Source organism: Brevundimonas sp. (genome assembly GCF_041648055.1).
GTDB lineage: Bacteria > Pseudomonadota > Alphaproteobacteria > Caulobacterales > Caulobacteraceae > Brevundimonas.
In genome coordinates this window covers 227106-337532 of record NZ_JBAZPS010000001.1, presented here as the reverse complement: position 1 = coordinate 337532, position 110427 = coordinate 227106, and the positions used below count along the sequence as shown (strand labels likewise).

The following is a 110427-nucleotide window of genomic DNA, read 5'->3' as shown; positions in this document are numbered from 1 at the left end:
TATTTCATCGAGGTCGGGGCCTTTGCGGCCATGACCTTTATCGCCGGCCAGCTGGGGGCGATCGAGACCTCGGCCTGGACCATTGTCCTGAACGTCTCGGCCATCGTCTTCATGATCCCGATGGGCATGTCGTCGGCGACGGCGGTGCTGGTGGGCAAGGCTTACGGCGCAGGCGACGGGCGCGGCGTGATGCGGGCGGGGCTGGTCGGGCTGGCGGTCGTGACGGTTCTGACGTCGATTGTCGCCGTGGTGCTGTGGCCGACGGCGTCCTGGGTGGCCAGCGCCTACAACCGCGATCCGGCCCTGCTGGCGGTGGTCGTGCCGGCGCTGGTGCTGGCCACGCTGTTTTTCGTGGCTGACGGCATTCAGGTGGTTTCGGCCTCGGCCAACCGGGCGGCGGGCGACGTCTGGTGGCCGACGATCATGCACTTCGCGGCCTACAGCCTGATCATGATGCCGGTCGGCTGGGTGCTGGCCCACCAGATCGGCGTCGATGGCCTGGTCTGGGCCGTGATCATCGCCAGTCTGGTGTCCTCGGTGTTGCTGACGGGTCGTTTCATCCGGGTGGCGCGGCGACTGCCCAAGTTTGCCTAAGGCACGCCCACGTCCGTTTCTGACGCAGACGTCGTGCAAGGTTGCCTGTCGTCGAAACGGAGCGACCAGGCCATGTGGACTGAGTGGACTCAGTGGACTGTGTTTTAATGCGCCGACAGCGAGGTGACGTTGGTGGTCGCGCCCTCTATATCCGTCGCCTTCCCCAAGATACTGGATACCCATGGCTCGCATCCTGATCACCTCGGCCCTGCCGTACATCAACGGCATCAAGCATCTGGGGAATCTGGCGGGCTCCATGCTGCCGGCGGATGTCTATGCGCGCTTCAAGCGGGCCCAGGGTCATGAGGTGCTCTACATCTGCGCCACCGATGAGCATGGCACCCCGGCCGAGCTGGCCGCCGCCGCCGCCGGTCAGGATGTGCGCACCTATTGCGACGAGCAGCACGAGATCCAGAAGGCGGCGGGCCAGGCCTTCGGCCTCAGCTACGACTGGTTCGGCCGGTCCTCGAATGCGCCCAACCAGCGCCTGACCCAGCATTTCGCCAAGGTTCTGGAAGAGCGTGGCCTGATCGAGGAGCGGGTGGATCGGATGATCTATTCGGTCGACGACGCGCGCTTCCTGCCCGACCGCTATGTCGAGGGGACCTGCCCCCACTGCGGCCACGTCGGGGCGCGCGGTGATCAGTGCGACAACTGTGGGCGTCTGCTGGACCCGACCGACCTGATCGATCCCTATTCGGCGGTATCCGGGTCGCGGAACCTGGAGGTCCGCGACACCCGCCACCTGTATCTGCTGCAGACCAAGCTGGAACAGCCGATCCGCGACTGGATCTCCACCAAGTCCGACTGGCAGACCCTTGCCAGGTCCATCGCGCTCAAACATCTGGATGAAGGCTTGATCGACCGGGGCATCACCCGCGACCTGAAATGGGGCGTGCCGGTGGTCGGACCGGATGGCGGGCCGCGTCCGGGCATGGAGGGCAAGGTCTTCTACGTCTGGTTTGACGCCCCGATCGAATACATCGGCGCGACCGAGGAATGGGCGGATGCAACGGGCCGGACCTGGCGCGACTGGTGGCGGACGGACGAGGGGGCGGACCACGTTCGCTACGTCCAGTTCATGGGCAAGGACAATGTCGCCTTCCACACCGTCAGCTTCCCGGCGACCATCCTGGGCTCGGGCGAGCTGTGGAAGACGGTCGATACGCTGAAGGCCTTCAACTGGCTGAACTGGTATGGCGGCAAGTTCTCGACGTCGCAGAAGCGCGGCGTCTTCATGGATCAGGCGCTGGAGCTGCTGCCCGCCGACATCTGGCGCTGGCACCTGACGGCCTATGGCCCCGAGCATTCCGACGCGGCCTTCACCTGGGAGCAGTTCCAGTCGACGACGAACAAGGACCTGGCCGATGTGCTGGGCAATTTCGTCAACCGGATCGTCAAGTTCGCCGAGAGCAAGTTCGAGGGCAGAGTGCCGGACGGCGGTGAACCCGGGCCGCTGGAGATCAAGCTGGAGGCCGACATGCGGGCCGGCATCGCGGAAGCTACGGCCCAGTTCGAGGCCATGGAGTTCCGCAAGGCGGCGGTGGCGCTGCGCGCCGTCTGGGTGCTGGGCAATGAGTACCTGCAGGAAGCAGCGCCCTGGACCGCCTTCAAGACCGATGTCGAACGCTCGGGTGTGGCGGTCCGCACAGGCCTGAACCTTGTGGCCCTGTTCGCTCGCCTGGCCGCGCCGGTTATGCCGGAGACGGCGGCCAAGATCGCCGCCACGGTCGGGGCGACGGACCTGAGCTGGCCAGAGGCCGATGCGCCCCTGCTGGACCAGCTGCCGCGCGGTCAGGCCGTGGCCGCCGCCGCCGTGCTGTTCACCAAGATCGAGGACAGCCAGGTCGCTGAGTGGTCGGAGCGGTTCGGCGGCAGCGACAGCTGAAGCCGACCGTCACGGCAACAAAAAAAGGCCCGGATTGCTCCGGGCCTTTCTTTTATTCGGGGGCAGGGACCGGGGTGGTCACTGGCGGGACCGCCGACGGCTGCGGTGTCGCAGGGGCGGGCAGGGCGCTGTCCTCGCTGCGGATGCCCTTCAGATGTTTGGCCTCTTCCTCGGGCGTGATGTCCAGCCAGGCGGGGGCGGCGTTGTTGAACTCGGCCATCCTGTCTGTCCGCACGATTACGGAGCGGGCTCCGTCCCAGATCATGTGCAGGGCGACGTACAGGACGATGACGAGGCCGACATAGCCGATCCAGCGATGCTTGGTCAGCAGCTTGGCGATGAAGGTTGCGGCCACACCCATCAGGGCGATCGACAGTACTAGGCCGAAGACCATGATCCAGGGGTGGTCGTGGGCGGCACCCGCGACGGCCAGGACATTGTCCAGCGACATGGTTACATCGGCGATCATGATCTGCAGCAGGGCAGCACCGAAGCTCTTGCGCTTGATGCCCAGTTCCTCGGGCGACGGACCTTTGCCGTGCTCGATCTGCATGGCCAGTTCCAGCTCGGCCTCGGCCTCGGCCTGGTCGTGGGTGGCCTGCTCACGCAGTTCGCGCCACATCTTCCAGCAGACCCACATCAGCAGGACGCCACCCGCCAGCAGCAGGCCGACGATAGCCAGAAGCTGGACCGTGATCAGGGCAAAGCCGATGCGCATGACGACGGCAGCGGCCAGGCCGATCAGGATGGCCTTGCGGCGCTGTTCGGCGGGCAGGGCGGCGGCGGCCAGGCCCACAGCCACGGCATTGTCGCCAGCGAGGACCAGATCGATCATCAGCACCTGGCCCAGGGCGGCCAAGGCTTCGGGGGTAAACAGTTCTGCGAATTCCATTTTCGCTCTCTAGCGGGGCGCGGCGAACGCGCCAAGGGGATTGGCGGTGGTGGTTATCCCGCCTGCTTCTTCGACGCTTCGTAGAGCGCCACGGCCGCCGCATTGGAGACGTTCAGGCTCTCGAAGCCGCCGGGCATGGGGATTTTCGCCAGCACGTCGCAGTGTTCGGCGACCAGGCGACGGATGCCATCACCTTCGGAGCCCATGACCAGAACGGTGGGGCGCCCGTCCAATGCTTCCTCCAGCGTCTGTTCGGCCGAGCCGTCCAGACCGACGGCACGCCAGCCCATGTCGGCCAGGGTCTCCAGCGCGCGGCTGAGGTTGGTGACACGGGCACAGGGCAGGCGCTCGGTTGCGCCGGCCGACGCCTTGGCCAGGGCACCGGCCAGGGCGGGGGAGTGGCGATCCTGCACGACGATGCCCTTGGCACCGAACGCCAGAGCCGAGCGGAAGATGGCCCCGACATTCTGGGGGTCGGTCAGTTGATCCAGCATGACGATGACGCCGCCTTCACCCGCGATGTCTTCCAGGGCGACGCCTTCCAGCGGCTGGACCTTGAAGGCCAGGCCCTGATGCACGGCACCGGGGGGCAGCATGCGGTCCAGCGCCTGGATGTCGATGGTCTCGATCTTGTGGCCGTGGGTCAGGTCGCCCTTGGTCAGCTCGGCGGCGCGGTCCTCTGTGGCCAGCAGACGGCCCATGCCCTTGCGGGCGGGATTGGCCAGGGCCGCCAGCACGGGATGGCGGCCCCAGACGAAATTGTCGGCATCGGCCTTTGCCCTGGATGGTCGCGGCCGCGAATCAAACGGCTTGGGCGTCGGGTTGGGATTCCATCCGCTGCGGTCCGGACCGGCGTCGCGCGGAGGCTTGGCATCCTTGCGGGGTCCGTCCGCACGGGGCGCGGAGGTCTTTCCGAAGGTCGGTTTTTTACCCGATTTCCGGTCGTTGCGTTCTGGATTTCTCGACACTATAAGACGCCCTCCGATTTGGAGCCCTGAGGGCTTTCGGGTCTGGCGCCCCTCCTAAACCAGGCGACGCAAGACACGTAGAGCTTTTGTTGCATCCGAGACCGAAAGGTCGAGGGCGCATCGGTCCGACGGTTCGAAAACGCGCTGGGGGAATGTCCCGAGTGGCAAAGGGGGGGGACTGTAAATCCCCTGCGTAAGCTTCGTAGGTTCGAGTCCTACTTCCCCCACCACGCGCTTTCGAAACGACGAACCGGTCCCCATATCGGGTCGGCTGCCGAGGCTGAACCGCCGAGGCGGTCTCCGCGCGGGTATAGTACAATGGTAGTACAGCAGCCTTCCAAGCTGAATATGTCGGTTCGATTCCGTCTACCCGCTCCAATATTTTGACGAACCAATCCGCCCGCTGGCGGTCAAGGAGATTTGGCCATGGCCAAGGAAAAGTTCGAACGTAACAAGCCGCATTGCAACATCGGCACGATCGGTCACGTTGACCATGGCAAGACGACGCTGACGGCGGCGATCACGATGACGCTGGCCAAGGCCGGTGGTGCCAAGGCGATGAACTACGCCGACATCGACGCTGCGCCGGAAGAAAAGGCCCGCGGCATCACAATCAACACCGCGCACGTGGAATATGAGACGGCCAACCGTCACTATGCCCACGTCGACTGCCCCGGCCACGCCGACTATGTGAAGAACATGATCACCGGTGCCGCCCAGATGGACGGCGCGATCCTGGTGGTGTCGGCCGCCGACGGCCCGATGCCCCAGACCCGCGAGCACATCCTGCTGGCCCGTCAGGTCGGCGTGCCGGCCCTGGTCGTGTTCATGAACAAGGTGGACCTGGTCGACGACGCCGAGCTGCTGGAGCTGGTGGAAATGGAAATCCGCGAGCTGCTGAGCTCGTACCAGTTCCCGGGCGACGACATTCCGATCACCGCCGGTTCGGCCAAGGCCGCCACCGACGGCGTGAACCCGGAAATCGGCGAGCAGCAGGTGCTGAAGCTGATGGAAACCGTCGACAGCTACATCCCGCAGCCTGAGCGTCCGGTCGACCTGCCGTTCCTGATGCCGGTCGAAGACGTGTTCTCGATCTCGGGCCGCGGCACCGTGGTCACGGGCCGCGTCGAGAAGGGCATCGTCAAGGTCGGTGAGGAAGTCGAGATCGTCGGCATCCGTCCGGTCCAGAAGACGACCTGCACGGGCGTGGAAATGTTCCGCAAGCTGCTGGACCAGGGTCAAGCCGGTGACAACGTCGGCGTGCTGCTGCGCGGCACCAAGCGTGAAGACGTCGAGCGCGGCCAGGTGCTGTGCAAGCCGGGCTCCATCACCCCGCACACCAAGTTCCTGGCAGAAGCCTACATCCTGACCAAGGAAGAGGGTGGCCGTCACACGCCGTTCTTCACCAACTACCGTCCGCAGTTCTACTTCCGCACGACGGACGTGACCGGCATCGTGCACCTGAAGGAAGGTGTCGAGATGATCATGCCCGGCGACAACGCCGAGCTGAACGTCGAGCTGATCACCCCGATCGCCATGGACCAGGGCCTGCGCTTCGCCATCCGCGAAGGCGGCCGCACCGTCGGCGCCGGCGTCGTGGCCAAGATCGTCGAGTAATCGACATCGTGGTGCGCTAACGCGCGGCTCGCGGAGCCGCGCTGCTTGAGCGCAGTCTGACAATCAGCCCCGCTGGAGCAATCCGGCGGGGCTTTTTGCTGTCCAGTTCGGCGGCTAGGACAGCGGTGATGCGTCTTTTGCCCCTGATCTTTCTGGTCCTGCTCTCCGCCTGCGCGACGCATCCGGGCAAGGTCGGGTTTGTGCGTTCGGCGTCCGACTATGCCGAGCCTGTCTTGCGGACGCCCGAAGGCGAGCTGCGCGGGATGCGGGGCGCGGGGGTGCGGGCGTTTCTGGGCGTGCCCTATGCCGTCCCGCCGGTGGGCGAGTTGCGCTGGCGGGCACCGCAACCGGTCCAGCCCTGGGCCGGCACGCGCGACGCGACGCGGATCGGGGCGGACTGCACCCAGGCGCTGGGGCCGAAGTCGATCCTGGGCGGTGGGGGCGGGGTGGTCTTCGGCTCCGAGGACTGCCTGTATCTGAACATCTACGGTCCGGCCGTTGCGCCTGAGCGGCTGCGTCCGGTTATCGTCTATCTGCCCGGCGGGGCCTTCACCGTGGGGTCGGGGGCCAACTACGATCCGTCGCGGTTGGCGGTCGAGCAGGACCGGCTGGTGGTCACGGTCAACTATCGGCTGGGTGCGCTGGGCTGGCTGGCGCATCCGGAGTTTGCGGCGGACGGCGGGGGGGTGGGCGGCAACTGGGGCCTGATGGACCAGCAGGCTGCGCTGCGGTGGGTGCATCAGCGGATTGCGGCCTTCGGCGGCGATCCTGGCGATGTGACCCTGATCGGCGAGAGTGCAGGGGCGTGGAGCGCATGTCATTTGATGACGTCTCCGGCGTCGGAGGGGCTGTTCCAACGGGTCATCCTGCAGAGCGGCACCTGTGTGGAGCCGGGCTCGCTGTGGTCGGCGGACGAGGCGGCGGGGGGCGGCGAGACGTTCGCGGCCTCGGTCGGGTGCGAGGGGCCGAATGCGGTGGCCTGTTTGAGAGCGGCTCCGGCCGGGCGGATCGCGCGGGCGGCCTCGACGCGGTCAGGGCTGAACGGGCCGGGGTCCTGGGGGCCGATCTATGGCGATGCGACCGTGCCGCTCGCGCCACCGTTGGCCTTTGTGCAGGGCCGTTTCACCAAGGTGCCGGTCATTGTTGGCAGCAATCGCGACGAAGGGCGGCTGTTCGCGGTCAAGGTGCGGGACACCGAGCGATATCGCGCGCAGACGCTATGGATGTATGGCGACGACGGGCCCGGTGTGCTGGACCGCTACCCCATCGGACCGGAGGGGCCGGGGGCGACGATGGCGCGCAGTTTCACCGATCAGAAGTTCGCCTGTCCCGCCGATGCTTTGAGACGGGTGCTGGCGCGGCATGTGCCGGTATGGGGCTATGAGTTTGCGGACGCGGATGCACCGTTCGCTTTGTCAGCCTTGCTGAACGCGTCCTATGATCTTGGGGCCTATCATGCGTCCGAGGCGACCTATGTCTTCGGCACGAAGTGGATATTTGCCGACCCGGCGCGGTTCACGCCGGAGAAGCGGGCGCTGTCGGACCGGATGATGCGCCTGTGGGCCGGGTTCGGGCATGACGCAGATTTCGAGGCGGGCTGGCCCCGCGCTGCGGACAGCGGTCTGATCCGGGTGTTCCAGCCAACCGGCGACCTGATGGACAACGGCTTCGCCGCCCGAAGCCGGTGCGACTTCTGGGCGACGACGCGGTTCGGACCGGTGGCTCCTAGATAAACTCTACCTCGACGCCCGCCTTGACCGAGGCGGCCAGTTGTTCGGCATCCCAGTTGGTCATGCGGATACAGCCGTTGGAGGCCGTCTTGGCGATCTTGGACGGGTCTGGCGTTCCGTGGATGCCATAGCTCTGGCGGTTCAAACCGATCCAGACCGAGCCGACAGGGTTGTTTGGCCCGGCAGGGACCACGATGGTCTTGTCGCCGCGGTCGTAGCTGACACGGTCGGGGTCGTAGGTATAGTTGGGTTCCGGCGCGATGCCGACGACACGCAGGGTGCCGGTCGGGGCCGGGCGTTCGGTCGAACCGATGGTGGCTGGATAGAAGGCTAGCAGCTTGCCAGACGCGTCGAAGGCGCGGGCCGACCGTTCGGTCTTGTCGATGACGATGCGGGCGACCTCGCCGATCGGGGTATCGCTGATGGCGGGCACGAGGATGCGCTGGCCGGCCTGAAGAGCAACGCCGGGGTTGAGGGCGTCCAGCAGGCCTTCGGTCATGTGAAAGCGCTCGGCCAGTTTTTCCTTCACAGTGGTGAACAGGGTGCCGTTGTCGACCATCTGTTCCAGATTGCTCGAAGGCGCGCTGAACGGGCCGGCGACGTCTTCTGCCGTCAGGGTGTGGACGCGGGTGACGGGACCTGTGTCGGCAGCCGCCAGATGTTGCAGCAGTTCGGCGTCAGGGGCATCGTTTTCGCCCAGATCATTGGCCTTGCGATAGGCCACGATGGCCTGTCGTGTGTTTTCTCCCGCGAGGCCGTCAACGATACCGGGCGAAAAGGTCGAGCGATCAAGCAGGATCTGCAGCCGGATCAAGCCGGGGTCAGCCTGCGGGGGCGTGGGGGTGCCGTTCGTCGGCTGGGCCGGAGCCGCCTCGGGTGCCGCCGGCATGGCGCGCTCGATAGTCTCGGCCTGAATGCCAGCGGGGGCTTGCGTAGGGGGGGCGACTTCGGGGGCTGGTGCAGGGGCCCTATCGGGTTGGTCGCAGGCGGCGAGGGTCAGGACGACGGTGGACAGCAGGATCAGGCGAAGGGTCATGGGAATCCGGTGATGGCGATGGCTTCCATAACCCGCCGTTCGGTCGCCTGTTCCGCTAGAGACGTTCTGTCAGCGCAGCGCGTCCGCCAAACCCTCGGCGGTTACCTCGGCCCAGCAGGCATAGCCCCAGTCATTAAGATGCAGGTCATCTGGGCCCACGCCTCCACGATCCAGCCCCGACCAGTCGGCCATGGCGGTAAAGCGGTGGAGTACAGCATAGCCGGAGGCGGTAGCCTGTTGGTCGATGACGGTGGAAATGTCGCCCAGGGCCGGGTTGCGGCCCCGGAAAGCTGGATTGGTCGTGGTCTCTGGCAGGCGTTGCGGGTCGATCAGCAGGACGTCGGCACGCTCGCGGTCCAGCACCGCTCGCCCGGCCTGGAAATCGGTCAGGATGTCGTCGGTCGAGCGGTCGCGCAGGATGTCGTTGGTGCCCAGTTGCCAGATGACCAGATCGGGTCGGGCCAGGGTGACCTCGGCCTCCAGTCGCATCGCCGTATCACGAGCCGTCTCCCCGCCGATGCCGCGGTTGATCAGCGTCACCTGAACGCCAGGCAGGCGGCGTTCCAACCCCGCCTGAAGCAGGGGCACGAAACCCAGAGACCGGCTGCTCGCCCCGACCCCCTCGATCGAGGAGGAGCCAACGGCCAGGATGACGATCCGCCCGGACTTCACCGCCGCCCGGCTGCGCGTCAGACCGTCGTTGGCGACGACATGGCTGGCCAAGACGGGACAGGCATAGGGCACGCCTTGGGCCAGGGCTGGCGTCGCGATCAGGGTGCCGAGGACGGCGGCGAGTGCAGCTGACTTCAAGGATTGGGCGTTCCGGTTGCGGGGTCGGTGGCGGTGTCGCCGGAGTTGGAACTGCCTTCCGACCCATTGGGCTCGGTCGAGGGACGCGGGGCCTCGCCGTCGTGGGCGGGCTTGCGCTGGTTTTCGGTCTCGGTTTCGCGGGTCGAGGGACGGGGATCGGTCATGTCGGTTCCTTCAAAGCGCATGGGCGCAGGTCTGGCAACGCTTCGGAGACGTGGACGGCTCCCGCTCAGAAACGATTCACCATGCCCGGTCACCCTGTCGAAACGGCGGACGCGTTATGAATGGCAAGAGCGGCAGGCCAGACCGGCCCCGCCGCAGGAGCCCTGGATGTCCCCGCTGCACGTCGAGATCATGGCGACCGACACGATGTCGGAGGCGCAGTGGGACCTGTGGCGCGACATGTTGGCGGCCAATCCGCTGCTCAACAGCCCCTATTTCCGACCCGAGTTCGCACAGATCGCGGGCCAGGTCTGCCCAGGCGCAGCGGTGGCGGTGCTGAGCCGGGACGGCGAGATCGTTGGCTTTTTCCCGCACCAGCGTCGCGGCGGCACGATCCAGCCGTTGGCAGCCCCGATGAACGATTATCACGGCGTCATTGCCATGCCGGGCGAAGTGCCATCGTTGGCCGAGGTGGCCGAAGCCCTGCCGACCTCGAAGCTGAACGTCACGGCCTGGGTCAGGCAGAGCGACGCCGACGGGCCCGGCGAGCAGCGCCGCACGGTGCAGGCGGAGCTGGGCAGTGCGGGCTTCGACGCCTGGTACGCCGAGCGGCGGGCGACCTTCGGCAAATTCTTCAAGGATAAGGAACGCTGCCGCCGCAGCATGCAGACCGAGTTCGGGCCGCTGAGGGTCGAGACCCGGTTGCGCGATCCGGAGATGCTGAACTGGCTGATCGATCTGAAGCGGGACCAGTACCGGCGGACCAGTCGGCACGACATCTTTGCCTGCGGCTGGACCGCCGATCTGCTGCATGCGCTGCTGAAGGCGGACACGCCCGGCTTCTCGGCCTCGATGGCTGCGCTCTGGGCCGGGGATCGGCTGGCGGCGGTGGAGTATTCGCTGTTCGCGGGCGACCAGTGCCATTTCTGGTTTCCGGGCTATGTCCCCGAGCTGTCGCGCTGCTCGCCAGGTATATTGCTGAGCCTGGACACCATGCGGATGGCGTCGGAGACGGGCGTCCGCAGCTTCGACTTCGGCTTCGAGGGCGAGCACTACAAGAAGTATTTCTGCAATGGCGAACGCTGGGTCCGCGATGCAGTCGTCGTCAAACCCGGGCTCGGCGCGACGGTCAGCCAGGCGGCGGTCAGCGCGCTGAACCTGGCCGGGCAGGGGCGGGGCGAGCGGCTGCGCAACAGCGTGCGGCGGCGTTGGGCTGCCATCGAGGCCTGCGAGGTCACGCCGGCCAACCGCCTGAAGGGCGGCCTGCAGGCGGCAGGCGCGGCGCTTGCAAAGCTTTCGGCCAGGACCACCCCTCGTGTTTCGGCCTGAGACAGTCATGACCGCCACCCGCACCCGCTATTCCGGCCCGATCAAGGAGGCCCGTGTGCATCCGCATGGTCTGGTCGATCAGGGCTTTGCGACCGACGAGGCGCTGGCGGCCATGCTGGAACGCTATCCGGCCGAACTGTTCGACATTAATCTGTATGACTATGACGACGAGGATCAGGTCAGCCTGCGCACCGGTGCGCGCGGCCGGTTGAGCGGGGCGGAACTGCTGGCGGCGATCCAGCAGGGGCGGCTCTGGGTCAATCTGCGCGAGGTCGAGCGTGGCTGGCCTGAGCTGTGGGACGCCGCCGCTGTCGAGTTCAAGAGGATCGAGGCGGCCTATCCGGGGATGCGGGCGGTATCGCGTTCGGCTCAGCTGATCCTGTCGTCGCCCAAGGCGCGGGTGCCCTATCATTTCGATGCCGCAGGCGTGGTGCTGTTCCACATGCGCGGCCGCAAGCGCCTGTTCGTCTATCCCGGCGACGAGGCGCATCTGCCCGAGCGCAATATGGAGCAGGTCGTCACGCGACAAACGACCGAGGAAATTCCCTACACCCGTGCTTTCGAGGCTGATGCCCAAGTGATGGATCTGGAGCCGGGCGACGCACTGACCTGGCCCTTCTACGCGCCGCACCGGGTCGAGAACCTGGATCGGTTCTGCGTCAGCCTGTCGACCGAATTCCAGACCTGGCCCACGCGGTTTCGCAACGGCGCACTCTATACCCACGCCGTGATGCGCAGCCGGGGAGGGCGTCCGCGCACGACCGACACCCTGTCCACGCCCGGCATGGCGGCGCGCTGGGCGGCGTCGCTGGCGCTGAAGCGGATGGGGGCGATGAAGAGCCGGATCGCCACCTATGAGCGCGACTTTGAGCCCGAAATCGGCGTGGCCGACGGAGCGGGCGCACTAAAGGCCTGACGGGCAGTTGTCTTACAAAGAGGTCATGACCTCGAGTTAAAGTGACTTCAGCGGACGATGGTCGCACCCTTTCCTCATCAACGGAGAGGGACAGACCCATGAAGTTCGCCATCGCATCCACCGCCGTCATCGCCGCCGCCGTGTTGAGCGTCCCCGCCCAGGCCAAGGCCAGCCCCGAGGTCGAGATCAAGGACGCCGTCGCGCGCGTCGTCGTCATCGTAGAGGATCGCGCTGACGTCGCCGTGGAGGTGACGCAGGGTAACACGCGACTGCCCACGCTACAGGTCCGACGCCGCGGCGATGAGATCGAGATCGACGGCGGTCTCAGCCGCCGCGTCGGAATAACTCGCGTGAGCGACGCAATTCGCAACTGCCGGTCGGGGCCCGCAGATGCGCGCCAGCCTGGTGACGGAGCCTCGGTCGAGGTCCGCGACCTGGGCCGCATTAATGTGTCCGATGCGCCGCTGATCATCGTGCGATCGCCGCGCGATGTGAAGGTCTCAGCCGGCAGCGCGGTGTTCGGGGCCGTCGGTAGGGGGGCTCGATCGGTCGAACTGTCCAACGGTGGTTGCGGCGACTGGGTCGTCGCCAACACGGACGGGGCCCTCGACCTGTCGCTGGGCGGGTCGGGCGACATCCGGACAGGCACGTCGCGCTCGCTGGACGCCTCCCTGGGCGGGTCGGGCACGATCCGGGCAGGGGCGACGGGCAATCTGGATCTGTCGCTGGGCGGATCGGGCGAGGCCTGGGTGGCTGCAGTGGATGGAGAGGTCGACATCGCCATCGGCGGCTCGGGCGAAGTCTCGATACCGCGTGGCCGTGCCTCCAGCTTTGAAGTCGCCATCGGCGGTTCGGGCGACATCGACTTCGGTGGCACTGCCGGAGACGTCAGCGTGGCCATCGCCGGCTCAGGCGATATCCGCATCGCCGAGGTCACCGGCCGGGTCAGCCGCAGCATCGTGGGTTCAGGGAATATCCGCATCGGGCGATAGCGCCAAAAGACTCGCCCTGCCTTGGTTTCGCCGCTTGACGAACGGGGACTCAATCGGCATAAGCGCCAACTCTTGTTGGACCGGCTGTGCATCTCGCTTTGAGTTTGGGATGCAGACGCGGCTCGCAGGAACGACCTCGGACCTGTTCTTTGCAGTGACCCAGGACTTCAGCGGCCTTCGCGGGTAACTGCGTCGGCCGATCGTTTTTGCGGACGTGCGTACTCTGAGGGCATTCGTGCCTGAAGGCCTCCGGTCTTTGAAATGGTTCACAGGGACGCAGGTTCGCCTGCTTGGGAAATACGACCGATATGGATCAAAGCATCCGCATCAGGCTCAAGGCCTTTGATCACCGCGTCCTCGATTTTTCGACGCGCGAGATCGTCAACACGGCCAAGCGCACCGGCGCGACCGTTCGCGGTCCGATTCCGCTGCCGACCCTGATCGAAAAATTCACCGTGAACCGCTCGCCGCACGTCGACAAGAAGTCGCGCGAGCAGTTTGAAATCCGCACGCACAAACGCGTGCTCGACATCATCGACCCCACCCCGCAAACCGTGGACGCGCTCATGAAGCTCGACCTGTCGGCCGGTGTGGACGTCGAGATCAAGATTTAAAGAAACAAAGGCGGGATCCGATATGCGCACGGGCGTGATCGCCAAAAAACTGGGAATGACGCGTCTCTTCGCTGAAGATGGCGCGCATATCCCAGTCACCGTCCTCGAACTGGACGGTTGTCAGGTCGTGGGTCAGCGGACTCAGGAGCGGGACGGCTACGTCGCCCTGCAGCTGGGCGCGGGCTCCAAGAAGGCCAAGAACACCAACAAGGCTCAACGCGAAGCGTTCGCCAAGCTGGAAGTCGAGCCCAAGGCTTATGTGACCGAGTTCCGCATCGATGCGGACAGCCTGCTGGACGTGGGAGCCGAGTTGTCGGCTGACCACTTCGTCGCGGGCCAGAAGGTCGACGTCCAGGCCGAGACGATCGGCAAGGGCTTCGCCGGTGCCATGAAGCGCTGGAACTTCGGCGGTCTGCGGGCTTCGCACGGTGTGTCGCTGTCGCACCGTTCGCACGGTTCGACCGGCCAGCGCCAGGATCCGGGCAAGACCTTCAAGGGCAAGAAGATGGCCGGCCACTACGGCCAGGAAGTCGTCACGACCCAGAACCTCACCATCGTCCGCGTCGATGCCGAGCGTGGCCTCATCATGATCAAGGGCGCTGTCCCTGGTCACGAGGGCACCTGGGTCAAGATCCGCGACGCCGTGAAGAAGGCCCGTCCGGCCGACGCCCCGTTCCCCGGTGGCATCAAGTCGAAGTCGGGCGCTGCTCAACCCGCCGAAACGCCTGCTGAAGAAGCACCGGCCGTTGAAGCGACCGAAGGCGGTGAAGCGTAATGAAACTCTCTGTCATCAAACTCGACGGCAAGGCCGCCGGTGATGTCGAGCTGTCGGACACCGTGTTCGGCATCGAAGACATCCGCGGCGACATCCTGGCCCGTTACGTCAACTGGCAACTGGCCAAGCGCCGCGCCGGTACCCACAAGGTTCAGACCCGGAACGAGAATTCTCGTACCGGCAAGAAGATGTACAAGCAAAAGGGCACCGGCGGCGCTCGTCACGGTTCGCGCCGTGCACCGCAGTTCGTCGGTGGTTCGCGCGCTTTCGGCCCGATCGTTCGCGATCACGGCTTTGATCTTCCCAAGAAGGTCCGCGCCCTGGCCCTGCGTCACGCCCTGTCGTCCAAGGTGAAGTCGGGTGGCCTGGTGGTCGTCGACAGCCTGTCCATCAAGGACGCCAAGACGTCGGCCCTGCGCGAAACGCTGGGCAAGCTGGGCTGGACCCGCACCCTGGTCATCGCTGGCCCGGAAGTGGATGCCAACTTCGCCCTGGCCGCCCGCAACATCCCGATGGTGGATGTGCTGCCGAACGCCGGTCTGAACGTCTATGACATTCTGCGCGCTGACAAACTGGTGCTGACGAAGTCTGCTCTGGAAGCCATCGAGGCGACCTATGCCGACTACAAGCCCTCGCGTCGCGAGCAAGCCCAGAAGGAAGCCGCGTAATGGCCGGCGCAACTCCTACCGCAAAACACTACGACACCATCCTGTCGCCGATCATCACTGAGAAGGCGACGATCCTGTCGGAGCAAAACAAGGTCGTGTTCCGGGTTTCCGGCACCTCGACCAAGGACGAGATCGCTGCGGCGGTCGAAAGCCTGTTCAAGGTCAACGTCCTGAAGGTCAACACCCTGGTTCAAAAGGGCAAGACCAAGCGCTTCCGCGGCATCATGGGCCGTCGGGTCGACATCAAAAAAGCGATCGTGACGCTGGCCGAAGGCCAGTCGATCGACGTCACGACGGGGCTCTGATCAGATGGCCTTGAAAACATACAACCCGACATCGCCGGGCCGTCGCGCCCTGGTGCTGATCGACCGCTCGGAACTGCATAAAGGCCGTCCCGAGAAGTCGCTGACCGAAGGCCTGACCAAGTCAGGCGGTCGTGGTGCCGGTGGTCGTATCGCCGTCCGCTTCCGCGGCGGTGGTGCCAAGACCCTGTACCGCAAGATCGACTTCAAGCGTCGCAAGTTCGCCACGGCGACGGTGGAACGCCTGGAATACGATCCGAACCGGACCGCCTTCATCGCCCTCATCGTCTATGAGGACGGCGAAAAGGCCTACATCATCGCGCCGCAACGCCTGAAGGCGGGCGACACGGTGGTGGCCGGCGAAAAGACCGACGTGAAGCCTGGCAATGCCATGCCGCTGCGCTCGGTGCCGGTCGGGACGATCATCCACAACATCGAGATGAAGCCTGGCAAGGGCGCTCAACTGGCCCGTTCGGCCGGTGCCTATGCCCAGCTGGTCGGTCGCGATCAGGGTTACGCCCAGATTCGCCTCGGCTCCGGCGAGCTTCGCATGGTCCTGGACGGCTGCATGGCCACGGTGGGCGCGGTTTCGAACCCCGACCACATGAACCAGAACCTGGGCAAGGCCGGTCGCAAGCGTCACATGGGCTTCCGTCCGCACGTTCGCGGCGTCGCCATGAACCCGATCGACCACCCGCACGGTGGTGGTGAAGGCCGGACCTCTGGTGGTCGTACCCCGGTTACGCCGTGGGGCAAGGACACCAAGGGCACTCGTACCCGCAAGAACAAGGCGACGGACAAATACATCATCCGTACCCGCCACGTTAAGAAGGCTCGCTAACCGATGGCTCGCTCCTCCTGGAAAGGCCCGTTTGTCGACGGGTATCTGCTCAAGAAGGCCGACGCCGTTACGTCGTCGGGCCGCAAGGACGTGATCAAGACCTGGTCGCGCCGCTCCACCATCCTGCCGCAGTTTGTCGGCCTGACCTTTGGCGTCCACAACGGCATGAAGCATGTGCCGGTGTCGGTCTCCGAGGAAATGGTCGGCATGAAGTTCGGCGAGTTCGCCCCGACCCGGTCGTTCCCCGGGCACGCGGCGGACAAGAAGGCCAAAAGGAAGTAACTGATGGCCCAGACCAAAAACCCCCGTCGGGTCGCCCCGACCGAAGCCCGCGCCAAGCTGACGAACGTCCGGATCAGCCCTCAGAAGCTGAACCTGGTCGCCCAGTCGATCCGTGGCCTGCCGGTGCAGAAGGCGCTGAACGAGCTGGAATTCAGCCGCAAGCGCATCTCCACCGACGTCCGCAAGGTGCTGTATTCGGCCGTGTCGAACGCCGAAAACAACCACAACCTCGACATCGACAACCTGATCGTCGCCGAGGCCTTCGTGGGCAAGAACCTGGTGATGAAGCGTTTCGCGAGCCGTGCTCGTGGTCGTTCGTCGCGCATCCTGAAACCTTTCGCCGAGATCACCATCGTGGTCCGCGAAGCTGGTGAGGCCGCCTGATGGGTCAGAAAATCAATCCGGTTGGCCTGCGTCTCGGCATCAACCGCACGTGGGATAGCCGCTGGTTCGCCCGCGGCGACGAATACTCCAAGCTGCTGCACCAGGACCTGAAGCTGCGCACGTGGCTGAAAGAGCGCCTGCAAGCTGCTGGTGTCTCGCGCATCATCATCGAGCGTCCGCACAAGAAGTGCCGCGTGACGATCTATGCCGCCCGTCCGGGCGTCGTGATCGGCAAGAAGGGCGCCGACATCGAGAAGCTCCGCAAGGACATCTCGGACCGTACCGAGGGTGAAGTTCACCTGAACATCGTCGAAGTGCGCAAGCCCGAGACGGACGCCCAGCTGATCGCCGAGAACATCGCGCAGCAGCTGGAACGCCGGATCGCCTTCCGCCGCGCCATGAAGCGCGCCATGCAGTCGGCCATGCGCCTGGGTGCCAAGGGCGTCCGCATCAACGTGTCGGGTCGCCTCGGCGGTGCCGAAATCGCGCGGATGGAATGGTACCGCGAAGGTCGCGTGCCGCTGCACACCCTGCGTGCCGACATCGACTATGGCTTCATCCAGGCCAAGACGACCTACGGCATCATCGGCGTGAAGGTCTGGGTCTTCAAAGGCGAAGTCCTGGAACACGATCCGATGGCACAGGACAAGCGTTGGGCCCAGGAAGCTTCCGGCCCGTCGTCCAACGAAGGCCGCGAACGCGGTGGTCCGCGTGGTGATCGCGGCCAACGTCGCGGGCGTGAGGGCTAAGTCATGCTGCAACCTAAAAAGACCAAGTACCGCAAGGCCTTCAAGGGCCGCATCCATGGCGCCGCCAAGGGTGGCTTCTCGCTGAACTTCGGCTCCTACGGGCTGAAGACGGTCGAGCCGGAACGCATCACGGCGCGTCAGATCGAAGCGGCTCGCCGCGCGATCACCCGCCAGATGAAGCGTCAGGGCCGCGTCTGGATCCGCGTCTTCCCCGACCTGCCCGTCACGGGCAAGCCGGCCGAAGTCCGGATGGGCAAGGGCAAGGGCGCGGTGGACCATTGGGCGGCGCGCTGCCACCCGGGTCGCATCCTGTTCGAAATCGACGGCGTGCCGGACGACATCGCTCGTGAAGCGCTGCGTCTCGGTGCTGCCAAGCTGCCGGTCCGTACCAAGGTGGTCACCCGCCTGGATGCCGGCGTCGCTCATGTGGAGCATGTAGGCGCATGACCAAGATCGCCGATCTGCGGGCCCAGACGCCCGACCAACTGGCCGACGAGCTGCTGAAGCTCAAGAAGGAACAGTTCAACCTGCGTTTCCAGGCGGCCACCGGCCAGATGGAAAAAACTCACCGGGTCGGTGAAGTGCGCAAAGACATCGCTCGCATTTCCACGCTTCTGCGTGCGAACCGCGCAGCGGGTTAAGGAAACCACGATGCCCAAACGTATTCTCGAAGGCGTGGTCGTGTCCGACAAGGGCGACAAGACTGTCGTTGTCGTCGTTCAGCGCACGCTGCTGCACCCGGTCATGAAAAAGATCGTGCGCCTGTCCAAGAAGTATCACGCCCACGACGAAGCGAACGCCCTGAAGGTCGGTGACCAGGCCCGCATCGTCGAGTGCGCCCCGAAGTCCAAGCTGAAGCGTTGGGAGGTCCTGTCGGACTCCTCCACCGCCTCCGCGTCTTAAGAAGGATCGGATCCCATGATCCAGATGCAAACTAACCTGGAGGTAGCCGACAATTCGGGTGCTCGCCGGGTCATGTGCATCAAGGTGTTGGGCGGCTCCAAGCGCCGCTACGCCTCGGTGGGCGACACGATCGTCGCTTCCGTCAAGGAAGCCATTCCGCGCGGCCGCGTGAAAAAGGGTGAGGTGGTTCGCGCCATCGTCGTCCGCACGGCCAAGGACATCATGCGCAAGGACGGCTCTGTCATCCGTTTCGACAAGTCGGCCGCCGTCATCGTCAACAAACAGAACGAGCCGGTCGGCACGCGGATCTTTGGCCCGGTTCCCCGCGAACTGCGCGCCAAGAACCACATGAAGATCATCTCGCTGGCTCCGGAGGTCCTGTAGTCATGGCCGCCAAGATCAAAACCGGCGACAACGTCGTCATCCTGACCGGCAAGGACAAGGGCCGTACGGGCAAGGTCACGAAAGTGCTCCCGACCACGAACCGCGTCCTGGTGCAGGGGATCAATATGGTCCAGCGCCACACCCGTCCGACCCAGGCCGACCCCCAGGGCGGCATCAAGAACAAGGAAGCGTCGCTTCACCTGTCGAACGTCGCGATCGCCGACGCCAACGGCAAGGCAGCCCGCGTCGGCTTCCGTATGGAAGACGGCAAGAAGGTTCGCTTCGCCAAGACGACGGGAGACGTCATCTAATGGCCGACACCAAATACACACCCCGCCTGAAGAGCGACTACAACGACCGTATCAAGGCTGCGATGACCGAAAAGTTCGGTTATTCCAACCCCATGCAGATGCCCAAGCTGGACAAGATCGTCCTGAACATGGGTGTCGGCGAGGCGGTCGCGGACTCCAAGAAGGTCACCGCCGCGCTCAAGGATCTGGCGGCTATCGCCGGTCAGAAGCCCGTGCCGACCAAGGCTCGCAACTCAATCGCCGGCTTCAAGCTGCGTGAGGGCATGGTCATCGGCGGCAAGGTTACGCTGCGCGGCGACCAGATGTACGAGTTTCTGGACCGTCTGATCACGATCGCCCTGCCGCGCGTGAAAGACTTCCGTGGCCTGAAGCCGACGTCCTTCGACGGTCGTGGCAACTACGCCATGGGCCTGAAGGAGCACATCGTGTTTCCGGAAATCAACTACGACCAGATCGACCAGATGTGGGGCATGGACATCATCGTCTGCACCACGGCCAGGACTGATGACGAAGCACGCGCGCTTCTGACCGAGTTCAAGTTCCCGTTCGTGACGAACTGAGCGGGAAGGGAAAAGCACAATGGCAAAGAAAAGCGCCGTAAACCGTAACGAGATGGTCAAGGCCCTCGTCGCGAAATACGCCGACAAGCGCGCCGCCCTGAAGGCGACCGCGAACGACGAATCCCTGCCGCTGGAGGAGCGCTTCGAGGCGCGCCTGAAGCTGGCGGAACTGCCGCGCAACTCTGCGGCCAGCCGGATTCGTAACCGCTGCGAAGTGACGGGCCGTCCGCGCGCCTTCTATCGCAAGCTCAAGATGAGCCGGATCGCCCTGCGTGAACTCGGCAACCTGGGACAGATCCCGGGCCTGACGAAGTCCAGCTGGTAAGGGGAGCGACAGACATGATGATCAACGATCCCCTGAGCGACATGATCGCTCGCATCAAGAACGCGGCGACACGCAAGCGTTCCAAGGTGCTCACCCCGGCTTCCCGTCTGCGCCAGCGCGTCCTCGACGTGCTGCAGGACGAAGGCTACATCCGCGGCTATAACCTGGTTCAGAACCCGGGCGAGTTCCCGCAGTTCGAGATCGAGCTGAAGTATTTCGACGGCGCGCCCGTGATCGCAGAGATCGCCCGCGTTTCGAAGCCCGGCCGTCGCGTCTATTCCGCGATCACCGATCTGAAGCCGATCAAGAACGGCCTCGGTATCTCGATCCTCTCCACGTCCAAGGGCGTTATGTCGGACACTGCGGCGCGCGACGCCAATGTGGGCGGCGAAGTCCTCTGCAGGGTCTACTGATATGTCCCGTATCGGCAAACGTCTCATCGCTGTTCCGAAGGGCGTGACTATCACGCTCGACGGTCAGACCGTGTCGGTGAAGGGTCCCAAGGGCGAAAGCTCCTGGACCGTCGCCGAGGAAATCGAAGTGTCCCAGGACGCCGAGGGTCTGACCCTGGGTCTGCGTACCGACACCCAGCGTGGCCGCGCCATGTGGGGCCTGTCGCGCACCCTGGTCGACAACATGGTCACGGGCGTCACCACTGGCTTTGAAAAGAGCCTGGACCTGGTCGGCGTCGGTTATCGTGCCGCGATGAAGGGCAATGCCCTGTCGCTGCAGCTCGGTTTCTCGCACGACGTGGACATCGAACCGCCTGCCGGCGTCACCTTTGCGGTGCCCAAGCAGACTGAAATCAAGATCTCGGGTGCTGACAAGCAGGCCGTGGGTCAGATCGCCGCCGTCATCCGCAAGCTGCGTCCGCCAGAGCCCTACAAGGGCAAGGGTGTGCGCTACACGGGCGAAAAGGTCCGGCGCAAGGAAGGCAAGAAGAAGTAGGTCATGGCTCTTTCTCTGCAACAACAAGCCAAGCGCCGCTCGGAGCGCAACCGTCGCCGCCTCAAGGCCGTCTCCGGCGGTCGTCTGCGCCTGTCGGTCCACCGTTCGGACAAGAACATCTCGGCCCAGATCATCGACGACCTCAATGGCGTCACGGTCGCCGCCGCCTCGTCGTTGGAAGGCGACAAGGGTGCGAAGTCCAAGGGTTCGGACGTCGACGCAGCGGCCCGTATCGGCAAGCTGGTCGCCGAGCGTGCGATCGAAAAGGGCGTCAAGGACGTCGTCTTCGACCGCGGCAGCTACATTTATCACGGTCGGGTGAAGGCGCTGGCGGAAGCCGCGCGTGAAGCCGGCCTGAATTTCTAAGGAACGGGACGCATGGCGCAAGCACCCCAACGTGGCGGCGGCGGCAACGACCGCAATCGTCGTGACAACCGCAATGGCCCCCAGGCCGACGGTCCGGAATCGGACATCGTCGAGAAGCTGGTCCACATCAACCGCGTCGCCGCCACTGTGAAGGGTGGCCGTCGCTTCAGCTTCGCCGCCCTGATGGTCGTCGGTGACGGCAAGGGTCGCGTCGGCTTCGGTCACGGCAAGGCACGCGAAGTGCCGGAAGCCATCCGCAAGGCGACCGAAGAAGCCAAGAAGACGATGATCCACGTGCCGCTGCGTGAAAACCGCACCCTGCACCATGACGGCAACGGCCGTTGGGGCGCCGGCAAGATCATGATGCGTGCGGCCCCTCCCGGGACCGGCGTCATCGCGGGCGGTCCGATGCGCGCCGTGCTGGAAACCCTCGGCGTCCAGGACGTCGTCGGCAAGTCCACCGGTTCGTCGAACCCGTACAACATGATCCGCGCGACCTTCGAAGCTCTGAAGGTCCAGTCTTCGCCTCGTCAGGTCGCCAACAAGCGCGGCAAGAAGGTCGCGGACCTGATGGGTCGTCGCAATGACGGTGCCTCGGCACCTGAAGCTGTGGAGTCCTGATCATGGCCCCGTCCAAAAAGACTGACGCCAAGACCGTCACCGTCAAGCAGACCGGTTCGCCGATCCGCCGCAAGAACGACCAGCGCGCCACCCTGGTGGGTCTGGGTCTGAACCGCATGGGTCGTGAGTCCACGCTGGAAGACACGCCTTCGGTTCGCGGGATGATCGCCAAGGTCGCCCACCTGACCGAGATCGTCGAAAAGTAAGCCTTGCTGCCCTCTCCCGGACCGGGGGAGGGCGTCTGGCGTATTGCACTACCGACAAGGGCCGCCTAGAAGCGGCCCTTCGTTTTGACCGCCGAGTTGTCCGTGTACACACGAGCAGCGCTAGAACCCGAAAGGATCAGGCACATGAAACTGAATGAAATCCGCGACAACGAGGGCGCTCACAAGAAGCGCATGCGCGTCGGCCGTGGCCCCGGTTCGGGCAAGGGCAAGACCGCTGGCCGTGGCGTCAAGGGTCAGAAGTCGCGTTCCGGCGTCGCCATCGGCGGCTTCGAAGGCGGCCAAATGCCGCTGTACATGCGCATGCCCAAGCGTGGCTTCAACAATCCCAACGCTCTGAAGCTGGCCGAAGTGAACCTGTGGCGTCTGCAGGACGCCATCGACGGCGGCAAGCTTGACATCAAGAACGAAATCAAGGGCGACGCTCTGGTCGCCGCCGGCGTGATCCGTCGCGTCAAGGACGGCGTCCGTCTGCTGGGCACCGGCGAGATCAAGGGCAAGCTGAACCTGGTCGTCTGGTCGGCTTCGGCCGGCGCGATCAAGGCCATCGAAGCTGCCGGTGGGACCGTGGTTCAGGAGCGTATCGCCGCTGAAGCCAAGGCCGCCGCGCGCGTCGAGAAGCGCAACGCCGCCAAGGGCAAGGCTCCGGCTCCCAAGGCGCCGCGTGGCGACGCCAACAAGATCTCGGCCCGCACAACGCGGACTGCCTCCAAAAAATAAGCTGGGGGGCGCTCTCGCTAAGAGGGCGCCCTTCACCTATCTGGACCGTGGCGCCCGAGTCAGTCTCAGGTGCGCCGCGTTCTGATCAGTCGGGGTGACGACATATGGCTTCGGCCGCCGAACAACTCGCAGCAAACATGAACATGGGCACGTTCGCGAAAGCGACCGAGCTGCATAAGCGTCTGCTGTTCACGCTCCTGGCCCTGCTGGTCTATCGCATCGGGACCTATGTGCCGATCCCGGGGATCAACTCGGAAGCCTTTCTGCAGTTCTTCCAGAACCCAGATGGGCAGCGTGGCATCCTGGACATGTTCAACATGTTCTCGGGCGGCGCGGTGGAACGGATGGCGGTCTTCGCCCTGAACGTCACACCCTATATCTCTGCTTCGATCATCGTGCAGCTGATGGGCGCGGTCTATCCGCCCTGGGAAAAGCTGCGCAAGGAAGGTGGCGAGAGCGGCCGCAAGCAGCTGAACCAGTACACCCGCTATCTGACCGTCGTGCTGGCGCTGTTCCAGTCGGCCGGTATCGCTATCGGTCTGAACGCGCAGCCGGGCTTGGTTGAGGATCAGGGCCTGTTCTTCATCATCTCCACCATAACCTGCCTGACCGGCGGGACCATGTTCCTGATGTGGCTGGGTGAGCAGGTCACGGCACGCGGCGTCGGCAACGGCATCTCACTGATCATCTTTGCCGGTATCGTGGCCGTTCTTCCCGGCACCATTGCCCGTATGTTCGGCCTGGCACAGCAGGGTCAGCTGTCGGTGTTCATCCTGCTGCTGATCACGCTGATTGCCGTCGCAACGGTCGTGTTCATCGTCTTCATGGAGCGGGCCCAGCGCCGGTTGCTGATTCAGTATCCCAAGCGCCAGGAAGGCAACCGCATGGCCGGGGGCGAGCGCTCGTTCCTGCCGCTGAAGGTCAACACTGCGGGTGTCATCCCCGCCATCTTCGCCTCGTCCTTGCTGATGCTGCCAACCACGGTGGCGCAGTTCACGGCGACCGCGAACCTGCCCGCATGGCTGTCGTGGCTACCGGCGGTGACAAGCCAGCTGAGCCATGGCCAGCCGGTGTTCATGATCCTGTACGGCCTGCTGATCATCTTCTTCTGCTTCTTCTACACCTCGATCACCTTCAATCCCGAGGACACGGCCGAGAACCTGCGCAAATACGGCGGCTTCCTGCCGGGCATCCGTCCGGGCAAGCGGACGGCCGAGTACCTCGACTACGTCCTGACCCGTCTGACCACCATCGGTGCAGCCTACATCACCGCCGTCTGCCTGATCCCCGAGATGATCATCGCCAACTTCGGGGCCGGTCTGGCCTTTGGCGGCACATCGATCCTGATCGTGGTGTCGGTGACGATGGACACTGTCGCCCAGATCCAGTCGCACCTTCTGGCCCACCAGTACGAAGGCCTGATCAAGAAGGCCAAGCTGCGGGGTCGCGGCCAGACACGGACCAAGGGCACCACCGCCCCGGTCCGGCGCTAGAACTGATCGTTCGGGGGAGGCCGCGATGAATGTGATCCTGTTTGGTCCGCCTGCGGCGGGCAAGGGCACCCAGGCCAAGCGTCTGGTCGAGACGCGGGGCATGATCCAGCTCTCGACCGGCGACATGCTGCGCGAGGCCATCGCCTCGGGCTCAGAACTGGGCCAGGAGTGCCAGGCGATCATGTCGCGCGGTGACCTCGTGCCCGACGCGGTCGTCATCGCCCTGATCGAGGCCCAGCTGAAGGCGGCCGAGGATGCCGGCGGGGCCATTTTCGACGGCTTCCCCCGCACCCTGGCCCAGGCCGAGGCTCTGGACGCCATGCTGGCCAAGCTGGGCAAGAAGATCGATCACGTTATCCGGCTGAAGGTCGACGACGAGGCCCTGCTGAGCCGCGTTGCCAGCCGTTTTGCCGACCAGGGCCGTCCGGACGACAATCCCGACAGCTTCAAGGTTCGTCTGGACGCCTACAACCGAAACACCGCACCCCTGCTGCCCTACTATGCCGACAAGGGCCTGCTGACCGAGGTGGACGGCATGAGCTCTATCGAGGCCGTCTCCGGTGCGATCGACAAGGCGCTGGCCAAGGCCGCCTGAACCCGTTGCCTGAATGGCGGCTGACACGCCTGCGCTCGCCGTGTTCATGTGGGACGTGGCATAAGTTGCGGCGTGGACACCGGCTCATCCCCCTTGCGATCTGACAGGCGGCTTCTGCCCGGCATCGTCGTGGCCGTGGCCGGCCTGCACTTGGGTTTGTTCGCCCTGTCCGGACTGGGCAGTCCCGAGCCCGTTATGAGAGAAGCGGACCCGCCGGCCTTTGAGGTCCTGCTGTTCCGCCCGCCGGTGCCTCCGCCGCCCATTGTCCCCGCACCAGCTCCGCCCAGTCCGCAAGCCGGGGGTGGGGCCCCCGCTGCCCCCTCGCGCGTCCATGTGCCGCCCCGTCCGCGACCCGTGCCACCGGAGTTGCCCGCGCCGGCCGTTCAGGCACCGCAACCGGACCTGGTCGTGGGCGTCGCGCCGGTCGCCACGCCACAGCCAGGCCAGGGTCTTGGTGGCCAGGGGACAGGGCAGGGGACAGGTATCGGCTCGGGCACCGGTCCAGGCACAGGCTCCACGCCGCCGCGCTTTGTCAGGGGCCCCAGCCGGGACGACATCGGTCGGGCGCACCGTCGGATCGATCCACGGCTGCGTCAGCGCGGGACGGCGGTCATGCACTGTATCATCCAGCCCGATAGCCGGTTGGACCGCTGTGCCGTTGTGAGCGAGACACCGCCCGGCATCGGCTTCGGATCGGCGGCCTTGACCCTGGCCCCGCTTTACCGATTTCAGCCCCCGACCGAGAATGGGCAGATCCAGGCCGATCAGGGCGTGACCGTGACGGTCCGTTTCGAGCCCTGATCCCTCACTGCAGAGGCGCAATCAGGCCCTTAGGCGTTGACGACATCTGAATCCCCTGTATAAGGCCCGCTTCCGCGAAGGGCGTCGGCGCTCCTGGTCTGTTGACCGGAGCGTTTGTTGCGTCCGCAAACGCGTATCTGGAGAGTTTCGTGGCCCGTATCGCTGGCGTCAATATCCCGACCAACAAGCGCGTGGAAATCGCGCTTCAGTACATCCATGGCATCGGCCCGCACGCCGCCAAGGAAATCACGACCAAGGTGGGCATCGAGCCCGCGCGTCGTGTGAACCAGCTGACGGACGCCGAAGTCCTGCAGATTCGCGAAACGATCGACAAGGATCACACGGTTGAGGGCGACCTGCGCCGCGAGACGTCGATGAACATCAAGCGTCTGATGGACCTGGCCTGCTACCGCGGCCTGCGTCACCGCAAGGGCCTTCCGGTCCGCGGCCAGCGCACGCACACCAACGCTCGTACCCGCAAGGGTCCCGCCAAGCCGATCGCCGGCAAGAAGAAGTAAGACAGACACATGGCCAAGGAACCGGGTCGCGTAAAGAAGCGCGAGCGCAAGAACATCACCTCGGGCGTCGCCCATGTGAACTCTTCGTTCAACAACACAATGATCACGATCACCGATGCCCAGGGCAACGCGATCTCGTGGTCGTCGTCGGGTCACATGGGCTTCAAGGGTTCGCGCAAGTCGACCCCTTACGCGGCCCAGATGGCCGCCGAAGACGCCGGCAAGAAGGCCCAGGAACACGGCGTGAAGACGCTGGAAGTCAATGTTTCGGGTCCGGGTTCCGGTCGTGAATCGGCCCTGCGCGCGCTGCAGTCGGTCGGCCTGACCATCACCACCATCCGCGACGTCACGCCGATGCCGCACAACGGTTGCCGTCCGCCCAAGCGCCGCCGCGTCTAAGCGTACCGTCACCGACTTCTATTCTCCGCCGGTCCTGGCGCCCCTGACGAGGAGCGAGGGACCGGCGAACTCCGTTTCCGAGGGACACCCATGATCGAACGAAACTGGCAAGAGCTGATCCGTCCCGAAAAGCCCCAGATCGAGGCCGGCTCGGACGCCCAGCGCAAGGCCCGCCTGGTGGCCGAACCTCTCGAGCGCGGCTTCGGCGTGACGCTCGGCAACGCCCTGCGCCGCGTGCTGCTGTCGTCGCTGCAAGGTGCCGCCGTCACCGCCATCCAGATCGACGGCGTGGTCCATGAATTCTCGTCGCTGGAAGGCGTGCGCGAGGACGTGGTCGACATCGTTCTGAACATCAAGCAACTGGCGCTGCGCATGCACGCCGAGGGTCCCAAGCGCATGACGCTGAAGGCCACCGGCCCTGGTCCGGTCACGGCCGGCCAGATCGACGTGCCCGCCGATATCGAGGTTCTGAACCCCGACCACGTGATCTGCACGCTGGATGACGGCGCTTCGGTGCGCATGGAACTGACCGTCCAGAACGGCAAGGGCTACGTCGCCTCCGAGCTGAACCGTCCGGAAGACGCTCCGATCGGCCTGATCGCCGTCGACGCCCTGTATTCGCCGGTCAAGCGCGTCGCCTATCGCGTCGAGCCGACCCGTCAGGGCCAGTCGCTGGACTATGACAAGCTGATCCTGGAAGTCGAAACCAACGGCGCTGTCAGCCCCGTGGACGCCGTGGCGTATGCCTCGCGCATCCTGCAGGACCAGCTCCAGATCTTCATCACCTTCGACGAGCCCAAGAAGGCCGTGGAAGCCACGGACGGCAAGCCTGACCTGCCGTTCAACCCGGCTCTGCTGAAGAAGGTCGACGAACTGGAACTGTCGGTCCGTTCGGCCAACTGCCTGAAGAACGACAACATCGTCTACATCGGCGACCTGATCCAGAAGACCGAGGGCGAAATGCTTCGCACCCCGAACTTCGGCCGCAAGTCGCTGAACGAGATCAAGGAAGTTCTGACGACCATGGGTCTGTCGCTGGGCATGGATGTGCCCAACTGGCCGCCCGAAAACATCGAAGACCTGGCCAAGAAGTTCGACGACCAGATCTAGTTTCAACCCTCCGCCCTTGGTCCACCCGGACCGCGGAGCGGTTAGAATGTGAAAGCCCCAGGTCCGCCGGTGATATGCGGAAACCAGGGTTGAGTAGGAGAGACCCCGATGCGCCACGGCGCCGCCTATCGCAAGCTCGGACGCACCAGCGCCCACCGGACCGCCATGTTCGCCAATATGGCTGCGTCGCTGATCAAGCACGAGCAGATCAAGACGACCCTGCCCAAGGCCAAGGAGCTGCGGCCCTTCGTCGAGAAGCTGGTCACGCTCGCCAAGCGCGGCGACCTGCACGCTCGCCGTCAGGCCATCAGCCACGTCCGTGACGTGCCGCAGGTCGGCAAGCTGTTCGAAACGATCGGCCCGCGTTACGCCGACCGTAGCGGTGGCTATATCCGCATCATGAAGGCTGGCTTCCGCCACGGCGACAACGCCGCCATGGCCGTGATCGAGTTTGTCGATCGCGACGCCGACGCCAAGGGTCTGGACTCCGGTCCCGTCTATGAAGTGCAGGGCGACGACGAGGCTTAAGCCTTTTCGACCCTGTCGAAGATCCGAGAGCGGCTGGAGCGATCCAGCCGCTCTTTTCGTTTGGCACAATCGTTTGCCGCGCGACGGCGCGCTGCTTGAGCGCGGCTTGTCGCATCGCAACGGCAAGGGTAGGCGAACGGCATGACCGAGCCTCGCATCATCCCCTTCCGCCCCGACCACGTCGAGGCCTGGGCCGCGCTGAACACCGCCTGGCTGCGGGAGGGTGGTTTCGAGATCGAGGCCAAGGATCGAAAGGTCATTGGTGACCCGCAAGGGTCTATCCTTGATGCGGGCGGGCACATCTTCATGGTGGAGCGGGACGGGCAGGCTGTGGGCTGCTGCGCGCTGATGGCCATGGACGACGGCGGCTTCGAAGTCGCCAAGATGACCGTTACGCCGTCCGCACGGGGGAAGGGGCTGTCGCGGCAACTTCTGGAGGCCTGCGAGGCGACGGCGCGCTCCGCCGGGGCCCCACGCCTTTATCTGGAGACGAGCAGCGCCCTGACGGTTGCCGGGCAGCTATACCGCAGCTTCGGCTTCGTCACCTTGCCGCCCCAGCCCACGCCCTATGCGCGGGCCGACGTCTTCATGGAGAAGCGGCTGTAGGGCCTACTCCTTCGACAGGTCCTGCCGCTTGAACCAGAACAGGGCTCCAGCGATAGGCAGCAGGGTCCAAAGGGCCATACTCAGCCAGGCCTTCAGCGCCAGCCCCTCGGGCAGGGTTGAGCCTGCACCGGAGGCGATGGCCTTCAGCGCTTCGATTGCGCCAGACGGATTCGCCAAAACCGGCAGCCAGGCATCCGGCTGCATGCCCATGGTCAGGAACAGCTGGGGCGAGAAAAACTGCGCCACGGCCACGACCAGCGGCACGAACAGGGCCGCCAGCAGCGACCGGGTCACCACAGCCGTCAGCAGGGCCAGCATCGTGAACTGCATGACCCGCAGGAAGGACAGGCCTCCGAGAGCGAAGAAGCCGCCGATCGCCTCGCCGGTGACATTGAACGTAAGCGGGCGCTCGAAGGTAGCCGCACGGATGAAGGTTTCTGCCACGCCGCTGAGCAGCATCACGAAAACGGCGATCAGGGTCAGCAGTGCAGCGATGGCCAGCTTGCCGAGCAGAAGGTTGGTCCGGCTGTTGCGGGCGCTGATCAGCCGCCACGTCTCCCAGCGGTAGTCGGCGGCATACAGGGTCGCCGCCCCGATCAGGACGAACGGTAACAACAGGATGCTGTCCAGCTTGCCCGCCGCCGCGACCAATTCAGTTGCCAGATTGATCGGCGTGCTGGCCATCATGGCAATGACCTCGGGCGGCAAGTCCGTCTGGGCCGCGATCTGCGCTTCGTTGGCCTTCAGGAAGACCACGCCGATGATTCCGAAGATCAGCGACAGGATGGGGGCGAAGAACACGCTCCAGAACCAGGTCGTGCGGCTCTTGGACAGGCGGAAGCCTTCGGCGCGGATGGCATCGACGATCATTAGCGGGCCTCCGGCGTCTGGACGGCGCCCGTCTCGGTGAAAAAGATGCTCTCCAGGTCGGTGCCGACCCAGCGCGCCTCGTTGATGTCAATCCCGGCCTCGACCAGGGCGCGGATGACGGCCGGCCCCTCGTTGCGCGGGACGTCGGCCAGGACGGCGTCGCCCTCGTGCTTACCCTTGGTGCCCAGCACGTCCAGCGCGCGCGCGATGGGGGTGACCGACAGGCTGAGCCGTTCGCCGACAGAGGTCAGCTCGCTGACCGTGCCCTCGCGGACCAGACGGCCCTTGTTCATGATGGCCACTCGGTCGCAGACGCGCTGGACCTCCAGCAGCTGGTGGCTGGCCAGGACCACGGTCACCCCGTCGTCATGGGCCAGCGAGCGGATCAGGGCCCGCATCTCCTGAATGCCGGGCGGGTCCATGCCGCTGGTCGGCTCATCGAGGATGATCAGCTCCGGTTCGTTCAGCAGGGCCGCGGCGACACCGAGCCGCTGCAGCATGCCGACTGAGAAACCGCGCACGCGCCGGTCCGCCGCCTCGCTCAGGCCCACGCGGTCCAGCCAGCGCGGGATGTCGACGGTGTTCGCCATGCCGTGGCTGAGTGCCAGCCACTTCAGCGCCTGACGCGCGGTCAGATAGGGGGGATAGCGCGGCGTCTCGATCATCGAGCCCATGCGGCGCATCGAGGTGATGTCACCGATGGCACCACCCATCACCGTGGCCGAGCCCTGCGTCGGCCGGATCAGGCCCAGCAGGATGCGGAACAGCGTGGACTTGCCCGCCCCGTTCGGCCCCAGCACGCCATAGACGCCGCCCCTGGGAATGGTCAGGTCCAGCCCGGCAAGGGCGTGGACGGTGCCGTAGGTCTTGGTCAGACCCCGTGTTTCGATCACAGCGTTCATGCAAGCCAACCTGCCCGGCACCGGACGTTGCGACAAGCCGTCTTGGGCCTGTCTTGGATTAAGGTTAGGCAATGTTCGTCACCCCAGTTTTTGGATTTGCCTGCATGTTGAACCGTATTGCCGTCTTGGCCCTGACCGCTTTTCTGGGGGCCTGCGCAAGCGTGCCGATGGCCCCGACGCAGGCCGAACGAACGCTGGTGATCCTGGTCTCAATCGACGGGTTCCGGCCGGACTATCTGAACAAGGGCATCACGCCGGTGCTGTCACAGTTGGCTGCTGACGGGGCCAGCGGGCCGATGCGACCGTCCTTCCCCAGTGTGACCTTCCCCAACCACTATACGCTGGTCACGGGCCTGCATCCTGACAACCACGGGATTGTCGGCAACAATATGATCGACGCCGAGCTGGGGTCCTTCAGCCTGCGCAACAAGGAAGCCGTGACCGACCGGCGGTGGTGGGATGACGGCGAGCCGATCTGGGTGACGGCGGAAAATGCGGGACTGGTCACCGGCACCATGTTCTGGCCGGGGTCGGAGGCGGACATCCGCGGCGTACGCCCGACGCACTGGACCGAGTTCGACCAGTCCATGCCGGACAATGTGCGGGTGGATCGGGTTCTAGGCTGGATGGATTTGCCGCAAGACCAGCGTCCTGCCTTGACCACGTTGTATTTCGACATCGTCGATACCGCAGGGCACAATCACGGACCGGATGGAGCCGCGACCACAGAAGCCGTTCGCGCTGTGGATGCCTCGATCGGGCGATTGATCGAGGGGTTGCAAGCGCGGGGTCTGTACCAACGGACGGTGCTGGTGATCGTGTCCGACCACGGCATGGCCGCTACTTCCCCGGACCGGGTGACCTATATCGACGACCTGATCGATCCGGAGGCGGTGCGGATCGTCTATTCCGGTGCAGCGACCTTCCTGAACCCGGTTCCCGGCCGCGAGGCCGAGGTCGAGGCGGGGCTGTTGGGTTCGCGTCCGCATCTGGAGTGCTGGCGCAAGAGTGAGATTCCCGCGCGGTTCGTTCTTGGGGACCATCCTCGCGTTCCGGCCATCGTCTGTGCCTCGGAGCCGGGCTGGCTGCTGGCAACACGGGCGCGGCCCGTGACGCGCGAGGGCGGGGCGCATGGCTATGACAATGCCTCGCCGGAAATGGCGGCTCTGTTCATCGCCCACGGCTCCGGGGTCGTTAAGGGGCGACGGCTGACCGGCCTGGACAGCGTCGATGTGCAGCCTCTGCTGGGCCGTCTGCTGGGCATTGCGGTGCCGCAGAGCGACGGCGATCCGGTCGACACCTTGCCGGTGACGGAGCCTTGAGGCTGGGCTAGAAGCCCCGCCCATGTCCCTGAGCAATCCCAAGGTGCGGCGCGCGGCGCTGGCCTTCATTTTCGTGACGGCGGTGCTCGACATCGTGGCGATGGGGATCATCATCCCGGTCCTGCCGCAGCTGATCGAGGATTTCGTCGGCTCGAACGCGCGGGCAGGCGTAATCAACGGCGTCTTCGTGGCCCTGTGGGCGGCGATGCAGTTCGTGTGTTCGCCGATCATCGGATCTCTGTCGGATCGCTACGGGCGCAGGCCGGTGATCCTGATCAGCTGTGCCGGACTGGCACTGGACTATGTGCTGATGGCCCTGGCCCCGAACCTGTGGTGGCTGGCGGCGGGACGGATCATCGCGGGCATCACCTCGTCCAGCTTCACCACCATCTATGCCTATATGGCCGACATCACCGAGCCGGCGAAGCGGGCGCGCGCCTATGGCCTGATCGGTGCGGCCTTCTCGGGCGGCTTCGTGCTGGGACCAGTGATGGGTGGTTTTCTCGGCGATGTCGATCCGCGCCTGCCGTTCTGGGTGGCGGGTGGCCTGTCCGGCGTAGCCTTCTTTTACGGCCTGTTCGTCCTGCCCGAGAGCCTGCCGGTCGAGAAGCGGATGGCTTTCAGCTGGCGGCGGGCCAATCCGGTCGGGTCGCTGATCCTGCTGAAGCGACACACCGAACTCAGCGGCCTCGCCGTCGTGAATTTCCTGCTCTACTTCGCCCACCACGTCTTCTCGGCGGTGTTCGTGCTCTATGCCGCCTGGCGCTATGGCTGGGGTCCCAAGGAGGTCGGGCTTCTGCTGGCGCTGGTCGGGCTGCTGGACATGCTTGTGCAGGGCGTTCTGGTCGGGCCGCTGGTCAAGCGGTTCGGCGACAGGGGCGTCATGGTTTTCGGCCTGCTGGGCGGCACCGTCGGCATCGCGCTTATGGGCTGGGCTCCCACCGGCCTGATCTTCATCCTGGCGATGTTGCCCAATGCGCTATGGGGCCTGGCCATGCCGACGTTGCAATCGCTGATGACCCGGCGTGTCGGCGAGGACGAGCAGGGTCAGCTTCAGGGGGCAAACATGAGCGTCGCCTCTATCGCCGGGGTCATGTCGCCGCTTTTCTTCGGCTGGATCTATTCGATCTCGGTCGGGGAAGGGGCGCTGGCGACCCGGCTTTGGCTGGCGAATGCGATGGACGGAGCCCCCGCGCAGATGCTGGCGCTGGCGACGCGGGTCATGACCCAGCCGGGGCTGGCCTTCTATCTGGCCGCCGTAGCGCTTCTGATGGCCGCCATCGTCGGCTGGGTGGTGGGGCGTCAGGCCGATCGCGACGATGCCGCAGAAGCCCGCCTTGATCCTGTCCCAAATCCATAGCTGGATTGCACCGGGCGCTGACCGACCTATCTGATCCGGATGACCATGAAGACCTTCACCGCCGCCGCTGCCCTCGCCCTGACCCTCGCCGCCTGCGGCCAGCCGAACGACACCAGAGCCCAGGACGGGGTTTTTGCTGAGAACCGCGTGGTGCCCGGCGACGCCATGGCCATGAAGTCCAGCTTCGCGCCCGTGGTCCGCACCGCCGCCCCCGCCGTGGTCAATGTCTCGGGTCGTGGCGTCCAGCAGGTCCAGGACCCCTTCTGGTCGATGTTCGGCCAGAGGCCGCGTGCCCAGCAGGTCGGCTCGGTCGGCTCGGGCGTGATCGTGCGGGCCGATGGAGTGGTGGTGACCAACTATCACGTCATCAACGGCATGCAGGAGATCAAGGTCGTGCTGAACGACCGGCGCGAGTTTTCGGCCCGGCTCATCCTGGCCGACGAACGCTCCGACATCGCCGTGCTGCAACTGGACGGCGTCAGCGAGAGCCTGCCGGTCCTCAACATCGACGACCGCGAGGAACAGCAGATCGGCGATCTGGTCCTGGCCATCGGCAACCCCTTCGGTGTCGGCCAGACGGTGACCAACGGCATCATCTCGGCCCTGAACCGGACCGAGACGGGCATCAGCGATAGCGGCTCGTTCATTCAGACTGATGCCGCCATCAATCCCGGCAACTCCGGCGGAGCCCTGGTCGACATGGACGGTGACCTGATCGGCATCAACACGGCCATCTTCAGCCGCTCCGGCACCTCGGCGGGCGTCGGCTTCGCGGTCCCGGCCTCCATGGTCAAACGGGTGGTCGACAGTGCCGTCGGCGGGGCCAAGGCTGTCGTGCGACCCTGGCTGGGCGTCAAGGGCGACAGCGTCAGCGCCGACATCGCCCGCAGCCTGGGCCTGGAGCGTCCGCAAGGCATCATCGTCACCGACGTCTATGCGGGTGGTCCCGGTGCCCGCGCGGGCCTGCGCGAAGGCGACGTCATCACCGCCATCGATGGGGCCGAGATCAACGACCAGGGCGGCCTGAACTTCCGCGTTGGCACGCGTGAGCCCAACCAGACGGTGCAGGTCTCGATCCTGCGCGACGGACGAGCCCAGACGGTGGACGCTCGGGTTCAGACGCTGCCTGGCAATGCCGATACGGACCGCGCGACGGTCATTCAGGCGGGCGCGCTCAGCGGGGCCCAGGTGCTGGAACTCAACCCTGCCCTTGCTGACAGCCTGGGTGGCGATCCCTTTGCCAGTGGCGTCGTGATCGGACGGGTGGAACGCGGCAGCTATGCCAACCGCATCGGCCTTCAGGGGGGCGACATCGTCCTGGCCGTCAATGGCCGGCAGGTGTCGTCTGCGACCCAGCTCTCCAATATCGGCCGTGGCACCCAGCTCAGCATCAACCGGCGTGGTCGAGTGATCGAGGGCCAGGTCCGCTAGCCCAGCGCGCTCACTACAGTAGCCGCAAACGCGTCCTCGTCCTCGAACGTCGCCTTGACGGGCCAGGAGATGACGCGCTCGCGCCACTCCGGCGGCAGGCGGGACCAGTCTTTCTCAGTGGTGATCAGGCGGGCATTGAACAGCTCCGCGCGCTCCTCAAGGAAGCGGAAGTCTTGGTCCTGGAACACCGAATGGTCGGGGAAGGGCACGAAGTCGGCTAGATCGGCCCCGGCAGCCTGAAGCGCGCGCTCGACCTTCCACGGCTTGGCGATGCCGGCGAAACCGACCAGCGGGCCGGGCGGCGGCGGGGCGGCGGGCATCAGCCGGGCCACGAAGACGGGCAGGGGGGCGAAGACCTCGACCAGCTCCGGGTCCACCCCCGGCGCATCGGCGGGCAGCAGGATGACCACGACGTCCGCGCGCGCCAGACCGGCCTTCAGCGGCTCGCGCATCGGGCCGGACGGAAAGACCGAGCCGTCGCCGAAGGGCCATTCCCCGTCACGCGTCTCGCCGTCCACGACGATCAGGCTCAGCGTCTTCTTCAGCGCCGGATTCTGATGCGCGTCGTCCAGCACCAGGGCTTCAGCTCCTGCGGTCGCGGCCGCCTTGGCCCCCGCGACCCGGTCCCGCGCGATCCAGGCCGGGCTGTCCAGCGCCAGCATCAGCGGCTCGTCCCCGACCTCGGCGGCCGTGTGGACCGCCAGATCGACCCGTACCGGCCCCTCCAGCGACCCGCCATAGCCGCGCGACAGGGCCTGGGCATCGATGCCCGCGGCCCGCAACAGGCGCAGCACCTCGCGCGCCACCGGCGTCTTGCCCGAGCCGCCGACGGTCAGATTGCCGATGGAGACGACCGGCACACCGGGATCGACCGGCACGGTGCGGGCGATGCGGCGGGCCGTGACCGCGCCCCAGATCCACGACACGGGCTTCAGCATCAACCGCTGCACCGGCGCATGACGCCGGTCGCGGTCGTACCACCAGCGGGGCGTGTTCAGCTTCATCGCCGGGCACCCGGCCTGGCAGGGGCGGGCGGCAGCAGCTCGACCAGCATTTCCCACAACCGCTCCAGCCCCGAACCGGCCTCTGCGGCGGCGCGGCGGCCGCGCTCGCCCATCACACGGGCGGCCTCTGTGTCGGCCAGCAGGGGTGCAAGCACGGCGGGCAGGTCCGACGGGCTGTCGACCACGGCCAGGCCTCCGGACTGGACCAGAGCCTCGGTCACCGCTGACCAGTTCGTCATGTCGGGGCCAGTGACCGCGGGCTTGCCCAGACGCGCGGGCTCCAGCGGATTATGACCCCCGACCGGCGGCTTGTTCAGGGCGGCGGAAAAACTGCCGCCCATGACCACGACATCGGCCAGGCGCAGGAACAGCCCCATCTCGCCCAGGGTGTCGGCGACATAGAGGTCCGTCTCGGCATCCGGTTGATCCCCGCGCGACCGCAGGGCGAAGCGGTAGCCGTCGGCCGTCAGGGCACTGGCGATGGCGACACTGCGTTCCGGGTGGCGCGGCACCAGGATCAGGCACAGGCGATCGGCCAGATTGTCCAAGGCCCGGACCAGGGCGATCTCCTCGCCGTCATGGGTGCTGGCCGCGACGACCACGGGCCGGTCGCCGATGGCGGCGCTCAGGCGGGTGAAGGCGGCACCGTCGTGCGGCGGGGCCTCGCCCGACAGCTTCAGATTGACCTGACCGTCGATGCGCGCGCCCAGGCTTTCCAGCCTGACGGTCGAGGTCCAGTCCTGCGGCAGGATGCGATCGAAGGCCGACAGCACGCGCTTCGCCGCGCCCGGAAACCGCCGCCAGCCGGTCACGGTCTTTTCGGTGATGCGCGCGCTGGCCAGCACCAGTTTCACGCCCCGCGCCTGGGCCGCCAGGATCAGATTGGGCCACAGCTCGCTCTCGACGAAGACGGCCACGCCGGGCCGCCAGTGATCGAGGAAGGCCGCGACGACGTTCGGCCCGTCCACCGGCGCATACTGATGGATCACTCCGGCGGGCAGGCGCTGGGCCAGAAGCGCTGCCGAGGTCATGGTGCCCGAGGTGACCAGAATGGTCAGGTCAGGCCGGCCCGCCCGGATGCGCTGGACCAGGGGCAGCAGCGACAGGGTCTCGCCCACGCTGACCCCATGCAGCCAGATCAGGTCGCCGTCAGTACGCGGGGTGCGGGTGATGCCCAGTCGCTCGTCGACGCGGGCCGCGTCCTCCTTGCCCTGTTTGACGCGCGCATCCAGCAAGCGCGGGGCCAGCGGCTCCAGCAGCCGGGTCAGCAGGCGATAAGCGATCAGGGCCGGGCTCATCACTCAGACCCGTTCCAGACCGGTGATGGCGTCGGCTTCGGCCTCTACGGCGTTCAGCCGCTCGGTCCAGGCGAAGGCGACGTCGGCCAGCTCCGACCCGTCAGGATAGTCTGCGACGTCCCAGACGATGGCCCCCTTGCCGAAGGGCAGGGGCAGAACCGCCTTGTCCCAGCTTTTCAGGCGGATGGCCGGCTTGCACGACATGCCGATGAACAGGACGGGGGCCTTGGACAGCCTGGCCATAAGCGGCAGGCCCTCGGCCATCTGCCTCGCCGGGCCACGCGGGCCGTCGGGCGTGATGGCCAGGGCCCCGATCTTCAGCTGTTTCAAGCCGTCACGAAGCGCCTGGGTGCCGCCCTTGGCGCGATCCGCCTTGTCCTTGTTGGCCGAGGAGCCGCGCACGGCGGGAATGCCTTGCAGGGCCACGGCCTTGGCGATGAACTGGCCGTCGGGGCTGAGCGAGATCAGGGCCTTGGCCGGTTGCGCCCGGTCCAGCGGCCAGCACGCAGGCGACAGGCCGATGCGTGAATGCCAGAAGGCGCACAGGACGCCGCCGCCTTGCGCCCAGACCGCCTCGGCCACGCCCTCGTTCTGATGCGTCCAGCGCATGGTGGCGAAGCAGAACCGCATCCACTGGGCCAGCAGCCAGGCGAGGACGGCCTGAATGATCGGATTGCGCAGGGGCCTCATGCGACGGTGTCGACCGTGGCGACGTCGCCGTCCAGCGACTGCTGCCGGGCCAGGCGGGCATAGAGACCACCCTGGCGGACGAGGCTGTCGTGGGTGCCGGTCTCGATGACCCGGCCGGCGTCGATTACATAGATGCGGTCGGCATTGCGGACGGTGGACAGGCGGTGGGCGATCATCAGGGTGGCGCGGCCCTGCATCAGCCGGTCCAGCGCCGCTTGCACCAAAGCCTCGCTCTCGGTGTCTAGCGCACTGGTCGCCTCGTCCAGCAGGACGATGGGAGCATCCTTCAGGAAGGCCCGGGCGATGGCGACGCGCTGGCGCTGACCGCCCGACAGTCGCAGGCCGGCCTCACCTGCGCGGGTGGCATAGCCCTCAGGTAGGGCGGTGATGAAGTCATGGGCAGCCGCGGCCTGGGCGGCGGCGACGATATCCTCTGCCGTCGCGCCGGGGCGTCCGTAGGCGATGTTGGCAGCCAGGGTGTCGTCGAACAGGAAGGGCTCCTGCGTCACCAAGGCGATCTGGCTGCGAAGGTCCTGTAGTTTCAGCTCGCGAATATCGCGGTCGTTGACGGTCACAGACCCCGTCGTGACGTCATAGAATCGCGGCAGCAGGGACAGGATGGTCGACTTGCCTCCGCCCGAGGGGCCGACCAGAGCCACGGTTTCGCCCGGCGCGACGGTCAGGGAAACATCGGACAGGGTAGGTGCACCGCCTTGCGTCGCCGGGGCATAGGCGAAGGAGACGTTGTTCAGGGCGATGGTGGCAGGACCGGGCTCCAGAGGCGCGGCGTCGGCGGCCTCGCGGATTTCGGGCTGGATATCCAGCGCCCCAAACAGACGGCGCGCGGCCGTCAGCCCTTCGGCCATGACGGTCTGAAGGTTGGTTACCTGACGCAGCGACTGCCCCGCCGCCATCAGCAGGCCGATGAAGGCGGCGAAGGCCCCGACCGTCATCTCGCCGGACTGGGCTCGCCAGCCCGCATAGGCCATGACGGCGGCGACGATGATCATGGCGACGAGGTTGGAGAACGGACCGGCAAAGGCGCGGGCGTCGGCGGACTTGATCACATGGCGCTGGCGACGGGAGACGACCTCGCCGACGCGGCCCTCCTCGGCGGCTTCGCGGTTCTCGATCTTGATCAGGCGGACGCCGTCCAGGTTTTCCATCAGGGCCGTGGAGAGGTTTTCGGTCTCCAGCATGGCTCCGGTGGTGGCCTTGCGCGTCCGCTTGCCGAAGCGGCGGATCACCAGACTGATCAGGGGCGCACCCAGCAGCACGATCAGCGTCAGCCGCCAGTCCGTCCAGGCCATGTAGGCGATGACCGCAATCAGGGTCAGGCTGTGCTGGGTGTAGTTGACCACGCCGTTGGTGAAGGCCTCGCGCACCAGATTGGCGTCGAACAGCACGCTGGAGACGAAGCCGCCGGAATGCTGGCTGCGCAGCCGGGCCAGGTCGGCCCGGATCATGGCCCCGAACAGCTTGACCTGAATATCGCCGACGATGCCGTGGCCCAGCCGGTTGACCAGAAACGCCTGACCCAGAGCCGCGACGGTCCAGATCAGGGCCAGACCGACGATCAGCGACGGGATAGCGACCAAGGCCTGTTCGGGCGCGATGGTGAAGACGTTCCAGACCCTGACCGGCTTGCCCAGGAACAGGCCGTCGATGGCCGGTTGCAGCAGTTGCAGAACGGTTGCGGCCATGATCCCGACCACGGCCGCGCAGACGATCGACAGGATCAGCGCGGACCGGTGATGTGAGAGATAGTCGCGCCAGATGCGCGCCAGCAGCGGGCGCAGGCGTTCCTTCTCTTGAGCGGCGGGGGCAGACGTGGTCATCGCTCCGAGGTCGGACGGCTGGACGGGGAAGTCAAGCATTCGCCGGGATGACGCGAGCCGGTTGAGCCTCTATCTGCACAGTATGACACGCTACGATCTTTCCACGCCCGGCGGCCGGTTCAAGGCGCGGTGGGACTATGTCTGGAAGGATCATGCCTTTCTGAGGCGGTGGTTCATGAACGCCCACTGGCTGGGGCCGGATCTGGTGCGGACCAACCAGCCGTCGCCCAGGCAACTGGCATACTGGAAGTCGCAGGGCATCAGGACGATCATCAACCTGCGCGGCGCGCGGGATGAGGCCTATTATGCGCTGGAGAAGGACGCCTGCGCGCGCCTGGGGCTGACCCTGATCGATGCGCCGCTGGATTCGCGCGATCCGCCGCAAAGGGATCGGGTGCATCGGGCGCGTGAGCTGTTCCGGACGATCGAATATCCAGTGCTCATCCATTGCAAGTCCGGCGCGGACCGGGCGGGGATGATGGCGGTCTTCTATCGCCATTTTCATCTCGGCGAGCCGATCAGCGTCGCGATCGAACAGCTGTCGAAGAAATATCTGCACCACCGCGAGGGGCTGACCGGTGTGCTGGACTATACGCTCGAGAAATATCTGCGCGAGGTCGAGCCGACGGGCGTCAGTTTCATGGACTGGGTCGATAGCGACGCCTATGACCCGAAGGCGATCCGGGCCGAGTTCAAGGCCGGATGGTGGGGGACGATCCTGACCGACAAGCTGCTGCGGCGCGAGTAGGGTTCAGCCCCAGGGGCCGGATTTTGGCCCGGGACCGGAGCCGGGCTGCGTCGGATCGGACTCGCCGTTCTCGGCGCGGATTTCTGCGTCGCGGCGGGCCTTGCGCTCGGCTTCCCAGTTGCGAAACCAGTGGGCCCACTCGCGGTCGCCTTTCCAGCGCATGACCCACAGCACAAGCACCATGAGCAGGCCGACGAGGGCGACGATTTCCTGGGTCTCGAAGGTGCGACCGAAGATATTCATGGACGAGCTTTCGCTTTGGGTGGACCAAGGTCCATCCTACGCCCCCCGACGCGGATTAGCCTAGTGCGCGTCGCCGCGTGGGTCGATCATGCGGTGGGCGTGCAGGATGAAGTAGCGCATCAGGGCGTTGTCGACCGTGGCCTGGGCGCGGGCCTTCCACGCCTTCTTGGCCTCGTCATAGCTGCCGTACGCTCCGACAAACTCGACCTTGGTCAGGTCACGGAACACGGGCGCATCCAGGTGACGCAGCTCGCCGCCGATGACGAGATGCAGCAGTTGCGGGGTTTCGGTTCCGGGCGTGGTCATGGCGGCGTCCTTGGGCAGGCTGACAATCTAGCGGGGCGCGAGGGGAATAGGCGCTGTACGTCGCACGATCAACGGGTGAAGGGCCGGGGCGCTGCAGATCAGGCTGTTCTGACGCGGATCAGCCTGGTTGAAGCGCCAGGGCTCGCCGTGGTGGTCGCTGACGACGGCCCCGGCTTCCTGCGCGATCAGGGCCCCGGCGCAAATGTCCCAGTCCCATTTGGGCGTCAGGGCGATGGCGGCATCGAAGGCCCCAGCCGCGACCAGCGCCATGCGATAGGCGATGGCGTTGCGCTTCTCATAGCGCATGGGCGGCCAGGGCTCGTCCCAGTGCGGACCCTCCATCAGCCGTGCGTCGGCCAGAACGGAGGCATCGTCCAGATCGTCGGTGTCCGAGGCTGTGATCGGCTGTCCGTTCAGCGTCGCCCCGCCGCCCAGGGTGGCACAGAAGGTCTCGTTCAGGGCGGGGGCATGGATGACGGCGGCGACGGGCCGGCCATCCTCGACCACGGCGATGGGGATGCACCACCACGGCTTGCCCTTCATGTATGCGACCGTGCCGTCGATGGGGTCGACCACGAAAATGCGGCGGCGGGCCAGACGCTCGGCACTGTCCTCGCTCTCCTCCGACAGCCAGCCATAGTCGGGGCGGGCCGACAGCAGGACATCCTTCAGCACACGATCCACGGCCATGTCGGCAGAGGTGACGGGCGACCCACCGGGCTTGGACCAGGTCTTCAGCCCGGCTTCGCGCTCAGCGAGGGCCAGTTCGCCCGCCGCCAGAGCCGCGTCGCGGATCAGGGCCAGGTCGGTGGCGTAATCGCTCATTTGCCCGCGATGGCCACGGCGTCGAACAGCAATGACGGGCTGTTGAAGCTGGAGCGGAACTCCAGGTCCGAGCCGCGCTGCATCCGGCTCCAAAGGTCGATCAGATTGCCGGCGACGGTGATCTCGCTGACCGGATAGGCGATCTGGCCACCCTCGAACCAGAAGCCGGACACCCCGGCAGACCAGTCGCCGGTATTGCCGTTCAGCGACGGACCGAACATGGAGGTGATCAGCAGGCCCGTGCCCGCGTCGCTCATCAACCCATCCTGATCGCGCTGACCCGGCTCCAGGTGCAGATTGTGGGTGGAGACACCCGGAGGCCCCGCGGATCCGCGCGAGGCATGACCCGTCGAGGCCAGGCCCAGCTGGGCGGCCGAGGCGCTGTTCAGCAGCCAGGTGGTCAGGATGCCGTCCTCGACGATTGCGCGACGCTCGACCGCCACACCCTCGTCGTCGAAGGGAGTGGAACCATGGCCGCGCGGTCGGAAGGGATCGTCGATCAGGTCCACCCCGACCGGCAGGATGCGCTGGTTCAGCCGGTCCTTCAGAAAGGAGGTGCCGCGCGCGATGGACGGCCCGGAGATGGCTCCCAGCATGGGCGAGATCACCTGCGTCGCCATGCGGTTGTCGAAGATGACGGGTGCGGTGGTCGAGGCGATCTTGCGCGGGCCGACGCGGGCCACGGCACGCTGACCGGCGCGTTCGCCGATCCAGCCAGCATCCGGCAGGTCGGACAGGTGGCGGGCGCTGCGCCCCTCGCTGCCACGCTCCATCCCGCCGTCCTTTTCGGCGATGACACCGACGCCGAGCGAAAAGGAGGAGCCGTGATAGGCCCCGTCGAAACCGTCGGAGGTGACGAGACGCCAGCGGCTGGTGGAATGCGAGGCGTGGCCGCCCTCGGACCGGGCAACACCGGGGATGGCCAGGGCAGCAGCCTCGGCCTCGGCAGAGACAGCCTCAAGCTCGGCGGCACTGCGCTCGGTGGGGTCGAACAGGTCCAGATCGGGGAAGGGGCCCTTGGCGAGGCGATCCTTCGGAGCCAGACCGGCATAGGGATCTTCGGGGGCCAGCCGGGCCATGGCCACGGCGCGCTCGATCAGGCGGGCGCGGGTCGGCTCGGACAGGTCGGAAGAGGACACCGTCGCCTGACGCCGTCCAATGAAGACCCGCAGACCCAGGTCGCGGCTCTCCTCGCGCTCGACGTCCTCCAGTGCGCCGTTGCGGACGCCGACGGACAGGGCTGCGCTTTCGGAGGAGACCGCCTCGGCGGCATCGGCCCCGGCGCGAAGGGCACTGGCGACGAGATCATGAAGAATGTCGGGGGAGGCGGCAGTCTGTGGGGAGGGCATGGCCCGATATGGCGGACGGGGCGGCTGATCGCAACGGCGCGGGCGCGTATCAGCCCACGAAGGCGTGCACCACCAGCATGGCCCCGGCCAGGATCAGGGCCACGAAGGTCAGAGCCATGCCGATGACCCGACCCGGCGTCGGCTTCTGATCCGACAGGCTAAGCGCATGGATCACCCGACCGGCGAACAGTAGCCCGCCGACCATATGCAGCGCATAGGCGGGCAGGCCCAGCAGGGTCAGGACGGCCAAGGCCGCGATCCCGATCGGTATGTATTCCGACGCATTGCCGAACACCCGTCCGGCCAGAATGACCTGGGCATTGCCGCCGTCCCCCAGCAGAACCCGGTTAGAGCGCCGCGCCAGTACGACCCGCACCGACAGCGCCACCATCAGCAGGATCAGCAAACCGCTCCACAGGGCGGCGGCCTGGGCCGGTGACATCTGCGTCAGGAACGACATGGCTCAGCCCTCGCGACCCACAGGATACAGGCGGTAGTGGTCATCATAGAACGGCGTGCGCTCATAGAACCACTGCAAACGCGCGTCGCCGTCGGCGGCAAAGGCGGGCTCGGCGGCCAGCTTGGCCTCGAACTCGGCCTTCAGCGCGGGGTCTGCCGCCAGCATCCGCTCGGCCAGGGGAGCTATGGCATAGCCCTCGATGTATTCCACGCGGCTCAGCACCTCGGGGAAGAAGCCCCAGGCGAAGAAGCTCTCGCTGGACTGCGGCTCCAGCAACAGCACGACGATGTCGCCCAGCGGCTGGTCGGTCGGCACGCGGACGGAGCCTGTCGGGAAGGACCAGTTTCTGCGTTCGGGCGTGACCCCGGAAATGGCGACGGCGACGTGACCCTCATTGGCGCGGGTGGCCAGGCGTGGGTCGTTCAGGCGCAGCATCTCGACATCGACGGCTCGCGGTTCTGTCACCGTTTCCATCTGGATACCGTGCATCGCCAGACGCTCGATAATGTCGGTGCGGTATGACGGCACCCAATAGGCGGCGGGGCGGCGCAGGGTCAGGCTGGGGTGGGAGCCATAGAAGGGCATCTGCCACAGCTCCGGATCGGGCTGGCCCGACCAGCGGATTTCCCTGCGGCCCGAGGCGGGGCTGTCATAGGTGTCGTACAGGATGCCCTTGAACGGGCGCGTCGAGGACGGCGCTTCGTCCTGAACGAAGTTGGCCGGAATTTCGGCAGGGCGCAGCGCGCTGTCCGCGGCGATGGCGGTGCGCAGGTCGTTGCCCCGGTCGGCCAGTGTCCGCATGGCCTGTTCGAGGAAGACATAGGTGCCCAGCACGCGCTGTTCGTGCGGCTTCAGGCTGTGGTTCTCGATCAGGATGGTCGGCACCCGCGCGGCCGAGCCCCATCCGTTGGAAAACCGTTCGCCCAGGCCGCCATCGTTCAGCCCGGCGCGGGGATTGGCATCGTCCTGACCAAAGACAAGCTCGCCGGGGATATGCCCTTGTGCTTTCAGAGCCGCGTTCATCGCCGGCTTGAACGCCTGATCCAGCCAGGTCGCGATGGCAGGCGAGCGGCTATAGCTGCCGTTCTCGCCGTTGTAGCCGTAGGTCACGTCGTACTGGTAATCCAGGCCGTCGGTGACGTGGATATCGACGTAGAGGTCGGGCTTGTACTTCAGGATCAGACCACGCACGGCCCGCATTTCGGGCTGGTCCAGCTTCAGATAGTCACGGTTCAGGTTCTGGTTGGTGGCCGTGTTGCGCCAGCCCTGGATGCGGGGGCCGCGCTGGTTCGGACGGGAATAGGCGGAGGCTCGCTCATGCCCATCGACCGACAGGATAGGAATCAGGATCAGATTGACCCGGTCCAGCAGGTCGTCGCGGCCATAGAAGGCGATGTCGCGCAGCAGCATCATGCCCGCGTCCTTGCCGTCGATCTCGCCCGGATGGATACCGGCCTGGGCCAGAAGCACGGGCTTGGACGGATCCAGCGTGTCGCCGTCCTTCGATGCGATGACGGCATAGATCGGTCGGCCTTCCGGCGAGGTGCCGAACTGTTCGATGCGGATCAGGTCGGACGCCGCATCCAGCCGGTCGAACCAGGCGCGGGTGTCGGCATAGTTCGGGCTGAAGTCGTGGCCGGCATCGGCCTCGAAGGCCGTGACCCACGGGTCGGAGGTATCGCGCAGCAGGCTTCGGCTGGCTCCGTTCCAATCAGGAGCTGGCGGCAGGAACGGCTGATCCCATGGCGCGGCATTGGGAACCGAGGGCGACTGGGACATGGCGGGACTCGCTACAAGGGCCGCAAGCGCGGCAACAAGAATGGCAGGGCGCATGGCGGAAGTCCTGTTCCGATTGGGCTGTGATGGCAAGCGCTGGATACCCGTTCGTCAGCGAGGATGTGGCTGCCCTGGGCCGTACTTAGCCACCAAAGGCTGGTGACCACCCGCCTGAAGCAAACAGCATGTGTGCTGCTCGCGTCATGTTCCACATCGTATAGGCCAGGACCACAATAAGGGCCGCAATGACCACCTTTCGCTGTGGGGCAAAGGCGGCGACGCCGGTGGATACTGCAAAAATGCCCACGCCTATGATCAGTCTGATGGACCAGACGGCGGCCCAACTCGGATCAGCCAAGGCCAGAAACCCCAGCAAAATCCAGACGATGGCGTTGGCAGCCAGGACGCAGCCGAATACCAGTTGCCTGTGAGCCCAGAAATGTTCGTCCAGATCAATGCGCGTCTTTACCCCCTCCGCGCTGACTCGGGGAAAGGTCACACTGGCCGCGATGTAGAAGGTTGCGGCGACGACCAGGCCAACCAGCAGCAGCACCGGGTTGAAGGGGGCTCCGCGAAAGAACACCCAGGCCTGGTTCCAGAAGGTTGCCAGGTCGATGGCGACGAACACGGCCAGAAGCGGCGTCAGCCAACCGAAGCGGACGCGATGCCGCTCATGCAGGATGCGCGCGAGACCCCCGACCAGCTCGGCGACCGACAGGCCCAGCAGAAGGCCGTAGAAGCTGAAAAAGAACTCGAATGCGCTCATCTGGCCCCCAGGCCCTTTACTCTGCATAGAGCGAGCGGCCAGGGGCCGAGACGGAACTGGATCAGCGGTTCAAAAGTGTCAGCAGGCGATCTACATCGCGTTGGGCTGCGGCCCTTCGGCCTTCGTGCTGGGCGAGTTGACGCCGCTGGGAGTCTGTCAGGGTTCCCGTTTGCTCTTCGACGGCCTTGAGTTCGGCAATCTTGCTGTCGAGTTCAGCAACACGATCCTCGGCCTCCATCAACGAAGCTTCGCGACGCTCCGTAAGATTTGGGCGATCGCGTGAACTCGCTCCGCGACCCACCATTACCTGGGCATCGGCTATTGTGGCGGTGGTAACGACGGGCATGGCGGTGGCCAGTGCAAGCGTGGCAACAAGCAGCAATTTCATCTCGTAACCCTAAACTGAATGACGGCGTTGCCGGACCCTAGATTACATTTCCGTCACATGTGAAGCGGGTTTCGGACACAATTTCGCAACTGTGTCATTTCCATATCGGTGATTGGTCGCCGGGGAGGCCAAGACGGCCCCACATTTCTGTCACACGGGCCACGACGTCGTTGTCCATTCGGATCTCCTCACCCCACTCGCGCTTGGTTTCCGGCTCCCACTTGTCAGTGGCATCCAGTCCGATCTTGGACCCCAGACCGCTCTCAGGACTGGCGAAGTCCAGATAGTCGATCGGGGTGTTCTCGATCAGGGTGATGTCGCGCGCCGGGTCCATCTTGGTGGAGATGGCCCACATGACCTGCTTCCAGTCGCGGGCGTCGATGTCGTCGTCCACGACGATGACCCATTTGGTGTACATGAACTGGCGCAGATAGCTCCAGACGCCCAGCATGACCCGCTTGGCATGGCCGGGATAGGCCTTCTTCATCGACACCACGGCGATGCGGTAGGAGCACCCCTCGGGCGGCAGCCAGAAGTCGGTGATCTCGGGGAACTGCGCGCGCAGCAGGGGAATGAACACCTCGTTCAGCGCCTCGCCGAGGACAGAAGGCTCGTCCGGCGGGCGACCGGTGAAGGTGGTCAGATAGATGGGGTCGCGCCGCATGGTGATGGCCGTCACCTGGAAGACCGGGAAGGTCTCGACCGAGTTGTAATAGCCGGTGTGGTCGCCGTACGGGCCCTCGGGCGCATGCTCGTCCAGCAGGACATGGCCTTCCAGCACGATCTCGGCGTTGGCAGGTACCATCAGCGGCACGGTCTTGCAGGGCACCAGCTCGGCCTTCTGTCCACGCAGCAGGCCCGCGAACTGATATTCCGACAAGGTGTCCGGGACCGGGGTCACCGCCGCCAGTATGGTGCCCGGATCGGCCCCCAGAACGACGGCGCAGGGTAGGGGTTCGCGCTTTCCGGCCTTCTTGTGCCGGGCATAATGCTGGGCCCCGCCACGATGGGCCAGCCAGCGCATGATCGCCTTGTCCTTGCCCAGCACCTGCATGCGATAGATGCCCAGGTTGAAGTCGTCCTCGCGGTCATCGCTGGGTCCTTTGGTGACCACCAGACCCCAGGTGATCAGCGGGGCGGGCTCGCCGGGCCAGCAGCCCTGGACGGGCAGGGCGGTCAGGTCGATCTGATCGCCCTTCAGCACCACCTCCTGCACCGGAGCCTTCTTCGCCACCTTTGGCCGCATCGACATGACGGTCTGGGCCAGCGGCAGCATTTCCATGGCGTCCGACAGGCCGCGCGGCGGGGTCGGGTTGCGCAGGAAGGCCAGCAGTTCGCCGACCTCTCGCAGTTCGGCCGCGGTGGTGCGAACCTTCTTCTCCATGGTCACGCCCATGGCCACGCGCTTCACCGTGCCGAACAGATTGGCCAAGCAAGGAATCGGACTGATCGAGCCGTCGGGCATGACCGGCTTTTCGAACAGCACCGCCGGCCCGCCGTTGCGCAGCAGCCGGGTCTGGATCTCGGTCATCTCGAGGTGGGTGGAGACGGGCTCGGAGACGCGAACCAGTTCGCCCTCGGCTTCGAGCATCGCCATGAAGTCGCGCAGGGATTTATAGGCCATGCTGGTGGATTAGGCGGACACGGGCGTCCTGTCACCTGACGGTAGGCTGCGGTCGATCGCCACGACCACAAGGCCAACCATCAGGAAGAAGATCAGCAGTCCGCCGAAATAGGCGGCAGTCCGGGCCAGGCCCAGTTCACTGACGTCTACGAACCAGTAGGGCCACCAGTCGGAGGCAAAACCGTGAACCAGGGTCCAGCCGCCATAGGCCAGGGGAAACAGCAACCACCGCGCCGGATCACGCCAGGTCAGCTGTCCGCGCGGCACGAAGGCCAGCCAGTCGATCAGCATGGCGCTGGGCATGACGTAGTGCAGCAGTATGTTGACCACATACAGCCAGCCCTGCGGAGCCCAGGTGGCATGCAGCAGGAAGTGATACACCAGCCCGACGACTACGGCATACATGGTCACTGCCGCCCTCACGCCGGGTGACGCCATCGCCCGTCCAGCCCCGGTGCGGCTCGCGACTACCGGCAGCAGCATCGCCAGCATCACCAGAACATTGGTCAGGATGGTGAAGAAGCTGAAGAAATTCAGGGTGAGGGCAGCGATACGGCCCGGGTCTGCGCCGATCATTAATGCGTACTGAACAACGAGCGCGAACAGGCCGACCAGGGCGAACACGCCGCGCCATAGGGTCTTCATGACAGGACTAGTCCCAGGCAGAACTCGAGCCCTGCGATGAAGCCCAGTGCCGCTCCGGCCTTGACGGCGGCCGGGTCGCCCCGGCCATCGCGCCATCCAGCCTTGAAACCTCGCCAGACCTGAGAGCGTCTCCACGGCATGGTCAGTAGGCCCGCGTGTCCGACGTCAGCGCCCAGAGCGGCAGGCGAAGGGCGCTGATCGCCGTGCCGATCCGTAGGCTGTTCAGATGAGCCCGGCCCGCCTCGATGCGGCGCTGCTCCTCGGGCGTCATGTCCATCAGCCGTGCCAGGTCTTCCACGCTCAGCCCCCGTCGCTCCCGCCAGTGCTTCAATCGGGCACCGACCGCCGCGTCTGCGGGATCGACGACTGGAAATCCATGCACAGAACCCATGCGCCACTCCCTTGAGCCGCTCCATTCAAGGTGGTGGAGCGATGACGTTGCCTTGGCCTATCGGCCTGTCTGCGCGGGCCTGATCACCATTCGTGGTCCCATTCAAAGGCCTTGTCCAGCCAGTCGCCCAGGCGCCCGTCGGGCCGGGCCAGGGCATGGATGCGGTCCATGTCCTCGTCGGTCAGGGCGAAGTCGAAGATGTCGAAACTCTCTTGCGCCCTATGCACCTTGGTCGTGCGCGGGATGGCGATGACGTCCTGCTGGATCAGCCAGCGCAGGGTGACCTGGGCGGCGGACTTGCCGTGATGGTCGCCGATTTCCTTCAGCGTCGGGTCGTCGGCCACATTGCCCTGGGCCAGCGGGGACCAAGCCGTGATGGACGACCCCAGCTCCCGGGCCGTTTCCAGCAGTTGCGTCAGCTTGAGGTAGGGATGGTATTCGACCTGGTTGGTGATCAGGCGTGCCTTCGATAGCGCCTGCGCTTCGCGGAACTGGGCCGAGGGGAAGTTGGACAGGCCGATGTTGCGGGTGAAGCCCTTGTCCTTGGCTTCGTTCAGCGCCCCGATCGTCTCGGCAAACGGCGGCGTCGTCTTTGGCCAATGCAGCAGCAGCAGGTCGGGGGTGAAACCCAGGCTGGTGGCGGATTCCTCGGCCTGCTTCAGCAGACCGGCGTGGTCGAAATGCTCGACCCAGATCTTCGTGGTCAGCCAGATGTCCTCGCGGGCGACATGCCCCGCCGCGATCGCGTCGCGGATGCCGTCGCCGACGGCCGCCTCGTTCTTGTAGATCCAGGCCGTGTCGATGTGGCGGTATCCGATCCTCAGGGCCTCGGCCACCATGCGCCGCGCGTCAGCCGGCTCCAGCTGCCAGGTGCCGAAGCCGAGCAGGGGGATGGTGTTCCCATCGACGGTGATCGTGGCTTGGTCGGTCATGAGGGCAGCTCCGGCGGGGGGAGCTGTTTAACTAGGCAGCGATGCCGAGGTTTCAACCGGCCTTGGCGATGGGGGATGCGTCCGCTAAAGCCCGCAGCCTGATGTCTTGCCCGAGCGTAATCCCATGACCGACCTTCCCGACCGCCTGTCCGTCGATCCCGACAGCCCGTTCCACGACGCCGATCTGCTGGCCAAGGGCATCGGCGTCCGGTTCAAGGGCGAGGAAAAGACCAATGTCGAGGAATACTGCATCTCCGAAGGCTGGGTCCGCCTGGCTGTGGGCAACCGCGTCGATCGCCGCGGCAAGGCGCTGACGGTGAAGCTGCAGGGCTCGGTCGAGGCCTGGGTCAAGGGCGAAGAGGCCTAGGTCACGATAGGCGCTTCCCGCGAAGCGAGGCGCTCGTTACGGTTCGCTCTGCCTTTTTGAGTCTCCCGGAGCCGTCATGCGCCTGTCCGCTCGCCTACTCTGCGCCAGTGCGCTTGCTTTTGGTCTGTCCGTCGCCCCAGCCCTGGCGCAGGACGCGCGCACCATCCGCGAGGCCGAGCAACTGCGTGACCGGGCGCTGGACAGCAATGTCGCCTACGATCTGGTGTCCGAACTGACGACGCGGTTTGGCCCGCGCCTGGCGGGCTCGGCCTCGGAACAAGCCTCAGCACGCTGGGGGGCGGACAAGTTCCGCGAAATGGGCTTCGACAACGTCTCCATCGAGCAGTTTCCCCTGGCCCTGTGGACACGGGGCGAGGCGAGGGTGGAGATCGTCGGGCCCTTCGCCCAGCCTCTGAATATCGTCTCGCTGGGCGGGTCCATCGCCACCCCGGCGGAAGGCATCGAGGGCGAAGCGGCCATCTTCGAGACCTATCAGCAGCTGTTGGACCAGCCCGAGGGCGCGCTGACCGGCAAGATCGCGATCGTGCTGCAGGACACCGTCCAGGCCCAGGATGGGCGCGGCTATGGCGCGACCTCGCCCATTCGCGGTGCGGGCCCGACCGAGGCGGCAAAACGCGGGGCTATCGGCTATGTGTTGCGCTCTCTGGGGACGCACGACCATCGCTTTGCCCACACGGGTGCTACGCGGGTAGGCGAGGGGACCATCCCCGCATTCGCCATGAGCCCGCCGGACGCAGACCAGCTGCGCCGGATCGGGCGGCTGTCCGACGAACCGCTGCGCATGCGCCTGTTCTCCAACGCCGGTTTCACCGCTGACAGTGTCAGCCAGAACGTGGTGGGCGAAGTGCGCGGCTCGGGCCCGGATGCTGACGAAGTCATCGTCGTCGGCGGCCATCTGGACAGCTGGGATCTGGGGACCGGGGCCATCGACGACGGCGCAGGCGTGGCCATCACGGCCGCCGCCCTGAAGCTGATCGAGGATATGCCGCGCAAACCGCGCCGCACCATCCGCGTCGTCTGGTGGGGATCCGAAGAGGTCAGCCAGCCGCCGCCCGCCCAGGGCCTGGCCGGGGCCCGTCACTATGCCGAGACCCGACGCGATCAGATGGCGAACCATGTCGCCATTTCCGAAAGCGACTTCGGTGCCGGCCCGATCTACAGCCTGGCCCTGCCCGCAGGCGCAGCCGACACCGATTTCCGGCGCGCGGCGCAAGGCGTGCTGACGCCGCTGGGCGTTCTGTTCGATCCCGCTCCGGCGACGGGCGGCGGACCGGACACAGGCCCGACCGTGGCGCTCGGTGTGCCCGCCTTCCGCCTGAACCAGGACGGTACGGACTATTTCGACACCCACCACACCGCCGACGATGTGCTGGACCGGATCGATCCGGAGGCCATGACCCAGAACGTCGCCGCCTGGGCCGCCTTCCTGTGGTTGCTGGCCAACTCCGATGTGGATTTCCGGGCAGCCGCGGCCGCGCCTGCGCCGTCGAATTAGGGACTCGTCAAACCCCGTTCGGATAGGTCAGGCTGAAAACCTCGGTTCAACCGCTCGAATCAAATGGGGGCACCATGAGCGACTATGATCCCGTCCGGTATCAGGACACCCGCAATGAAGGTGGCCCGCCGCCCAGCACTGGCCTGGCCGTCGGTTCCCTGATCACCGGCATCATTGCCCTGGTGCTGTCGCTGATACCGTTCATCGGATTCATCTCCTGGATCCTGGCACCAGCCGGGCTGATCATGGGCGTCATCGCGGTCAACAAGCCGGCGGGCAAGGGTCTGGCCATCGGCGGAATCGTGACCTCGGCCATCGCCCTGATCATCTGCATCCTGTGGGTCGTCGGCATGGGCGCGCTGATGGGCACGGCAGCTACCAGTAGCGGCTATTGATCCCGAGCCGCATGGCCGAAGCCGTCCGGCGCTGCTAGACAGTCCGCGCCTGCGAGCGTGGCGAAATTGGTAGACGCAACAGACTTAAAATCTGTCGGCTTCGGTCTTGCGGGTTCGACCCCCGCCGCTCGCACCATCGGCTGATTTTTTCAGCGTTTCTTGCCCAGTTCGGCGGCGATGTCCTTGACCATCCGGCCGGCCTTGCGGTGGGCAGCGGTGATCTGGTCGCGCGTCACGCCCCAGCGCTTCATCCAGTATTCGACGGCCTGACGCTCGGACAGGTCCAGCCGGTCCTTGTCGATGAAGCCGCGCTTGTCCTTCAGTCCGGCCATGATCGGCGCTCCGTGTGAGGCCCCGAAAGGCCGTTTGGCCTGTCCATAGCGCATAACTTCGTGTTTCGCGCGGCGATCGCGCCTTAACCGCAGCGCGTTTCATGGGCACAAGAGGGCATCATCCCTTTCGCCCGCATGGATATTCGATGATCAGAGCTCGCCGCGCCCGCATCGTCGCCACCCTGGGACCGGCCAGCCGCGCGCCCGGTACGGTCAAGGCCCTGGCCCAGGCCGGGGTGGACGTGTTTCGCCTGAACTTCAGCCACGGCACGCATGAGGATCATGCGGCGGCGCTGAAGGCCGTGCGGGGCGCGGAAATGGCGCTGAAGCGGCCTCTGGGCGTGCTGGCGGACCTGCAAGGACCCAAGCTGCGGCTCGGTCGATTTGCCGAGGTCGAGATCGACGTCAAGCCGGGGCACAAGATGCGGTTCGACCTAGACCCGACGCCCGGCGATGCCACGCGGGTGGAGATGCCGCATCCGGAAATCTTTAAGGCCCTGCGGACCGGCATGCTGCTGTTGCTCGACGACGGGCGGGTGCGTTTGCGTGTGGGCGAGCGCACGGATGAATGGGCCGATGTGACGGTCGAAAGCGGCTCCAAACTGTCGGATCGCAAGGGTGTGGCCGTGCCCGAGGCGGTTGTGCCAGTCTCGGCCCTGACGCCCAAGGACCGCGAGGACCTGGCCTTTGCCCTGCGCATCGGGGTCGACTGGGTGGCGCTCAGCTTCGTCCAGAAGGCCGAGGACATGGCAGAGCTGAAACAGCTGGTGAAAGGCCGCGCCGCCTGCCTGGCCAAGATCGAAAAGCCCCAGGCCCTGGCCCAGCTGGACAGCATTCTGGACTATTGCGACGGCGTTATGGTCGCGCGCGGCGACCTGGGCGTCGAGCTGGAGCCGGAAGAAGTGCCGGTGGCCCAGAAACGCATCATCCGCGCCGCCCGCCAGCGTGGCGTGCCCGTGATCGTGGCGACCCAGATGCTGGAGAGCATGACGGGGGCCCCAGCACCGACGCGCGCAGAGGCTTCGGATGTCGCCAATGCCGCCTATGAGGGGGCCGATGCCCTGATGCTGTCGGCCGAAACCGCGTCGGGCCAGTACCCCTTGGAATCGGTGGCGGTGATGAGCCGGATCATCGAGCGGGTCGAAAGTGATCCCCTGTGGCCCAGCCTGATGGATGCCGAGCACGCCGGCATGGACGATATCGACGCCGACGCCCTGGTCGCGGCGGCGGGCAAGGCGGCTCAGGCTCAATCGACGGCCTGTATCGTGGTGTTCACGACCCTGGGCGGGACGGCCCGGCGGATGGCTCGCGAGCGGCCGTTGCTGCCGGTGCTGGCCCTGACGCCCAATCCGGACACGGCTCGCCGTCTCGCCCTGGTCTGGGGGCTGGAGACGCGGCTCGGCAAGGAGCCGACCAGTCTGGAAGACGTCACCGAGGATGCGGTCAAGAGCGCCATGACCTATGGGTTGGCGAAAGCAGGTCAGAGGGTGCTGATCCTGGCCGGGACGCCCTTCGGTGCGCCGGGGGCTGCGAATCTGCTGCGACTGGCCCATGCTCCGGCGAAGGGCGGCAAGTCGCGCGCCTGATCCTACGAGGATCGGCATGATCAAATACATCGGTTCCAAGCGGGCGTTGCTGACCCAGATCACCACGGCGGTCAGTGGTCGGCTGCCCGACGGGGGGCTGGTGTGCGATCTGTTCTCCGGCACGGCGCGGGTCGGCCATGTGCTGAAAAAGCAGGGCTTCCGCGTCTGGTCCAATGACGTCAACGCCTATGCCCATGTCTTGGCCACCGCCTATGTGCAGGCGGATCGCGAGCGGTGGGAGACGAAGGCCGAGACGGTGCTGGCCGAGTTGCGGACGGTGACGCCCCGGGCGGGATGGTTCACCCGCGCCTTCTGCGAGGATGCCCGCTATTTCACGCCCGAGAACGGTGCGCGGATCGATGCCATGCGCGACCGGATCTCGTCCATGGCCCTGGAGCCCGAACTGGAAGCGATCGCCCTGGTCAGTTTGATGGAGGCTGCGGACCGGGTCGATTCCACCGCCGGGGTGCAGATGGCCTATATGAAGGCCTGGGCCGCGCGGGCGTTGAAACCGCTGGAACTGCGGATGCCCGATGTTCTTCCGGGCGTGGCGGCGGGGCCGTGCCGGGCGACCCACCGGGATGCGGTTGAACTGGCCACCGAGGTCGAGGCCGATCTGGTCTATCTGGACCCGCCGTACAACCAGCATTCCTATCTCGGCAACTACCACTGCTGGGAAAGCCTGGTGCTGTGGGACAAGCCTGAAACCTACGGCATCGCCAACAAGCGGATCGACGTGCGCACCCGCAAGAGCGCCTTCAACAGCCGCCCCGGCATCGGGCCTGCGCTGAAGGCCGTGATCGACGGGGTGAAGACCCCCAACCTGGTCGTGTCGTTCAACGACGAGGGCTATCTGTCGCGCGATCAGCTGGTCGAGATGCTGTCGGCGCGGGGCGAGGTGCAGGTCATCGAGATCCAGCACCCCCGCTATGTCGGGGCCCGCATCGGCATCCATAATCCCAAGGGCGAGAAAGTCGGGACGGTGGGACGGCTGAGGAATGTGGAGTATCTGTTCGTGGTCGGCGGTCGGCCTCTGAAGCTGGCCGACGCGGCCTGAGGCGCTATGTCGGGAACCAGCGTTCCACATTGTCGTTAAACCGACATGGAACAGCCGCGCTTAACCCCCTCTATCCAGCCCGCCGATGCTTTCGACGCCATGCGCCATCGGGAGGCTCAAACTTTTGGTCGCCGTCCAGTCGCAAAGGCGGCAGTCCATCCGCAGGCCGATCTCTACGACCGCGCCCAGACCTGGGCCGTCGTCGCCCTGGGCGGCATGATTGCGGCGCTGGCCGGGGCTCTGGCCGGCAGCGGCCTGTCGCTCTAGGCCTCCAGCAAGGCGCGGATCGGAGCCCAACTGCGGCGATGCGCCGGGCAGGGGCCTAGGGTTCGCAAAGCTTCGGAATGCATGGGGGCGTTGTAGCCCTTGTGCCCGGCAAAGCCGTAGCCGGGATATTGCGTATCAAGATCGATCATCAGCCGATCGCGCGCCGTCTTGGCCAGTATGGAGGCGGCCGCGATCGACAGTGACAGGCTGTCTCCCTTGATCACCGTCTGCACATCGCAAGGCAGTTTGAACCTGTAGTTGCCGTCCACCAAGGCCGCCACGGGCTGTACCGACATCGCCTCGATTGCCCGGCACATGGCCAGGCCGGTGGCATGCAGGATGTTCAGTTCCGCGATCTCCTCCACCGAGGCGAGGCCGACACCCCAGGCCAAGGCGCGGGCCTTGATGACCGGCTCCATCTCGAACCGTCGCTTTTCGGTCAGGGCCTTGGAATCGTCGATGCCGGGGGGCAGGTCGTCGGGGTTCAGGATGACGGCGGCCGCAGACACGGGCCCGGCCCAGGGACCGCGACCCGCCTCGTCCACGCCGCAGACCAGACCTCCGACCGCGCGCGACAGGTCGGTCTCCAGCGACAGGGAAGGGATGTTGCGAACCGCAGTCATGGCCGCGCCATCGCACGAACCTGGGCGAGGCGAAAGCAGCTGGTCTGGTGATCGTTGACCATGCCCACAGCCTGCATGAAGGCATAGACGATCACCGGGCCGCAGAAGGTGAAGCCCCGTGCCTTCAACGCCTTGGTCATGGCGACGGATTGCGGCGTCTGGGTGGGGCCGTCGCGATAATCGGGCCAGGCATTCTGGATGGGCTGGCCGTCGACGAAGGACCACAGCCAGGCGGAAAAATCCTCGCCCTCGTCACGCATCTTCAGCCAGATCTGCGCCCCCTTGATCGCGCTGTTGATCTTGGCGCGCGAGCGGATGATGCGCGGGTCGCCCAGGAGGCGCTGGATGTCGGCTTCGTCGTAGCGGGCCACGATCTGCGGATCAAAACCGTCGAAGGCGTCGCGGATGCCTTCGCGTTTGCGCAGGATGGTGATCCAGGCCAGGCCCGCCTGAAACCCGTCCAGCACCAGCTTTTCCCACAGGGCGCGGGCGTCATACTCCGGCACGCCCCATTCGGTGTCATGGTAGGCGACATACAGCGGGTCGGTGCCGCACCAGCCGCAGCGGCCATCGGATTCGGTCATGGCGACAGGATGCCTGCGCAGATCATCCGTGGGAATGGCCGATTGATGCCGCACAGGGGGTGACGGGGGCAGAATCCCTCTTTAGCGTCCCGGCCCATGCGCAAACATCTTCTCGCCTCCGCTCTTTTTCTGGCCGCCCAGGCCCCCTTCACTGCCGCCCTGGCCCACAACGCCGATCCGGCCGTTCTTACGCCCGAGCGGGTGTTCGCCAATCCCTCATTGTCCGGGCCGGTGGCGCGGGGCGTGTCCCTGTCGCCCGACGGCGAACTGGTCGCCTTCCTCCGCTCGCGTGAGGACGATGTGGATGTGCTGGACCTGTGGGCCGCCCCGACGGGCGAGGGCGAGCCGTTCAAGCTGATCGATGCGCGGGCTCTGGTGCCGGACGCCGGCGAACTGTCCGAAGCCGAGAAGGCCCGGCGCGAGCGGATGCGCATCAGCCAGCGCGGCGTGGTCGAATATTCCTGGGACGAACAGGGGCGCTACATCCTCGCTCCCTTGGAAGGCGACGTCTTCCTGGCCGAGCGCGCCGGCGGTGCCGTCCGTCGCCTGACCGAAACCGAGGCGGACGAGATCGACGCCAAGGTCTCGCCCAAGGGCAATTTCGTCTCCTGGGTCCGGGATCAGGATCTGGTCGTCTATGACCTGGCGGCGGGCACGGAGGCCCCCGTCACCACCGACGGCGACGGCCTGATCACTTGGGCCACCGCCGAATTCATCGCCCAGGAGGAGATGGACCGCGACACCGGCTACTGGTGGAGCCCTGACGAACGCTACATCGCCCTGCAGCGGACCGACGAATCCGCCGTCGACATCGTGCCCCGGCTGGACATCACCGGCGGCGGGGCCAGCGTGATCGAGCAACGCTATCCCCGCGCGGGCCGCCCCAATGCCGTGGTCGAACTGTATGTGCAGGACCGTCAGAGCGGCCAGCGGACCAAGGTCGATCTGGGCGAGAACACGGACATCTATCTGGCGCGCGTCAACTGGTCGGCGGATGGCCAGACCCTCTACGTCCAGCGCCAGTCGCGCGACCAGAAGCGGCTGGACCTGCTCAGCGTCGATCCGGCCACGGGGGCGTCGCGTGTGATCGTGACCCAGCGCTCCGACGCCTGGGTGCCCCTGACCAACGACTTCCGCGCGCTGGAGGACGGCACCTTCATCTGGTCGTCAGAAGAGACCGGCTGGCGGCATCTGTATCTGTACAACCGCGACGGCCGTCGCCTGCGGGCGATCACGCGCGGGGCCTATCCAATCAAGGGGTTGAACGGCGTCAATCAGACGACGGGTGAAGTGTTCTTCACCGCCTCGATGCGTGACGGGCGCGAACTGCCGATCGAGCAGCAGATGTTCCGCGCCTCGCTGCGCCGGACGGTGACCCCGGTCGCCGTAACGCCAGAGGGCGGCTGGTGGGGCGCGTCCATGAACCGGACCGGCACGGCCTATGTCGGCAACTACACCGACCTGAACACGCCGGCGCAGTCGGGGCTGTACCGCGCCGACGGCACCTTCGTGCGCTGGATCGAGGAGAACCGGCTGGACGAGAGCCACCCCTATTTCCCCTATGTTTCCCGCCGCGGTCAGGTCACCTTCGGCGAACTGGAAAGCCACGGCGAGACCCTGGTCTGGCAGATGACCACACCGCCGGGCTTCGATCCGACGAAGACCTATCCGGTCGTTATGCAGGTCTATGGCGGGCCGTCAGGCGGCGGCGTCCGTCGCGGCTGGCAGTCGGCGACCAACCAGCTGCTGACCGAGGCGGGCTATATCGTCTTCCGCCTGGACAACCGAGGCGAGGGCGACCGCTCCACGGCGTTCAAACAGGCGCTGTATCTGAAGATGGGCCAGCCCGAGATCGAGGATCAGGTTCTGGGTGCCAACTATTTGAGATCGCTGCCGTTCGTGGATGCTGACCGGATCTCGGCCATGGGCTGGAGCTACGGCGGCTTCATGACCCTGCACATGCTGACAGAGCCAGAAATGGGGCTGACGTCGGCGATTTCCGGCGCCCCGGTCACCGACTGGAGCCTGTACGACACCCACTATACCGAGCGATTCATGTCGACGCCGGAAGCCAATGCAGAAGGCTATGCGGCGTCGGACGTCGTCGATCAGCTGGACCAGTCGACGGGCCGGCTGCTGCTGCTGCACGGCATGGCGGACGACAATGTCATCTTCGAAAACGCCACCCGCGTGATCGACGCGCTGCAGGCCAAGAGCGTGCCGTTCGAAATGATGCTCTACCCCGGCCAGCGCCACGGCATTCGCGGCAATGAACGCCAGTTGCAGCAATGGCGGACCTATCTGGATTTCTTCGACCGCACGATCGGGTCGCGGTCAGCATCGGAATAGGTCCGCAACGGGGTCGGAATCCGCAAGTGAATTTGAGGGGGCTGGAATGAAAACTGTTGGAATAGTCGCGGCGGCGACAGTGGCGGTCATGATGGCAGCTGGCGGCGCAATGGCTCAGGACACGGCGAGCGTGTCCGTGCCCGATCCCCTGGCGCTTAACAGGGCTTGGATCATGAACGCGGCCCAGGACGACCTGCAGACACGCAGCGTGCTGCGCTGGGCCGATCCGGCAACGATGGGTGCCGGACCCTTGCAAGGCGACCTGAGGGGCTACGGGATCCTTCTCAAGGACAATGTTGAGACCGCCGACATGCCCACCACTGCCGGCTCTCTGGCGCTGGCTAGGAACGCCCCTGGCCGGGATGCGCCTTTGGTGACGCGGCTGCGTGAAGCCGGAGTCATAGTGCTGGGCAAGGCCAACCTGTCCGAATGGGCCAACATTCGCTCATCCCAGAGCATCAGCGGCTGGAGCGCCACGGGTGGCCAGACCCTGAACCCCTATGACCCGTCCCGTACGCCCTGCGGCTCGTCGGCGGGCAGTGCGGTGGCGGTGGCGATAGGATTGGCACCGGCGGCGATCGGGACCGAAACGGACGGCTCCATCACCTGCCCGGCCTCGGTCAACGGCATAGTGGGCTTCAAGCCGACCGTGGGGCTGGTCAGCCGGACGCACATCGTGCCGATTTCGCATTCCCAGGACACGGCGGGTCCGATGACCAAGACGGTCGAGGACGCGGCACGGATCATGACCGTCCTCGCCGGTTCCGATCCCCTGGACCCCGCCACGGCCGAGGCCGATGCGCGCAAGGTCGACTACCGCGCCGCCCTGGACGCCGGGTCGCTGAGCGGGGCGCGGATCGGGGTCATGTCCTTCCTGCTGCCGTCCTATTCAGAAGAGACCCGTGCCGCGTTCGAGCGGTCGTTGCAGGCCATGCGCGAGGCGGGCGCAGAGATCGTCGAGATCACTGAGGCCCCGGCCCAGTTCCGTCAGATCGGAGGCTGGGAGCTGACCGTGCTGCTGACGGAGCTCAAGCACGACCTGAACCTGTATCTGGCCTCGACCGATCCGCAGCAGGTGCCGACGCGCACCCTGGCCGACGTCATCGCCTTCAATGCCGCCGAGCCGCGCGAGACCGTGCTGTTCGGTCAGGACCTGTTCGAGCGGGCCGAGGCGACCGGTGGCCTGACCGATCCGGCCTATGTCGAAGCGCGGGCGAAGTCATTGCAGGCGGCCGGGCCGGACGGCATCGACCGGATGATGGCGGACCACCGCGTCGTCGCCCTGATCGCGCCGACCACCTCGCGTGCGTGGACCAACGACCCGGAAGACGAGGACGACATGCAGGGCTCGGCCAGCCGCCTGGCCGCCGTCGCCGGTTATCCGCACCTGACCGTGCCCATGGGCTTCGACCGCGGCATGCCGGTGGGGATCAGCTTCATCGGCGGCAAGTGGGAGGATGCCCGCATCTTGTCGCTGGGCCATGCTTTCGAGCAGAAGACCCAGGCGCGGCGGGTACCGGGAATGGTCTCGCAGCCAGAATAAAGGGCTTAGACAAGTCTAGATAATCCTGCCGCGACAGGTTGGATAAGTCCGGTACTCTCTGGATAGATTGGCGCTTGTGCATACTGACCGGAACCGCGCCCAAGCGAAGCGGTTAGGCCGTAATGGAAAAGCTGTTCGTCCGGTTTGCGACCCTGACCGCCAAGGTGGCGGGCAAGCCGTGGACCTTCATCGCCTGTCTGGCCGTCGTGCTGATCTGGGCGATCAGCGGGCCGATCTTCAAATTCAGCGAGACCTGGCAGCTGGTGATCAACACCGGCACGACCATCGTCACCTTCCTGATGGTGTTCCTGATCCAGAATACCCAGAACCGCGATGGCGCGGCGATGCAGGCCAAGCTGGACGAGCTGATCTTCGCGGTGAAACAGGCGGATGCCCGCTTCATCGGTATCGAGCACCTGACCGAGCGGGAACTGGACGCCATCCTGGCTGAGGTGGAAGCGCGCGGCATCGCTGTGCATCAAGGCAAGCCAGCGCGGGCGATCAAGGGCAAGCCGGCGAAGCGGGCCAGTGACATCGAGGCCGAGCAACCCGCCAAAGCGTCTCCTGTCGGCAAGACCGGCTCCAGGACCAAGGCATGAGCGACCTCGTCGCCAATATCGTAGGCACGGCTGCGGCCCTGTGTTCGATCACCAGTTTCGCACCCCAGATGATCAAAATCTGGAAGGAGCGCGACGCTTCGAATGTGTCGCTGAAAACCTATTCCCTGACCGTGACGTGTTTCGTGCTGTGGACCGTCTATGGGGTGATGACCACGGCCTGGCCGATCATCGTGGCCAACGCCTGCGCCCTGGTCATGGCGGCGGCGGTGCTTGGAATGAAGTGGCGGTTTCGGGACGGAGAGCCGGACTAGGCCCCCCGCAACCTCCCGCGTTTTTCCAGCGTGATGGTGTCGGCGTCGAAGCGGATCCAGGCGGGCTCCATGACCTGTAGCACATTGCCCGGCTCGACCTCGAAGGCGCGGCCAAAGACGGACTGGGCGCGGGTGCCGCCACCGAACTGATACAGTTCGCCCCATTGCTGGATCGGCCCGTCCGACGGCAGCAGCAAACCCAGCGACGGCCGGTCGTCCAGCGGGATGAACCAGAAGGGGCCTTCCTCATCACCAACCGTGGGTCGCAGTGCCTCGCCGGGGCCGGTGGTCACGAAGTCGGGGCCATAGGCGCGCTGGAACTCGGCCATGCCGCCAGCGCCGTCCAGAAGCCCCTGATAGGCGACCAGCAACGCCTTGAACTCCGGCGTACGGCTGCGCTGGGCGATCAGCTCGGCGTCGGCAGTCGAGGCCGTGGCCGCAGGTGCGAACAGGGTGGAGGCGCGGCTGGTCGATGGGCGGGGTGAGGGGGGTGAAGCAGCCGTAACCGGGGCCGTGGGTTTGCGTGCTGGTCGAGCCGGAGCCTTTTCGAAGAAATCTTCCGCCAGATCGCCGGGACCCCGCGCCTCGGTCTGATCGGGGAAGGGCTCGAGCGGTTGATCGTCGTGGGTCAGCGGGCGCGCGAGGGCTCCATCCATGCGCCGGCGCAACTGGGCGACCTCGGCGGACAGGGTCTCGATCTGGCGCTGCTGGTGGGACAACAGCCGGTGCAGAGTCTCCAGCGTGACTGCGCCATCTGTGGTGTCGCCTGGGTCGCGCCTCGGAAGAGTTGCAGCGGCATCGGCAGTCGAACCGTCCGATGGCTCATACTGCGGTTCGGCTCCGGTCTTCTTCCTGCCGCCCAAGCCCCACAGTCGGTCCCCGGCCACGGTCAGATATCCCTGACGACGATGCGGCGGTCGCGCTCGATCAGGGGCAGGGCCATGATCGATACCAGTTCGCGCAACGCCGTTATAAAGGGCGGCTCGAACGGCTGGGCATCCTCGTCGGTGAAGGCGTCGGCGTCCAGGTCGTGCAGCGTATCCGACAGGCTCTGTCGAACCTTGGCGCGGATGTCGTTCAGGGCCCCGCGTTGTTCAACGTCGATGTTGATGTCGGTCAGCTTGCGCAGGGCGATCAGGAACCGGCTGAGGTGGGCCAGTTCGATGCGGTCGACCTCGGTCGCGCTTTGCAGGGCCGTCAGGGGGGCGGTCGCCAGGGCCTGCGTCTCCACGCCCCCGACCATGACGTCGACATCCTCGCCCAGGACGGCCAGGCGGCTTTCGCCGCCCGCCGGGTCTTCGCGGCGGTCGACCAGCAGGCCTTGCGCGACCTCATGCTTGGCCTCGTGCGGTCCGGAGAAGCGGAACTGGATGGCGACATCGGCCGGATTGTATTCCGCCGCCGCGATGGCCAGGCGGACCAACTGGGTCAGCTCGTCGTCCGAGCCGCCCGTGTGGAACTGGCGGAACAGGGTCGAGCCGCGCCCGGCAAAGGCGACGGTCAGCCGGTCCAGATCGGCCCGGCGCAGGCCCGAGTCCGGATCGGCCACCAGCTGACCCAGCACCAAGCCAACGTAGTACATCAGCCCGCCCAGAGCGACGGAGGCGACCTGTTGCAGGCCCAGGCCTGCAGGCTCGGACGCCAGCAGGCCGAAGTTGTCCGCGAATCGCTGGGCGAAGGCCGGCTTGTTGACATACAGCTCGACGAAATCGCGGCGACCATCCGCGCTGAGCGGATCGCCCTCGCTGAGGCCGGTCGAGACCTCGCTCATGTCGATCTTGCGCAAGACCTCGGGATTGTTGGCCAGATAGGCGGTGAAGAAGTCCCCGCCCGCGACCTTGAACGAGTTGCGCCAGAATGGCTTGCCGTCCCGCCACAGGGCGATGTCGGTGGTGCCGCCGCCGATGTCGAGCACCAGCATCAGCTTCTCGGCCCCCTGCGTCACGAAGACATGGGCGGCCGCGGCCCCCTCGGTCTTGCGCAGGAAGGTCGGGCGGCCATTGGCGGTGGTGTCGCCGGGCGGGCCGAACAGGGCGGACCAGTTACGGCGCAGCTCGTTCTCCAGCTGGCGGTGCTGCGACGGCTTGAAGGCCTGCGGATAGGAGAAGCGCCAGTCGATGGCCAAGGGATCGGTGCCCTCCGCGACCAGTTCGGCGGCCGACATCATCATGATCTGGCGCAGGAAGTGGGTGGCCAGGGCACGCTCGGACTGGGTCTCACCCCACTTCAGTCGGAACTTCAGCAGCCCCGCGCCGGTCCATTCGCGGAAGATGTTGTCCGACATGCCCAGATCGGCCTGTCGCGCGATGAAGCCGTCGAAGTTCGGCACGAAGAAGACATTGTCGGCAAAGCCGTGCTGATGCATCCGCCCCTCGCGGACGCGGGCCTGAAGCTCCGGCGGCAGGGCCGGGCGGAACTCGCGCAGCTTGGCCACGGTGGGGAAGGGGGTCTCGTGCTTCTGCAACGGGAAGAAGCCGAGGTATTGCCCGACCAGCTCCTCGCGGCGCCGCGCCTGTTTGGCGCGCACGCCGAACGGGAAGACGATCCGGTCCTGGAACGCTAGCCGCTCGCGCAGGCCGTTCCGCTCCGTATAGACCACGGTGTTGGTGGTTCCGAAGTCGACGGCCACCTTGGCCTCCAGCGCCGAGGATCGGGTCTGGGCGAACCGGACCAGCGCCATGCCGGCGGGCACGAAGTCGCCAGTTGCCGTCTTGCGGGCGAAGAAGACCGCATCCGCGCCGCCGGGGAGGTGATGAAGCTCGGCCACGCCCTGATCGGTGGCGGTGAAGCCGATGCGTTCGACCAGAACCTCCTGCTGGCCATTAGCCGTCGTGCCGCGCACGGTTGAGATGCGCTCGGGCTGAAGCGCCGAGGCGGGCGGGACGAAGCCGAACAGGTCGTCGATCGCCAGTGAGGAGGAGTCCGACCACAGCCGGATGCGACGCGCGCGGTCGGACATATCCAGCGAGGCCCCGCGCACCTGACTGGCCATCACCTCGGCGGTGACGGCGAACCGGGGCCGCATGTAGTAGTTGATGCTGGCGGTGAAGTGCAGGAAGGTCCAGCGCCAGCCGGGAGCCTGGAAGTTGGGCCAGAAGGCCAGGTCGTCCGGGACCTGAAGCACCTGTTTGCTCTGGTCCGCGCGGGGCAGATCGCGGCGTACCGCATGCGGACGGCCGGATTGAAGCCGTAGCCGCAGGCGGACCACGGCGTCGCCGGAACTTGGCGACATATCCAGCGCCTCGGCCAGGCCCTGACCGGGCACCAGCATCAGGGCCAGCGGCGACAGCGGCAGCAAGGCCGACTGGAAGGCGGCGGGGTGTGCCTCGTTGATCGTCTGGCTGTCCAGGGTGATCAGGCTGTCGGTGAACAGGTCGGACGGGCGGATGACCAGCCAGCCCTCGGCCTCGGCCTCCTGGCGGATGATGTCGAAGGTGGCGGGCCGCATGGCGTCGGCCAGGCTGTGCCTACCCCAGACCGAGATGGATTCCGGGCGCTTGCCCAGGGTCTCGGCCAGGTCCGGATCGACCAGGATCGCGCCCTTGAACAGGCTGCGAGCCGGGGGCGACAACTCGATGGCCGCGTCGGCCTCGGTCGGGGGCACGCTGGTGCCGTCGAACTGCCACGTAGAGCCCAGCACCTGGGCATGCAGCGCGCTGGGCCAGGCCAGGTCGATGGTGGCCGGGTTCAGGCCGCGCACTTCTGGTGCGGCCTTTGCATTGGCGGCCCGATGGAAGGCCTCCAGCGCCTGGGCCAGACCGCCACGCAGCCTGGGTTCCAGATCGTCGCGGGCGCTGAGCCGCGTCCACATCTGGCGGATGTAGTCGGCCAGGATGCGGAACTGACGCTCCGACAGGGCCGCGTCGATCGGGTCGGACAAACCGTCCTTCAGCCACGGCACATCGGGACAGCGCACCTGCTCCGACGCGCGGCCTGCGGCGACCAGGCTGGTCGGGGTCAGGAAGCCCAGCGGGCGACCGGGCCCGAAGGCGAAGGCCCCGGCCCCGCCGCGTTCCTGGATCATCAGGGCGACGGGACGTTTCCAGCTGAGTTCCGGCACCAGTACGCGTGCGGGCTCCAGGTCCAGCAGGGTGCGGGCGAACAGGCTGTTGCGGCGGCTGGCTTCCAGATCGACGGGTTGAGCCGTCAGCGTATAGGCCGCGCTGAACTCTGGCATCAGGGCGATGGTCGCGATCAGGGCGCGCCACTGGGGCAGGACGGTCGTGTGCAGGGGGTGGGACGCATCGAACAGGGCGCGGTCGAAGACCAGCATCTGGGCCCAGGGGTCCGGGATGCTCTTCACATCGCTGCGTTCGGCCTGTTTCTCGCCGATGAACAGGGCGTCGGCCAGCTTGTCGAGATGATCGATCGGGGTCCAGGCCCCGGCCTTCTTGGCCTCAGCCAGGGGGCCGTCGGTGATGATCGGCGGCAGGTTGTAGGTGTACAGTCCGCTGTGACGCATCTCAGGTCCTCGTCGCGGCGGGCGGTTGAACGTCGGCAAAGGCGTGCAGGGCCGAAACGAACCAGCCCAGGCCACGCTGGTTGACCTCCGGAGCCGTCTCGTTCGTCAGGCGGCCCATCAAATCGGCGGCGGTCGGCGGGGCCTCGCCCGTCTCGCCCGGCATGACGATGCTGCCATAGGCGTCATCGTAGTCGGCCCCCTCGAAGGCGCGGGGCACCTGGACCGGCAGGTTCGGACGCTCGCCTGGGCGGATGAAGGCGTCGGTGTTCCACAGGCCGAAGTTGATGCGCGCACGGCGGGCGTGCAGCTCTATCCCCCCGGCCCAGCCCAGCACCCAGCGGCAATAGGCGTCCAGCGCGGCGACCTCAGCCTCGGCAGGGGTAGCGTCGAACTTGATCGTGTCGATGCGCTGGCGGCGATACCAGGGATCGGTACGGAACGCCTTGAACAGGCCCGAGCGAGGTCGGCTGACCAGCGGGCCCCAGTGCTTCCAGGCCACGGCAAAACGCAGCAACTGCCCCAGCTTGTGATAGGGCGCGTCCGGGTCATTGTCGGGCGAAGGCAGGTCGGACCAGGTCAGGGCGTCGGCGGAGGTGCGCGCGCTGGCCAGAACCTGACCAGACACACCCTTCAGGTCCGCATTGAAGAAGCGGCAGGCGGCCAGGGCTCCGAACAGCTCCGGAGCCAGCGGCGGATTGGCCTGACCATTGGCCCCGCGGCTGTGATAGCCCAGCGCAAACGGACGGTCCCAGCCGACCAGATACAGTTGGTCGAAGATCGGCTCGTCCCGCAGCAGGTCGGAATAGTGTTTTAGGGCGCTCTTGGACTGGAGCACCAGTTCCTCGGACAGGGCGACATTGTCGCGTGAGGCGTCGCCGTCGCGGCCCGGCGGGTCGAAATCGAAATAGGGCAGCATCAGCACGCCGCCGATGTGAACGTTGGACGCCCCCTGCGGCAGGCGACGCCGGATCAGCCGGGCCAGGGTTGGAAAGCCTGCCGCGCCCGTGCCGCCGAAGACGGAGCCGACCAGCAGGACGCGCACCTCTGTGGCACCGCGTGCGGCATCCAGAGCCGTGGTCAGCTTGTCCCAGAACTCGATATCGTCCTCGATGCGCGAGGCCATGGCGGCGGCACCGATGTGCGGACGGCCGCGATAACCCTCGTCCAGCGGCAGATCCTGTTCGGTGTCGGCGGCGCTTGTACCTTGCGCGAACAGGCCGTCGAACAGCTGGCGCTCGCCCGTCGGCATGGATTCACGGTCGAAGATGCGGGCCAGCGATGCGGCCTTGTCCGGATGCGGGATCCAGACTTCTTCGGCCGGCGAAAGCGACTGGATGTCTGTGGCGAACAGGGGACTGCCGCCCAGCACATGCGCGCCGCCTGTGCTGCGCCACAGGGCCCGCGCGCTGACGATGGTGGCCAGCAGCTGGGCCGTGCGACCGACATTCCCATTGGAGCCGTCCTGATCGACCAGGCCGACGGTCAGATTGTCGCCCGCCAGACCGGCGACGGCGGCGTGCAAGGTCGATTCGACGACCTTGGCCCCGGTGCCCCCGACCCCGATCAGGATATTGACGGCCATCAGCGGCTCCTGCCGATCGGAATGAGCACAGTGGCCATCGGCACCGAGGCGCGCAGCACGGCGGGTGCGGCCAGGGCGGTCGAGACATAGTAGCTGAGCCAGCTCAGGATGATGCCGCCCGCGATGAAGCCGCCGGTCGCCGTGGCCGTGGCCTCTGCAGCCGGGCCCTGTCGGTTGAAGGTCAGCCACAGCAGGATTGCGGCCGCGACGGTGACGACCAGATAGCCGACCAACCAGACGCCCTGCGCGGTGCGCTGAGTCTCTGGGCGACCGACCTTCGACACCTGGCCCCAGGCGAGCAAGGTCCAGCCCAGGGCGACGGCGGTGGTGATGATCATCAGCTTCATGAAGCCGTCGACCAGGCCGTCAGCGGCGCGCTTGCGCTGGGTCTCCATCTGGTTGCCCAAGGCGTTTGTGGTGACGGTGCCACCGCCATCCAGGGCTCCGTTGAGGGCGGCGTCCAGCGCATTGCCCTGATCGACCGTCGCTGGTGCGCTGGTGGTCATCGGGGCGGGTTCGAGAAAGCGTGCGCTGGCCGTTTGCCAGGTCAGCAGACCCCAGCCGAGGGCGAAAACGATGACGCCCGTGACGAGCACGACGGCGAGGGCCTGAAGCCAGTTGCGGGTCATCGAGAACTCCAGAAAGGGGCAGGCATCGAAGGTGTCAGGGCTCGACCCTCACCAGAACCGCCAGACTGGCCAGTGGCAAGCCCTGCGGCGGAGTGGTTTCGCGCAATCCCGCCTCAAGCTGCTCGGCGAAAGCGGCAAGATTGAGCGTGGGGAAGAAGGCGGGCGACGCGGCCGAGACGGCGCGGGCGCGGTCGGGCGAGACGCTCCAGTCACGCATCCACTTGGTCTCGGGCGGAGCGGCAGTAAAGTTGTTCGTCGTCAGCTGACCCTGAATCAGATAGTCGCTGCCCGCGACCAGGGCGGCGGCGGATCGACCGTCCAGCGTGAAGGTCGCGCCGTTCGGGCCGTCCGGACGCCAGGCTCCGGACAGGGCGGGCTGGCTTTCCCAAGCTCCGGCCCCACAGCCGCCCGCGCGACGCCAGACCTGGGTCTGGCCGCCCAGTTTCCCGCGCCAGACCGCGCCGGGCAGGATGCGGGCATCGGCGACGACGGGGATGCGCAGGCTGGCCTGGCCGGTGCGCAACTGGTCCAGGCTGACGCGGACCTGGGGCAGGGCCTCGGACTGATCGCCGTCGATCAGGCGCTGGGCGGCGATGTCGCCGGTGGTCTGGACCGGGGCGCTGGCCCCGAGCCAGGCGGTCGCGGGCTCGGGCGTGAACAGGGCAAACTTGCTGCGGTCGGCGCTCAGGGCCGGGCTGCCGGAACGGGACAGGGTGCGATAGGCAGACAGCACTTCCGATCGGCTGCCGACCAGAAGGATAAAGAGCGGCCGCTCGCGGGCCCCGGCATGCGTGCCGACGCCCGGCACGTCATAGACGGGACCGGCATAGGGTGAGCGCAAGCCGATGATGCCGATCGACTTTCCCTTGGCCAGCAGGGCGCGGATCGGCTGACCCAAGGCGATCTCGGCGCTGCCCTGAAACGCCGTGTTGGATAGCCAAAGGTCTGTAACGACGACGTCCAGACCGGGACCGGAGCGGTCGGCGATACGGGTCAGGACGCTGTCGATGCGGCTTTCCTGATTGTCGCAGTTCGCCAGGCTTCCGCAGCGATAAAAGGCCGTCGAGGCGAGGCCGGAACCGGAGGGCAGGGGGCTGATCCGCTCGCCGAAACGCAGCCACTGAGCCTGGACCCCGGCCTCACGAGCGTGACTGGCCAGCAATGGCTGGAGGTCGCCGAGCGGTCGCACGGAATCGGTCGCGCCATCGACATAACCAGCGATGCTTTCGGACCCGTCCCAGAAGACCCGCATTGGACCGTTGGCAACACTCACCGGGGGGCGCAGGGCCGGGGCGGCCCCGTCGGGCGCGCACAATGCCCCGATCACACGATCGCCGCACGCTCCAAGAAGCAGGGTGGTCGCGAGGGCGGCGCAGGCAAAGAGTTTGCTGACGGGCAACGAACTCCCCATACGCTCGGTTGCGGATTAAGGGCTTGGTTTACTACGCTCTTCGCGCGACTGTCCATGCTGCTTCACGGGGGTCTTCTTGTCCGGTTCGCCGATTTCCATCGCCTTCGTGATCGAAGGCCAGACGGTTCGACTGGGCGATCCCAACCAGTGGCGAGCGGCGGTGAAGCATGGCGACCTGACTCCAATGACGCGCATCGTCGTGGCCGAGGACGGGGGCCAGGTCTACAGCGGCCCGGCCTCCGGCTATGAAGGGCTGAAATCACTGTTTCAGGCGGAAGAGGCGTCTGAACATCCTCCTGTTGTAGACGACAGCGCCCCTGGCCAGTCGCCGGTGATTACACCGGCTTTTGAGGTGCCGGCCCCGACGGTAGCCTCGTCCGCTTCTGCTCCAGACCTGACGCCGAACGCGGCGCCAGAGCTGCCTGTATGGCAGCAGCCCCGTCCCCAGCGCTGGCCTGTGCCCGAGCCGCCGACCATCCCGCGCACAGCGACAGCGGCGGACGCCGAGGCCTGGCGTGCCGGGCAGCGCCCGCTGCCGCCACCGAAGAAGAAAAACAATGCCGGTTTGGGGTGTCTTGTCCTGATCGTCGTGCTGGCTGGGGCGGGCCTGTTGCTCTCTCGCTGCGCCGGAGACGCAACACGCCGCGCCGAGGTGCGGTATGCCGAGACGCAGACGGTCGTGACGGACGGCCCTGACGGTGCGCCACGTGGCATGCTGAACCGGGGGGATACCATTACAGTCCTGTGGCCGCGTACAGGCCAGCCTCAGGAATGGTTGCAGGTACAGGGCGGACGTCTGGATGGCGGTTATGTGCGGCAAGAGGCCCTGTCCGATCGCCGACGCCCAACCATCGTTCTGACCGACCGGACGCGGACGATCACGACAGAGGACGTGCGTGTGCGGGCCGATCCGGCAGGTGAGCCGCTGGACGTCGTCAACACTGGTGATCAGGTCCGCGAAATCGGCGTCACCGAAAATGGCTGGTCCGAGATCGAATATGGCCAGGGCGTTGCCTATGTCGCCACGCGTTACACACGCGCTCCGCGTCGATAAAGGTCAGCCCAGCACCTTGGCGCGATCGCGTTCCAGATAGGCGACGATGTCAGCAACGGTCGTGCGTGTCTCGCGTGTCTTGGCATAGGCGTGGGCCGTGCGCGGCCTGCGGTCAAACCAGATCTGGTCGACCACTTCGTCTGGGCGGGTCGCGGCCAGCCAGTCGATGGTGTCGGCCCCTTCGGCGTCGTTGCGCAGGATGGGGGCCAGAACCTTGCGGAACTTGGGCAGGGACGTCTTGACCCCTGCCGTATCCGCCCAGCCCGGATGGACGGCATAGGTCTTGATGCGCTTGCCCGCGAAAGCCTCGCGCCAGTGCTCAGCCAAGGCCATCTGGGCTCGCTTGTGCGAGGCATAGGCTGCGAAGCCGTTGAACTTTTCCTGCGGGATATTCAGCATCGATTTGTTCAACGGCACATTATAAAGGCCGCCCGAGACCACATTGATGATGGCCGCGCCGGGTTTCAGTCCGCCCTGCGCCTGAAGCTGTTCGGTCAAGATGTAGTGGCCCAGAAGATTGGTCGCATAGGAGGTCTCGAAGCCTTCTGCTGTCGCCTCGAACTCGCGCATCAGCAGGCCGACATTGTTGACCAGAACGTCGTACTGGACTGCACCAATCTCCGGCCGTCGGGTCAGGGCCGAAACCGCCGCCATCGATGACAGGTCGCAAACGACAGGCAGAACGGTGCCCGGCATCGCTGCCGTTTCGGCGACGAGCGCATCCAGGGCTTTCAGGTTACGGCCGACGGCATGCACGGTTGCGCCCTTGGCCACGGCCTTCAGCGTCGCGGCCTTGCCCAGGCCGCCCGTCGCACCCGTGATCAGCCAGGTCTGGCCGCCGTAGTCGGCGCGCACCGGCCGGAACGGCAAACCTCGCGCGATGTAGCCGACGCGGGTGAACGACGGGGCGAACCGGCCGTAGAAATTGACCGATTTCATCAGGGCCTGAAGGGCGGGCAGTTCGGCCATGAGTGTCGCTCCGATCCTTGCGAGAACGTTTCCTCGCCGTCGCTTTCATTAAGATACTAATCAGGCCTGACGGCTTGGCAAGCGACTTGTTATTCTGGACTGAGCGGTTATCAGTTCTGGAAAGCAAGTGACGTCAGGTGCCCGATGCATGAACCGATCCGCGTGATTCAGTGGGCTACAGGCTCTATGGGCAAGGCCTGTCTTCGGGCCATACTGGACGATGCGCGGTTCCGGCTGGTCGGCCTGTTCGTCTATGGCGAAGACAAGGTGGGACGCGACGCAGGCGACATTGCCCGGCGCGAAGCGACGGGCGTGATCGCCACCCGGTCGATCGATGACATCCTGGCCCTGGACGCCGATGTTGTCCTGCACTGCCCGCGCCTGTCGGCCCCTTATACGGGCCATGACGCGGATGTTCGACGGCTGCTGGAGTCGGGCAAGAACGTCATTTCCATCAATCACTATTTCGAACCGGTGGCGCTGGGCGCGGACTATGCGACAGCGCTGGAAGCCAGCGCGTTGAAGGGCGGGGCGACCCTTGCGGGGACGGGGGTCAATCCGGGCTGGGTGGCCGAGCGGATGGCGGCCCATGCGGCGGCGGTGTGCCTGTCGCATCGCAATGTCGCGACGCGCGAGATCATTGACTGCTCGGGTGTGCCCAGTCCGGACTATGTGTTCGGCTCGCTGGGGTTCGGGGCGACACCCGATGCCATTGATCTGAAGAATGGCGATCTGGCGCAGACCTTTACGGCCATGTTTTCGCAAAGCGTGGCGGGATTGGCGGCGCGGCTGGATGTGTCACTGGACGGGTTCGAGGCGGATCACGAGATTGGCCTCGCGTCGCGTGACCTTCAGGTTGCGGCCGGGCTGATCCCGCAGGGCACGGTTTCGGCCACCACCTGGCGCGTACATGGACTGAGCCGAGGTCAGCGCCGGATTACCCATTCAGTAAGCTGGATCATGGACCCGAGTGACCCGGCATTCGTGGGCAAGCCGCACTGGGAAATCGAGATCGATGGCCTGCCGGGCGTCCGGATCGCCATGGACCTTGTCGACACGGCCCCGGACGGTGTGCGTACCAAGCCGGAACAGTTCGCGGTCGCGGCCATGGTTCTGGACGCCATCCCCAAGGTGGTCGCGGGACCGCCCGGATTGATGCGTTTGTGAGCCGATCCGGCTTGCCCGCTAACGCAAGCCATGTCACTTTCATTCAAAGACTAAAAACGTGAGAAGAGGAAACGACCATGGCCGATCGCGATCCGGAACTTCAGGCGCTGCTCGACAAGAAGGCGATCGAGGAGACGCTGCTCCTGTTCCTGCGCGGCTGCGACCGGGCCGATCCGGAACTGGTCGAGCAAGCCTACTGGCCTGACGGTTGGGAGGACCACGGGGGTACTTTCGACGGCCCTGCGTCGGAATGGATCGCGGTGATCAAGGAGCGTCTGCCCAAGGCCGGGTTGATGAACCACCTGGCCATGAACCTGATCGTCGAGCTGAAGAGCGCCACGACGGCGACGGCGGAATGCTACATTCTGACCGCCTCGCGCCTGAAGGTGAAGGGCGAGATGTTCGACACCCGCACCCTGGCCCGCTGCGTCGATCAGATGGAAAAGCGTGGCAATGAATGGCGCATCCTTCGCCGGACCATGTGCTGGGAATGGAACGAAGAGCACGAACTGTCCGAGACCTGGGCGCGCGGGGCGATCACCAACGATGCCAGCCTGCTGCGCCGGGGTGCCAAGAAGCCCGAAGACATCATCTACACCGCAGCCTGAGGCGACGATCATGGAGGTTCAGGGCTGTATCGCCATCGTCACCGGAGCCAATCGCGGCATCGGTGAAGCCTTCGTCAGGGTATTGATCGAGGAAGGGGCGGCCAAGGTTTATGCCGGGGCCCGCGATCCCGCCTCGGCGCGCCATCTCGAAGAGGCCTATCCCGGCAAGGTCGTGGCCGTGGCGCTCGACGTCTCCAAGCCTGATCAGATAGCCGCCGCCGCCGCCGCCTGTCCGGATGTCTCGGTCGTGGTCAACAATGCCGGGGCCTTCACCAACCGCCTGCTGATCGGTGCCGAGGACATGAGCGGCGCGCGCGAGGAAATGGAGGTCAACTATTTCGGTCCGGTCGGCATGGCGCGGGCCTTTGCACCCGCGCTCAGGGCGAACGGCGGGGGCGCAATCCTGAACGTCTTGTCGGTGGGTGGCATTCTCGCGGCCCCGAACATGGGCGGCTACAGCCCGTCAAAGTTCGCCATGCGGGCGGCGGGCAGCTGCATTCGCGCCGAACTGGCCGACCAGGGCACGACCGTGACCTCGCTGATCGTCGGCTCGGTCGATACGCGCATGGCCTCGCATGTGAAGGGGGCCAAGGAGGCACCGGAAGACATTGCCCGCGCCTCACTGAGGGGCATCACGCGCGGCACTGACGAGATCGACACCGACCGCTTCGCTATCGAGAGCCGCGCCGCCATGGCCCGCGATCCCAAGGGGCTGGAGCGTCAGATGGCCAGGATGCTGAAAGCCAAGGACATATCCACCGGTCGGTAAGACCGCACATCATCACTCGGGGGAGACAAGACCATGCCTGAACTACAGGATATCGCCATCGTTCTCGGGGCGAACTTCGCGATCTGCGTCGTCTGTTTCATCGCCCTGTGGGGTGTCGCCTGCGCGATCAGGGACGTGACCTTCGTCGATGCATTCTGGGCCATCGGGCTTGCTCTTATGGCGGTGACGACCTTTTTCCTGGCTGACGGGGCAGAGGCGCGTCAGCAACTGATGCTGGTCGTGGCGGTGGTCTGGGGCCTGCGTCTTGGGCTCTACATCCTGTGGCGCTGGCGCTCGCACGGACCGGACCGGCGCTATGTGAAGATGCTGGCGCGGGCGCAGGAAAAGGGCGCGAGCTTTCCCAAGGCGGCCTGGACTAACGTCTTTGCACTTCAGGCCCCGCTGATGTGGGTCGTCAGCTTGCCGGTACAGCTGGGCCAGATATCGGACCAGCCGACGAGCATAGGCATCGTGGGCTGGATCGGGGCGGTGTTGGCGGTGTTGGGCATCCTGTTCGAAAGCCTGGGCGACTGGCAGCTGGTGCGGTTCAAGGCTGATCCGGCCAATCAGGACAAGGTGCTGTCCAGTGGCCTGTGGCGCTACACCCGGCACCCGAACTATTTCGGCGACCTGTGCGTCTGGTTCGGCCTGTTCCTGATCGCGGCGGAGACGACCCTTGGCCTGTTCAGCATCGTCGGCTGGCTGGTTCTGCTGGTCCTGTTCCTGAAGTACAGTGGAGGGCCGTCCTATGAGAAGCGGTTGACCTATCACCGCCCCGGCTATGCCGATTATATCGCCCGGACCAGTTCGCTGGTCCCCTGGCCGCCAAAGGCTACGTCGGACGTGAAATAGGATCGGCTGATGCGACGTCCGGCCAACCCTCGCACGCTCAGCACGCCCGGCGTTGCGGTGCCATCGCCCCGCGCCGTGGGGGCGCTGCTGAACATCCAGGCCGCGCGTGATCCGGACCGTCCGGCTCTGACGTTCGAGGGCGTGACGATCAGTCGGGGGGAACTGGCCGCGCGGGTCAACCGGCGGGCCCGGACGATGGCGGCGGCAGGGGTCAAGGCCGACGATTTCGTGGTTGTCGCTCTGCCCAATGGTCCTGCATTTCTGGAAGTCGCCTATGCGATCTGGGGGCTGGGCGCGACGCCTGTGCCGCTGTCGCATCGGCTGGCCAATGGCGAACTGGCGGACATCCTCGATCTGGTCCAGCCGGCGCTGGTCGTGATCGATGACACCGGTCGAGCCGGTCCCTGGCCCGTTCTGACTCCGTCGCAAACCCATGATGCCCGCCAGGACGGCGGCCCCCTGCCGGAGATCGCCTCCACCCATCTGAAAGCCATCGCCAGCGGGGGCAGCACAGGGCGGCCCAAGGTCATCGTGGACATGGCTCCGGCCCTGGCCGATCCCGATGTGCCGTTGCTGGGGATGCGGCCGGATGATGTGCTGTTGAATCCCGGCCCGCTGTACCACGCCGCCCCGTTCGGAATGACCTGTTTCGCCCTGGGATGGGGTCTGCACGTCATCATCATGCCCCGCTTCGACGCCGAGGAAACGCTGCGTCTGATCGACAGGCACAGGGTCAACTGGCTGTTTCAGGTGCCCACCATGATGCATCGTATCTGGGTTCTGCCAGACGAGATCAGGGGTCGGTATGACGTTGGCTCACTGGATGCCGTCGTCCATATCGCCGCCGCCTGTCCGTCTTGGCTGAAGAAGAACTGGATCGATTGGGTCGGGGCCGAGACGGTGTGGGAGCTCTATACCGGCACCGAGGCGCTTGGCGGGACGTCGATCAGCGGCACCGACTGGCTGGCCCATCCCGGCTCGGTGGGGCGCGTGCTGCCCGGCTATGAGCTGAAGGTGCTGGACGAGGCAGGCCAGCCGTGTGCGCCGGGTCAGGTGGGCGAGATCTACTTCCTGCCGCAGCGGGGCAGGGGGGCGACCTACCGCTACATCGGGGCCGAGCCCAAGGCGAAGGGCGAGTTCGAGACCTTGGGCGACATGGGTTATCTGGACGAGGAAGGCTTTCTGTATCTGGCCGACCGACGGGTGGACCTGATCGTGACGGGCGGTGCCAATGTCTATCCCGCCGAGGTCGAGGCGGCGATCGATGCCTGGCCGGGTGTGCAGTGCAGTGTGGTCATTGGCCTGACTGACGTCGACATGGGCCAGCGCGTGCATGCGATCGTAGAAACGGCGGACGGCACCCTGGACGAAGAGGGTTTGCATGCCTTCCTGTCAGTGCGGATCGCGCCCTACAAACGGCCGCGGACATTCGAGGTCACGACTGAACGCCTGCGTGACGACGCGGGCAAGGTCCGGCGCGGAGCCTTGCGGCAGGCGCGGATGGCACCTGCCGCCTGAGCCTACTTGCCCGACGCCGCCGCCGGGTCCTTCATCTGGAAATAGTCGCGCCAGGCGACGATCTTTCCGGCGTCGTTGAACTCGATGATCCCCATGTAGGGATGGGAGACAGAGACACCGTCGGCGTTGACATAGTCCTCGCGGCCTTCGGTCAGGACCATGGTGTCATTCTGGGCCCAGTGGGTCAGGACCCAGGCTGTGTCCGAGTGGTTGGCCCAGTATTTCGTGATGAACCTGTCGACCCAGTCCCGCCCGATCAAAGGGCGGGTCCCGACATGGTAGTGGTACTCCACGTCCTCAGCGAAGGCGTCCAGAAAGGCGGCCTTGTCTCGTGTCTTAGAGACCTCCATCAGCGCCTTCAGGCGCTCGATCGGCGTCATGCCGACGCCGCCTCGGGCTTGGCCTCCGGCCTGGCGGGCGCGTGAACCATCGAGGTATCGTAGTAGTCGCGCATCCGGGTGATCAACCCGTCCCGCAGTTCGAACACCTGGACGAAGGGGTTATCCATGCGCGTGCCGGTCGAGCGGTCGACGAGGACTTCCATGCCCTCGACAAAGAGCACATTGCCCGCCTCCGCCGAGTGCAAAATCTTCCATTCCTGCTGATCGAAACCCTGTTCGTAGTTGGCCAGGAATTTGCGCATCTTGTCCTTGCCGACGGCGGGGCGTTTTGTGGGGTGCCAGTGGTATTCGATGTCGTCGTCCAGGGTGGCGATGAACCCTTCGACGTCGCGTTTTTTCCACGCCGCCATCATGGCCTCGACGGCTTTCATGTGCTCGCCCATGTCGTCTCTCCTGTTGTTCCCTGACGAAACGCTAGGACGATAAGTCTGTTTAAGCAAGTCAAAATGGTCTGCGGATGCAAGCGACGATCCTGCCCACTTTCAGGCCTTTTCTCGAACCTTGCCGGCTTTCATCAGGACGTCGGCCATGCTCAGCTTTCCCTGGCAGGCACTGCACGCGACGACCGGGTTCAGAGCCGCGCCACACTTGTGCTTGATCCGCACCGGCGGCCCTGCCTTGTCCTTCAGCCAGGTGTCCGCCCAGGTCATCATCGACAGTGCGTGAGGATAAAGGTCCATGCCCTTCTTGGTCAGCCGGTACTCATAGCGGGGCGGGGTGATCTCATACAGCCGCCGCTCGAAAATGCCTGACAGCTCCAGCGTCCGCAGACGGTCTGTCAGGATGTTGGAGGCGATCCCCAGCAGGCTCTGCATCTCGTCGAACCGGTGCACGCCGAAATACTGGACGCTGACCACCAGGGCGGTCCAGCGGTCGCCTAACAGATCGACGAGTTCGATGGTGGGAGCCTCGTCACTGGGCTGGCGGCGGCGGTGCATGCGCTGCACTGGCAGGCTTTCCATGCCTTCCCCCGGCCCGGGTGTGAAGGTGCAACTGTGCAAGGTCAGCGGCTCCCCGCAGTCGCCACAGCGCAGTTCGGGCAACATGGCCTTGCCGCAGGTCTGGTGGGTAAACACGATCGGTGCGCGACCGCCGCCGACGCCCCAGCGCACCCCCCAGCCCCACATCAGCAGCATGCTGTCGAACAGGCCCAGGCCGCGCGGCGTCAGGTGATAGCCCATGCGCGCACCGTCTTCACGGTGTGGGCGCTTCTCCAGAATGCCGTGCCTTTCCAGCCCCTGCAGGCGGCTGGACAAGGTGCTGCGCGCGCCGCCGAGGCGGGCGTGGAACTCTTCGAAGCGGCTGGCGCCCAGAAAGGCCTCCTGCACGACCAGCAGGCTCCAGCGATCGCCCAGCGCGTTCAGCGCCCGGTTCACTGAACTCTTTGGAACCAGCCGGGATTTCGGCGCACCGCGAGAAGACATAGGCTTGTCTTAGCGGTCTAAGGTCCAGAAGTTCAAGCGACTGTCAGCTTCTGTCGGCGCACTTGCAGACCCGCGCTCTCCCGATCAAAGGTTGCAGGCGTAACGCCCTCGGCACGCAGGCCGGTTTTCATGATCTTGTTCGTGGGTGTCTTGGGCAGTTCGGCCTCGATCCGCACATAGCGCGGCACCATGAAATGGGTCATGCGCGGGATCAGCCATTCGATCAGCGCATGGGGGTCCAGGGTCGCGCCGGGCATGGGGGCGACGGCCACCATCACCTCTTGCTCTCCGCCGGGCAGGTCGATGCCATAGGCCGCCACCTCACGCACAGCGGGGTGGGCATTGACCTCGATCTCGATCTCCAGAGACGACATGTTCTCGCCGCGTCGGCGGATCGCGTCCTTCTTGCGGTCGATGAAGAAGAAGCATCCTTCCTCGTCGCGGCGCATCAGGTCGCCGGTATGGAACCAGCCGTTACGCCAGGCCGAAGCGGTCGCTTCTGGATCACCCAGATAGCCGCTGAACAGCGTCCAGGGACTGTCAGACCGGATGATCAACTCGCCGGGCTGGCCGTGCGGGACCTCATTGTCATGGGCATCGACGATGCGGCATTCCATGCCCTCGCGGACACGACCACAACTGCGCATGACCTGTTCGTTGACGGCACAGATCAGCGGCCCCGACACCTCGGTCATGTTGAAGCCGGAGATGTAGTCGAAGCCGAAGCGGGCAGCCAGGGCGACCGTGTCCTCGTTGATCGGCGACAACGTCACCATGCGCAGCGGATTGTCGGCATCGTCGGGGCGTGGCGGCTCCTTCATCAGGAAGGTGGTCAAGGCTCCGATCAGCCCGCTGCACACGGTCGATTCCGTCTCTCGCACGATGTCCCAGAACCGGCGCGTATCGAACGCCTCGAACAGGGCGACCGAGCCCCCGCAGGCCACCGCTGAGGTGATGGCCGCGATACCGCCGACGTGGAACATCGGCAGGTTCACCAGCATGCGGTCGTCCTGGTTCATATAGCCATAGGTGACCCGTGCGGTGGTCCATTCCTGGACGTAGGAGGTGACGACCGCCTTGGAGGGGCCCGTGGTTCCCGAGGTGAAGATGATGACCGGGGTGTCCCACGGATGCGAGTCCACCTGAACAAAGGCCGAGGCATCGCCGGTCAAGGCTGAGACCGGTTCGACGGGAATGGTCAGATCGACGGCGGTCGCGGCATCGCCCGTCAGGATCAGCCGCTCGACCTGACCCAACGACAAACCTTCCAGTCGCTCGACCAGGTCAGGATGGATGATCAGCAGCCGCGCCTGGCATTTGGCGATGGCGTGCTCCAGCAATCGTCCGCGAAAGCTGGTGTTGATCGGGGCCAGCGCCGCACCGGCGTAGTTGGCCCCGAACCAGGCTTGCATCAGAGCGGCCGAGTTGGGGGCCCAGGCGGCGACGATGTCGCCCTTGGCCACTCCGCGCGCCTGAAGCGCCGCTGCTGTCGCCCTGGCCCTGTCGCGTGTCTGGGCCCAGGTCCAGGTCTCGCCGGTCTCGAAGCGGACGAACACCTTGTCAGGCGTGTTGGCGGCGTGCCGGTCGATCAGGCGCGGGATGACGCACTGCTCAGCCGTCGGCGGCGTCGGGTCGAACCAGGGCAGGGCCAGGCGGGACATCAGTGCGATCCCTGCCAGTCGCGGGCCTCGTCCACGCTGGTGCGGAAAGAGGGCAGGGTGCGGATCAGCATGAAGGAGGCCAGGCTGATGCAGACGCCGCTGACGATGGCCAGCGCCAGCCCGATCGACTGTGGCCCTCCGAGCAGTGTGTCGCTTATCGCCGCCACTACGGTCGGACCCAGCCCAAGGGAAATCAGATTGCCGACCAGGAAGTATATGGCCGTAATCTGGGCTCGGAGCTGATTGGGGGCCACCGATTGCAGGGCTGTGGCGGGCAGGCTGTTCATCACTCCGGCAAAGAAGCTGAAGGCGGCCAGCGAGGCCAGGGCCCAGCGCACGTCACCCAGCAGAGGTGTGGCGATGGCAAAGGGAATGCTGGCGACCAGTGCCAGTATGGCGGCGTACAGAGGGGCATCTTTGCGCCCCCGGTTAGACATGGCGTCCGTCAACCATCCGCCGATCAGGACGCCGGGCGTGGCCGCGAACAGCAGGATAGCTCCATAGGCAAAGCCGACCTCGGCCGGGGTCCAGCCATGCTGGCGGATCAGGACAGCGGGGATCCACGCCAGGTAGGAGATGCCGGCCATGCCGAAGATCGAAAACGCCAGGATCATGGGGACGAAGGTGGATTTGCGCGTCAGCATGAACTTCACGACACCGGCCTCGACACCGGCGGCGACGACGCCCCTGCGGGCAGGCTCGCGCACCACCAGAAACAGGGCCGCGATCAGTAGTCCGGGCGCACCGACCAGCACGAAGGTCTGCTGCCACGGAGCCAGAACGCCGACCAGCGGCAGGGTCATGGAGCCCGATCTGGCGATCAGGTCGATCACACCGCCGCCGATCATCAGGGCCAGTCCCGCGCCGATGTAGGGTCCCATGGAATAGACGGCCAGGGCACGGGCGCGCTGGCGTGGTGGGAAATAGTCCGAGATCATCGAATAGGCGGCGGGCGACAGCGCCGCTTCACCTATACCGACCCCGATGCGCGCGGCGAACAGAGCCCAGAAGCTGTTGGCCAAGCCGCAGGCCACGGTCATCACGCTCCAGACCACGATGCCGATCAGTATGATCCAGCGGCGACTACCCCGGTCTGCCAGCTTGGCCAGCGGAATGCCCATCACCGTGTAGAACAGCGAAAAGGCGATCCCGGCCAGCAGGCTGAACTGGGTGTCCGATATGGTCAGGTCCGCCCGGATCGGTTCGACCAGCAGGCTCAGGATCTGGCGATCGATGAAGCTGGACGTATAGGCGATCATCAAGGCCGCAACCGCGAACCAGCCCCAAGCGGGATGGGGCCAGGCCAGAGCGGCAGGTGCCGGGCTATCGGACACTGGAGGGGGAGATTCGATCGTGATGGTCATCGGCCCACTGTGCTCAGTCAATCTAAAGGTGAAAGTGACTTTGTGTCGATGCCGGATGGCGTCGAAACGGGTCTGGCGCAATCATTGGAGGCGGCGGCGTCGCGCCTGCGCGGGGTCGTGATCAGTGATCATCTGAATAAACTCGCATGTCTCAACTCCCTGATAAAAAGCCAGTTTTCTGGTCTTGTGGTCTGGGTATCGGGTCGGTTTGGCAAATCGGATCGACAAGACTTCTATCGCCGTGTCGCTAGAACGCCACTCAATCATCAACTCGGTCTGATTACAAAAGTTATTTGACAGTCTCAGTTTGCCAGTTACATCTGGAGCCAGAAGCACCTCGGCAAACGAGGGCTCATGGGAGGATTGGGCATGAAGATCAGTGGTTCCGTCAGCTTACCTGTCTTGCTGGTTGCTGCGGCGTTGGGGGCTACGCCCGCCTTCGCCCAGGAGGCCGTTTCTGCTCCGGCTCAAGAGCCCGAGGCTACTGCTCTTGACGACATCATCGTCACCGCCAACCAGCGACAGGAACGCCTGATCGATGTGCCGATCGCGGTCACTGCGGTGGGCGGGCAACAGCTTGAAAATTCGGGCGTCACCGATATCCGCGAGCTGACTGGCCTGGCCCCCAGCGTGCAGTTCCAGACGCCGGGCGGCGGGGCCGACTCCTCCATCCGCATCCGTGGCATCGGCACGACCTCGACCAACCCCGGCCTCGAATCGTCCGTCGGCGTGGTGATCGACGGCGTGATCCGCGCCCGCACGGGTGTGGCCCTGTCGGAACTGGGCGATCTGGAGCGGATCGAGGTTCTGCGCGGTCCACAAGGCACGCTGTTCGGGCGCAACACGTCGTCCGGCATCATCAATGTGCTGACAAAGCAGCCCACCACCAGCGATACGTTCGGCCGGTTCGAGGGCACCTACGGCAACTATGACGACATCCGCCTGGCAGGGTCGGTCAACATTCCGCTGTCGGACACGGTCGCCCTGCGACTGGAAGGCAGCACCGAGACCCGCGACGGCTTCTACGAAGATGCCAACAGCACCGAAACGCTCGACAATCTGGATCGCCAGTTCGTCCGTGGCAAACTGCTGTGGGAAGCGTCTGACACGATGACCTGGCGATTCAGCGCCGACTATACCGACCGGGACGAGAACTGCTGCGTGGCCGTCCTGGCCATCGCCGGGCCAACCCTGGGCCTGGTCAACAGCCTCTCGTCTGCGCGCGGTGCGGTAGGCTACAGCAGCACTGACCCGTTCGACCGCGAGGCCTCAAAGACTCCGGGCCGCGTCAACTCCGAGAACATCGTCGATTATGGCTTTTCGGCCCAAGGCGACTTCGATCTCGGCTTTGCCAACCTGACCTCCATCACCGCCTATCGCAGTTGGGAGGCCTCGCGGTCACAGGACTTCGACCACTCGGGTGCTGACCTGGGCTTCTTTGCGCCCGATGGATTGCACCAGGGCTTCGACGTCTTCACCCAGGAATTGCGCCTTCAAGGGACCAATGATCGGCTCGATTGGTTGGTCGGAGCCTTCTATTCGCACGAAGAGGTGCTGAACGACTCTGCCTTCCGCATGGGGGCCGACTATCCGCTGATCTACGGCGGAGCAGCCACGTTCCAGGCCTCGACCCTGGCCGCCTTTACGCCCGGCGACGGTGCGCGCGGCATCGGCGAACAGACCGGCCAGGACATGTCGATTTTCACCCATAATATCTTCCGGGTGACCGACCAGCTCAGCATCACCGGCGGTCTGCGCTACACCGAAAACAAGAAGGAAATCGACTTCCGGGGCGAGAATTTCAACCCGGCCTGCGACAGTGCACTGGCCACGAGTGACGCGCCCGGCATCACCCGCTTCTGCGCTCCCTTCTGGGATACGCGACTGAATCCGGCCGGTGACTCCGACGAACGCACCGAAAGCGCCGTGACCGGCACATTCAACATTGCGTATCAGTTCACGCCAGAGCTCAACAGCTACGCCTCCTACTCGCGGGGCTACAAGTCGGGGGGCTACAACTTCGACCGCGCCGGCTTCACCACGCCGGCCACGCCGAACGCGCGCGATCTGGCCTTCGTGGAAGAGACGGTCGACGCCTATGAGATCGGCCTGAAGGGCGAGTTCTTCGACCGTACCCTGCGCGCCAACTTCGCCGCCTTCCACCAGACGTTCAGCGGCTTCCAGCTGATTGAATATACGGGTGTCAGCTTCGTGGTTCGCAGCCTTGACGAGGCCGTCACGCAAGGGGCCGAGCTGGAGATCACCTGGCTGCCCATGGACGGCCTGACCCTGACCAACGGACTCAGCTACACGGACGCCTTCTATCCGACCTCGCCGGGTAACCTGACCTATTCGGGGCGTGATATGGAACAGTCGCCGGACTGGGTGAACGTCTCGTCGATCACTTATGAGTTCCCGATCGGCAATGGTCTGGTCGGTGTGGCCTATGCCGATGCCCGCTACTCCTCGGAGTTCTTCACCGGCGGCTTCGACCCTAACCGCGTGCAGGACGCCTTCACCACGGTCAACGCCCGCTTCTCGTTGCGGCAGGAGGCCGGAGACTGGTCGGTGGATGTCTGGGCCCGCAACCTGTTCGACACCGAATACTATCGCCGCGTGATCCCGGCCACCTTCCAGGCGGGATCCTACTCGGCCTTCCTAGGCGATCCCGCGACTTACGGGATCACCCTGCGACGCAACTTCTGATCCCCTCGACGAAGTCTGCGTTATCCTGAACCGACTGGCCCCGCCGTTCACACGGCGGGGCCATTTTTTCTCAGAAACCCATCTGCTTGGCTGCGAGGTCTCGCAGGATTTCCTCAGAGCCCCCACCGATCACGAATATGCGGGCCTCGCGATAGATGCGCTCCACGCGGTTGTGGCCGGTATAGGCCCGGCCGCCCAGAACCTGCAGGCTTTCGCGGGCGCAATGCTCCAGGGTCGTGGTCGCCTGCACCTTGAGCAGCGCCAGGTCAGCCACCGGCGTCTCGCCGCGCCCGAACCGCCAGACCAGAATGTCCAGCAGGGCATAGGACACCTTCAGCCGCTGGATCATGTCCACTATCTTGTGCCGCATAACCTGGTGATCGATCAGCCGCTTGCCGAAGGTCTGGCGCTCGCGGGCAAAGGCGATGGCCTCGGCCACGCAGGTGCGGGTCATGGCCAAGGTGGCGGCGATGCCGCTGAACCGCTCGATGTTGAACTGGCTGGCCAGGCCGGCAAAGCCCCGGTTTTCGACCCCGACCAGATTGGTGACCGGCACTTCGACATTGTCGAACGTCAGCCACCCGTTATTGCGATTGTACCATTCCAGTCCGGGCACCGGGCCGCGCGACACGCCCGGTCGGTCCGTCTCGATCAGCAGCATCGACAGCCCACCCATGCCCGGCCCGCCGGTCCGCACTGCGGTCAGCAGAAAATCGGCCTTCATCGCGCCCGAGATCAAGGTCTTGCCGCCATTGACGACGAAGACATCGCCCCGGCGCTCGGCTGTCGTGGTGAAACCGGAGACGTCCGATCCTCCGCCGGGCTCCGTCACGGCGAAGGCAATCTTCCTGTCGCCGGCCAACACTGGGCGGGCCACGCGGTCCAACATCTCGGGCGTGCCCCCATTGATGATGGGGGGCAGGGCGATCCACGGGGTGGCCAGGTCGGCGAACACGACGCCTGAGCCCATGCGAAAGAACTCCTCGGCGAAGATGATGCGGTGCCACAGGTCGATGTCCTCGCCCGTTCCGCCCAGGTCCTCACGAAAACCCATGCCCGACACGCCCTCCAGAGCTGCGGTCTTGTAGAGGGCGTCAGGAAAATCGGACGCCGCATCCCAGGCGTCCAAGTTCGGCGCGACATGGGTGTCGATGAAGGTCCGCAGATGCGTGCGCCAGGCGTCATGGCTGGCGGTCAGGAACGGGCTGGGCGGGCGCAGGCCGTCGAAATCGAGGGCAAGGAACTGATGATCGGCCATGGTCGTCTCCCGATACGCTCACCGTTTTCGGTGTAGCTTGCGATTTGATACTAAAAGCTCTCGCCAAGGGCCGCAAGAATGGTATTCTAACGCAACTTACTTGGCGGCTTGCCGCACAGTTCCAGGAGTGTCTCATGGGTGCCGAACCGACAGGCGCAGCGCGCACGACCTTTCAGCAGGGTGCCATCCGCACCTCGATCCAGCCGAACGACCACCCCTATATGAACGGGGCCTGGGCTCCTCAGCACACCGAGCACACGGCCGAGGACATGGTCGTCATCGGCACCATCCCGACTGACATCGACGGGGTCTATGTGCGCAATACCGAAAACCCGGTGCACCAGCCGCTGGGCCGCTACCACCCGTTCGACGGTGACGGTATGCTGCATGCCATCACGCTGAAGGACGGCAAGGCCGCCTATCGCAACCGCTTCGTCCGGACCAAGGGCTTTGAGGCCGAGCAGGAGGCGGGGCGGGCGCTTTGGGCCGGTCTGGCCGAACATCCCTCGCTGTCCGAGCGGCCCGGCTGGGGCGCACATGGCGGGCTGAAGGATTCATCCTCGACCGACGTCATCATTCATGCGGGCGCTATTCTGTCGACCTTCTACCAGTGCGGAGAGGGCTACCGCCTTGACCCCTTCACGCTCGAACAGCTGCCCAGTGCCGAATGGTGCCCGCCGGAAGGGATCTCGGCCCACCCCAAGGTCGATGAGAGGACCGGCGAGCTGCTGTTCTTCAACTATTCGAAGATGGCCCCTTTCATGCACTACGGCGTCGTCGGGGCCGACAATCAGCTGAAGCATCTGACGCCTGTGCCGCTGCCAGGAGCGCGCCTGCCGCACGACATGGCGTTCACGACCAACTATTCGATCCTGAACGACTTCCCCTTGTTCTGGGAGGAGCATCTGCTGCCCAAGGGCTATCACGTCGCGCGCTTCCACCCTGACATGAAGTCCCGCTTCGGCATCATTCCGCGCTTCGGCACGGCTGAGGAGGTCAAATGGTTCGAGGCCAACGCCACCTATGTCCTGCACTTCCTCAATGCCTGGGAAGACGGCGACGAGATCGTCATGGACGGCTATTTCCAGGACAATCCGGTCCCGGACACCAGCCCCGACGCCTGGCCCGCCTATGAGCGGATCATGACCTTCCTGGATCAGAATATGCTCCAGCCCAAGCTGCACCGCTGGCGTTTCAACCTGAAGACGGGAGCCACGACAGAGACGCGGCTGGACGACCGCGTGTTGGAGTTCGGCGTCATCAACAACCAGTTCGCGGGCGTGAAATACCGCTCTGCCTACAGTGCGGTCAGCAAGCCCGGCTGGTTCCTGTTCACCGGCGTGGTCAAGCACGACATGGATACGGGCGACAGCTGGGCCATCGACTTCGGCCCCGAACGCTATGGATCGGAGCCGGGCTTCGCGCCTCGCATCGGCGCGACCGAAGAGGACGACGGCTATCTGGTCACCTATGTCTCGGACATGATCGAGGACCGTTCGGAATGCGTCATATATGATGCGCGCAAGCTGTCGGATGGACCGGTCGCCCGGATCATTTTGCCGGAACGCATCTCCAGCGGCACCCATGCGACATGGTCGCAAGGGGCCACCATCCGCGCATCGCAAGCCGCAAACGCCGCATAAGGATCGACGATCATGACCTACATCCTCGGCGGCTGGCAGTCCGACTTCGCCCGCAACTGGTCCCGCGAAGGCGTTGAGATGGCCGATGGATTCGGGGAGGCCGTGCACGGCGGACTGGCGGCGGCGTCGCTGGACCCTGCGGACATCGATGTGGGCCATGTCGGCAATTTTGTCGGCGATCTGTTCGCGGGACAGGGGCTGCTGGGCGGCTTCTTCGCCCAGACCGAGCCGGCCTTCGACGGTCTGCCGACCTCGCGTCACGAAGGGGCCTGCGCATCGGGCAGTCTGGCCCTGCTGGCGGCCATGTCGGACATCCAGGCGGGGCATTACGGCACGGCGCTGGTCGTCGGTATCGAGTTGATGCGCAACGTGCCGGGCCAGACGGGGGCAGAATATCTGGGGGCCGCCGCCTGGACGGGGCATGAGTTTGGCGACGCCACCTATGTCTGGCCCCGCGCCTTTTCCAACCTGACCGACGAATACGACAGCCGCTACGGCATCAATGAGGCCCACCTGCGCCACATCGCCCAGGTCAATTTCGGCAACGCCAAGCGCAATCCCAACGCCCAGACGCGCAACTACTCCTTCTCCAACGCGAGCTTCACCAGCGACGACGAAGCCAATCCCGTCATCGAGGGCCGGGTGCGCAAGACCGACTGCGGACAGGTCACCGACGGGGCGGCCGCGGTCGTTCTGGCCTCGCCGGAGCGGGCAGCGGGGTATGCCAAGGCGCGCGGCATCCCACTGGACAGCCTGCCCCGCATCAAGGGTTGGGGCCACCGCTCGGCCCCGATCAGCTACAACACCAAGATCGACAACAGCCGTGACCAGCCGTACGTTTTTCCGCAAGTGAAGCGAGCGATCGACGAAGCCCGTAGTCGCGCCGGCGTCGGGCTGTCCGACATCGATCTGGTGGAAACCCACGACTGTTTTTCGATGACCGAGTACATGGCCATCGATCATCTGGGCCTGACCGCGCCGGGCGAGAGCTGGAAGGCGATCGAGGCGGGCGACATCGAAATGGGCGGCAAGCTGCCCATCAACCCCTCCGGCGGCCTGATCGGCTGTGGCCATCCCGTGGGGGCCACCGGCGTCCGCATGGCTCTGGATGCGTTCAAACAGACGACCGACACGGCGGGCGATTATCAGGTCGAGGGGGCGAAAACGGTCCAGACCCTGAACATCGGCGGGTCCACGACCACGACCGTCAGCCTGGTGATCGGGGTCTAGGCGATCCCGGCGGTCCGTTTGCGGAAGGCCTGCACGGCTGCCTGGTACTCCAGCGACAGTTGCTCCACGACCTGCGACAGCGGCTCGACCTTACGTACGGCATCCACGCCCTGGCCGGCTGCCCAGATATCGCGCCAGCGTTTGGGGTCGCCGTTGCTGGAATAGTTCCGCTCGGCCGGTCCGCCCAGATTGTCGGGATCCTGTCCTGCGGCCCGCAGGCTGGCCTTCAGCCATGATGCCGGGGTACCGGTGACGGCGGCGGACACCACGAGATCATCCGGCCCCGCGTCCACGACCATCTGCTTGTAGGCAGGCTGGGCCATGCTTTCGTCGGTCGCCAGAAAGCGCGTGCCCATATAGACGAAGTCGGCCCCTGCCGCGACGGCCCCGGCGATCCCTGCGCCATCACCGACACCACCGCCGACCGCGATATAGCCGTCGAAGAAGTCCCGCACCGCCGAGATGAAGGCGAACGGTGTGAGATGCCCCGTATGCCCACCGGCCCCCGCGCTGACGCAGGCCAGCCCATCGACACCCGCCTCGGCGGCCTTCCTGGCCAGCTTCATCGAGATGACGTCGGCGAAGACCAGACCGCCGTAGGCCTTTACGGTTTCCATAACCGGACGCGGCGAACCCAGGGCCGTGATGACCACGGGCGGCTTGTACTCGGCGATCAGGCGCAGGTCCTCGGCCAGGCGGGTGTTGGTCGAGTGGGTGATCATATTGGCGATCCACGGGGCGTCGCCGGGGACCAGTGCGTCGGTAATGCGGCCCATCCAGCGGTCCAGGTCCTCGACCGTTCGGCAGTTGGGGGTAGGGAAGGCTCCGCCGATGCCGGACTTGCAGGCTGCGATCACCATTTCTGGCCCGCTCACCAGAAACATGGGCGCGGCGAAGACCGGCAGGCGCAGGGTGTCAAACGGCGTGGTCATGCGGTGTCGTCTCGGAATGGCATCATCGACAGCTGGCAGTCGCCCTCATTCCTGGCGTCACCATTGCCGATTTTTCGAGAACAAGCTGTAGGAGAGTTTGGTCCGTCGCTGCAAGTTAGTTCTGGAGGGCTGATGAAAATAAATCCTGTTTTGCAAGCGTCTCGTCGGGTCTATTGAGAAGCTGCAACGAAGAAGGAAGCGCCCTTGTCCGAACCGGTGTCCGAAATCAAAGTCCAGCAGGACGCACCCTTCCGTCCGGTGCGGTTCGGCCAGGTCGGGCTGGAGGTAGAGACCCGTCTTGATGGCACCTTGATCCTCTCGGCTCGTGCGCCCCTGGTCGATCATGACAGCAATCTTCTGCGGGTCTTCTGGGCGCATGGCGACGCAATGCCCGACCGAACCTGGATCGCCCGGCGAGGTGGCGAGCACCGGGACTGGCAACCCTTGTCCTATGCTCAGGGACGCGCCGACGTCTCCGCCGTGGCTGCCTGGTTGCTCCGGCAGGAGATCGCCCCGGGTCGGTGCGTACTCGTCCTGTCCGGAAACTCCATCGCCCACGCCGCCTGGATGTTTGGCGCGATCGCGGCAGGCGTGCCCATCTGTTCGGTCAGCGTGAACTACTCCCTGCTCGGCACCGACTTCGAGCGGCTTCGTCATGTCGTCGATCTGGTGAAGCCTGCCGTCATCTTCGCAGAGCAGGGTGCCCCCTTTGCCCGGGCACTGGCCGCAGTGAGGCCGGCCGACGCGATCGTCGTTTCTGCCCGGCCACAGGACCTGGCCGGTGACGTCGTGGCGCTGGCCGACGTCCTCGCCTGCCCGGACGTGGAGGCCATCGGTGCACGCGTACAGGCGCTCGATCCGACCGTGCCTGCCCGCTACCTGCTGACCTCCGGCTCCACCGGTCGTCCCAAGGCCGTGATCCATACCCAGGCCATGATGACAGCCAATACCGCCAGCGGCTTTCAGGCCATGGGCGATGCCTTCGCCTGGGATGGACCGTGTCTGGACTGGCTGCCTTGGAGCCATATCGCTGGCTCGTCCCTGCTTACGAACATCACCGCCCTGGGCGGAAGCCTCTACATCGACGATGGCCGTCCTACGCCGGAACTGTTCGGCGAGACGCTGCGGAACCTGAAGGCGATCAGGCCGCGCTTCTACGGCACCCTGCCGTCCGGCTATGCCATGCTCGCCGACGCGCTGGACCTTGATGACGCCCTGCGCCATGCCTATTTCGCCGACCTGCGCTGCATGCTGTTCGGCGGTGCGGGCCTGCCTCAACCACTGCATGACCGCATGCAGGCTCTGGCCGTCCGGACGATCAAAACTCGAATTCAGTTTGTCTCCGGTTACGGTTCCACCGAAACCGGCTCCGCCATCAGCTACACCTGGTGGGAGACCCGAAAGGTCGGAATCGGCCTGCCGGTCCCCGGCGCGTCCCTCAAACTGGTTCCCGCCGAGGGGGCCTACGAGGTTCGGGTCAAGGCCCCCAGCGTCACCCCCGGCTACCTCGGCGATCCCGCCCGCACTGCCGAAGCCTTTGACGAGGAGGGGTTTCTGCGGATGGAAGACCGCGCCGACTTCCACGACCGTGCCAATCCCTCCGAGGGGCTATTTTTCGCGGGGCGTAGCGCAGAGCAGTTCAAGCTGACCAACGGCACATTCGTGGCGGCGGGGCGGCTGCGCGATTCAGTGCTCAAGGCCTGTCCGGGCCTGTTTCGCGACGTCGTCGTCTGCGGCGAAGGGCAGGCCGAACTCACCGTGCTTGCCTGGCTCGATGCCGAGGTTGCAAGCCGCGAAGATCCAGTGACGATCCAGACACGGGTACGGACAGGCCTGTCGCGTCACAACCTGGACAACCCGGGACAGAGCGGTCGTTTGCGGCGTCTGATGTTGCTGACCGATCCGCCCGACGCGGGCCACAGTGAGCTGTCTGACAAGGGTTCGATCAATCGTGCCGCCGTCCTGCTTCGCCGGGCGGCCGATGTGGCGCGCCTGTATGATGGCAGGTTCCATCCCGACGTGATCGAACTTTCCTGATTGTAGGCATCTACAGCCCCAGAGGGCCGAGCAGCCATGTCAGCCAGATGCCGACGGCCAGAAAGGGGCCGAACGGGAGACGATCCCGGCCCGACACGGGGCGGCCTGTAACCCATCGGGCCGCAACCAGACTCAAGGCAGAAATTGATGCCCACAACAGAACACTGGGGAGTCCGATCCAGGCGACCCAGGCTCCTCCGGCTGCCAGAAGTATGGGGTCGCCGCCGCCCAGGCCTTCCCTTCGGCGAAGTTGCCGGTAGGTGATGGCCAGAAGCCACAGACCCGCGAAGCCAACGAAGGCTCCGAGGGCCGAATGCACCAGATTGCCACTCGGCAAGACTGCGGCGGCGGTCAGGCCTATAGCCAACAGCGGCAACGTCAGGACATCGGGCAGCCAGAAATGCTCCGCATCCACCACGGCGATCAGGATCAATTGCCAGCCGAGCAAGGCTGTGAGCCCTGCTGCAAGGATGTCCGGCTGTGAGAGTCCTGCCCATGCTCCCGCCGCAGCGCAGCCCAGTTCAAATAGCGGGTAGCGCAGAGGGATTACCGACCCGCAATCACTGCATCGACCTCTGGCCAGCACATAGCTGGCGACCGGTATCATGCGCTGCGGTGGCAGGGGCCGGTCGCAGCCACCGCAACGAGATCGTCCAAATATGACATCGCGTTCCTGCGGCAAACGCAGGCTGACCAGACCGATAAAGCTTCCGGCGATGAGGCCCAGACCGGCCAGGACAAGCGCGAGGAGAGTGGGCGACAAGCGTTGATGTCCTGTGGGTTTGGAGTGGCGTAACGCGGTGCCTGTGACAGCGCAACGGTCCTGTCGCCTGTGTCCCACTCCATTTGTGACGATAGCGCCGTATCAGGATTGAGTTTCACAGAATGGCGAAAACAAGTTCACACAAGCGCGTCGTAACCGTCACGGTTCGGCGCTCCCTCTGTCACATCCCGCGTCTAGCCAAGGGCTGGGCAGGAGGGGCGATACGTCGTCGGGGCCGGGCTGAGGCCTGTGTTCCACCTGTCGAATGATCCTTTGGACCTGACACGGTGAAAACGATGACCGGCTTTCGACTGACAACACTGCTCGCCCTCTCGGCCAGCGCCCTGGCTCTGGCAGCTTGCGGCTCTTCGGAAGTCGCCTCGCCCGGTGAAGGCGATTTTGGTGGCGGTGGTGGCGGTACCAACCCTGGTGGCCCGACCACCCCCCCGCCCGGCACTCCTGCTGCGGATTGCCCGACCGGCTTCGCCAATGTCGGCCTGATCGCCAACAACACCCTGCGCGTCTGCCAGCTGCCGCAACAGATCAACGGTGCCCTGACGGTGCCGCTGCGCGCCGGCACCATCTATTCCATCTCCGGCCGCACCTCGGTCGGTACGGACCGCGGCATTGACCCGGCAGCACCGACCGCCGGTAGCGAGCAAGGCATCCTGACCATTGAAGCCGGCGTGCGCATCTTCGCCTCGGGTGGCTCGGACTACCTCCTGGTCAACCGCGGTTCGCAGCTGTTCGCGGAAGGCACGGCCACCAGCCCCATCGTCTTCACCAGCCGTCAGAACGTCGAGGGCACCACCAACGAGAACTCGCAGGGTCAATGGGGCGGTATCGTATTGGCCGGCCGTGCGCCGCAAGCCAACTGCCAGCTGACCGCGCCGGTGACCTGCACCGGTACGGTTGAGGGCACCAGCGCCTTCTACGGCGGCAACACCGCGGCCGACAACTCGGGCCGCGTGCGCTATGTTCAGATCAAGTTCTCGGGCTTCGAAATCTCGTCGGGCAATGAGCTTCAGGGTCTGACCCTGGCCGGTGTCGGCTCCGGCACGACGGTCGAGTTCGTGCAGGTTCACAACAGCTCGGACGACGGCATCGAAATCTTCGGCGGCAACGTCAATCTGCGTCGCGTCGTCATTACCGGTGCCGACGACGATGGCATGGACACCGACACGGGCTGGCGCGGTGGTGCTCAGTTCGGCATCGTGACCCAGCGTCCGGCCGGCACGACCAGCCGCAGCGCCGGCTTCGAGTTCTCGTCTGCTCCCGCCTCGACGCCGCTGGCCAACCGCTACGTCTCGCAGCCGAAAATGGCCAACTGGACCCTGGTCGGCCGCAACGCGACCATTGATGCTCACACTGTAGCCCACTTCGATACGGGTACTGACTCTACGATCATCAACTCGGTGTTCACTAGTGTTGCCGGCTCGGTCGCAGGCTGTATGGCCATCAACGACGCCGATACCGGCACCAGCGGTGTGACCTTCAACTCGGTCTTCATGTCGTGCGCCGTGCCGTACCGTCCGTCCAACACCGCGCTTTCGACGGCTGCCTTCACCGCCGGCACGAACAACACGGCCACTGGCACTTCGACCCTGACGGCACCGTCGGGCACCAGCCTACCCAACCAGACGCTGACCTTCATCAACGGTGCGAACGAGAACGCCGTAACACCGGCAAACGCTCCGGCGGTCTATCCGTTCTTCACGGCCACCACCTACATCGGTGCCGTCCAGAACGCTGCCGACACCTGGTACACGGGCTGGACCTGCGGTCTGACGTCCGGCGCGACCTGCTGATGACGGATGCGCGGAGGTGGCCCAACCGGGCCACCTCCGGCTTTCGCGTATCCTGTTAAACTCTTCCAAGGCGCAGATCATGAAGACCCTTACCTTGACCCTGAGCGGGGTCCTCCTGGCCACCAGCGCGATGATCGCGCCCGGGATGGCGCATGCCCAGACGCCGCCGCCCGTAGCGACCGCGCCGCAAAGCTCCACGGCGCAGACGCCTGCCGTTCAGGCCGATCCGGTGCAGGAGGAGTCGCAGCTCGACGAGATTGTCGTCCTGGGCCGCTACATCCCCGAACCAAACCGCGAGAGTGCCGAGGTTGCTGCCTTCCTGACGGCCGAAGATTTGCAGCGTACGGGTGATTCGAGCGCAGCGCAGGCTCTGACCCGCGTCACTGGCCTGACTGTCGTGGAAGGGCGCTTCATCTATGTGCGTGGCTTGGGGGAGCGCTATTCCTCGGCGCTTCTGAATGGCTCCCCGCTGCCCAGCCCCGAGCCGCTGCAACGCGTCGTTCCGCTGGACCTGTTCCCGGCCAGCATTCTGGAAAGCGTCACCGTCCAGAAGACCTATTCAGCCGACTTCCCCGGCGAGTTCGGGGGCGGGGTGATCGACCTGCGTACGGTCGACGCGCCAAACGAGCCCTTCTTCACCATGTCGACGTCGATCGGGGCGAACTCCGAGACGACCAACAAGGAAGGCCTGATTTACTACGGATCGCGCACTGACTTCACGGGCTTCGATGATGGTACCCGCGATGTGCCGACGCCCATCGCCATCGCTTTCCGGTCGGGTCAGCAGATCAATCGCGCCAACTTCACGACGGCGGAGTTGCAACGCATGGGCCAGTCCCTGGTCAATGCCCCGCTGCGGCTTCTGCAGCGTGAGACGACCCCCGTCGACTTCGGTTTTGATTTCGCCGGCGGACTGTCCAGTGACAGTAGCCTGGGTACTCTCGGTCTGATCGCCGTGGCCGGTTATGACAACAGCTGGAGCGGTCGCCGCGGCCGTCAGCAGGAAGGCCAGTTTTCGGGCGACATTCTGGTGCCCGTCACGGACAAGGCGTTCGAGTCCAATCAGAACGACATCCAGCTGAACTTCCTGGGTGCCTTGTCCCTGACGAACGACAATCACGAGCTGAAGTGGACGAATTTCTACGTTCGCAATACGACCAAGGAAGCTCGCTCCAGCGTCGGCCCGGACCTTAGTGTTGGTGGCGGCGTCCTGCGTGATGATTACACCGAGTTCTTCGTGCGTCAGCTGTTCTCGAGCCAACTGGCCGGTGAGCATGAGTTCCTGGATGGTGCGCTGGAGTTCGACTGGCGCGCGTCCTATGCCAAGACCTCGCGCGATGCGCCCTATGAATCGCGCTTCCAGTACGGCGTAGATGGTGACGGCAACTTCATCCACAATCCGTCCAACCAGATCTCCTTCAGCGAACTGGACGAGGATGTCATCTCCGGTGGGGCCGACGTCAGCTACACGTTGCCGCTGTCAGACTTCCGCGAGATCGTATTGAAGGCTGGCGTCGCCTATACAGACAGCAGCCGCGACGCGACCCGTTATGACCTCCAACTGGCGGCGGTGAGCGGCCTGACGGACGAGCAGCGGCAATCACGCATCGACTTCCTGTACTCTGACTTTAACATAAACCCGACGACGATCGAGCTGCGCCAGATCGCTGGCACCAATGGTGCCGGGGCTTATGAGGCAGAACTGACGGTCGCTGCGGCCTATGTTCAGGTCGATGCCGAGATCATTCCGTTGGTTCGCACCACGGCCGGCGTCCGTTTCGAGGATGGCGAACTGACTGTGACCCCGCGTGACCTGTTCGGCGGTGCCGCTCCGTTCGCACCGACCAGCATCGAAGAGCAGTACTATCTGCCCTCTTTCACGGCGACCTGGAATTTTGCCGAAGACCAGCAGTTTCGCGTCGGCGCGTCCCAGACCATCGGGCGTCCGCAGTTCCGTGAACTGGCTCCGCAGTCCTATATCGACCCCGAGAGCGACCGCGAGTTCACGGGCAACCCCTTCTTGGTCGATACGGAAATCCTGAACCTGGACGCCCGTTACGAGTGGTTCTTTGCACGTCAGCAGTTCCTGACCGCCGGTGTCTTCTACAAGCAACTGGATAAGCCGGTTGAATCGGTGGTCGTCCTGACGGGTGACCAGCGTCAACAGTCGTTCCTGAACGCGCCGGAAGCGACCATCTTCGGGGCCGAGATCGAGGCCAAGAAGTTCTTCGAGTTCCCCGACAATGCCATGTCCTTTATCGCCAACAAGCGCTGGCTGGTCCAGGCCAACTACACCTGGTCAGACTCCGAGGTGAACGTCGAGCCAGGCGATGTCGTTCGTACGCCGGGCGGTGGCGGAGCGGATGAAGACGCAACCTTCTTCATCGAAGACGGCAGCCGCCTTCAGGGCCAGTCCGAGCATGTCGCCAACCTGCAACTCGGTTGGGAAGACGACACAGCCCGCTCGCAGGCGACCTTCATCGTCAACTATGTCAGCGAGCGCATCACGGCGCGCGGAGCAGGCAGCGCAGGCAGCCGCGAGCCCGACTATGTGCAGGACCCGGGCGTCTTCCTGGACTTCGTCTATCGCAAGGACTTCGAATATGCGGGACGGGATCTGGGCTTTTCGCTGGAGCTACGGAACCTGCTGAACACCGACTATGACGAGTTCCAGGAGTTGGGGAACAAGATCCTGATCAATAACTATGAGCTGGGATCCAGCGCATCGGTCAGTCTGACCGCGCGCTTCTGATGTGAGACAGGCGAGGGGTGGCAGCAAGCCATCCCTCGTCTTCGTTCAAGACGATTTGGCGTCATATCGTCCGGACTGCCCCTAACCGTCACGGCAAGTTCTCGCGGGCGTCACATGGCGGTGAAGCCCGCATACGGACGATCGGTCTAGGTATCGCGGCGGGCCGCTTCAGGCCCCTGTCGGGCAAGTCATGGTGATCGCCGCCTTTCGCAACTGGAACCGTCAGCTCCGGCCGACCGGTGATGCGCCGCGCGTCGGGCGGGCGCGTCTGCGGCGGGGGATCGAGATCGGCCTGGCCCTCGTGTTGCTGATTCAGATCGCGCGGCTGGTGTGGGTTTTCCTGGCCTCGCCGACCGTTTCCACAGCCGGACCGGTCATGGCACCCGAAGTAGCCTCGCCTGACTATTCCATCTTTCAGCGGTTCGACGCCTTCTTCCGAACCGGCGCACCGGGCGCCCTGACCGAGGCTACCGCCCAAGGCAGCAGCCAGATGCGGCTCTACGGCGTTCGCGCCGACGGTACCGGAGGCGGCTCGGCCATCATCGGCCTGGCCGACGGACGTCAGGTCTCGGTGGGTGTGGGCGAGGAGATCGAGCCGGGCCTGATCCTGCGATCGGTGGCTTCCGATCACGTGGTGATGGCGCGGGGTGAGTCTCTCACTCGCCTGGTGTTCACAGAACTGCCTATGGGGGCGGCTGCACCACCTCCGCCACCCGCCGAGCAGCAGGTCGTGACGCCGCAAGGTACAGCGCCTGCGGACGCAGGTGCTGCCGTGGCTCCGGCGTCGGCGAATGTTCCAACGGGCCCCAATGTTGATCCGGCGCGGCTGATGGCTCAGGCTGGCCTGCGTCCTCGCATACAGGGGCTCGGCATCAACGGCTTTACCGTCAGCGGTACCGGCGACGGCTCGGCCCTGGCGGCGGCGGGGCTTCGCTCGGGCGACGTCATTCTGGCCGTCAATGGACAGGCGCTGGACAGTCCGGCCCGCATTGCCGGCCTGCGTGGCCAGCTTTCCAACAGCACCAGCGCTGAAATCCGCTTCGAGCGGAACGGCGTGGAGCAGACCACCACCATAAGGACAGGCCGCTGATGCGTTCCCGCCCCCTGCTGACGGCCGCCGTGGCCGCGCTTCTGGCCGTTCAGGCCCCGCTGGCGACCCTGCCTGCCTATGCCCAGTCGGCGGGCGGCCAGACCCTGAACGTTCAGGGGGCCGACATCCGCGCCTTCATCCAGGACATCTCCCGCTCGACGGGCCGGACCTTCATCGTCGATCCGGGCGTGACCGGCACGGTCACCGTGTCCAGCGACCGCAATCTGAGCCGGGCCCAGCTGTTTGAGGTCTTCCTATCGACTTTGCGCGCCAACGGCCTGGTGGTGACCCCGACCTCGTCTGGTGCCTATCGCATCAGCCCGGCCCAAGGCGCGGCGCAGGGACCATCGACGGTCGGCAACGAGCGGTTTTCCACCGAAGTGTTCGCCCTGCGCAACATCGATGCGGCTTCGGCCGCCGAGACCATCCGGCCGCTGGTCGGAGCCCAGGGGCAGGTGCTGGCCAACCCCGGTGCCAACAGCATCGTCGTGGCCGATTTCGCCGACAATCTGGCGCGCGTCCGCGCCCTGATCGCCCGCATCGATGTGGACCGGACCGGGTTCGAGGTCGTGACGCTGGAGAACTCCTCGGCGCGCGAAATTGCAGCGGTGTTGCAATCGGTTCTGGCACCCCCGGGCGGACAGCCGGGGTCGGGCATGGTGTCGGTGACGCCGGTCGAGAGTTCCAACTCCATCGTGCTGAGGGGCGACCCCTCGGCCATCGCGCGCGTGCGTCCTCTGGTCGATGATCTGGACCGTCGGGCCCTGTCGGCGGACGACGTCAAGGTGGTGTTCCTGGAACACGCCAATGCCGAGCAACTGCTGCCCGTGCTGCAACAGATCGTCGGCCAGCAGGTGACGGCGGCCAGCGCCAATGCCACACCGCGTGAGCCGGGCACCTCGCGCGCCGGAGCGACGACCGACGACGTGACGCCGGCTTCGACCTCTGCACCCGCCGCGCCTCTGCCGGGGCAGCGGGCCACGATCGCGCGCTTCCCCGGAGCCAATGCCCTGGTCATCTCCGGCTCGGCCGACACCCAGCGCATGCTGTCCGAGGTCATCCGCCAGCTGGACCAGCGCCGTCAGCAGGTCCTGATCGAGGCCATCGTGGTCGAACTGTCCGACACTGCGGTCAAGGAACTGGGTGTGCAGTGGCTGCTGGCGGGCGAAGACGGCGCGCCCATCGGCCTGACCAACTATTCCAACAGCGCGACACCAATCCTGCCCATCATCGGCGGTGCGGCGGCGACCGATCTGGACGAGGACGATCCCCTGCGGACCCAGCTGCAGAACCTGGCGCTCAATAGCCTGCTGGGGGCCAACGGCTTCATCGGCGGGGCAGGGGGGCGGATCGGCGATGGCCTGTTCGGCTTCATCATCAATGCGGCCAAGACCGACAGCGGCTCCAACCTGTTGCAGACACCGTCGCTGATGACGCTGGACAATGAGGAGGCGACGATCCTGGTCGGCCAGGAAGTGCCGATCACGACCGGCGAGACCCTGCTGGACGGAAACTCCAACCCGTTCCGCACGACCCAGCGTCAGGACATCGGCGTCAAGCTGATCGTGCGGCCCCAGATCAATGCCGGGGGCTCCATCACCCTGTTCCTGCGTCAGGAGGTGTCCAGCATCAACGGTGTGCTGACCGACGGGGCGAACGACCTGGTGCTGAACAAGCGGGAACTGGAAACGACCCTGGTCGTAGACGACGGCGACATCGCCGTGGCGGGTGGCCTACTGGACCAAAACGACCGTCTGGCCGTCGATGCGATACCGGGTCTGGGACAGTTGCCGGTGATCGGGGGTCTGTTCCGCTCGACCACCCGCCAGCGGGGCCGGACCAATCTGATGGTCTTCATCCGCCCGACCATCATCCGCAGCGCCGCCGACGCCCAGACCCTCGCCGCCGACCGTTGGGGCTATATGCGTCAGCAGCAGCTGACGGCCGTGCCTGACCGCGAGCCCAGCCTGGACGAGATGCTACGCGACTATATGCGGGCCCAGCCGCCGGTCGCGCCCTCGACCATGATCATCGCGCCAGATGAAGTGATGGCGGCTCCGCTGCCGCCCGTCGACAATCCTGTCGCACCGCAGTGATACGGTGACGACGTCATGATCACCCTGGTCAATCCGACACTGCCCTATGGCTTCGCCAAGCGGCATGGCGTCATCCTGCTGGATGCCGGCGAGGTGGCGGTGGTCGGCCTGCGCGAAGGTGCCGATCCTCAGGCCCTGATCGAGACGCGCCGCGCCCTGGGGCGACCGTTGCATGTCGAGCGGCTGAGCCAGGCCGAGTTCGACCGGCGTCTGTCACAGGTCTATGCCGGCGATCACCTGACGGCGACGGACGGCGACGATCTGTCGATGCCGTCGGGCCTGGACAGTCTGATCGACGACATGCCCGCCGCCGCCGACCTGCTGGATACGGCGGACGATGCGCCGGTCATTCGCCTGATCAACGGCATCATCGCCGAGGCGGTGCGGGCCGGGGCGTCCGACATACATCTGGAACCATTCGAGAGCGCCCTGACCGTGCGGATGCGGGTCGATGGGGTGCTGCGCGAGGCGCTGTCGCTCAATCCGCGGATCACGCCATTGCTGGTGTCGCGCATCAAGGTCATGGCGCGGCTGGACATCGCCGAGAAGCGCGTGCCTCAGGACGGGCGCATCCCCCTGGCTCTGGGCGGCAAGACGCTGGATGTGCGGGTCTCGACCCTGCCGTCGCGGGCGGGCGAGCGGGTCGTGCTGCGTATCCTCGACAAGGATCAGGCGGACCTGAGCCTGGATCAGCTGGGTATGGCACCGGATGCGCTGGAGGCTTTCAAGGCCGCGCTGAAGGAGCCGAACGGCATTATTCTGGTCACCGGGCCGACCGGCTCGGGCAAGACCACCAGCCTGTATGCGGGTCTCAGTCTGCTGAACGATGCAACGCGCAACATCCTGACGGTCGAGGACCCGGTCGAATACGCCATCGACGGGGTCGGCCAGACCCAGGTCAATACCAAGGTCGGCATGACCTTCGCAGCGGGGTTGCGGGCCATCCTGCGTCAGGACCCGGACGTGGTCATGGTCGGGGAAATCCGCGATGTGGAGACGGCGCGTATCGCCGTTCAGGCCTCGCTGACCGGACATCTGGTGCTATCGACCGTTCACACCAACGACGCGGCCGGGGCGATCACGCGGTTGCGCGACATGGGGGTGGAGCCCTTCCTGCTGGCCTCGACCCTGCGGCTGATCGTGGCGCAGCGGCTGGTGCGCAGGCTGTGCGGCGAGTGCCGGCGGGCAGAGCCTGCGGATGCGGCGACGGCGCGGCTGGTCGGGGTTAAGGCCGGTCAGACAGTGTGGCGGCCCCAGGGCTGCGCCCATTGCAACCAGACCGGCTATGTCGGTCGTGTCGGTCTGTACGAGCTGATCAAGGTCGACGATCGCGTGCGCCGCCTGATTGCCGCCGAGGCCGAGGAAGAGGCGATCAATGCCGTGGCCTTCGATGCGTCCGGCACGCTGACCCGGCGAGCGCGAGCCCTGGTGCTGGACGGCACAACCTCGGTCGAAGAAGCGGTGCGGGTCACGCGTCAGGAGACGGCCGAGGCGCACGACGTCGTCGAACCGGTACGTGAGGCCGTCGGCTGATGGCGGCATTCGACTATGTGGCCGTGGACGCGGCCGGCCGCACGGTCAGCGGAGCCCTGACCGCAGCGGACGAAGGGGCGGCGCGTCAGGCGCTGGACCGGCGTCGGCTGATGCCGCTGGAGATCACCCCCACCCGCCGCACGGTATACAAGGCGGACGGCAGGGCGAAAGCCGGGGGGCGTCTGAACGCCAACACCCGGGCCCTGACCACACGGCAGCTGGCGACGCTCGTCTCCGTCGCGCCGATCGAGGAGGCGGTGCGGACCATCGCGCTACAGGCGGACCGCCCGGCCGTGCGCGCGGTGCTGGAAGGGGTGCATGCAGGCGTTCTGGAGGGGCATCGCCTGTCCGAGGCCATGGGCCGACAGGGCAAGGCGTTTCCGCCGCTGTATCGCGCCATGGTGTCTGCGGGCGAGAGTTCGGGGGCGCTGGAGCCCATTCTGGAGCGGCTGGCCGATGGGCTGGAGCGGGACCAGGCGGTGCGCGGCAAGGTGATCACCGCCCTGGTCTATCCTGCAGTTCTGGCGGTCGTGGCCCTGGGCGTCATCGGGGCCTTGATGACCTTTGTGGTGCCCAAGGTGGTCGATCAGTTCGACAGCATGAACCAGACTCTGCCGCTGCTGACGCGGCTGGTGATCGGCCTGTCCGAGGCGATGCAGACCTGGGGATGGCTGGCGATTCTCCTGCTGGTGCTGGCGGGGGTCGGGGTGGCGGTGGCCCTGCGCAACCCGGCGACCCGGCTGAAGGCGGACACTCTGGTGCTGAAACTGCCTATTGTCGGACGACTGAGCCGCGACCTGCACGGGGCGACCATGGCGCGGACGCTGTCGACCATGATCGCCTCGGGCCTGCCGGTGCTGGAGGGATTGACGATCACGGCGCGGACGGTGTCCAACCGCCGCCTGCGTCTGGCCACCGAGACCATGGCCGATGCCGTGCGCGAGGGCGGTGGGCTGAGTGCCGCCATGCGCCGCGCCGACGTCTTCCCGCCGATCCTCGTCTACATGACCGCCTCGGGCGAGAGCAGCGGGCGTCTGGAACCCATGCTGGACCGAGCCGCCGACTATCTGGACCGCGAGTTCGCCACCTTCACCGCCGTGATGCTGAGCCTGCTGGAGCCGGCGATCATCGTGGTCATGGGCGGTGTGGTGGCGCTGATCGTGCTGTCGATTTTGCTGCCGATCCTACAGATCAATACCCTGGCGATGGGGTGAGGAGTGAGTGAGATGAGTAAGTTGAACAATGCCCGGAAGCGTCAGAAACGCCAGGGATTCACACTGGTTGAACTGATGGTGGTGATCGTGATCATCGGCCTGCTGGCGACTGTGGTGGCGATCAATGTCCTGCCCAGCCAGGACCGTGCCATGGTCGGCAAGGCCAGGGCGGACATCTCGGTGCTGGAGCAGGCGATCGAGACCTATCGGCTGGACAATCTGACCTTTCCTGACGACCTGAACGCTCTGATGACCGCGCCCGCTGGCCTGGCCCAGCCGGAGCGGTATCGCCAGGGCGGCTATATCCGTCGCCTGCCCGAGGACCCGTGGGGTAACCCCTACCAGTACCGCCGCCAGAGTGCGCATGGCGGTCAGTTCGACGTCTACTCTCTGGGCGCGGACGGCAAGGAGGGGGGCGAGGGCAATGATGCAGACCTCGGCAACTGGCAGGGGTAAAGGGGGCGCTACCTCACGCGACGCGGTCGCTCGCTGCTTGAGCGCGGATCAGCGCCGTCGCGCACTTCTAGGAAGACAAGGCTTCACCCTGGTTGAACTGCTGATGGTCGTGGCCATCCTGGGTTTGGCGGCAGGGGCGGTGGTGCTGTCCGTGCCCGATCCGCGACCGCCCGTAGGGGCTGAAGCCGAGCGGTTCGCCGCGCGGCTGGTGCGGGCGCGCGAAGAGGCGGTGCTGACCAATCGATCCATAGCGGTGGAGGCGACGGCGCGCGGCTATGGCTTCAGCCAGTTCGACGGCGTGGAGTGGAGTCCGCTGACTGACGGCCCCTTCGGCGACGAGGTCTGGCAGACGGAAACGTCGGCAGACCTGCCCAGTGCCACTCTGCGTGTTGTCTTCGACCCCACCGGGGCGAGCGAGCCTTCGACTGTCACCCTGTCGCGTGACGGCCAGTCCAGCACCGTGTCCGTCGATGGCGCGGGCGAGGTATCGGTCGATGACTAGGACGTCGCGCCAGGGCTTCACCCTCATCGAACTTCTGGTCGCACTGGCGGTGTTCAGCCTGGCGGCCATGGCCCTTCTCAATCTGGCAGGCGAAAACACACGGTCACAGGCGCGGGTCGAGGATCGCACCCTGGGCGGCATCGTGGCCGAGAATCTGGCGGTTCAGGCGGCGATCGCACCCAGCCTGGGGGAGGGCGAAACGGCGGGTCAGACGACGCTGGCAGGGCGAAGCTGGCGCTGGGCGCAGACCGTGGCGTCGACGGAAGATCCGGACATTCAAAGGGTCGTCATCCGCGTTTCGACCGAGGAGGGCCAGGCAGCCGATCGCACCCTGTTCCGGGCGAGAGCAGGATGAAGCGCTCAGGATTTACATTGGTCGAAGTGCTGATCTCGCTGTTGATCTTTGCCCTGATCGCGGCGGCGGGAGCGGCGGTGCTGAGCCTGTCGATCGACAACAAGTTCGCCATCAAGGCGGCTTCCGATCGGACGGCGGACTTGCAGCGTACCCGCGCCCTGCTCAGGGCCGACATTGGACAGGCCACGGCGCGGCGTACACGCGGGCCGACGGGACGCCCGCAGCCACAGCCAATCACCGGGGCCATACAGGCGGGCGATGCCTCCCTGACGCTGACCCGAGCGGGATGGGGCAATCCCGGCGAGCAAGCACGGCCGTCCCTGCAACGCGTGGAATACCGACTGGTCGAAGATCGACTGGAACGGCGCGTGTCGGCCTATCTGGATGGAGCAAGGCCCGGTCCGCCGCAGGTCCTGTACGAAGGGGTCAGCGGCCTGACCGTGACCTTTCTGAAGGATGGCACCGAGGCACCGGCCTTTGGCAGTCGTCTCGACAGCCCGATGCCGGAGGCCGTGCGGGTCGTGATGACGCTCGAGGGCTATGGTCCGGTGGATCAGCTCTTTCTCGTCGGTGGTGGCAGATGAGGCGAGGGGTCAAGACACGCCGCGAGGGGATGGCGCTGCTGACCGTCCTGCTGCTGGTTGCGGTCATGTCGGTAATCGCGGTGGCGGTGCTGGACGACGTGCGGTTCTCGGTACGCCGCGCGACCAATGCGGAAACCCAGACTCAGGCCCAGTGGTATGCCGATGGGGCTGAGGCGCTGGCCCGGCACCAGGTCGCCCGCCTGCTGACGCTCAGCCCGACGCGGACGCCCCTGGAGCCGGAGTGGAACGGGCGGGTGCTGTCGTTCCCGATCGAGGAGGGGACGTTCACTGCCGTCGTTCGTGACGGTCAGGCCTGTTTCAATCTGAACAGTGTGGTCGAGGGGTCTGGCGAGGATCTGATCGCGCGGCCGCAGGGCATGGCGCAGTTCGTGGCGCTGGGCCGGGCGCTGGGACTGGGCGAAAGCCGGATGCGCCCTGTTGCCGAGGCCTTGGCCGACTGGCTAGATGCCGACACCACCGCCCTTCCTCTGGGTGCCGAGGACGGAGCCTATGCGGGGCGAGCGGAACCCTACCGAACGGGCGGTGTCTTCCTGGCCGAGGTCAGCGAGTTGAGAGCCATCAAGGGGGTGGATGCGGACCTGTATCGCCGCCTGCGCCCGCATGTCTGTGCCCTACCGGTCAGTAGGCTGTCGCCGATCAATGTGAATACTCTGGGGCCGGAGGATGCGCCGCTTCTGGTCATGCTGACCGACGGCAAGCTAGGGCTGGAGGCAGCGCAGGGCGTGATCGCCCGGCGACCGGCCGAGGGGTGGGCCGACACCACCGCCTTCTGGAGTCAGTCCGCCCTGACCGGCCTGGTCGTACCTCAGGAGGCGCGCGAGCAGGTGACCGTCCTGACCCGCTATTTCGACCTGCGGGTCGATGTCGATTACGGCGGCACCCGCGCCGTCCGTACCGCCCTGTTGCATGCGCCGCCCGAGGGTGGAGCCCGAACCGTGATCCAGCGCTGGACCCTTGAAGAATGAGCCGAACCCGACTGATCCTTATCCCGGCTCTGGCCACGGAGCCGGCTCCCTATCTGATCCTCGATGCGGGCGGGGCGGTCTTGCAGCGCGGGCGCCTGGCGCTGGATGCGGGCGAGACGCCGCCGCCGATGCGCACCGTGGCCATTGCGCCGGGCGGGGACGTTTCGGTGCGCTGGCTGGACTTGCCGGTGGGTGGGGCGGCCCAGGTCAGGGCGGCGGCTTTGTGGACCTTGCGCGACGATCTGGCGGCGACGCCGGATCGGATCACGGTGTCGCTCGGGCGGGCGGTGCCAACAGGCGAACCGCGCATGGTGGTAGTGGCCAGCCGGGCGTTGGTCGAGGCGTGGGGCGACTATCTGGACGCGCTGGGGATCAAGGCCGATGTGATCCTGCCCGACATGCTGACTCTGGAGGCACCGGAGGCGGAGGAGGGCCTGTCCGCTGTCACCTTCGGCACCGGCCTGGCATTACGCGGGCACCGGTTTGCGGCCACGATCCAGCCCGACCTGCTGGATCTTATTGCGGGCGATCGCCCCATTCGTCCTGTCACGGATGAGAGTGAAGTCGAGCGGTTGATGGTTGCGGCAGCGCTGTCGCCCGAGGTCAATCTGCTGGAATCCGGTGCTCGCGAGAAGGCTGCCGACCGGCGCGGCTGGCGATTGGCGGCGGGTCTGGCGGTGGCGGTGCTGCTGTCGCCGTTGGTTCTGGCTGCGGCGCAGGCTGCGCGGGACACGGGTGCCGCGCGTCAGGCCGAGGCACGGACACTGGAACTGATCTCCCAGGCGTCGCCGGATGCGGCAGGTGCGCCCGACCCCGTGGCGGCCTTTCGCCAGAGCGCCTCCACGGCTCCTCCGCCCGGCGGCATCGTGTCAGCAGCGGCGATCCTATTTGCAGCCGTGGAACAGGTCGAGGGGGCGGAATTGGACATCTTCGTCTCGGACCCCGAAGGCGGTGTGAGGGCCACTGTCAGCTATCCGGCCTATCAGGACCTGGACGCTCTAAAGCAAGCTGTGGCGGCGGCCGGGCTGCGGCTGAGCGATACCAGCACACTTGATGACGCAGGGCGTGTCGTCAGCGATGTGACCATCGGAGCAGCGACATGAACGCGATCGTCAGTGAAGCACGGGCCTGGTTCGATGGCCGCACGGTACGCGAGCAGCGCATGCTGGGGGTGATGGTTCTGGTCATGGCGCTGTGTCTCGTCTGGCTGCTGATCATCCAGCCGCTGTGGGCGTGGAAGGCCGATGCAGCGGAGCGGCGCGTGCAGGCTGAAACCGATCTGGCGTATGTGCAGCGGCAAGCGGGGGCGCTGCCCAAGTCGGCGGGGGCTGCTTCGCAGGGCCCGGCAATCGAACCGCTGGCCACGCAGGCCGCACAGTCGGCCGGTTTGACGATCGTGACCGGCATGGATGAGACCGGCACCTTCGGCTTCACCGCCGCCAATGTATCGAGCGCGGCCCTGTTCGGCTGGCTGGCCGAGCTGAAGTCGCGTCACGGGATCGACGCGGTGCGACTGGACGTGGTCGAGAATGCAGATGCGACCCTGACGGCCGAGGGGGCGCTGGCCCGCGTTCAGTGATCGACCACCTGCATAGTGTTCGTGCGCAGGCCGAGCTGGCGGGCGCGGCTCCGCAGGGTTTCCAGGCGTGAGGCGCTGACGTTGGGGTCACGGGTCAGGATCGAGACGAACTGGCCGTCGGCGGTGCTGGCGATCATCCAGTCGTAATTGTCGGCCCGGTCGATGACCCAGTACTGGCGCTTGATGATGCCGCCGAAGAAGCTGGCCTCGAACTTGGCGTTGGTGCGGGGGTCGGTGATGCGGGCGCGGGAGCGCGTGGTGCTCAGCCGTCCGCCGGGTCTGTCGCGGTGGCAGTACAGGGCGATGTCGAAGGTGCCGTCGGCTCGCCGGGCCCAGGTCTGGTTGGCCCCATGACAGTTGCGCTGGGCATCATTCGGCGTGCGCACGATCTCGTACCAGCGGCCCATGAAGCGATCGATGTCGATGGACTGGCGTGGCTGAGGGGCCTGGGCGCTGGCGGTCGAGGCGGCGGCGGACAGGATCAGGGCAGCGAGCACGGGCAGGGCTTTACGCATGGGAGGCTCCTTCGCGGGAGGACTTCAGTACAGTGCCGATGGTGACAGGCCCTGCGGGCAGGGGTGGCTTGCCACGGAAGCGGAAACCCTTGGCGACGATCTTGACCGCCTCCCAGTGAATGCCCGCCATGACCTTGAGCGTCAGCAGGGGATGGGTGATCCAGGCATGGAACAGAGTGCTGTCGGTCAGTTCGCGCCGCTGGCCCGCGAAGGCGGCGGTCAGGACCGGGCCTGTGTCGTCGCGGACCTGGATGGTTATCCTGACGGCTTCACCCGGCGGGGCGACATCGAAGACATAGGTCAGGTCCATGTCCATGAAGGGCGAGACGTAGAACCGCTTGGGCGCAGTCTGCTGGACTGGGTCTGGGCCATCTTCTGGTGTCGCGATCAGATAGCTGTGGCGCTGGCCGAAGGTGTTGCGGACTTCGTACAGGATGGCCGTCAGTCGCTCGTCGGCGTCGTGACAGAAATAGACGCTGAGCGGGTTGAAGCCATAGCCCAGCACGCGTGGCATGCAAAGCAGGCGGATAGGCCCGCCTCCCTCAACGCCCGCTTCTAACAATCGCGCTGAGACGTAGGTTTTCAGATCGTCATGCGCCTTGTCGCCATGGTCGCGCGCGCTAAAGGACATCAGGCCGAACTGACCCGGACGCAGCAGCTTCAGCCTGCTGAACAGGCTGGGAAGATCGTCCAGATCCAGCAGCAGCATGAAGACGCGATAGCTGAGCGCATGCGTCTTCGGCTTGAACCGGCGGTGCGTCACCGGGCCGACGTAGAGGGCGGACGCCCCGGTCATGCCGCCTGTCGGACGGGATCGGTCGTGGGCGACAACTGAATGCGTCCGCTCTCGTTCTCGACAGTCCAGGGACGACGCATGCCGCCCAACTGCTCGGCCACTGCCAATCCGGATTGCAGGCCGTCTTCATGGAAGCCCGCGCCGAAATAGGCCCCGCAGAACCAGACCCCGCCCCGGCCCTGCAGGGACCACAGTTCCGACTGGGCCCTCAGCGCTCCTGCGTCGAAGTGGGGATGCTCATAGTGGTCAGTGGCATACGTCAACTCGGGCGCGGGCGGCGTATGCGGATTCAGGGTCACGAACAGGTCCGGCGCGTCCTTCAGGCTCTGAAGATGATTCATCCAGTAGCTGACACCGCCGGAGCCGGGCTCGGCGCGATGGCCCATGTGGTTCCAGCTGGCCCAGGCGCGTTTGCGCTTGGGCATCAGACGGCGGTCGCCGTGCAGCACGGCGGTGTTGGGCGTGTAGCGGAAGGCACCCAGGACGCGCTGTTCCTGGGCTGTTGTGTCGGCCAGGAGCCTCAACGTCGTCGGGGCGTGGGTGGCGAAGACGACCTGATCGAACATCTGGTGCGATCCATCGCGGTGGTCGATGCGGACCTGACCGTCGGTGCGGGTCACGGCGACGATGTTGGCGTTCAGATGCACATGGCCGGCGAAGTCGGCGGCGATGGCCTCGACATAGGACCTGCTGCCGCCATCGACGGTGCGCCAGGTCCGGCGCCCGATGAACTTCATCAGGTCATGGTTCTGGAAGAAGCGGATGAATGCGGCGGCGGGGTGGTCGCCGATCCCCTCGACGGAGGCCGACCAGATGGCAGCGGCCATGGGCAGCAGGTGGTCCTCACTGAGCGCCACGCCATAGCGATGGGTACGCAGATACTCCGATAGCGACACCACGGGATCCAGCGTCGCCAAGTGACCGGGGGCTGTTCTGTAGAAGCGGTTCAGGTCGGCCAGCATGGACCAGAAGCGCGGCCTGAGCAGGGCCTCGGGCTGGGCGAAGATGGAGGCCAGGCTACGGCTGCCATACTCCAGATCGCCGTCGTCCAGCGAGACCGCCAGGGACATGTCGGCATGTTTCGTCGGCACCTTCAGATGCGCAAACAGGGCGGTCAGATTGGGGTAGTTGACCTCGTTGTAGACGATGAAGCCGGTGTCCACCGCCACGCCGTTGCAGTCGACAGTATTGGCGTGTCCGCCCAGGCGACCCGCCGCCTCGAACAGCGTGACGTCGTGGGTTTTGCCTAACAGCCAGGCACAGGACAGGCCCGAAACCCCCGCACCGATCACGGCCACGCGCAGTCGTTTTGTCGTGGGTTGAGACGGTGAGGGCGGCAGGCTTTCGAACATCAGGCAGGCTCCGACGGGTGGTATGCGCAGATGCGCGAGGGTGTTCGATATACGGTGCTGCAATCCTGCGGGATGCGATGCATCCTTGCCCGACTCTGCGCGTAACTGTGACGCTCAAACTTCTCAAGGACCAGACTGTCTTGCTGATCGCCCTCGCACTGGCCTTTGCCTTCATGGCCCTGACGATGACGCTGGCCTGGTGGACGGTGCTGAAGACCCGGAACGGTGGCTGGACCGATGTTTTCTGGACGTTTGGCACCGGCATAGCGGGCGTTCTGGTCAGTCTGACGCCGTGGGCAGGCATGCCGGGACCGCGCCAGTGGCTGGTTGCAGTTCTGGTGGCTGTCTGGTCGATCAGGCTGGGCAGCTATATCGCCGGACGCGTGGCGGGGGGACATGCCGATCCGCGCTACGTCGCCCTGACCGAGGAGTGGGGCTCCAACTTCTCCCGCAATCTCTACGGCCTGGCAATCGTGCAGGCTCCGGCGACGACGTTCCTGTGTGTTTCGATCGCGGCGGCGGCGCTGAGGCCCGGCGACGCCCTGATGCTGACGGACTATCTGGGCGCACTCATCCTTCTGGTCGGCATCGGCGGCGAGGCGCTGGCCGACGAGCAGATGCGCCGGTTCCGCGCCGATCCGTCGAACAAGGGCAAGGTCATGGATCGCGGTCTTTGGGGGCTGTCTCGGCATCCCAACTATCTGTTCGAGTGGGTCATCTGGCTGGCCTATCCGGTCATCGCGATCGATC

The 110427-nt window shown here is 65.7% G+C and carries 117 protein-coding genes, 3 tRNA genes and 1 pseudogene (2 of these 121 running past the window's edge); 78 read left to right on the top strand and 43 right to left on the bottom strand.

Annotated features, from left to right (window positions below; translation table 11 throughout):
- A protein-coding gene (locus WC585_RS01600; protein WP_373255772.1) for an MATE family efflux transporter crosses the window boundary here: on the top strand, positions 1-594 show its end. Its footprint begins 753 nt before the window's first position; only the last 594 of its 1347 coding nucleotides appear in the window; the start codon falls outside the window, past its left edge; it ends in the stop codon at positions 592-594.
- A 181-nt stretch (positions 595-775) separates the two neighbouring features.
- Positions 776-2482: a methionine--tRNA ligase gene (gene metG / locus WC585_RS01595; RefSeq protein WP_373255771.1), complete on the top strand. Its 1707-nt coding sequence runs from the start codon at positions 776-778 to the stop codon at positions 2480-2482.
- A gap of 52 nt (positions 2483-2534) precedes the next feature.
- Here the strand turns inward: metG and WC585_RS01590 are convergent, their stop codons facing one another.
- Both WC585_RS01590 and rlmB read right to left on the bottom strand, forming a co-directional pair.
- On the bottom strand, positions 2535-3374 hold the full coding sequence (locus WC585_RS01590) for a TerC family protein (RefSeq protein WP_373255770.1): 840 nt from the start codon (positions 3372-3374) through the stop codon (positions 2535-2537).
- A 53-nt stretch (positions 3375-3427) separates the two neighbouring features.
- Positions 3428-4342, bottom strand: coding sequence for a 23S rRNA (guanosine(2251)-2'-O)-methyltransferase RlmB (gene rlmB, locus WC585_RS01585; protein WP_373255769.1), 915 nt, complete (start codon positions 4340-4342; stop codon positions 3428-3430).
- Positions 4343-4488: 146 nt separating this feature from the next.
- Here rlmB and WC585_RS01580 point away from each other — a divergent pair.
- From WC585_RS01580 to WC585_RS01565, 4 genes are all read left to right on the top strand, one after another.
- Positions 4489-4572 (top strand) — tRNA-Tyr (locus WC585_RS01580).
- A 74-nt stretch (positions 4573-4646) separates the two neighbouring features.
- Positions 4647-4720 (top strand) — tRNA-Gly (locus WC585_RS01575).
- A 48-nt stretch (positions 4721-4768) separates the two neighbouring features.
- The gene (gene tuf / locus WC585_RS01570) at positions 4769-5959 is read left to right on the top strand and encodes an elongation factor Tu (RefSeq protein ID WP_373255768.1); all 1191 of its coding nucleotides are present in this window, start codon (positions 4769-4771) and stop codon (positions 5957-5959) included.
- A gap of 128 nt (positions 5960-6087) precedes the next feature.
- The gene (locus WC585_RS01565; RefSeq protein ID WP_373255767.1) at positions 6088-7692 is read left to right on the top strand and encodes a carboxylesterase/lipase family protein; all 1605 of its coding nucleotides are present in this window, start codon (positions 6088-6090) and stop codon (positions 7690-7692) included.
- Here the strand turns inward: WC585_RS01565 and WC585_RS01560 are convergent.
- The 3 genes from WC585_RS01560 to WC585_RS01550 all read right to left on the bottom strand — a co-directional run bounded on the left by WC585_RS01560 (position 7685) and on the right by WC585_RS01550 (position 9699).
- Positions 7685-8725, bottom strand: coding sequence for a L,D-transpeptidase family protein (locus tag WC585_RS01560; protein ID WP_373255766.1), 1041 nt, complete (start codon positions 8723-8725; stop codon positions 7685-7687). The two genes, WC585_RS01565 and WC585_RS01560, sit on opposite strands and share 8 nt — an antisense overlap.
- A 69-nt stretch (positions 8726-8794) precedes the next feature.
- Complete coding sequence (locus WC585_RS01555) at positions 8795-9535, bottom strand: SGNH/GDSL hydrolase family protein (RefSeq protein WP_373255765.1); 741 nt, start codon at positions 9533-9535, stop codon at positions 8795-8797.
- On the bottom strand, positions 9532-9699 hold the full coding sequence (locus WC585_RS01550) for a hypothetical protein (RefSeq protein ID WP_373255764.1): 168 nt from the start codon (positions 9697-9699) through the stop codon (positions 9532-9534). The genes WC585_RS01555 and WC585_RS01550 overlap by 4 nt, the downstream gene beginning before the upstream one ends.
- A gap of 166 nt (positions 9700-9865) precedes the next feature.
- Between WC585_RS01550 and WC585_RS01545 the strand changes: the two genes are divergently transcribed.
- The 32 genes and pseudogenes from WC585_RS01545 to WC585_RS01390 all read left to right on the top strand — a co-directional run bounded on the left by WC585_RS01545 (position 9866) and on the right by WC585_RS01390 (position 28961).
- Positions 9866-11026 carry a GNAT family N-acetyltransferase gene (locus WC585_RS01545; RefSeq protein ID WP_373255763.1) on the top strand — a complete coding sequence of 387 codons (1161 nt, stop codon included), beginning with the start codon at positions 9866-9868 and terminating at the stop codon, positions 11024-11026.
- Between the two features lie 7 nt (positions 11027-11033).
- Positions 11034-11942 (top strand): cupin-like domain-containing protein, encoded by a 909-nt coding sequence (locus WC585_RS01540; protein ID WP_373255762.1) that lies wholly within the window; start codon positions 11034-11036, stop codon positions 11940-11942.
- A gap of 98 nt (positions 11943-12040) precedes the next feature.
- Positions 12041-12934 carry a GIN domain-containing protein gene (locus tag WC585_RS01535; RefSeq protein WP_373255761.1) on the top strand — a complete coding sequence of 298 codons (894 nt, stop codon included), beginning with the start codon at positions 12041-12043 and terminating at the stop codon, positions 12932-12934.
- 308 nt (positions 12935-13242) lie between these two features.
- The gene (gene rpsJ / locus WC585_RS01530) at positions 13243-13548 is read left to right on the top strand and encodes a 30S ribosomal protein S10 (RefSeq protein ID WP_105563630.1); all 306 of its coding nucleotides are present in this window, start codon (positions 13243-13245) and stop codon (positions 13546-13548) included.
- A gap of 22 nt (positions 13549-13570) precedes the next feature.
- Positions 13571-14323: a 50S ribosomal protein L3 gene (gene rplC, locus WC585_RS01525; protein ID WP_373255760.1), complete on the top strand. Its 753-nt coding sequence runs from the start codon at positions 13571-13573 to the stop codon at positions 14321-14323.
- Entirely contained in the window at positions 14323-14991 is a 669-nt protein-coding gene (gene rplD, locus WC585_RS01520; protein WP_373255759.1) for a 50S ribosomal protein L4, read from the top strand. Before rplC ends, rplD begins: the two co-directional genes overlap by 1 nt.
- Positions 14991-15296 (top strand): 50S ribosomal protein L23, encoded by a 306-nt coding sequence (locus WC585_RS01515; RefSeq protein WP_373255758.1) that lies wholly within the window; start codon positions 14991-14993, stop codon positions 15294-15296. The genes rplD and WC585_RS01515 overlap by 1 nt, the downstream gene beginning before the upstream one ends.
- A 4-nt stretch (positions 15297-15300) precedes the next feature.
- A complete protein-coding gene (rplB, locus tag WC585_RS01510; protein WP_373255757.1) occupies positions 15301-16134 on the top strand; it encodes a 50S ribosomal protein L2 in 834 nt (277 codons plus the stop codon).
- Positions 16135-16137: 3 nt separating this feature from the next.
- Positions 16138-16416 (top strand): 30S ribosomal protein S19, encoded by a 279-nt coding sequence (gene rpsS, locus WC585_RS01505; protein ID WP_373255756.1) that lies wholly within the window; start codon positions 16138-16140, stop codon positions 16414-16416.
- Between the two features lie 3 nt (positions 16417-16419).
- The gene (gene rplV, locus WC585_RS01500) at positions 16420-16800 is read left to right on the top strand and encodes a 50S ribosomal protein L22 (protein ID WP_292174481.1); all 381 of its coding nucleotides are present in this window, start codon (positions 16420-16422) and stop codon (positions 16798-16800) included.
- Positions 16800-17549 (top strand): 30S ribosomal protein S3, encoded by a 750-nt coding sequence (gene rpsC / locus WC585_RS01495; protein ID WP_373255755.1) that lies wholly within the window; start codon positions 16800-16802, stop codon positions 17547-17549. The genes rplV and rpsC overlap by 1 nt, the downstream gene beginning before the upstream one ends.
- Positions 17550-17552: 3 nt before the next feature.
- On the top strand, positions 17553-17996 hold the full coding sequence (rplP, locus tag WC585_RS01490; protein ID WP_292174476.1) for a 50S ribosomal protein L16: 444 nt from the start codon (positions 17553-17555) through the stop codon (positions 17994-17996).
- Positions 17993-18190, top strand: coding sequence for a 50S ribosomal protein L29 (gene rpmC, locus WC585_RS01485; protein WP_292174474.1), 198 nt, complete (start codon positions 17993-17995; stop codon positions 18188-18190). Before rplP ends, rpmC begins: the two co-directional genes overlap by 4 nt.
- A 10-nt stretch (positions 18191-18200) precedes the next feature.
- Entirely contained in the window at positions 18201-18452 is a 252-nt protein-coding gene (gene rpsQ / locus WC585_RS01480) for a 30S ribosomal protein S17 (RefSeq protein ID WP_296170908.1), read from the top strand.
- A gap of 15 nt (positions 18453-18467) precedes the next feature.
- Positions 18468-18836, top strand: coding sequence for a 50S ribosomal protein L14 (gene rplN / locus WC585_RS01475; RefSeq protein ID WP_292174470.1), 369 nt, complete (start codon positions 18468-18470; stop codon positions 18834-18836).
- A gap of 2 nt (positions 18837-18838) precedes the next feature.
- Positions 18839-19147 carry a 50S ribosomal protein L24 gene (rplX, locus tag WC585_RS01470; protein WP_373255754.1) on the top strand — a complete coding sequence of 103 codons (309 nt, stop codon included), beginning with the start codon at positions 18839-18841 and terminating at the stop codon, positions 19145-19147.
- Entirely contained in the window at positions 19147-19707 is a 561-nt protein-coding gene (rplE, locus tag WC585_RS01465; RefSeq protein ID WP_373255753.1) for a 50S ribosomal protein L5, read from the top strand. Before rplX ends, rplE begins: the two co-directional genes overlap by 1 nt.
- A gap of 19 nt (positions 19708-19726) precedes the next feature.
- Positions 19727-20032 carry a 30S ribosomal protein S14 gene (gene rpsN / locus WC585_RS01460; protein WP_373255752.1) on the top strand — a complete coding sequence of 102 codons (306 nt, stop codon included), beginning with the start codon at positions 19727-19729 and terminating at the stop codon, positions 20030-20032.
- Positions 20033-20046: 14 nt separating this feature from the next.
- Positions 20047-20445 (top strand): 30S ribosomal protein S8, encoded by a 399-nt coding sequence (rpsH, locus tag WC585_RS01455; RefSeq protein WP_373255751.1) that lies wholly within the window; start codon positions 20047-20049, stop codon positions 20443-20445.
- Between the two features lies 1 nt (position 20446).
- Positions 20447-20980: a 50S ribosomal protein L6 gene (rplF, locus tag WC585_RS01450; protein WP_373255750.1), complete on the top strand. Its 534-nt coding sequence runs from the start codon at positions 20447-20449 to the stop codon at positions 20978-20980.
- A 3-nt stretch (positions 20981-20983) separates the two neighbouring features.
- Positions 20984-21346, top strand: coding sequence for a 50S ribosomal protein L18 (gene rplR / locus WC585_RS01445; RefSeq protein WP_373255749.1), 363 nt, complete (start codon positions 20984-20986; stop codon positions 21344-21346).
- 12 nt (positions 21347-21358) lie between these two features.
- A complete protein-coding gene (rpsE, locus tag WC585_RS01440; protein ID WP_373255748.1) occupies positions 21359-21967 on the top strand; it encodes a 30S ribosomal protein S5 in 609 nt (202 codons plus the stop codon).
- 2 nt (positions 21968-21969) lie between these two features.
- On the top strand, positions 21970-22173 hold the full coding sequence (rpmD, locus tag WC585_RS01435; protein WP_373255747.1) for a 50S ribosomal protein L30: 204 nt from the start codon (positions 21970-21972) through the stop codon (positions 22171-22173).
- Positions 22174-22317: 144 nt separating this feature from the next.
- Positions 22318-22758: pseudogene (gene rplO, locus WC585_RS01430) on the top strand (50S ribosomal protein L15); the annotation flags it as partial.
- 257 nt (positions 22759-23015) lie between these two features.
- Positions 23016-24404 carry a preprotein translocase subunit SecY gene (secY, locus tag WC585_RS01425; protein ID WP_373255746.1) on the top strand — a complete coding sequence of 463 codons (1389 nt, stop codon included), beginning with the start codon at positions 23016-23018 and terminating at the stop codon, positions 24402-24404.
- 25 nt (positions 24405-24429) lie between these two features.
- The gene (locus tag WC585_RS01420) at positions 24430-24999 is read left to right on the top strand and encodes an adenylate kinase (RefSeq protein WP_373255745.1); all 570 of its coding nucleotides are present in this window, start codon (positions 24430-24432) and stop codon (positions 24997-24999) included.
- A 93-nt stretch (positions 25000-25092) separates the two neighbouring features.
- Positions 25093-25800 carry an energy transducer TonB gene (locus WC585_RS01415; RefSeq protein ID WP_373255744.1) on the top strand — a complete coding sequence of 236 codons (708 nt, stop codon included), beginning with the start codon at positions 25093-25095 and terminating at the stop codon, positions 25798-25800.
- Between the two features lie 149 nt (positions 25801-25949).
- The gene (gene rpsM, locus WC585_RS01410; RefSeq protein WP_373255743.1) at positions 25950-26318 is read left to right on the top strand and encodes a 30S ribosomal protein S13; all 369 of its coding nucleotides are present in this window, start codon (positions 25950-25952) and stop codon (positions 26316-26318) included.
- Between the two features lie 9 nt (positions 26319-26327).
- Positions 26328-26717: a 30S ribosomal protein S11 gene (gene rpsK, locus WC585_RS01405; RefSeq protein ID WP_183213186.1), complete on the top strand. Its 390-nt coding sequence runs from the start codon at positions 26328-26330 to the stop codon at positions 26715-26717.
- Positions 26718-26807: 90 nt separating this feature from the next.
- On the top strand, positions 26808-27827 hold the full coding sequence (locus WC585_RS01400; protein WP_373255742.1) for a DNA-directed RNA polymerase subunit alpha: 1020 nt from the start codon (positions 26808-26810) through the stop codon (positions 27825-27827).
- A gap of 108 nt (positions 27828-27935) precedes the next feature.
- Positions 27936-28355 (top strand): 50S ribosomal protein L17, encoded by a 420-nt coding sequence (gene rplQ, locus WC585_RS01395; RefSeq protein ID WP_373255741.1) that lies wholly within the window; start codon positions 27936-27938, stop codon positions 28353-28355.
- Between the two features lie 141 nt (positions 28356-28496).
- On the top strand, positions 28497-28961 hold the full coding sequence (locus WC585_RS01390; RefSeq protein ID WP_373255740.1) for a GNAT family N-acetyltransferase: 465 nt from the start codon (positions 28497-28499) through the stop codon (positions 28959-28961).
- Between the two features lie 3 nt (positions 28962-28964).
- Here the strand turns inward: WC585_RS01390 and WC585_RS01385 are convergent, their stop codons facing one another.
- Positions 28965-29831, bottom strand: a complete 867-nt coding sequence (locus WC585_RS01385) for a hypothetical protein (RefSeq protein ID WP_373255739.1) — start codon at positions 29829-29831, stop codon at positions 28965-28967.
- Entirely contained in the window at positions 29831-30733 is a 903-nt protein-coding gene (locus WC585_RS01380) for an ATP-binding cassette domain-containing protein (protein WP_373255738.1), read from the bottom strand. The genes WC585_RS01385 and WC585_RS01380 overlap by 1 nt, the downstream gene beginning before the upstream one ends.
- A 104-nt stretch (positions 30734-30837) precedes the next feature.
- Here WC585_RS01380 and WC585_RS01375 point away from each other — a divergent pair, with 104 nt between their 5' ends.
- The 3 genes from WC585_RS01375 to WC585_RS01365 are packed head-to-tail and all read left to right on the top strand — an operon-like array spanning position 30838 to position 34846.
- Entirely contained in the window at positions 30838-32055 is a 1218-nt protein-coding gene (locus WC585_RS01375; RefSeq protein WP_373255737.1) for an ectonucleotide pyrophosphatase/phosphodiesterase, read from the top strand.
- Between the two features lie 22 nt (positions 32056-32077).
- Positions 32078-33415, top strand: coding sequence for a TCR/Tet family MFS transporter (locus tag WC585_RS01370; RefSeq protein ID WP_373255736.1), 1338 nt, complete (start codon positions 32078-32080; stop codon positions 33413-33415).
- 45 nt (positions 33416-33460) lie between these two features.
- Positions 33461-34846 (top strand): Do family serine endopeptidase, encoded by a 1386-nt coding sequence (locus tag WC585_RS01365; protein ID WP_373255735.1) that lies wholly within the window; start codon positions 33461-33463, stop codon positions 34844-34846.
- Here WC585_RS01365 and lpxK read toward each other — a convergent pair.
- The 4 genes from lpxK to WC585_RS01345 are packed head-to-tail and all read right to left on the bottom strand — an operon-like array spanning position 34843 to position 39676.
- On the bottom strand, positions 34843-35850 hold the full coding sequence (lpxK, locus tag WC585_RS01360) for a tetraacyldisaccharide 4'-kinase (RefSeq protein ID WP_373255734.1): 1008 nt from the start codon (positions 35848-35850) through the stop codon (positions 34843-34845). The genes WC585_RS01365 and lpxK overlap by 4 nt on opposite strands.
- The gene (locus WC585_RS01355; protein ID WP_373255733.1) at positions 35847-37148 is read right to left on the bottom strand and encodes a 3-deoxy-D-manno-octulosonic acid transferase; all 1302 of its coding nucleotides are present in this window, start codon (positions 37146-37148) and stop codon (positions 35847-35849) included. The genes lpxK and WC585_RS01355 overlap by 4 nt, the downstream gene beginning before the upstream one ends.
- 3 nt (positions 37149-37151) lie before the next feature.
- Positions 37152-37838 carry a lysophospholipid acyltransferase family protein gene (locus WC585_RS01350; protein ID WP_373255732.1) on the bottom strand — a complete coding sequence of 229 codons (687 nt, stop codon included), beginning with the start codon at positions 37836-37838 and terminating at the stop codon, positions 37152-37154.
- Positions 37835-39676 carry an ABC transporter ATP-binding protein gene (locus tag WC585_RS01345; RefSeq protein WP_373255731.1) on the bottom strand — a complete coding sequence of 614 codons (1842 nt, stop codon included), beginning with the start codon at positions 39674-39676 and terminating at the stop codon, positions 37835-37837. The genes WC585_RS01350 and WC585_RS01345 overlap by 4 nt, the downstream gene beginning before the upstream one ends.
- An 82-nt stretch (positions 39677-39758) precedes the next feature.
- Here WC585_RS01345 and WC585_RS01340 point away from each other — a divergent pair, with 82 nt between their 5' ends.
- Complete coding sequence (locus tag WC585_RS01340; protein ID WP_373255730.1) at positions 39759-40424, top strand: protein tyrosine phosphatase; 666 nt, start codon at positions 39759-39761, stop codon at positions 40422-40424.
- 3 nt (positions 40425-40427) lie between these two features.
- On the opposite strand, the gene WC585_RS01335 is transcribed toward WC585_RS01340, so the two are convergent.
- From WC585_RS01335 to WC585_RS01280, 12 genes are all read right to left on the bottom strand, one after another.
- The gene (locus WC585_RS01335; RefSeq protein WP_373255729.1) at positions 40428-40667 is read right to left on the bottom strand and encodes a hypothetical protein; all 240 of its coding nucleotides are present in this window, start codon (positions 40665-40667) and stop codon (positions 40428-40430) included.
- Between the two features lie 60 nt (positions 40668-40727).
- Entirely contained in the window at positions 40728-40973 is a 246-nt protein-coding gene (locus WC585_RS01330; RefSeq protein WP_373255728.1) for a DUF4170 domain-containing protein, read from the bottom strand.
- Between the two features lie 27 nt (positions 40974-41000).
- Positions 41001-41798, bottom strand: coding sequence for a 3'(2'),5'-bisphosphate nucleotidase CysQ (locus WC585_RS01325; protein WP_373255727.1), 798 nt, complete (start codon positions 41796-41798; stop codon positions 41001-41003).
- Complete coding sequence (locus WC585_RS01320) at positions 41795-43147, bottom strand: TldD/PmbA family protein (protein ID WP_373255726.1); 1353 nt, start codon at positions 43145-43147, stop codon at positions 41795-41797. The genes WC585_RS01325 and WC585_RS01320 overlap by 4 nt, the downstream gene beginning before the upstream one ends.
- Before the next feature lie 49 nt (positions 43148-43196).
- Positions 43197-43607: an MAPEG family protein gene (locus WC585_RS01315; RefSeq protein WP_373255725.1), complete on the bottom strand. Its 411-nt coding sequence runs from the start codon at positions 43605-43607 to the stop codon at positions 43197-43199.
- 3 nt (positions 43608-43610) lie between these two features.
- Positions 43611-45440, bottom strand: a complete 1830-nt coding sequence (locus WC585_RS01310; protein ID WP_373255724.1) for a M14 family metallopeptidase — start codon at positions 45438-45440, stop codon at positions 43611-43613.
- Positions 45441-45525: 85 nt separating this feature from the next.
- Positions 45526-46149, bottom strand: a complete 624-nt coding sequence (locus tag WC585_RS01305; protein WP_373255723.1) for a hypothetical protein — start codon at positions 46147-46149, stop codon at positions 45526-45528.
- Between the two features lie 61 nt (positions 46150-46210).
- Positions 46211-46537: a hypothetical protein gene (locus WC585_RS01300; RefSeq protein WP_373255722.1), complete on the bottom strand. Its 327-nt coding sequence runs from the start codon at positions 46535-46537 to the stop codon at positions 46211-46213.
- Between the two features lie 94 nt (positions 46538-46631).
- A complete protein-coding gene (locus tag WC585_RS01295) occupies positions 46632-48161 on the bottom strand; it encodes a UbiD family decarboxylase (RefSeq protein ID WP_373255721.1) in 1530 nt (509 codons plus the stop codon).
- Between the two features lie 9 nt (positions 48162-48170).
- The gene (locus tag WC585_RS01290; RefSeq protein WP_373255720.1) at positions 48171-48806 is read right to left on the bottom strand and encodes a Pr6Pr family membrane protein; all 636 of its coding nucleotides are present in this window, start codon (positions 48804-48806) and stop codon (positions 48171-48173) included.
- 142 nt (positions 48807-48948) lie between these two features.
- Positions 48949-49197, bottom strand: coding sequence for a helix-turn-helix domain-containing protein (locus WC585_RS01285; protein WP_373255719.1), 249 nt, complete (start codon positions 49195-49197; stop codon positions 48949-48951).
- An 83-nt stretch (positions 49198-49280) separates the two neighbouring features.
- The gene (locus WC585_RS01280; RefSeq protein WP_373255718.1) at positions 49281-50129 is read right to left on the bottom strand and encodes an aldo/keto reductase; all 849 of its coding nucleotides are present in this window, start codon (positions 50127-50129) and stop codon (positions 49281-49283) included.
- Between the two features lie 124 nt (positions 50130-50253).
- Between WC585_RS01280 and WC585_RS01275 the strand changes: the two genes are divergently transcribed.
- From WC585_RS01275 to WC585_RS01260, 4 genes are all read left to right on the top strand, one after another.
- Positions 50254-50496: a DUF3297 family protein gene (locus WC585_RS01275; RefSeq protein ID WP_373255717.1), complete on the top strand. Its 243-nt coding sequence runs from the start codon at positions 50254-50256 to the stop codon at positions 50494-50496.
- A 76-nt stretch (positions 50497-50572) separates the two neighbouring features.
- Complete coding sequence (locus WC585_RS01270) at positions 50573-52012, top strand: M20/M25/M40 family metallo-hydrolase (protein WP_373255716.1); 1440 nt, start codon at positions 50573-50575, stop codon at positions 52010-52012.
- Between the two features lie 74 nt (positions 52013-52086).
- Complete coding sequence (locus tag WC585_RS01265; protein ID WP_373255715.1) at positions 52087-52407, top strand: hypothetical protein; 321 nt, start codon at positions 52087-52089, stop codon at positions 52405-52407.
- Between the two features lie 51 nt (positions 52408-52458).
- Positions 52459-52543: transfer RNA gene (locus WC585_RS01260), tRNA-Leu, on the top strand.
- A 13-nt stretch (positions 52544-52556) separates the two neighbouring features.
- Here WC585_RS01260 and WC585_RS01255 read toward each other — a convergent pair.
- A complete protein-coding gene (locus WC585_RS01255) occupies positions 52557-52739 on the bottom strand; it encodes a DUF3606 domain-containing protein (RefSeq protein WP_013269402.1) in 183 nt (60 codons plus the stop codon).
- 146 nt (positions 52740-52885) lie between these two features.
- Between WC585_RS01255 and pyk the strand changes: the two genes are divergently transcribed.
- From pyk to WC585_RS01240, 3 genes are read left to right on the top strand one after another with little or no spacing between them, the layout of a single operon-like run.
- On the top strand, positions 52886-54325 hold the full coding sequence (gene pyk, locus WC585_RS01250; protein WP_373255714.1) for a pyruvate kinase: 1440 nt from the start codon (positions 52886-52888) through the stop codon (positions 54323-54325).
- Between the two features lie 16 nt (positions 54326-54341).
- A complete protein-coding gene (locus WC585_RS01245) occupies positions 54342-55382 on the top strand; it encodes a DNA adenine methylase (protein ID WP_373255713.1) in 1041 nt (346 codons plus the stop codon).
- A gap of 45 nt (positions 55383-55427) precedes the next feature.
- Entirely contained in the window at positions 55428-55649 is a 222-nt protein-coding gene (locus tag WC585_RS01240; protein ID WP_373255712.1) for a hypothetical protein, read from the top strand.
- Here WC585_RS01240 and WC585_RS01235 read toward each other — a convergent pair.
- Positions 55646-56272: a ribonuclease HII gene (locus tag WC585_RS01235; protein WP_373255711.1), complete on the bottom strand. Its 627-nt coding sequence runs from the start codon at positions 56270-56272 to the stop codon at positions 55646-55648. The genes WC585_RS01240 and WC585_RS01235 overlap by 4 nt on opposite strands.
- Positions 56269-56856, bottom strand: a complete 588-nt coding sequence (locus tag WC585_RS01230; RefSeq protein ID WP_373255710.1) for a DNA-3-methyladenine glycosylase I — start codon at positions 56854-56856, stop codon at positions 56269-56271. Before WC585_RS01230 ends, WC585_RS01235 begins: the two co-directional genes overlap by 4 nt.
- Before the next feature lie 96 nt (positions 56857-56952).
- On the opposite strand from WC585_RS01230, the gene WC585_RS01225 reads away from it, so the two are divergent.
- From WC585_RS01225 to WC585_RS01210, 4 genes are all read left to right on the top strand, one after another.
- Positions 56953-59205 (top strand): S9 family peptidase, encoded by a 2253-nt coding sequence (locus tag WC585_RS01225; protein ID WP_373255709.1) that lies wholly within the window; start codon positions 56953-56955, stop codon positions 59203-59205.
- Between the two features lie 46 nt (positions 59206-59251).
- Positions 59252-60748, top strand: coding sequence for an amidase (locus WC585_RS01220; protein ID WP_373255708.1), 1497 nt, complete (start codon positions 59252-59254; stop codon positions 60746-60748).
- Positions 60749-60870: 122 nt separating this feature from the next.
- Positions 60871-61347, top strand: coding sequence for a low affinity iron permease family protein (locus WC585_RS01215; protein WP_373255707.1), 477 nt, complete (start codon positions 60871-60873; stop codon positions 61345-61347).
- Positions 61344-61619, top strand: a complete 276-nt coding sequence (locus WC585_RS01210; protein ID WP_373255706.1) for a SemiSWEET family sugar transporter — start codon at positions 61344-61346, stop codon at positions 61617-61619. The genes WC585_RS01215 and WC585_RS01210 overlap by 4 nt, the downstream gene beginning before the upstream one ends.
- Here the strand turns inward: WC585_RS01210 and WC585_RS01205 are convergent.
- From WC585_RS01205 to WC585_RS01185, 5 genes are read right to left on the bottom strand one after another with little or no spacing between them, the layout of a single operon-like run.
- Positions 61616-62506, bottom strand: coding sequence for a hypothetical protein (locus WC585_RS01205; RefSeq protein ID WP_373255705.1), 891 nt, complete (start codon positions 62504-62506; stop codon positions 61616-61618). The two genes, WC585_RS01210 and WC585_RS01205, sit on opposite strands and share 4 nt — an antisense overlap.
- Before the next feature lie 2 nt (positions 62507-62508).
- The gene (locus WC585_RS01200) at positions 62509-66081 is read right to left on the bottom strand and encodes a hypothetical protein (protein WP_373255704.1); all 3573 of its coding nucleotides are present in this window, start codon (positions 66079-66081) and stop codon (positions 62509-62511) included.
- Position 66082: 1 nt separating this feature from the next.
- Entirely contained in the window at positions 66083-67663 is a 1581-nt protein-coding gene (locus WC585_RS01195; RefSeq protein ID WP_373255703.1) for a tubulin-like doman-containing protein, read from the bottom strand.
- Positions 67663-68292, bottom strand: a complete 630-nt coding sequence (locus WC585_RS01190) for a hypothetical protein (RefSeq protein ID WP_373255702.1) — start codon at positions 68290-68292, stop codon at positions 67663-67665. The genes WC585_RS01195 and WC585_RS01190 overlap by 1 nt, the downstream gene beginning before the upstream one ends.
- A gap of 34 nt (positions 68293-68326) precedes the next feature.
- Positions 68327-69691, bottom strand: a complete 1365-nt coding sequence (locus tag WC585_RS01185) for a hypothetical protein (protein ID WP_373255701.1) — start codon at positions 69689-69691, stop codon at positions 68327-68329.
- A gap of 88 nt (positions 69692-69779) precedes the next feature.
- Between WC585_RS01185 and WC585_RS01180 the strand changes: the two genes are divergently transcribed.
- Entirely contained in the window at positions 69780-70757 is a 978-nt protein-coding gene (locus WC585_RS01180; RefSeq protein WP_373255700.1) for a hypothetical protein, read from the top strand.
- 3 nt (positions 70758-70760) lie between these two features.
- Here WC585_RS01180 and WC585_RS01175 read toward each other — a convergent pair whose 3' ends face one another.
- On the bottom strand, positions 70761-71726 hold the full coding sequence (locus WC585_RS01175; RefSeq protein WP_373255699.1) for an SDR family NAD(P)-dependent oxidoreductase: 966 nt from the start codon (positions 71724-71726) through the stop codon (positions 70761-70763).
- A 144-nt stretch (positions 71727-71870) separates the two neighbouring features.
- Between WC585_RS01175 and WC585_RS01170 the strand changes: the two genes are divergently transcribed.
- From WC585_RS01170 to WC585_RS01150, 5 genes are all read left to right on the top strand, one after another.
- Positions 71871-72893, top strand: coding sequence for a hypothetical protein (locus tag WC585_RS01170; protein ID WP_373255698.1), 1023 nt, complete (start codon positions 71871-71873; stop codon positions 72891-72893).
- A 77-nt stretch (positions 72894-72970) separates the two neighbouring features.
- A complete protein-coding gene (locus WC585_RS01165; RefSeq protein WP_373255697.1) occupies positions 72971-73501 on the top strand; it encodes a nuclear transport factor 2 family protein in 531 nt (176 codons plus the stop codon).
- Positions 73502-73511: 10 nt separating this feature from the next.
- Entirely contained in the window at positions 73512-74270 is a 759-nt protein-coding gene (locus WC585_RS01160) for an SDR family oxidoreductase (protein ID WP_373255696.1), read from the top strand.
- Between the two features lie 33 nt (positions 74271-74303).
- Positions 74304-75122 carry a DUF1295 domain-containing protein gene (locus tag WC585_RS01155; RefSeq protein WP_373255695.1) on the top strand — a complete coding sequence of 273 codons (819 nt, stop codon included), beginning with the start codon at positions 74304-74306 and terminating at the stop codon, positions 75120-75122.
- A 9-nt stretch (positions 75123-75131) separates the two neighbouring features.
- A complete protein-coding gene (locus WC585_RS01150; RefSeq protein WP_373255694.1) occupies positions 75132-76640 on the top strand; it encodes an AMP-binding protein in 1509 nt (502 codons plus the stop codon).
- Between the two features lie 2 nt (positions 76641-76642).
- Here the strand turns inward: WC585_RS01150 and WC585_RS01145 are convergent, their stop codons facing one another.
- The 5 genes from WC585_RS01145 to WC585_RS01125 all read right to left on the bottom strand — a co-directional run bounded on the left by WC585_RS01145 (position 76643) and on the right by WC585_RS01125 (position 81490).
- The gene (locus tag WC585_RS01145) at positions 76643-77020 is read right to left on the bottom strand and encodes a nuclear transport factor 2 family protein (RefSeq protein WP_373255693.1); all 378 of its coding nucleotides are present in this window, start codon (positions 77018-77020) and stop codon (positions 76643-76645) included.
- Complete coding sequence (locus WC585_RS01140) at positions 77017-77424, bottom strand: nuclear transport factor 2 family protein (protein WP_373255692.1); 408 nt, start codon at positions 77422-77424, stop codon at positions 77017-77019. The genes WC585_RS01145 and WC585_RS01140 overlap by 4 nt, the downstream gene beginning before the upstream one ends.
- Positions 77425-77523: 99 nt before the next feature.
- A complete protein-coding gene (locus tag WC585_RS01135; protein WP_373255691.1) occupies positions 77524-78417 on the bottom strand; it encodes a winged helix-turn-helix transcriptional regulator in 894 nt (297 codons plus the stop codon).
- Between the two features lie 80 nt (positions 78418-78497).
- Positions 78498-80126 carry an AMP-binding protein gene (locus WC585_RS01130; protein WP_373255690.1) on the bottom strand — a complete coding sequence of 543 codons (1629 nt, stop codon included), beginning with the start codon at positions 80124-80126 and terminating at the stop codon, positions 78498-78500.
- Positions 80126-81490: a spinster family MFS transporter gene (locus tag WC585_RS01125; protein WP_373255689.1), complete on the bottom strand. Its 1365-nt coding sequence runs from the start codon at positions 81488-81490 to the stop codon at positions 80126-80128. The genes WC585_RS01130 and WC585_RS01125 overlap by 1 nt, the downstream gene beginning before the upstream one ends.
- A 48-nt stretch (positions 81491-81538) precedes the next feature.
- Between WC585_RS01125 and WC585_RS01120 the strand changes: the two genes are divergently transcribed.
- Positions 81539-81787 (top strand): hypothetical protein, encoded by a 249-nt coding sequence (locus WC585_RS01120; protein WP_373255688.1) that lies wholly within the window; start codon positions 81539-81541, stop codon positions 81785-81787.
- A 72-nt stretch (positions 81788-81859) separates the two neighbouring features.
- Entirely contained in the window at positions 81860-84196 is a 2337-nt protein-coding gene (locus WC585_RS01115) for a TonB-dependent receptor (protein ID WP_373255687.1), read from the top strand.
- 70 nt (positions 84197-84266) lie between these two features.
- Here the strand turns inward: WC585_RS01115 and WC585_RS01110 are convergent, their stop codons facing one another.
- Positions 84267-85454, bottom strand: coding sequence for an acyl-CoA dehydrogenase family protein (locus tag WC585_RS01110; protein ID WP_373255686.1), 1188 nt, complete (start codon positions 85452-85454; stop codon positions 84267-84269).
- Between the two features lie 134 nt (positions 85455-85588).
- Between WC585_RS01110 and WC585_RS01105 the strand changes: the two genes are divergently transcribed.
- Together WC585_RS01105 and WC585_RS01100 are read left to right on the top strand one after the other, a co-directional pair.
- Positions 85589-87097, top strand: a complete 1509-nt coding sequence (locus WC585_RS01105) for a carotenoid oxygenase family protein (RefSeq protein ID WP_373255685.1) — start codon at positions 85589-85591, stop codon at positions 87095-87097.
- A gap of 12 nt (positions 87098-87109) precedes the next feature.
- A complete protein-coding gene (locus WC585_RS01100) occupies positions 87110-88327 on the top strand; it encodes an acetyl-CoA acetyltransferase (protein ID WP_373255684.1) in 1218 nt (405 codons plus the stop codon).
- Here WC585_RS01100 and WC585_RS01095 read toward each other — a convergent pair.
- Complete coding sequence (locus WC585_RS01095; protein ID WP_373255683.1) at positions 88324-89259, bottom strand: NAD(P)H-dependent flavin oxidoreductase; 936 nt, start codon at positions 89257-89259, stop codon at positions 88324-88326. The genes WC585_RS01100 and WC585_RS01095 overlap by 4 nt on opposite strands.
- A gap of 204 nt (positions 89260-89463) precedes the next feature.
- Between WC585_RS01095 and WC585_RS01090 the strand changes: the two genes are divergently transcribed.
- The gene (locus tag WC585_RS01090; protein WP_373255682.1) at positions 89464-91296 is read left to right on the top strand and encodes an AMP-binding protein; all 1833 of its coding nucleotides are present in this window, start codon (positions 89464-89466) and stop codon (positions 91294-91296) included.
- Positions 91297-91306: 10 nt separating this feature from the next.
- Here WC585_RS01090 and WC585_RS01085 read toward each other — a convergent pair whose 3' ends face one another.
- A complete protein-coding gene (locus WC585_RS01085; protein ID WP_373255681.1) occupies positions 91307-92059 on the bottom strand; it encodes an A24 family peptidase in 753 nt (250 codons plus the stop codon).
- 296 nt (positions 92060-92355) lie between these two features.
- Here WC585_RS01085 and WC585_RS01080 point away from each other — a divergent pair, with 296 nt between their 5' ends.
- The 13 genes from WC585_RS01080 to gspM all read left to right on the top strand — a co-directional run bounded on the left by WC585_RS01080 (position 92356) and on the right by gspM (position 107014).
- Positions 92356-93867 (top strand): hypothetical protein, encoded by a 1512-nt coding sequence (locus WC585_RS01080; RefSeq protein ID WP_373255680.1) that lies wholly within the window; start codon positions 92356-92358, stop codon positions 93865-93867.
- Between the two features lie 79 nt (positions 93868-93946).
- Complete coding sequence (locus WC585_RS01075) at positions 93947-96619, top strand: TonB-dependent receptor domain-containing protein (RefSeq protein ID WP_373255679.1); 2673 nt, start codon at positions 93947-93949, stop codon at positions 96617-96619.
- 190 nt (positions 96620-96809) lie between these two features.
- Positions 96810-97709, top strand: coding sequence for a type II secretion system protein N (locus tag WC585_RS01070; RefSeq protein WP_373255678.1), 900 nt, complete (start codon positions 96810-96812; stop codon positions 97707-97709).
- Positions 97709-99805 (top strand): type II secretion system secretin GspD, encoded by a 2097-nt coding sequence (gene gspD, locus WC585_RS01065; protein ID WP_373255677.1) that lies wholly within the window; start codon positions 97709-97711, stop codon positions 99803-99805. Before WC585_RS01070 ends, gspD begins: the two co-directional genes overlap by 1 nt.
- Before the next feature lie 15 nt (positions 99806-99820).
- A complete protein-coding gene (gene gspE, locus WC585_RS01060; protein ID WP_373255676.1) occupies positions 99821-101338 on the top strand; it encodes a type II secretion system ATPase GspE in 1518 nt (505 codons plus the stop codon).
- Entirely contained in the window at positions 101338-102552 is a 1215-nt protein-coding gene (gspF, locus tag WC585_RS01055) for a type II secretion system inner membrane protein GspF (protein ID WP_373255675.1), read from the top strand. Before gspE ends, gspF begins: the two co-directional genes overlap by 1 nt.
- A gap of 12 nt (positions 102553-102564) precedes the next feature.
- Positions 102565-103008, top strand: coding sequence for a type II secretion system major pseudopilin GspG (gene gspG / locus WC585_RS01050; RefSeq protein ID WP_373255674.1), 444 nt, complete (start codon positions 102565-102567; stop codon positions 103006-103008).
- A gap of 37 nt (positions 103009-103045) precedes the next feature.
- A complete protein-coding gene (locus WC585_RS01045) occupies positions 103046-103510 on the top strand; it encodes a GspH/FimT family pseudopilin (protein WP_373255673.1) in 465 nt (154 codons plus the stop codon).
- On the top strand, positions 103503-103865 hold the full coding sequence (gene gspI, locus WC585_RS01040) for a type II secretion system minor pseudopilin GspI (RefSeq protein WP_373255672.1): 363 nt from the start codon (positions 103503-103505) through the stop codon (positions 103863-103865). Before WC585_RS01045 ends, gspI begins: the two co-directional genes overlap by 8 nt.
- Positions 103862-104449: a type II secretion system minor pseudopilin GspJ gene (gene gspJ, locus WC585_RS01035; RefSeq protein WP_373255671.1), complete on the top strand. Its 588-nt coding sequence runs from the start codon at positions 103862-103864 to the stop codon at positions 104447-104449. Before gspI ends, gspJ begins: the two co-directional genes overlap by 4 nt.
- Entirely contained in the window at positions 104446-105435 is a 990-nt protein-coding gene (gene gspK, locus WC585_RS01030; RefSeq protein WP_373255670.1) for a type II secretion system minor pseudopilin GspK, read from the top strand. Before gspJ ends, gspK begins: the two co-directional genes overlap by 4 nt.
- A complete protein-coding gene (gspL, locus tag WC585_RS01025; RefSeq protein ID WP_373255669.1) occupies positions 105432-106538 on the top strand; it encodes a type II secretion system protein GspL in 1107 nt (368 codons plus the stop codon). The genes gspK and gspL overlap by 4 nt, the downstream gene beginning before the upstream one ends.
- Entirely contained in the window at positions 106535-107014 is a 480-nt protein-coding gene (gene gspM / locus WC585_RS01020) for a type II secretion system protein GspM (protein WP_373255668.1), read from the top strand. The genes gspL and gspM overlap by 4 nt, the downstream gene beginning before the upstream one ends.
- Here gspM and WC585_RS01015 read toward each other — a convergent pair.
- Genes WC585_RS01015 through WC585_RS01005 form a run of 3 tightly spaced genes read right to left on the bottom strand, consistent with a single transcriptional unit; the run spans position 107008 to position 109677 of the window.
- The gene (locus tag WC585_RS01015) at positions 107008-107529 is read right to left on the bottom strand and encodes a lipocalin family protein (RefSeq protein ID WP_373255667.1); all 522 of its coding nucleotides are present in this window, start codon (positions 107527-107529) and stop codon (positions 107008-107010) included. The two genes, gspM and WC585_RS01015, sit on opposite strands and share 7 nt — an antisense overlap.
- A complete protein-coding gene (locus tag WC585_RS01010) occupies positions 107522-108325 on the bottom strand; it encodes a DUF1365 domain-containing protein (protein ID WP_373255666.1) in 804 nt (267 codons plus the stop codon). The genes WC585_RS01015 and WC585_RS01010 overlap by 8 nt, the downstream gene beginning before the upstream one ends.
- Positions 108322-109677 carry an NAD(P)/FAD-dependent oxidoreductase gene (locus WC585_RS01005; protein WP_373255665.1) on the bottom strand — a complete coding sequence of 452 codons (1356 nt, stop codon included), beginning with the start codon at positions 109675-109677 and terminating at the stop codon, positions 108322-108324. The genes WC585_RS01010 and WC585_RS01005 overlap by 4 nt, the downstream gene beginning before the upstream one ends.
- A 140-nt stretch (positions 109678-109817) precedes the next feature.
- Between WC585_RS01005 and WC585_RS01000 the strand changes: the two genes are divergently transcribed.
- A protein-coding gene (locus WC585_RS01000) for a DUF1295 domain-containing protein (protein WP_373255664.1) crosses the window boundary here: on the top strand, positions 109818-110427 show its 5' portion. 197 nt of this gene lie beyond the right edge of the window; only the first 610 of its 807 coding nucleotides appear in the window; its start codon is at positions 109818-109820; the stop codon falls past the right edge of the window.

What these genes read in the sequence shown, in the direction of transcription:
- metG (WP_373255771.1), top strand. Translation starts at nt 776, where the DNA reads ATGGCTCGCATCCTGATCACCTCGGCCCTGCCGTACATCAACGGCATC.
- WC585_RS01590 (WP_373255770.1), bottom strand. Translation starts at nt 3,374, where the DNA reads ATGGAATTCGCAGAACTGTTTACCCCCGAAGCCTTGGCCGCCCTGGGC.
- tuf (WP_373255768.1), top strand. Translation starts at nt 4,769, where the DNA reads ATGGCCAAGGAAAAGTTCGAACGTAACAAGCCGCATTGCAACATCGGC.
- WC585_RS01565 (WP_373255767.1), top strand. Translation starts at nt 6,088, where the DNA reads ATGCGTCTTTTGCCCCTGATCTTTCTGGTCCTGCTCTCCGCCTGCGCG.
- WC585_RS01560 (WP_373255766.1), bottom strand. Translation starts at nt 8,725, where the DNA reads ATGACCCTTCGCCTGATCCTGCTGTCCACCGTCGTCCTGACCCTCGCC.
- WC585_RS01550 (WP_373255764.1), bottom strand. Translation starts at nt 9,699, where the DNA reads ATGACCGATCCCCGTCCCTCGACCCGCGAAACCGAGACCGAAAACCAG.
- WC585_RS01545 (WP_373255763.1), top strand. Translation starts at nt 9,866, where the DNA reads ATGTCCCCGCTGCACGTCGAGATCATGGCGACCGACACGATGTCGGAG.
- WC585_RS01540 (WP_373255762.1), top strand. Translation starts at nt 11,034, where the DNA reads ATGACCGCCACCCGCACCCGCTATTCCGGCCCGATCAAGGAGGCCCGT.
- WC585_RS01535 (WP_373255761.1), top strand. Translation starts at nt 12,041, where the DNA reads ATGAAGTTCGCCATCGCATCCACCGCCGTCATCGCCGCCGCCGTGTTG.
- rpsJ (WP_105563630.1), top strand. Translation starts at nt 13,243, where the DNA reads ATGGATCAAAGCATCCGCATCAGGCTCAAGGCCTTTGATCACCGCGTC.
- rplC (WP_373255760.1), top strand. Translation starts at nt 13,571, where the DNA reads ATGCGCACGGGCGTGATCGCCAAAAAACTGGGAATGACGCGTCTCTTC.
- rplD (WP_373255759.1), top strand. Translation starts at nt 14,323, where the DNA reads ATGAAACTCTCTGTCATCAAACTCGACGGCAAGGCCGCCGGTGATGTC.
- WC585_RS01515 (WP_373255758.1), top strand. Translation starts at nt 14,991, where the DNA reads ATGGCCGGCGCAACTCCTACCGCAAAACACTACGACACCATCCTGTCG.
- rplB (WP_373255757.1), top strand. Translation starts at nt 15,301, where the DNA reads ATGGCCTTGAAAACATACAACCCGACATCGCCGGGCCGTCGCGCCCTG.
- rpsS (WP_373255756.1), top strand. Translation starts at nt 16,138, where the DNA reads ATGGCTCGCTCCTCCTGGAAAGGCCCGTTTGTCGACGGGTATCTGCTC.
- rplV (WP_292174481.1), top strand. Translation starts at nt 16,420, where the DNA reads ATGGCCCAGACCAAAAACCCCCGTCGGGTCGCCCCGACCGAAGCCCGC.
- rpsC (WP_373255755.1), top strand. Translation starts at nt 16,800, where the DNA reads ATGGGTCAGAAAATCAATCCGGTTGGCCTGCGTCTCGGCATCAACCGC.
- rplP (WP_292174476.1), top strand. Translation starts at nt 17,553, where the DNA reads ATGCTGCAACCTAAAAAGACCAAGTACCGCAAGGCCTTCAAGGGCCGC.
- rpmC (WP_292174474.1), top strand. Translation starts at nt 17,993, where the DNA reads ATGACCAAGATCGCCGATCTGCGGGCCCAGACGCCCGACCAACTGGCC.
- rpsQ (WP_296170908.1), top strand. Translation starts at nt 18,201, where the DNA reads ATGCCCAAACGTATTCTCGAAGGCGTGGTCGTGTCCGACAAGGGCGAC.
- rplN (WP_292174470.1), top strand. Translation starts at nt 18,468, where the DNA reads ATGATCCAGATGCAAACTAACCTGGAGGTAGCCGACAATTCGGGTGCT.
- rplX (WP_373255754.1), top strand. Translation starts at nt 18,839, where the DNA reads ATGGCCGCCAAGATCAAAACCGGCGACAACGTCGTCATCCTGACCGGC.
- rplE (WP_373255753.1), top strand. Translation starts at nt 19,147, where the DNA reads ATGGCCGACACCAAATACACACCCCGCCTGAAGAGCGACTACAACGAC.
- rpsN (WP_373255752.1), top strand. Translation starts at nt 19,727, where the DNA reads ATGGCAAAGAAAAGCGCCGTAAACCGTAACGAGATGGTCAAGGCCCTC.
- rpsH (WP_373255751.1), top strand. Translation starts at nt 20,047, where the DNA reads ATGATGATCAACGATCCCCTGAGCGACATGATCGCTCGCATCAAGAAC.
- rplF (WP_373255750.1), top strand. Translation starts at nt 20,447, where the DNA reads ATGTCCCGTATCGGCAAACGTCTCATCGCTGTTCCGAAGGGCGTGACT.
- rplR (WP_373255749.1), top strand. Translation starts at nt 20,984, where the DNA reads ATGGCTCTTTCTCTGCAACAACAAGCCAAGCGCCGCTCGGAGCGCAAC.
- rpsE (WP_373255748.1), top strand. Translation starts at nt 21,359, where the DNA reads ATGGCGCAAGCACCCCAACGTGGCGGCGGCGGCAACGACCGCAATCGT.
- rpmD (WP_373255747.1), top strand. Translation starts at nt 21,970, where the DNA reads ATGGCCCCGTCCAAAAAGACTGACGCCAAGACCGTCACCGTCAAGCAG.
- secY (WP_373255746.1), top strand. Translation starts at nt 23,016, where the DNA reads ATGGCTTCGGCCGCCGAACAACTCGCAGCAAACATGAACATGGGCACG.
- WC585_RS01420 (WP_373255745.1), top strand. Translation starts at nt 24,430, where the DNA reads ATGAATGTGATCCTGTTTGGTCCGCCTGCGGCGGGCAAGGGCACCCAG.
- rpsK (WP_183213186.1), top strand. Translation starts at nt 26,328, where the DNA reads ATGGCCAAGGAACCGGGTCGCGTAAAGAAGCGCGAGCGCAAGAACATC.
- WC585_RS01400 (WP_373255742.1), top strand. Translation starts at nt 26,808, where the DNA reads ATGATCGAACGAAACTGGCAAGAGCTGATCCGTCCCGAAAAGCCCCAG.
- rplQ (WP_373255741.1), top strand. Translation starts at nt 27,936, where the DNA reads ATGCGCCACGGCGCCGCCTATCGCAAGCTCGGACGCACCAGCGCCCAC.
- WC585_RS01390 (WP_373255740.1), top strand. Translation starts at nt 28,497, where the DNA reads ATGACCGAGCCTCGCATCATCCCCTTCCGCCCCGACCACGTCGAGGCC.
- WC585_RS01385 (WP_373255739.1), bottom strand. Translation starts at nt 29,831, where the DNA reads ATGATCGTCGATGCCATCCGCGCCGAAGGCTTCCGCCTGTCCAAGAGC.
- WC585_RS01380 (WP_373255738.1), bottom strand. Translation starts at nt 30,733, where the DNA reads ATGAACGCTGTGATCGAAACACGGGGTCTGACCAAGACCTACGGCACC.
- WC585_RS01375 (WP_373255737.1), top strand. Translation starts at nt 30,838, where the DNA reads ATGTTGAACCGTATTGCCGTCTTGGCCCTGACCGCTTTTCTGGGGGCC.
- WC585_RS01370 (WP_373255736.1), top strand. Translation starts at nt 32,078, where the DNA reads ATGTCCCTGAGCAATCCCAAGGTGCGGCGCGCGGCGCTGGCCTTCATT.
- WC585_RS01365 (WP_373255735.1), top strand. Translation starts at nt 33,461, where the DNA reads ATGAAGACCTTCACCGCCGCCGCTGCCCTCGCCCTGACCCTCGCCGCC.
- lpxK (WP_373255734.1), bottom strand. Translation starts at nt 35,850, where the DNA reads ATGAAGCTGAACACGCCCCGCTGGTGGTACGACCGCGACCGGCGTCAT.
- WC585_RS01355 (WP_373255733.1), bottom strand. Translation starts at nt 37,148, where the DNA reads ATGAGCCCGGCCCTGATCGCTTATCGCCTGCTGACCCGGCTGCTGGAG.
- WC585_RS01350 (WP_373255732.1), bottom strand. Translation starts at nt 37,838, where the DNA reads ATGAGGCCCCTGCGCAATCCGATCATTCAGGCCGTCCTCGCCTGGCTG.
- WC585_RS01345 (WP_373255731.1), bottom strand. Translation starts at nt 39,676, where the DNA reads ATGACCACGTCTGCCCCCGCCGCTCAAGAGAAGGAACGCCTGCGCCCG.
- WC585_RS01340 (WP_373255730.1), top strand. Translation starts at nt 39,759, where the DNA reads ATGACACGCTACGATCTTTCCACGCCCGGCGGCCGGTTCAAGGCGCGG.
- WC585_RS01335 (WP_373255729.1), bottom strand. Translation starts at nt 40,667, where the DNA reads ATGAATATCTTCGGTCGCACCTTCGAGACCCAGGAAATCGTCGCCCTC.
- WC585_RS01330 (WP_373255728.1), bottom strand. Translation starts at nt 40,973, where the DNA reads ATGACCACGCCCGGAACCGAAACCCCGCAACTGCTGCATCTCGTCATC.
- WC585_RS01325 (WP_373255727.1), bottom strand. Translation starts at nt 41,798, where the DNA reads ATGAGCGATTACGCCACCGACCTGGCCCTGATCCGCGACGCGGCTCTG.
- WC585_RS01320 (WP_373255726.1), bottom strand. Translation starts at nt 43,147, where the DNA reads ATGCCCTCCCCACAGACTGCCGCCTCCCCCGACATTCTTCATGATCTC.
- WC585_RS01315 (WP_373255725.1), bottom strand. Translation starts at nt 43,607, where the DNA reads ATGTCGTTCCTGACGCAGATGTCACCGGCCCAGGCCGCCGCCCTGTGG.
- WC585_RS01310 (WP_373255724.1), bottom strand. Translation starts at nt 45,440, where the DNA reads ATGCGCCCTGCCATTCTTGTTGCCGCGCTTGCGGCCCTTGTAGCGAGT.
- WC585_RS01305 (WP_373255723.1), bottom strand. Translation starts at nt 46,149, where the DNA reads ATGAGCGCATTCGAGTTCTTTTTCAGCTTCTACGGCCTTCTGCTGGGC.
- WC585_RS01300 (WP_373255722.1), bottom strand. Translation starts at nt 46,537, where the DNA reads ATGAAATTGCTGCTTGTTGCCACGCTTGCACTGGCCACCGCCATGCCC.
- WC585_RS01295 (WP_373255721.1), bottom strand. Translation starts at nt 48,161, where the DNA reads ATGGCCTATAAATCCCTGCGCGACTTCATGGCGATGCTCGAAGCCGAG.
- WC585_RS01290 (WP_373255720.1), bottom strand. Translation starts at nt 48,806, where the DNA reads ATGAAGACCCTATGGCGCGGCGTGTTCGCCCTGGTCGGCCTGTTCGCG.
- WC585_RS01285 (WP_373255719.1), bottom strand. Translation starts at nt 49,197, where the DNA reads ATGGGTTCTGTGCATGGATTTCCAGTCGTCGATCCCGCAGACGCGGCG.
- WC585_RS01280 (WP_373255718.1), bottom strand. Translation starts at nt 50,129, where the DNA reads ATGACCGACCAAGCCACGATCACCGTCGATGGGAACACCATCCCCCTG.
- WC585_RS01275 (WP_373255717.1), top strand. Translation starts at nt 50,254, where the DNA reads ATGACCGACCTTCCCGACCGCCTGTCCGTCGATCCCGACAGCCCGTTC.
- WC585_RS01270 (WP_373255716.1), top strand. Translation starts at nt 50,573, where the DNA reads ATGCGCCTGTCCGCTCGCCTACTCTGCGCCAGTGCGCTTGCTTTTGGT.
- WC585_RS01265 (WP_373255715.1), top strand. Translation starts at nt 52,087, where the DNA reads ATGAGCGACTATGATCCCGTCCGGTATCAGGACACCCGCAATGAAGGT.
- WC585_RS01255 (WP_013269402.1), bottom strand. Translation starts at nt 52,739, where the DNA reads ATGGCCGGACTGAAGGACAAGCGCGGCTTCATCGACAAGGACCGGCTG.
- pyk (WP_373255714.1), top strand. Translation starts at nt 52,886, where the DNA reads ATGATCAGAGCTCGCCGCGCCCGCATCGTCGCCACCCTGGGACCGGCC.
- WC585_RS01245 (WP_373255713.1), top strand. Translation starts at nt 54,342, where the DNA reads ATGATCAAATACATCGGTTCCAAGCGGGCGTTGCTGACCCAGATCACC.
- WC585_RS01240 (WP_373255712.1), top strand. Translation starts at nt 55,428, where the DNA reads ATGGAACAGCCGCGCTTAACCCCCTCTATCCAGCCCGCCGATGCTTTC.
- WC585_RS01235 (WP_373255711.1), bottom strand. Translation starts at nt 56,272, where the DNA reads ATGACTGCGGTTCGCAACATCCCTTCCCTGTCGCTGGAGACCGACCTG.
- WC585_RS01230 (WP_373255710.1), bottom strand. Translation starts at nt 56,856, where the DNA reads ATGACCGAATCCGATGGCCGCTGCGGCTGGTGCGGCACCGACCCGCTG.
- WC585_RS01225 (WP_373255709.1), top strand. Translation starts at nt 56,953, where the DNA reads ATGCGCAAACATCTTCTCGCCTCCGCTCTTTTTCTGGCCGCCCAGGCC.
- WC585_RS01220 (WP_373255708.1), top strand. Translation starts at nt 59,252, where the DNA reads ATGAAAACTGTTGGAATAGTCGCGGCGGCGACAGTGGCGGTCATGATG.
- WC585_RS01215 (WP_373255707.1), top strand. Translation starts at nt 60,871, where the DNA reads ATGGAAAAGCTGTTCGTCCGGTTTGCGACCCTGACCGCCAAGGTGGCG.
- WC585_RS01210 (WP_373255706.1), top strand. Translation starts at nt 61,344, where the DNA reads ATGAGCGACCTCGTCGCCAATATCGTAGGCACGGCTGCGGCCCTGTGT.
- WC585_RS01200 (WP_373255704.1), bottom strand. Translation starts at nt 66,081, where the DNA reads ATGCGTCACAGCGGACTGTACACCTACAACCTGCCGCCGATCATCACC.
- WC585_RS01195 (WP_373255703.1), bottom strand. Translation starts at nt 67,663, where the DNA reads ATGGCCGTCAATATCCTGATCGGGGTCGGGGGCACCGGGGCCAAGGTC.
- WC585_RS01190 (WP_373255702.1), bottom strand. Translation starts at nt 68,292, where the DNA reads ATGACCCGCAACTGGCTTCAGGCCCTCGCCGTCGTGCTCGTCACGGGC.
- WC585_RS01175 (WP_373255699.1), bottom strand. Translation starts at nt 71,726, where the DNA reads ATGGCCGAACTGCCCGCCCTTCAGGCCCTGATGAAATCGGTCAATTTC.
- WC585_RS01170 (WP_373255698.1), top strand. Translation starts at nt 71,871, where the DNA reads ATGCATGAACCGATCCGCGTGATTCAGTGGGCTACAGGCTCTATGGGC.
- WC585_RS01165 (WP_373255697.1), top strand. Translation starts at nt 72,971, where the DNA reads ATGGCCGATCGCGATCCGGAACTTCAGGCGCTGCTCGACAAGAAGGCG.
- WC585_RS01160 (WP_373255696.1), top strand. Translation starts at nt 73,512, where the DNA reads ATGGAGGTTCAGGGCTGTATCGCCATCGTCACCGGAGCCAATCGCGGC.
- WC585_RS01155 (WP_373255695.1), top strand. Translation starts at nt 74,304, where the DNA reads ATGCCTGAACTACAGGATATCGCCATCGTTCTCGGGGCGAACTTCGCG.
- WC585_RS01150 (WP_373255694.1), top strand. Translation starts at nt 75,132, where the DNA reads ATGCGACGTCCGGCCAACCCTCGCACGCTCAGCACGCCCGGCGTTGCG.
- WC585_RS01145 (WP_373255693.1), bottom strand. Translation starts at nt 77,020, where the DNA reads ATGACGCCGATCGAGCGCCTGAAGGCGCTGATGGAGGTCTCTAAGACA.
- WC585_RS01140 (WP_373255692.1), bottom strand. Translation starts at nt 77,424, where the DNA reads ATGGGCGAGCACATGAAAGCCGTCGAGGCCATGATGGCGGCGTGGAAA.
- WC585_RS01130 (WP_373255690.1), bottom strand. Translation starts at nt 80,126, where the DNA reads ATGTCCCGCCTGGCCCTGCCCTGGTTCGACCCGACGCCGCCGACGGCT.
- WC585_RS01125 (WP_373255689.1), bottom strand. Translation starts at nt 81,490, where the DNA reads ATGACCATCACGATCGAATCTCCCCCTCCAGTGTCCGATAGCCCGGCA.
- WC585_RS01120 (WP_373255688.1), top strand. Translation starts at nt 81,539, where the DNA reads ATGCCGGATGGCGTCGAAACGGGTCTGGCGCAATCATTGGAGGCGGCG.
- WC585_RS01115 (WP_373255687.1), top strand. Translation starts at nt 81,860, where the DNA reads ATGAAGATCAGTGGTTCCGTCAGCTTACCTGTCTTGCTGGTTGCTGCG.
- WC585_RS01110 (WP_373255686.1), bottom strand. Translation starts at nt 85,454, where the DNA reads ATGGCCGATCATCAGTTCCTTGCCCTCGATTTCGACGGCCTGCGCCCG.
- WC585_RS01105 (WP_373255685.1), top strand. Translation starts at nt 85,589, where the DNA reads ATGGGTGCCGAACCGACAGGCGCAGCGCGCACGACCTTTCAGCAGGGT.
- WC585_RS01100 (WP_373255684.1), top strand. Translation starts at nt 87,110, where the DNA reads ATGACCTACATCCTCGGCGGCTGGCAGTCCGACTTCGCCCGCAACTGG.
- WC585_RS01095 (WP_373255683.1), bottom strand. Translation starts at nt 89,259, where the DNA reads ATGACCACGCCGTTTGACACCCTGCGCCTGCCGGTCTTCGCCGCGCCC.
- WC585_RS01080 (WP_373255680.1), top strand. Translation starts at nt 92,356, where the DNA reads ATGACCGGCTTTCGACTGACAACACTGCTCGCCCTCTCGGCCAGCGCC.
- WC585_RS01075 (WP_373255679.1), top strand. Translation starts at nt 93,947, where the DNA reads ATGAAGACCCTTACCTTGACCCTGAGCGGGGTCCTCCTGGCCACCAGC.
- WC585_RS01070 (WP_373255678.1), top strand. Translation starts at nt 96,810, where the DNA reads ATGGTGATCGCCGCCTTTCGCAACTGGAACCGTCAGCTCCGGCCGACC.
- gspD (WP_373255677.1), top strand. Translation starts at nt 97,709, where the DNA reads ATGCGTTCCCGCCCCCTGCTGACGGCCGCCGTGGCCGCGCTTCTGGCC.
- gspE (WP_373255676.1), top strand. Translation starts at nt 99,821, where the DNA reads ATGATCACCCTGGTCAATCCGACACTGCCCTATGGCTTCGCCAAGCGG.
- gspF (WP_373255675.1), top strand. Translation starts at nt 101,338, where the DNA reads ATGGCGGCATTCGACTATGTGGCCGTGGACGCGGCCGGCCGCACGGTC.
- gspG (WP_373255674.1), top strand. Translation starts at nt 102,565, where the DNA reads ATGAGTAAGTTGAACAATGCCCGGAAGCGTCAGAAACGCCAGGGATTC.
- gspI (WP_373255672.1), top strand. Translation starts at nt 103,503, where the DNA reads ATGACTAGGACGTCGCGCCAGGGCTTCACCCTCATCGAACTTCTGGTC.
- gspJ (WP_373255671.1), top strand. Translation starts at nt 103,862, where the DNA reads ATGAAGCGCTCAGGATTTACATTGGTCGAAGTGCTGATCTCGCTGTTG.
- gspK (WP_373255670.1), top strand. Translation starts at nt 104,446, where the DNA reads ATGAGGCGAGGGGTCAAGACACGCCGCGAGGGGATGGCGCTGCTGACC.
- gspL (WP_373255669.1), top strand. Translation starts at nt 105,432, where the DNA reads ATGAGCCGAACCCGACTGATCCTTATCCCGGCTCTGGCCACGGAGCCG.
- gspM (WP_373255668.1), top strand. Translation starts at nt 106,535, where the DNA reads ATGAACGCGATCGTCAGTGAAGCACGGGCCTGGTTCGATGGCCGCACG.
- WC585_RS01015 (WP_373255667.1), bottom strand. Translation starts at nt 107,529, where the DNA reads ATGCGTAAAGCCCTGCCCGTGCTCGCTGCCCTGATCCTGTCCGCCGCC.
- WC585_RS01010 (WP_373255666.1), bottom strand. Translation starts at nt 108,325, where the DNA reads ATGACCGGGGCGTCCGCCCTCTACGTCGGCCCGGTGACGCACCGCCGG.
- WC585_RS01005 (WP_373255665.1), bottom strand. Translation starts at nt 109,677, where the DNA reads ATGTTCGAAAGCCTGCCGCCCTCACCGTCTCAACCCACGACAAAACGA.